A 100,530-nucleotide genomic window follows, 5' to 3' on the forward strand; every position below is an offset into this window, starting at 1 on the left:
AAGAAGTTATTTTTTCAAATATTTCTGTGTCTTTTTCAGGTGAAAATATCTCTAATTTACCTTTATAGTTCATCTTGAGATATTGTGAAATAGTCGTGAAACAATTATACCCAAGTCCAAAGCAAATATCTAAAATCTTAATTTGAGACTTGAAAAATAAATTTTTAAGTTCCATAGGAGGTAGAATATGTTTATACAAAGTTTCTAAATATGCTCCATCTCCAAGACTATGATAACATTCATTAAATTCTTCATTATAGATAGTAAATGTACCATCAGCAGTTTTGATGGTCTTCATTATCCGTGATAATTGGGAGCTTCTTTTGTGATATCAACATCATGAACATGAGACTCTCTAAGCCCTGCAGAAGTAATCTGTACAAATTCAGCATTCTCTTGCAAATGAACTAAATCTTTGCTACCCAAATACCCCATAGAAGATCTAAGTCCTCCCACAAGCTGATGTATCACATCAGCAATCCTTCCTCGATAAGGGACTCTACCTTCAATGCCTTCAGGAACAAGCTTTTCTTGAGCAGTTCCTTCTTGAAAATACCTATCTGAACTTCCCTTACTCATAGCGCCAATACTTCCCATACCTCTATAACTTTTATATTGCCTACCTTGAAAAATCATCAAATCTCCTGGAGATTCCTCTGTCCCAGCTAATAAACTTCCTATCATCACGCTAGAAGCACCAACAGCAAGTGCTTTTGCAATATCACCTGAATACTTTATACCACCATCTGCAATCACTGGAACTCCATGCTTAAGTGCTTCGCTTGAACAACCATCAATTGCTGAAATTTGAGGCATACCCACTCCAGCTACTATCCTTGTGGTGCAGATACTACCTGGCCCTATCCCCACCTTTATTGCATCTGCCCCCGCACTAATAAGATCTGAAGTTGCCTTAGGAGTCACGACATTACCGACAATAATATCTACTTGGAGCTTATTTTTAATATTTTCTAATGTCCTCATGACATTAATAGAATGCCCATGTGCACTGTCTAAAACGAGCACATCCACACCTGCTTGAACTAACGCTTCTGCTCTATCTAACTGATTGACTCCAATAGCAGCTCCAACTCTCAATCGACCCAATTCATCCTTATTTGCATTTGGATATTCAATGCGCTTTTGAATATCTTTAATAGTTATCAAGCCTTTAAGGATATTCTTGCTATCTACAATTGGTAGCTTTTCTATCCTATGCTTATGCATAATCTCTCTAGCTTCCTCCAAACTAATGCCTATATTTGCAGTAATAAGAGGTGCTTTTGTCATCACATCTCCGACTTTTTTACTCAAATCTGTCTCAAATCTCACATCTCGATTCGTGAGAATACCTATGAGCAATCCATCAGAATCCACAACGGGGACACCAGAAATCTTATAATTATCAGTGATAGCCTTAGCATCTGCTAAACTACGATTGGCTTGAATATATATAGGATCTGTGATGATACCACTTTCACTTTTTTTCACTTTTTTTATCTGATGAACCTGAGAAGCAATATCCATATTTTTATGAATAATGCCTATCCCTCCCAATCTAGCCATTGCAATAGCCGTCCTGTATTCTGTCACAGTGTCCATAGCAGCACTCACAAACGGAATATTCAAAGCAATGTTTTTAGTAAGTTTTGAGACAATGCAAACCTCCTTTGGCAATACTTCAGAGTATCCTGGAACCAACAACACATCTTCAAAAGTTAGGGCTTTTTGTATCAATCTCATTTTTTCTCCTAATCAAATTGTATATCCAAAATCTTTTCTAAACCATAAGCACAATCAAGTATTCCTTGTTCATCAAAATTCTTTCCTATAAGTTGCATTCCTATAGGTAATTTATCTTTTGATTTCCCTACTGGCAAAGAAACTGCAGGAACTCCAGCAAGATTAACACCAATAGTATAAATATCACTCAAATACATATCAAGTGGAGAATGCGAACTGCCAAATTTTGGAGCAACACTAGGAGCTATAGGACTCAAAATCATATCAACATCGTTAAATATCTGTTCATATTGTTTTTTGATTAGTTTTCTAATTTTTTGAGCTTTAATATAATAAGCATCATAATAACCACTGCTGAGAACAAAGCTTCCTAACATAATTCGTCTTTTCACTTCTTCCCCAAATCCTTCGCTTCTAGTTTTTATATATAAATCTTTCAGATCATTCAAATTACCTGCCCTATTCCCATATCTAACACCATCAAATCTGGCTAGATTTGAACTAGCCTCTGCCGTGCAAATAATATAATATGCGGAAATATGATAGCTTGTATCTAGCATACTCTTAGAAACTATCTGATGACCTAATGATTGGAGTGTTTTTATAGTATCTTGATAAGATTTTTGAATTTCGGCATCAGCATCTTTAAGATAATCATCTAAAACAGCTATTTTAAATCGCTTACCCTCATCTAATTTTGAAAATGTCTGCGTTGATGGCAAATCAAAACTAGTAGAATCCATCTTATCAAACCCACTGATAGCATCAAACAATATCGCACAATCTTCAATGTTTTGGGTAATAGGACCAATTTGATCAAGACTAGAACTATAGGCCACAAGTCCATATCTACTCACTCTCCCATATGTAGGTTTCAAACCCACGCACCCACAAAATGCTGCAGGTTGCCTAATAGAGCCACCTGTATCACTCCCAAGTGCTGCTATCGCAATCCCTCCAGCCACAGCCGCAGCACTTCCTCCAGAACTTCCTCCAGGAACCCTAGAAGTATCTCGAGGATTTTTTGTTCTACCATAACAACTTGATTCAGTTGTGCTGCCCATAGCAAATTCGTCCATATTGGCTCTTCCATATGCACACATACCATTTTGATGAAGCTTGTGTATTACAGTTGCATTATAAGGAGAAATATACCCCTTGAGTATCTTGCTTGCACAGGTAATCTCCCAATCTTTAACATTTATATTGTCTTTTATGAGTATAGGAACACCCTTATTAAGACTAGATAAAGGTTCAGATATATAGGCATTTATCTCAAGCTTTTCTTTGACTTTCTTTGATATATCATCTTTAATATCTTTAAGTTCTTCTTCGCTTAAAGATAAGGCTTTCTTGAGAGTTATCATACTGTTCCTTTTAATTAGGATTAAGATCTGTGGAATTATAAACTTTTATTGCTTACAGAACACTACTAGAGTTTTTGTAAAAAATTTTCTACTTCCTTTTGAAGCTCTTTTAGTCCTTTTGTATTTTCAATAATATACTCACATTGTTCTTTTTTGTACTCAATGTCAATTTGAGCATCAATTCGCTTGAATGCATCTTCTTGTGAAATGCTATCTCTAGCCATAATTCTTTGTGCTTGTCTTTCTTTGGGACAATAAATCAGCAAAACCTTATCAACTGGATAAATTTTTTTACCTCCAACCTCAAAAAATAAAGGGATATCCAAAAAATAATATTGTTCATACAGTTCAAGCTTTAGAGCCTGATTGAATATTTCTTGACGTATTTTAGGATGTAGGAAATTTTCTAATTTTTTCCTCTTATCCTGATTGGAAAATACAATTTGAGCGAGTTTTTTTCGATTTATCTTGTATTCTTTATCTAAAATATCTTCAGAAAATAATTCTCTAATTGAGATGTTATTCTCTTCTAGAACCTGATGGGCTATCTTGTCAGCATCTATGATAGTATAACCATATAAGCCAAGAATAGCTCCAACTGAACTTTTACCGCTCCCTATACCCCCTGTAATAACTATGGCGTGTTTAAAATCTGACATATTTAGTTTTTTAATGCACCCTTAAGTTTCTTATTCAAAATATTGGGTAATGCAAAACTAGCCTGATGAATATCAGAATTATAATATTTAAGTCCATCTAGCATATCAATTTTTTGCAACAACATATCTGCTAAAGGATGGTATCTTTTAGAGGCAAAAATAAAACCCTTATCAGCTAAAATCGATAAAGGAGCAAAAAATGGCATCACAATATTAAAAAATTCTCCACTAGTTGTAATGCTATCTTTAAAAGAATCAAATTCCAATAATGGATGCTTGGTAGAAAAAATTAAAATCCCTTCTTTTGAAAGCATTCTTGAAATACCATCTATCTCGTGCTTATTTGGTTGATTTAGACAAATAATCAGATCATATTTTTTTACAGGCAAATCAATTGCCCTTATATATTTTTTAAACCTAGCATCTTGCATTAATGGAGAGAAATTTGGTAAAAAACTTATGAAAGAATCAAAAATCTTTTCATCGCTTTGAACAAAATCAACTCTTACTCCATCATGCCTTAAAACTTCATGGGCAATCTCAATGTTAAATCCACCCAATATGAGGACATTTTTTACATCAGGGTGCGAACACATCCCTATATGTGCATTAAGCTCACTTTCAATATAGAGATATTTTTTTAACATAATATATTTTTCATCTATCATTGCAATCTGTTCAAAATCATCACTTTTAAAAATTTCTAAAATATGCTCTTTATTTCTAGCATCAAGAATTTTAGTTTCGATAGTATATTCTTGTCTGAAATTTGGGCTAATTTGTCTAGTAATCCACATAAAAATCCTTTAAAATATATTTTAAAATATTAACTCAAAAATAAGAAAATTTCTCAAAAAAATTGAAAAAAAATTAGATTCCTATAATCTCTCTGATTCCTTTTGAATTTGGAGAAGAAAGAAACCCTTCATTTTCGAGTTCTTCAATTATAGAGGCAGATTTGTTATATCCTACCCCAAGTTTTCTTTGCAAATAACTGATGGATGTTTTTCGATCTTGCAATATAATTCTCTTAGCTTCATTAATGATTTCACCACTTTCAGAGGGAATACTTTTAGCAATAAGATGACTCTCCTGAATCAAAAAATTCTTATCATATTGAACCTCTCTTTGCGATTTAATAAACTCGACAATTTCTTCAATTTCTTCTTCAGAAGCCCAAGGAGCGTGAAGCCTAACCACTCCACTAATTCCTGGTGGAGTAAATAACATATCCCCTCTTCCTAAAAGACTCTGCGCCCCTTCAGTATCTAAAACAACCCTAGAATCTATTTTTGAACCCACCTTAAAACTCACCCTTGAAGGAAGATTTGTTTTAATAAGACCTGTAACTACATCCACGCTTGGACGTTGAGTGGCCACTATCAAATGAAGTCCAGCTGCTCTTCCCATTTGTGCAATTCTAGCAATTGGAAATTCGGCTTCTTTTCCTCCTGTCATCATTAAATCTGCAAGCTCATCGATAATAATTACCAAAAATGGGAAAACTTCTAGACCTTCTTGTTTGGCTTTTGGATTGTATTTGTCAATATTTTTTGTTTTTGACTCACTCATAATCTTATAACGACGTTCCATTTCATTCACTGCACTCGCAAGTGCTGAAATTGCTTTTTTAGGATCTGTGATAATGGGAGTGAGCAAATGCGGTATGTCGCTATACATGCTAAATTCAACCATTTTTGGATCTATCATAATGAGTTTAAGACTATCTGGGGAATTCCTAAAAAGAAGTGACAAAATCATAGCATTCACTCCCACGCTTTTTCCACTCCCTGTTGTTCCTGCAATGAGGAGATGTGGGAGTTTTTTCAAATCAGTGATAAATGGATTACCAACGATATCTTTTCCAAGTGCTAATGTCAAAGGCGAAGAAGAATTTTCAAAAAGTTCACTTTGTAATATTTCACGCAAATAAATAATCTCAGTTTTAGAATTAGGAATTTCAATACCCACCACATCTTTTCCAGGTATGGGTGCTTGAATTCGTATGGACTGAGCCTTAAGCGCCATCGCTAGATCATCTCCTAATGTCAAAATTCTACTGACTTTCACATTTGCTGCGGGTTTAAACTCAAAAGTTGTGACAATAGGGCCTGAATACGTTCTAGCAATATCTCCATCAATTTTAAACATTTTAAGTTTTGCAAGAAGATCTTGAATCTTTTTATCTATTTCATTCTCATCAATTTGAATTGATTTGGTTTTTGGTTTTTCCAAAAGATCAAGACTAGGAAGTTTGTAGTCTTTTGGCTTCTCTGGTTCTCCAAATTCAAGTCCTTTAAGAAGCTCTGTATTTTCACTAAGTTCTTTTACTATCAATGGTCTATTAGATCTATTTTGATTCTTAGTAAGCATATTGTCAGGCTCTATAAAATCAATTGTTTGAGTTTCCTCTTGTGACTCTAGGATTTCAAAAGACTCCTTAAAATCAAAATCTTGTAATGATTGTTTTTCAAAACAACTCTGTATTTGAAGATCTAAATCCCGCTTAACATTTGATTTGTCTTGATCCACATCAGAAATGACTGGTTGATTTTCTTCTTTGGGTGAAATTCTTGGGATTTGAATATTTTTTGAGATATCCTTTAGAATTTCATCAGCATTGTGAGTAGATTTTTGTTTTTTTTCTTCTTGAAAGTGTTCTTCAGAAAGCTGTTCAAAGAATTTTTTATTTTTATCAAGTAAATATTTGATATCTTCCTTTCGTGCCTCTAGCTGTTCATCTTCACCCACCAATCTCACCATATCTGCATATTTTTTTTCTTGATTATCTTTATCAATGACCTGATTATAAATCACCCTAATGTTCTTTTCATCAAAACCAATATCAGGCACAGAACTAGTCGGTTTTTTTTCAGGTTCAAGATCGCTTATTTGCGCAGATATTTTTAGATCAAATATTTCAGTATCAAAATCACTCCTAGATTTTTTTTGAATACGATCTTTGGAGCGATTGTATATTGATATATATTTTTTTAGATCTTCAGAAAAAAAATCTTTCAAAAACTCAGATAGTTTTTTGACATAAAGCTTGCAAACATACGTTACCTGCATAAAATGCTTTTGAAAAAAAATCATATAAGCAATAAAAAACATAATGAATACTAAAATAAAAATCCCAAAAAGACCTATAAAGGGATGCAAAAAATCTACAATCATCTGCCCCAAAAGACCTTTTTTGAAGATCATAGCTTGAGCAACAAGCAATGCTAAAAATCCTAAAATCCCTCCCAGTATAAGCTCTAAACGTCGTTGAGTAAGCTCTTGAGTTTTATAAAATCTATACGCAGGATAAATCAAAAATAATAGATACACGTAAGAAAGATATCCAAAAATACCGATATTTTTTTCTGCAAAAAAAACTCCAAACTTCCCTACCAAGCCAGTATTCCCAAATATTGTCGCAATAGAAAAAAATATGGAAGTTGCAGAAAATATGACAAAAGTGTATAATTTTTTAATAGCTTGTCCTTTTGGATAAAATCTTTGATTTTTGCAATTATAGCATAGTAGCCAATACACAACAAAATTTAGGATTAAGAATGCACGGGAAAATATTGAGATATTCCATTTCAACGGGTTCAGGAGTGGTGACCAATTCTTCCAAGAAAATATTTGAACTCAGAAAAGAGAGTTGGCATGATTCAAGGTTTTTACCCGTTGTGGGAATGCTTGTAGAATTTAGATGCGATAGTAATGGTTATTCAATCACGGACGCTAAAGCTTCCTATTATCAAGATTTTCCACCTGATTCAATCATAAAAGAAATAGATTTTTGGAAAAGCAACTCTGATGAAGAGCTCAAACAAAAAGAGCAGGATATTCGCAACCAGATTGCACAAAAAATTTTTAAAGAAACCAATTATTTTACACTCAGATCTATTGAATTGACCTCATCTGTTCAAGATTGTCTGAAAGAGTATTTCGCACAGGAATTCAGTGCCATTAATTTCATTATGAACGAATCAAATGAAAAAGCCAAGATCAATTATCTTCAAACCAAGCGATTTTTACTCAAAGCTATGGATTATTTAGTATTCACAGATAGAAATATCACAATGGATACCTTCAGCATTGATCTTCAAAGACTCAATAGATTAGAATATTCTTATAAAAATTTTACAAAAAATATCAATATCAATGCTGAAAAAATCTATGAAGAATCTTTTTTAGAGATGCAATATAACTATAAAGGAGTTAGTAAGGCCATTTTAGGCACAAGAGAGAAAATCCTTCAACTCAATAATAAAATCCGCAATAGTGTGTTTGAAATCAAACAGATAAGACTCAAATTAGAAAACAAAAAAAATGACGAAAAAGCCCTGAATGTGAAACTAGAAAATATACGTGCTATTATTTCAAAATCCGAAGAAGAAATAAAAATACTCCAAAAAACTCTAGAAAATCTTACAAAATTAGCTGAAGATTTTAAGGTGCAATTTTTTAAACTTTTTGAAACAACATTTAAAAAATTCTATGAACTTCTCATTGATAAGACAGTTGAAGCAATGAATATTTGTGCAACTCAGCTTGATAACAGAATATGGAAACTAGGAATGAGTTCAAAGGCCATAAAAAATATGTTTTTCAAGCACGATATCAATGACTCATACTGCACAATGACATTTTTAGGTCAATATTTGCGTAGATTAGATAAAAACAAATTAAGCGAGAATGAGAAAGCTGTATATAACTACTACTACAAATACAAACAAACACATGAGAAAAAATTCTTAATCTTTACTACCAATCAAAAGTTAGAAATGTCTTTAAAAATTCAGATTATGTCTATTTCTAAGGATTATAGTGTCGTGATTGTAAAAAAAGATGGGGAATTTTACGCAAATATAAGCTCTCAAAAATTTGAACTAGGCTACATTGATCCTTATGTGGATGCAGACATCAAACAACTTTTAGAGGAAGCTAGGAGTTCTAAATACAACGAAAATACACAATTCACCATAGTTTCTAAAGAACAAATTATGGGTTTGCAAGATTAAAAAAAAATCTTCTTTATATGCAACAAATATCAACATAAGGGCAATATCTGCAGTTCTTTTTATCTTGTGTGATCTCAAAGTCTATTTCTTTTTGGAATATTTTTAGCTCTTCTATTAATAGCTCCTTTTTATCCTCAAAAGATTCTTCTTCTATTAATTTTCCGTTTTTGAGATCATAAATATACCCCTTTATTTTTCCTTCATATCCTAAAGATCTTGCTCCATAATCATAGATTGAGAGTTGAAAATCACTATTATCTTCTTTTTTTGGATTTACTCTGAGATTGGATTTGAATTTATAATCAATCAAATAACAGATATCCCCTAGTTGATCTATCCTATCTATACGTCCTAGAAAATTAAAACCCCCTATATTTGCATGAAATTCTTTCTCACAATCAAGCACAACGCATCCATCTGATGCTCTTTTTTGTTCTGTTGCCCAAAAATCTGCTAGTTCAAAAGTGGCTATCTCTAACTTGAGTTTATCAATTCCATTATTGGTTTTAACTTGATGGATATAGTCTTGAACATTTTTTTTAATATTATCTATATTGGGAGTTTTACCAATAAAGGGTTTGTAGGCCAAATTCAATGCTTGATGTAAAATTGAGCTTATTTCACCGCTAGATTCTTTTGGTGGTATAAGTTTTTGTATATAAGCATAATAAAATCTTCTTTTGCAAGAAAAAAATGTATTGAGTTTTGAAGCTGAAAAAACAAAATCTAAGGGTATCTTATCAATAATTTCTTCTTTTTGATAAATTTTTTCCTCATTGATAGGAAAAATACTGTATCTCTCTTCTCCATCAATAATTTTTTGGCTCAAATCAAGTTCGTCAATCATCTTAGAATGGGGATTGCTTTGAGTATTTGTGAATGTAAGATCAATTTTACGAGTATTTTTAAAAATTTGTAAATAATAGTGCTTTTGCAAATCTTGTCTATCTTTTATGGTAGGAATTTTTAATGATTTTCTAATGGCGGTATTCAAGAACATATCACTATCTTTGTAGTTGGGAACAAACTGGTCATTAAAATCTACAATTATCACAGCCTCAAAGCTTAAGCCCCTAGATTCTAAAACGCCCATCACTCTAATTTTTCCACCACTCACATCATTAATACGAAAATTCAAAAAATCACTTAAATACAGCTCTAAAGTCTCAATATAAGAAAATTCATCAAATATCTTCCTGATTTTTTCATAAGATGCAATGAGTTCATTATGAAAATTTATCAAAATTGATTTATCACGAGCTAGTTGCAAAGATTCATTTGTTAGTTCTAAAAGCCAATCTAGACAATGTTCTTTTATTTGCACTGGACTTTCTTTTATTGATCTGAGTTTTTCTTTTAAAATCTCTATATAGTGAGATTCTTCTATGTTCTTGCCCATAGCTAGATTCAAATTGTTGTGTCTATCTAAAAGTTTGAGATACTTTGCAAAATCTTCACTTGGAGTAATAATAGCTACTTTTTGAGGATCTATACCTGAACTTAACCATTCATTGACTCGTGCAAAGACCAAAGCACTCTGAGATAATCTTGAACCAAAACCAAAAACCTCTATCTCACCCATATCCTTCGCAGGTTCTTTTGTAATGATTTCAGAATTTTCCAAATTGATTTTATAATCAAAATTGCTCTGAAGAGAAATATTTAAAAAATCAAAATGAGAAAAATTATATCTATCAGTTCTGATATGCAAAAAAACAGGCACTATCTTAGAGATTTTGAGTAAAATTTCTCTCTCTTGTGTGGATAAAAAACCATCTAGATAAAACTCCACAGAAGATATATTTTCGAAATATTCACCCAAAACTTCATAATTATCTCCTACTAAAGTATCATAAAATCCATACTCTCTGAGTTTTTGATGATATTTTTCACCAATACCAAAAATCACATTCAAATATTCTTCATAATCTCCATATGTATCTTTTAAAGGAATTTGTTTGATATCTATTAAAAACGAAGCCATCTCATCAAAAAAATTAAACAAAAAAGAGCTGCTTTCTAAATAACCTAAAAAGCTCTTTTCAAACACCAACTCAGAAGTTAAATTTTCAATATTTGCTATAGTGCTTAATAAAAAAATCTTGCGAACATTCTTTGGAACAACTCTGGCAAATGGCACAAACACTATCGTAGAAAAAAATTCCCCTGCCCCCATTGCCTGAGGTAAAAAACCATCTCCTAATTCTTGGTAGAATTCATTAGCATATCTTTGGGTAGAAAATACATATAGGGGAGATTTTTTTTCAAAAAATTCCTTCAAATTAGATCCCTTTATTTGGCCTTTTGATTATTGTAGCAAATTTATTGGTTTGGTAATATTTTTAAGAATATCCTAGTAATGCCTTTGCCCTAATGATAATATTTTCAGGACTGAAGCCATAATGCTTGAATAATTCATCACCTTTTGCTGAACTTCCAAAGCCCTCCATACCGAGCACATCATCGGCAAAAATATACCACTCAATTCCTCTTGAAGCCTCTATGGCCAAAACCTTTGTATCTCCAAAAAGAGAACTGATATATTCTTTATCTTGAGAAATGAGCAGATCATAACAAGGTACGCTCACAACTCTAGTTCTAATTCCTTCTTCTTCTAATTTTTTTGCTCCTTCTAGTGCGATATGCACTTCAGATCCACTAGCTAGAAGTGTTATTTTTGCTGAAGGAGTATCTCTTAGAATATAACCGCCCTTAGCAACTTTTGCTTCCACAATAGGATTTAAAACAGGTAAATTCTGCCTAGACAAAATAAATGCACTCGGACCATTTGCTTTGAGTGCTATTTGCCAACAAGCAATGTTTTCATAAGCATCAGCAGGACGAAATACACAAAGATTAGGAATAGCCCTTAGATGAGTGAGTTGCTCAATAGGCTGATGAGTTGCTCCATCTTCTCCCACTCCAATGCTATCGTGTGTGAAAATATAAAATAACCTCGCCTTCATGATAGAAGCTACTCGAATGCTCGCACTCATGTAATCACTGAATACAAAAAATGTTGCACAAAATGGTAAAAATAATCCGTAGTTTGCAAGCGCATTATTGATTGCTCCCATAGCGTGTTCGCGTATGCCAAAATGTAAATTTTTCCCGTTAGGAAAATCTCCTTCTCCTTCTAAGTGCGTGTTGTTAGAAGGTGCAAGATCTGCACTTCCACCGATAAAACCCTCCAAGGCTTGTGAAATCGCATTTAAAATCTTTCCATTGCTCACTCTTGTAGCTAAACTAACAGAAGATGAAAAATCAGGGTAAGAAATATTAGCAAAATGAGGATTCTTCAAATCGCAGATCTTTGCTTTTATATCCTCTGTAAGCTCATCTGACCAAATTTTTTGTGCCAATTCACCTCTTTCTAATACATTTAAAAAGCGAATTTTTACATCTGAAGAAATTGCAAATGTAGCATTTTCATCAAAACCTAAAGCCTTTTTGGAAACCTTGATAATTTCTTCCCCTAATGGCGATCCATGTGATTTGTGAGAACCTTCCAAGCCTATTGCATTTTTAGCAATTCTTGTATTGGCTATGATAATGGTTGGTTTATCAGATTTTTTGGCATCTATGAAGGCGTTATTAATGGAAACAAAATCATGTCCATTGCATTTTAGCACCTTCCACCCTTGAGCAATAAATCTTTGACTCACATCTTCACTCATTGCGACATCCAAACCACCTTCTATGGTGATAGCATTACTATCGTAAATCACAATTAAATTATCAAGCTTATGATGTCCTGCAATAGAAGAAGCTTCATAACTGATGCCCTCTTGAAGATCTCCATCCCCACAAAAACAATAAACCTTGTGATTGATGACCTCTTTCCCTAGAATCTTTTGTGCATATTTCGCACCCATGGCAAATCCCACTGCATTAGCTACCCCCTGTCCTAATGGACCTGTAGTAATCTCAACGCCTTCTGTATGACCAAACTCAGGATGGCCAGGTGTTTTTGAGCCAAATTTACGAAAAGACTTCAGATCCTCTAAATCTAAATCAAATCCCCATAAGTGAAGTAAGCTATACACCAATGCACTGGCATGGCCTCCGCTAAAAACCAACCTATCACGATTGATCCAATCAGGATCTTTAGGATTAACATTGATGTGCAAAGAAAGGATACAGGCAATATCTGCTAATCCCATTGGAGCTCCAGGATGCCCACTATTTGCGGATTGAACCATGTCAGCACATAAAAAACGAATTGTATTGGACATTTTCTCAAGCATCAGAAGATCATCTGGTTGTATGAATGGGGGGTACATTTTGGCCTCTATTATGTTGAACTTTATGATGTGGCAATTTTGCCCTTTTTTACTTTATAGATAGCTTTATTCTTAAACTCCTGCAATAGCTAATAAATAGATTATCTATTAGAAAAATAGCAATTTTTTGATAGTAATTGAAATTTAAGCTTTTTTGGGATTCAATAACAGAGTTAAAAAAAATCTTTAGAAAAGTTCTATAATGAAAAATTTTTATGTTTCCTTAGTTTTTATTTTTTTCCTCTTATTGACTGGATGTTCCTATCAGGGGAATCTAAATACCTTTGATACACTCTATTATAATCAAAATGAACAAAAAGCTTTTGAATTCTCAAAAAAAATGGCTCAAAACAATCTTTTATGGAAAATCCAAAGTGGCGTGAGTGGTTACATGGCCGGGAAATACAAAGAATCAATGTCTATTTTAGATGCCGCTGAAAATCTAATAAACAAAAACCAAGCACAAGGATTTTTCTCAAGTTCCCTTAGCAATGTGGGTGCAACTCTTTTCAATGATAATATAAAAAGCTATCAAGGAAATCTCTATGAAGGCGTTCTTATAAACTACTATAAAGCTCTTAATGCATTGATGATGGATGATGATTTAAGAGCAAGAGTTGAGTTCAATCGTGCCAATGATAGGCAAAGAAGAGCAAAGGATTATTATCAAAAAGAAATCCAAAAAGCACTAAAAAATCAAGAAGAAAAATACAAAAAAGATCCTAAAGCAAAACAAGTTGATCAAAATGTTTCAAGTGATAAAATTGACAACATCTTGAATTCTCAATATTCAAATCTGAAACGTTTTGCGATATATGATGGTTTTATCAATCCTGCAATATCGTATATTTCAGGATTATATTTTTCTTTACAAGGAGATTTTAAAGGAATAGATCTGCTCAAAGAAGCTTATGGAATCAATCGCTCCAAGCTAATTGCTGAAGATATGATCTTGTTTGAAAAAAAACAATACATGAAGAAAAAATATACTTGGATTGTAATTGAAGATGGCAAGTCCCCTACAAAAAAAGAATTCAGCATCAATCTACCCTTATATCTTATAAGCGATCAGGTGCTCTATTTTGGATTAGCGTTACCCCAATTAGAAGAGGGCTCTAGTTTTTATGATTCATTTGATATGATAGACACAAAAGGTTCTAAAAATTTTGAAGAAATTTCTCTTATTGATGGCGTTATTGCGAATGAATTTTCCAAACAACTACCTTATATCATCACTCGTGCTATTATCTCTGCGGTTTATAAAGCTTCAATGCAAAGTGTTTTAAAGCAAATATTAGGGGGTTATGGAGCTATGGGTGGAGCTCTTTTTTCAGCAACTACAACTGCAGCTGACACAAGAATCACCACGGTATTTCCACATAAAATATGGCTAAATCGAGTGCAAAATAATGAAGAAAAAATAACCATAAAAGCCAATCAAAAAGAAATACTTGAAATCAAACTTATCAATTGTAATGCCAATAAAGCTTCTTTTGATGACCCAACACAAAATCCAATCTTAAAAAACAAAGAAAAAAAAGAATACACCGTATGCAAAAATACCAACAATCTTTTATACATAAGAACAACAAAAAATAATATAATACCTAAATTAATCATAGGAGAAAAAAAGTGAATGTAAAAATACTCAATACAATAACCTTAAGTGCTCTCATCTTTGTTGGATGTGCGGACAAAATCAAATATATTGATACAAAGGATTCCAAAGAATACACAAGCATAGGACTTGATTATCACGATATCGAAGATGCTGCAAAAAAAAGTGTCCAATCCTTGCTTCAAAGTGGTTATGTAAAAAATCTTGCTACTGAAAAAAAACCAAAGGTTCTAGCAATTTCTGATGTCATAAATGATACAATGCAAAATTTTAGCACAGAAGAACTCACCCGAAAAATAACTCGAGATATGCGAAATAGTGGAAAATTTATCCTCACAATGGCAATGTCAGGGAGTGGTGGAAGCACTGATAAAATGTTACAACAAGCCCGAGAAGCAAGAACAAATAGCGAATTCAATCAATATACTGTGCAAGAAAAAGGAAGTCTTATTGCCCCAGAGTTATCTCTCTCTGGAAAGATTGTTCAAAGGAATACAAAAATAGGCTCAAAACAAAGAGTGGATTATTATTTCTTATTGACGCTCACAGATATTAAAACAGGTCTTGTAGTATGGGATGATGAAACCAATATAATCAAACTAGGCAAAAATAAATCTGTTGCTTGGTGATAAATTGATACTGAAAAATTTAATATATTTTTTTATTGCACTATTTTTTGTTGCTTGTTTCAGGTTGGAAACCATTTCATCTCCACCAAAATGGTTTCTCTCTATAACTAGGGATAATGTCTTTTTGTACGGAAATGGTAGTGGGGATAGTCTTGAAAAATCTAAACAAAATGCCATCAACGATCTAGCATCAAGTATAAAACTCAAAGTGAGTTCAAATACCAATATTTTAAACTCACAGGATAATCAAAAACAAGACTCAAAGATCTTACAAGACATTAAAGTTTCTATAGAGACAATAGAACTTCAAAATATAATACTCACGCATACTGAATATAAAAACAAAGTGTATTATTCTCAAATCAAAATATCCAAAGATTTGCTTGTTCGAGGTCTAAAAAATCAATACCAGAATTTATATGAACAGCTCAAAGACTTTAACCCTAAATTTTGTAAGTCAATCTCAATCAAAGATAAGAATATCCTTGAAAATCTCCTAGAACAAGCAAATTCAACAGCTCAGAGTATTCAAGCACTTGATTTTTCCTCAAAAGTTGCATCATTAAAAGCTTATGAAAATATGCTAACTCAAAATTCTCCCCTCCCAAAAGCAAAACTAGTTTTTTCCCCTCAAAGCGACCCTGATGCAGTAAAAATGTTGAGTTCAGAATACGCAAAATTCATACAAAATACAGATGAAAAAGATGTCCAAACTATTTATAATAAGATCGCGATCAACACAGATCAAAAAGAACAAAAAATAAAAGCTTCTCTTGAGGTAAATATCAATGATTGCAACAATCAAACGATTTTTTACATACAAGTCCATAGCATAGAAAACAACAAAGAAGATGCGTTGAGGCGTTTAAAGATTCAGCTTTACAAAAAACTAAAAGAATATAAAGAAAATAATCAGGAAGGGATTCCCAATATCTCGTAATACGTATAAAACAAATTTTAAAATTGATTTAATGCAAATACTATGAAATTCTAGGGAATTAAATAGAGGCTCTAGGCCTCTTAAAAAGTCTTGATGTCTTTCAATCATCAGTTTTATTATGCTTGCTACGTTCAGATTCTATAGCTCCAACAATCTCAGGAAGCTTGAATGGATTTTCAATTACTTGCTTTTTGATTGTAAATTTTAAACCAGGATGCGATCTATAATTTTCATAAACATACCTCAGTTCTTGTGAAGTTATGGAATTATAATGTTCATGCTTAGGATCATAAAGATCCTTCAAGCCTTCCAAATCGACTTCCTGAAGCCAATTAGTGAAATAACCATAACTTGTCACTATGTTATCTAAGTTGAAATAAATCTTTCCACCCGAGTCTAAAACATTCTTAAGAACATTAATAGTTTTAGCAGCAAAAAACATGTTCCCATCTTCAGAGAAAAAATGTTTCATATAAATATCGAATAACTCCTTTTGATGAGGATGAAGATTTCCAGGATCTGTTCTCGTATCTATGGCATCACGCAATTCTTCTAATTTGTAAGTTTTTATCAAATTTTCAATAACACGCATTCCCATTTTAGCGATATGTGCATTATCAATAGCTCTTAAGACTTCTGGATCGGCTAATAGTTGTTCAAGAATTTGTGCATTATCTTCTTTTGGAATAGCATTTATTCCTTCATCTCTAGAAGTTTTCACAGGTTCTTTATAATTCAAAATCTCTTCTTTCATTAAAGATGGATTTCCAGCAACTACGGTTTCAATAAAATCATAAAATCTTTCTCTTTTTTCTTTATTTAGATTCAAATTTAAAGCATCAAGATATTCATCAGCCAAAACAGGTCTTTTTTTAAACTCCTCACTTGGTACTTTTTCATATAAGATGTATCTATCTGAACTCAAACCATACACAAGTGCTATATTTCCAAAACTAGCTTCACCATCAAGAATGGATTCAAGATTCATATTGCGCGTAGGCAAATGTTCAATAACGTAAGAATCAACGCCTTCTGGGTTTGCTTGGAGATAAAGATCATTAGTGGTATCCCGATAGGATATCACACTGATATCATTAGGATTGGATTTCAAATCTTCAACATCATAAGAGTCTTTATTTTTTCTAAAAAAGTTTTTGATTTTTTTAGCTAAAGATTGCTTGGATGAAGAAGGATTTCCAGAAGCATTCTGGGCTTCTTGATTAGCTAAAGAAGGGTTTGTAGAAACTCCCTGTGCTCCTTGCAATAATGAAGGTTCAGGATTGTTGTTAGCAGCAACTGGGTTTGCAGCAGCTCCCTGTGCTCCTTGATTTATCTCTCTAGATGGAGCAAAGTTTTGTTGATCAGGCCCTTCAGAGTATTTAATAACAAATGTTTCTTCAAATCCATTATCGTGGTCTGAAGGATGATTGCTAACACTAGCTGGATTTGTGGAAAATCCCTGTGATCCTTGTAATGATAAAGGTTCAGGATTGTCGTTAGCACTAACTAGATTCTCCTGAGGTGTTTGTGGTAGTTCAGGGGCTCTAAATGAAGGACGAGTCATCACGCTATTTTTAAATACCTCTTCTATCTCTCCAGCTTGAGTAATGGCTTCTTTTTCTAAAACCTGATGATTAGCCAACTTAACATCATCAACTGTATAGTCAGCATAAAAACGATAATTCAAATCAATCAACGAAAGATAGTCTTTGGTATTTTGCGTGAATCCAAAATTCTCCATATTTGTAACAAGAAAATCTTGTTGTTTATGAGTCATCTCATGAACAATGGCATTTAAAAAATGTAAGGCAACCTCTTCTGGAGTGTAATTTTGACTTGAAAGGTAAGCTTTTAGATAATTCTGAGGTGCAGGAATATGAATATTATTAGTATGAGGATCATACAGAGCATGCTCAAAGTTTTCTGAAAAAACAGCATGTGTTTTTGTGATATTAAAACCTTGATTAGCTAAAACGCTAGAATAGTTTTTGATCGCTTCTTTGGCCAATCCTTCATAATGATCCTGATTTAAAGGATCAAAATTTCTGACATAGTTTTCGATTTTAGGATTATTCATTATCTTTTGTTCTAAATTTGCATAAATAGCACCTTTAAGATCTCTATATTCTTTAGAATCTGGTTTATTAAGAACATCATCTGCAACGTTTGAAAACAACCGAATAAAGTCAGTTTTTAGCCCCTCTCGTTCTTCATTTGCTAAAAGAATTGGATTTCTTCCAATAGCATTGAGCAAATCAGCACTTTGAGATAAATCCAATTCATGAATATTAGACGCACTTCGATCAAGCAGGTCTTTTAAATCTTTCACATCTCCTTCAGATAATTTATTTTCTCTATCCATAGGAACTCTAGGAGGTATTTCTTCTCCCATATTTTGAGATTTATGTAAATCATTTTGATGGCTAACTAAAGCTTGTTGTTCAGAAAGTACAAAATCTGATTTGGGAGGGAGAGGTTCATGGTTTTGGTTAGAACTCTTGTAAGATATAGTTTGGACATTACTATCGGTATCAGAATTCAAATCCTTAATATCATAAGAACCTTTATTTTTTCTAAAAAAGTTTTTGATTTTTTTAGCTAAAGATTGCTTGGATGAAGAAGGATTTTCAGAAGTCCCTTGTGCTGCTTGTGCTCCTTGTAATAATGAAGGTTCAGGATTATTACTAGCACTAGGAGGATTTGTGGAAACATTCTGAACTTCTTGATTGGATGAAGAAGGATTTGTGGAAGCTCCTTGTGCACCTTGAATTATATTTTTAATAGGATTTGGAGCAAAATTTTGTTGCTCAGTACTTTCAGAGTATTTAATAACAAGTGTTTCTTCAAATCCATTATCGTGGTTTGAAGGATGATTGCTAACACTAGCTGGATTTGTGGAAAATCCCTGTGATCCTTGTAATGATAAAGGTTCAGGATTGTCGTTAGCACTAACTAGATTCTCCTGAGGTGTTTGTGGTAGTTCAGGAGCTCTAAATGAAGGACGAGTCATCACATTAATTTTAAATCGTCCTATTATATCTTCAGCTTGAGTAATGGCTTCTTTTTCCATGATCTGACGATCAGACAAATCAGAACCATCCGTTTCATATTCAGCATAAAATTTATAATTCAAATTAAGCAAAGAAAGATACTCTTTAGTATTTTGCGTGAATAGAGGATTATCCATATTTTTAACGAACAAATCCTGTTGTTTATGGGTCATCTCATGAACAACAGTATCTAAAAGATTTAAAGCAACCTCTTGTGGAGTGGGGTTTTTATTTTCTATGTAAGTCTTTAGATAATTCTCAGGTGTAGGAATATTAATACTATTATTAGAAGCCCGATAAAAAGCATGTTGAATGCTATCTGAAAAAATAACACGTATCTTTGCAGTATTAAAACCTTCTTTCTTTAATGCTTGAGAATAATTTTTAATCGCTTCTTTAGCTAATCTTTCATAATGTTTTTGATCTGAAGGATCAAAATTTTTGACATAGTTTTCGATTTTAGGATTATTCATTATTCTATGTTCTAAGGATTGAGAAATAGCACCTTTGAGTTTTCTATAATCTTGAGATTCTGGTTTATTGAGAACATGATCTGAAGCATCTGAGAGTAAGTCAATAAAGTCAGTTTTTAAACTCTCTCGTTTTTCATTTCCAATAAAAACTGGATTTCTTGCAATCGCATTAAGCAAATCAGCACTTTGAGATAAATCCAATTCGTGAATATTGGATGCACTTCGTTTAAGTAAATCTTTTAAATCCTTCACATCTCCTTCAGATAATTTATTTTCTCTATCCATAGGAACTCTAGGAGGTATTTCTTCTCCCATATTCTGAGATTTATGTAAATCATTTTGATGGCTAACTAAAGCTTGTTGAGAAAGTACAAAATCTGATTTAGGAGGGAGAGGAGGTAGAGTGTCATGAACTCCATTAAGAGGCAGAGCATCATAAACTTCACTATAAATAGGATCATTATGAGCTTCATGAGAAGGTAGGGCATCACGAACTTCACTATAAATAGGATCATCATGAACTTCACTATGAGGCTTATTCACAGAAACTCCCTGTGCTCCTTGTAGTGCAGAAGATTCAGGATTGTTGCTAGTACCAGTTGAATTTGCATCAGTTCCCTGTGCTCCTTGTGCTAATGAAGATTCAGAATTCTCATTAGCACCAAGAACTGGATGTTCTGATTGAGGACTTTTTTTAGCAAATATATTTCGTAATCTCTCAAGGAATGGCTTTTTTTGCTTGGTATTTTTAGTTTCTGCTAAATCCCCTAGATTATCGCTAGAAGGATTCTCTCTGATGAAACCTGCATATTTCTTCATCGTTTCATCACCATGTTCAAAAGCTTCTCTTTCTAGAATCTGGCTTCGATACAAATGATAACCATCTTTATTTCCATTTGCATAAAATTTAAAATTCAAATCAATGATAGAGGCATAATCTTTAATATTTTGAGAAATATCAGGATTGTCCATATTTCTAACAAGAAGATTTTGTTGCTTGTGAGTCATCTCATGAACTACTGCGTTTAGGACATGTATACCAACTTGTTGTGGAGTAGGATTTTCATTTTTAAAATAGCTTCTTAAATAATTCTCGGGTGTGGGAATATGAATATCATCATTGGTTTGAGTATAAAATGCATCTTTAATATTTTCTAAAAAATGAACATTCGTCTCTGTAGTATTTAGTTTTGCATCCTTTAATGCATCAGAATAATGAGCAATGACCTCTTTAGCTAATCTCTCATAATGTTCTTGATTTGAAGGATCAAAATTTCTGACATAGTTTTCTATTTTAGGATTATTTATTATTTTTTGTTCTAGATTTGCATAAATATCTTTCCTAAGGTCTTTATAGTCTTTAGCTTCTGGTTTATAAGGGAAATTCTCTCCAACTTCTGAAAGCAATTCAATCATGTAATGCTTTAGACTTATATCATTGCTGGCATGCTCACTTTCTTGATTGTTTATAAAAATTGGATTTTTTGCCACACCATTGAGCAAACCAACACTTTGAGATAAATTCAAATCTTGAATATTAAACACACTTCGATCAAGTAAATCTTGTAAATCCTTCACATCCCCTTCAGGTGATTTATTTTCTCTATCCATAGGAACCCTAGGAGGTACTTCTTCTCCCATATCTGCAAATTTATGTAAATCATTTTGATGTTTAGCTAAAGCTTGTTGAGAAAGTACAAAATCTGATTTTGGAGGCAAAGGCTCATGGTTTTGGTTAGAACTCTTATAAGATGTAGTTTGGACATCACCATTAGCATCAGGATTTAAATCTTTAACATCATAAGAGCCTTTATTTTTTCTAAAAAAGTTTTTGATTTTTTTAGCTAAGGATTGCTTGGATGAAGAAGGGTTTTCAGAAGTCCCCTGTGCTGCTTGTGTTCCTTGTGTTCCTTGTAATAATGAAGGTTCAGGATTGTTGCTAGCAGAAGCTAGAAGTTCTGGTTCAGGCATCATTGAAATTCCACTATCTTGAGAACTTTTTTTAGTAAATACATTTCGTAATCTCTCAAGCAATGGCTTTTTTTGCTTAGTATTTTTATTTTGTGATAGATTCTCTGGATTATCACTGAAAAGATTGTCTCCAAACAAATATGCATATTTTTTCATCATTGCCTGACCCTGGTTAAAAGCTTCTATTTCTAGAATCTGACCTCGGTACAAATTATAACCATCTACATGCCCATTTGCATAAAATTTAAAATTCAAATCAATGAGGGGGGTATAATCTTTAATGCTTTGAGAAATTTCAGGATTATTCACATTTCTAATAAGAAGATTTTGTTGTTTATGGGTCATCTCATGGACTACTGTGTTTATGAGGTGTAAGCCCACTTGTTGTGAAGTAGGTTCTTGATTTTTAAAATAACTTTTTAGATAATTCTCAGGTGTGGGAATATGAACACCATCATTAGATTGGGAATAAAATGCATTTTTATAATCTTCTGAAAATTGCACACTTGTATCTGTAATATTTAGTTTTGTTTCCTTCCATGCATCAGAATAATTAGTGATCACTTCTTTGGCTAATCTTTCATAATGTTTTTGATCTGAAGAATCAAAATTTCTGACATAACCTTCTATTTTAGGATTATTTATTATGTTCTGTTGTAAATTTGAATAAATAGCATCCCTAAGAGCTTTATATTCTGCAGCTTGTGGTGTATAAGGAAAATTCTCTCCAACTTCTGAAAGCAAGTCAACCACATAGTGCTTTAGAGTATCTGGATTATCGGGATACTGAACTTCTTGATTATTTATAAAAATTGGATTTTTTACTATTGTATTGAGCAGATCGACACTTTGAGATAAATTCAAATCTTGAATATTAAACACACTTCGATCAAGCAAATCTATCAAATCCTTCACATCTCCTTCAGGTGATTTGATTTCTCCCTCCATAGGAACCCTAGGAGGTACTTCTTCTCCCATATCTGCAAATTTATGTAAATCATTTTGATGTTTAGCTAAAGCTTGTTGAGAAAGTACAAAATCTGATTTTGGAGGCAAGTTTTCATGAACCTCACTATGAGGCTTATAAGATGTGGTTTGGACATCACCATTAGTATCAGGATTTAAATCTTTAACATTATAAGAGCCTTTATTTTTTCTAAAAAAGTTTTTGATTTTTTTAGCTAAGGATTGCTTGGATGAAGAAGGATTTCCAGAAGCATTCTGGGCTTCTTGATTAGCTAAAGAAGGGTTTGTAGAAACTCCCTGTGCTCCTTGTAGTGCAGAAGATTCAGGATTGTTGCTAGTGCTAGGAGGATTTGTGGAAGCTCCATGAGGTGCTTGTGCTCCTTGAATTATATTTTTAATAGGATTTGGAGCAAAATTTTGTTGCTCAGGACTTTCAGAGTATTTAATAACAAGTGTTTCTTCAAATCCATTATCTTGGTTTGAAGGATGATTGCTAGCTGGATTTTCCTGAGGTGCTCCTAATAATGAATATTCAGAATGATTGCTAGGTTCAGTTGGATTTGTAGAAACTCCTTGTGCTCCTTGCAGGAAAGAAGGTTCAGGATGATTAGCACCAGTTGGATTAGCATCGCTTCCTTGAGGTGTTTGCGGTAATTGAGGAGCTTTAAATAAAGGACGACTCATCACGCTATTTTTAAATACCTCTGCTATACCTTCACCTTGATCAGAGGCCTCTTTTTCCAGAATCTGTCTATTAGCCAAATGAATACCATCGGTTCGAAATTGAGCATAAAATTGATAATTTAAACGAACCATAGAGATATAGTCTTTGGCATTTTGCGTGAATAGAGGATTATCGATATTATGAACAAAAAACTGCTGTTGTTTATGGGTCATCTCATGAACAACGGTACTTAAAAGATGCAAGGCGACATCTTGTGGAGTGGGGTTTTGATTTGGAAGGTAAGCCTCTACATATTTTTCAGGTGTGGGAATATTAATACTACCTTTAGGATGATAAAAAGCATTACCAAACTGATCTGAAAAAACAGTCTGTGTATCTGTGATATTAAAACCTTGATCAGCTAAAGTACTAGAATAGTCTTTGATCGCTTCTTTGGCTAATCCTTCATAATGATCTTGATTTAAAGGATCAAAATTTCTGATATAGTTTTCTATTTTAGGATTATTCATTATTTTTTGTTCTAAATTTGCATAAATAGTACCTCTAAGATCTTTATAATCTTTAGAACCTGGCTTATTAAGAACATCATCTGAAGCATCTGAAAGCAAGCCAATAAAATCATTTTTTAGCCCCTCTCGTTCTTCATTTGCTAAAAGAATTGGATTTCTTCCAATAGCATTGAGCAAATCAGCACTTTGAGATAAATCCAATTCGTGAATATTGGATGCACTTCGTTTAAGTAAATCTTTTAAATCCTTCACATCTCCTTCGCTAGTATGTGAATCGTTTTGATGTTTGATCAAAGCTTGTTCAGAAAGTACAAAATCTGATTTAAGAGGGAGAGGAGGTGTTTCAGAAAGCTCGAATGAAGGATGATTCATTACGCTATTTTTAAATGCCTCTGCTATATTTTTACCTTGAGTAGAGGCCTGTTTTTCTAGAATCTGATGACTAGCCAAATCAAAACCATGCACTAGATAATTAGCATAATAATTATAATTTAAATCCATTAGAGAAAGATAGTCTTTAGTATTTTGCGTGAATCCAAAATTCTCCATATTTGTAACAAGAAAATCTTGTTGTTTATGAGTCATCTGATAAACAATATTATTTAAAAATTGTAAGGCAACTTCTTGTGGAGTGGGATTTTGATTTGAAACGTAAGCCCTTATATATTTCTCAGGTGTGGGAATATTGATACTATGATCATCTAAGGAATAAAAAATATGCTCAAAAACGTCTGAAAAAACAGTCTTTGTATTTGTGATATTAAAACCTTCATCAGCCAAAGCTTTAGAATAGTTTTTGATCACTTCTTTAGCTAATCTTTCATAATGATCTTGATCTGAAGGATCAAAATTTCTGACATAACTTTTTATTCTAGGACTACTTGTTATATTTTTTTCCAAAGAGTGAAAAATAGAATCTGTAAGATCTCTATATTCTTTAGAATCTGGCTTATTAAGAACATCATCTGCAACGTTTGAAAACAACCGAATAAAGTCAGTTTTTAGACCCTCTTGTTCTTGATTTTTTATAAAAACTAGATTTGTTCCAATTCCATTGAGCAAATCAGCACTTTGTGATAAATTTAATTCTTGAATATTGGATGCACTTCGATCAAGCAGGTCTTTTAAATCTTTCACATCTCCTTCAGATAATTTATTTTCTCTATCCATAGGAACCCTAGGAGGTACTTCTTCTCCCATATCTGCAAATTTATGTAAATCATTTTGATGTTTAGCTAAAGCTTGTTGAGAAAGTACAAAATCTGATTTAGGAGGGAGAGGAGGTGGAGTGTCATGAACTTCATTAGAAAGTCCATTACGAGATAGATGAGCATAAACATCATTATAAAGCAGATCATCATGAGGTTCGCTATGAGGTGAAATGCCACGAACTTCATTAGAAAGTCCATTACGAGATAGAGGAGCATAAACATCATTATAAAGCAGATCATCATGAGGTTCAGTTGGATTTGTAGAAACTCCCTGTGCTCCTTGTAGGAAAGAAGGTTCAGGATGATTAGTACCAGTTGGATTAGCATCGCTTCCTTGAGGTGCTCCTACCAATGAGTATTCAGAATGATTTGCATCAGTTGGTTTTTTTGGTTTTGATACCTTTGCATATAGTGCAGAAGGGTCACTAACAGGCTGCTCTTGATGAGCTTCACTAGAAGGATTTGTAGAAGTATTCTGAGCTTCCTGATTGGATGAAGAAGGATTTGTAGAAACTCCCTGTGCTCCTTGTAGGAAAGAAGGTTCAGGATGATTAGTACCAGTTGGATTAGCATCGCTTCCTTGAGGTGCTCCTACCAATGAGTATTCAGAGTGATTAGCATCAGTTGGTTTTTTTGGTTTTGATACCTTTGCATATAGTGCAGAAGGATCAGGATTGTTGCTAGCTGGATTCTCCTGAGGTGCTCCTAATAAAGAATATTCAGAATGATTGCTAGCTGGATTCTCCTGAGGTGCCTGTAATAAAGAATATTCAGAGTGATTTGCATCAGTTGGTTTTTTTGGTTTTGATACCTTTGCATATAGTGCAGAAGGGTCAAAATTCTCATTAGTACCAGTTGGATTTGTAGAAACTCCCTGTGCTCCTTGTAATAATGAAGGTTCAGGATTGTTGCTAGTGCCAAGAACTGGATGTCCTGGTTCAGGTATCACTTCATATAAAGGATCAACATTCTCACTAGTACCAGTTGAATTTGCATCAGTGCCCTGTACTCCTTGTTCTAATGAAGGTTCAGGATTCTGAACTAGATGTTCGAATTGAGGATTTTTTTTAGCAAATACATTTCGTAATCTCTCAAGGAATGGCTTTTTTTGCTTGGTATTTTTAGTTTGTGCTAAATCGCCTGGATTATCACTAGAAGAATTTCCTCTGATGAAATCTCCATATTTCCTCATCGTCGTGTTGCCATGGTCAGAAGCTTCTTTATTTAGAATATTATTAGGATCTAAATGATGAGCATCTTTATTGGCATTTGGAGAAAACTTAAAATTCAAATCAATGAGGGAGGCATAATCTTTAATATTTTGAGAAATGTCAGGATTATCCATATTTTTAACAAGAAGATCTTGTTGTTTGTGAGTCATCTCACGGACTACTTCATTTAAGACATGTAAGCCCACTTCTTCTGGAGTAGGATTTTGATTTTTAAAATAATTTTTTAGATAATTCTTGGGTGTGGGCATATGAATATCGCCATCATTTGGAGAATAAAATCCATTTTTAATATCTCCTGAAAAATGAACATTTGTATCTGTAGTATTTAGTTTTGCATCCTTTAATGCATCAGAATAATGAGTGATTAATTCTTTAGCTAATCTCTCATAATGTTCTTGATTTGAAGGATTAAAATTTTTGATGTAATCCTCTATTTTAGGATTATTCATCATCTTTTCTTCTAAATTTGTATAAATATTCTGCCTGAGCTCTTCGTAGTCTTCAGCTTCTGGTTTATGGGGGAAATTCTCTCCAACTTCTGAAAGCAACTCATTCATATAGTTCTTTAGACTTCCATTACTGTTACGATGCTCATTTTCTTGATTGTTTGTAAAAATTGGATTTTTTGCAATCGCATTGAGTAGATCATTACTTTGAGATAAATTCAAATCTTGAATATTGAACACACTTCGATCAAGTAAATCTTTTAAATCCTTCACATCTCCTTCAGATGATTTATTTTCTCTATCCATAGGAACCCTAGGAGGTACTTCTTCTCCCATATCTGCAAATTTATGTAAATCATTTTGATGTTTAGCTAAAGCTTGTTGTTCAGAAAGTACAAAATCTGACTTAGGAGGGAGAGGAGGTGGAGTGTCATTAGATTCACTATGAGGCGAGGTGTCATGAACTCCATCAAAAGGTAGGGCGTCATAAACTTCGCTATAAGGTAGAGGACCATAAACATCACTATGAGGCAGAGCATCATGAACCTTACCATAAGGCTGCTCTTCATGAGATTCATTATGAGGTAGAACTTCATGACCTTCACTAGAAGGCTTATGGGATGTCATTTGCATATCACTATTAGCATCAGAATTCAAATCTTTAACATCATAAGAACCTTTACTTTTTCCAAAAAAGTTTTTCATTTTTTCAGTTAAAGATTGCTTGGATGAAGAAGGATTTGTAGAAACTCCTTGTGCTCCTTGTAATAATGAAGGTTCAGAATGATTAGCATCAGTTGGGTTTGCATCAGTTCCTTGAGGTGCTCCTAATAAAGAGTATTCAGAGTGATTACCATCAGTTGGTTTTTTTGGTTTTGATACCTTTGCATATAGTGCAGAAGGGTCAGGATTGTTACTAGCTGGATTTTCCTGAGGTGCTCCTACCAATGAGTATTCAGAGTGATTGCTAGGTTCAGTTGGATTTGTAGAAACTCCCTGTGCTCCTTGTAATAATGAAGATTCAGAATGATTAGTACCAGTTGGATTACCATCGGTTCCTTGAGGTGCTCCTAATAAAGAGTATTCAGAATGATTAGCATCAGTTGGTTGTTTTGGTTTTATGACCTTTGCATATAGTGCAGAAGGATCACTAACAGGCTGCTCTTGATGACCTTCAGCAGAAGGTAGGACTTCATGACCTTCACTAGAAGGCTTATGGGATGTCATTTGCATATCACTATTAGCATCAGAATTCAAATCTTTAACATCATAAGAACCTTTACTTTTTCCAAAAAAGTTTTTCATTTTTTCAGTTAAAGATTGCTTGGATGAAGAAGGATTTGTAGAAACTCCTTGTGCTCCTTGTAATAATGAAGGTTCAGCAGGCTGCTCTTGATGACCTTCACTAGAAGGCTTATGGGATGTCATTTGCATATCACTATTAGCATCAGAATTCAAATCTTTAACGTCATAAGAACCTTTACTTTTTCCAAAAAAGTTTTTCATTTTTTCAGTTAAAGATTGCTTGGATGAAGAAGAATTTGTAGAAACTCCCTGTGCTCCTTGTAATAATGAAGACTCAGAATGATTAGCATCAGTTGGGTTTGCAGAAACTCCCTGTGCTCCTTCAAGTCCACTTGACCCATTCTCGCCAGGTTGAATAGGTCCTAAAGGAATAGATTCACCATTATTGTTTAATGAATCATTATCATTGTGTGGATGATTATTGTGAGAGCCTAAGATCTCTTTAGCTCGATTAGCATCAACAGTAAAACCGATATCTCCGCCTGTGAAGGACTCGCTTGAAAGAATTACGTTCGTTTTTTGAGTATCACTATAGATATCCTTAACAGAAGAAGACTGTGATCCATTTATAGAAACCCCTTCTTTAGCATTGGTGTTAATGTTAATTGCACTATGAAGTTTTCCTTCTTGTTTTGAATGATCAGCTATGCTGATTTCACCCCCAAAATTACCTGTCAATCCTCCAGATAGGTTTACATTTCCCCCACCAATGTCCTTATGTAAATCCAAATCTGAAATATTAAGTTTTCCTCCTACGTCAAATGACCCTTCTTGGGCTTTAGAATCCAAAACAGCTCCCTGAAGATTTGCATTTCCTTTGACATTAACATTTAATTTCCCTTTAGTGCTAATACCAGCTTGAACACCCACGCTTTTGGAGTTTTCATAATGATATCCAGCACCTCCGTTTAAGGAAAAATCCCCCTTACCAATAGTGTTGGTTGCTAGACCTAAAGAAACAGTCCCGCCTAAACTTGCATTCGCACTCTTAGAATTTTTAGAATCGATAACACTTTGAATATTCAAATCGCCACCTACTTGAATATCTGCAGTTCCAGCATCAATTCTCCCACCAATAATGCTTAGATCTCCCTTAGAAGAAAGTTTAGCCTGATCTTTAATATCGAAAGTTGAAGCTTGATAAGAGGTTTCATTATTTTCATTATAAGAAACATTTACATTCCCTCCAACTCCAATATCAGTGTTACTTCCCCATAAAGCTGAATAACCTGCTGATTCATAGAGTTTCCCCATAACCCCCAAAGAAAATCCTTTTTCTTCATTGGTGCTCTTTGCAGCCATAATATTAATATCTTTTGCCGAGTCAATATCTAGCGAATTTCCTTTAACTGCAACACCGGTTAAATCAACATTCCCCTTGGTGCTTTGGAGCAAAATATTGCCCCCTGCAGTTATTTTTGTGATATTTTCGGAAGTTTTATGAGAATCTTGATGGTTTATTTTAAAATCACCCTGTTGAATTGAAGTAGCTCCCACCAAATCATTAAATATAAGATTTGTCACTGCTCCTGCAACTCCTGCAGCAACAATTCCTGCATTAAGTTCTTTTCCATTACCAGCTTTTGTTGCAACGTCTGAAATCATATTCACTGCATCAGTGGTAGTACTAATCACACTCTGTTTTGCTGAAATACTAAAACCTGTAGCACTAGTTGTAGTCTGATCAACATACTTAGTGGTTTTAATAGAAGCAGCTTTTAAGATAATATCTTTGGATGAATCAAAATCTGCACCCCCAATATCTGCGGAACCTTCAACAACAGACCCTATATTGCCTCCCGCTTTGATGCTTGAATTTGTATAATGCACCTGATCGGTTTTTTGAGAGTTATAACTAAATTCCAAACCAACATCCATAGATGCTAAAAGATTCATTTGTGGTTTCTCAGGAAGCGGATTCTTTGGATCAAAGTTATTATCAATCTTGGCAAAATTCTGTCCTGGATTTATTCCAAATCCTGCAGAAACTCCATAACCCATCACTCCAGCACTTACCGAACCAACAATTCCAAAACCATAAGATGTGCTCTCCTGGTGAAGGGTATTTTTTCCAGCTTCAATCTTTAAATCTTCCTTACTGTTAAGGATGACATCCCCTTTTCCTCCATCAAGACTAGATCCAACAATATGGATACTTTTTTGGGAATCAATAAACAATCCCTCACCAGATTGTATGGAAGACCCTGAAGAAAGGGAGGCAGATTGATTTTCAAAACTTGCCTGTACTCCAAGAACTTGCCCAGATAGATGAGAAGAATTCGAAACAGAAGTATTTTGAAAATCTAAAATATCAACCTTGCCTCCTGCTGATAAGACTATCTTTTTATCTGCTTTAAGGCCTGAGGATTGAATCTTCAAATTCTGATTGGTTTGAATGTTGATATTTCCCAAAGCTGAAATAAGGCTACCTTGAGCCTGATGTAATTTTTCACTTATGTTTGTTTTCGTGGAGTATTCATACATTCCAGTATTTTCATTTAGACCACTAAAAGAAATATTAGTTTTTGTATCAACATTTTTTGTGCCTGGAATAATATTAATATTTCCATCTGAAATCAGATTGACGTTTCCTTCTTTTGAATTCTGCGATAAGAAAGAATTTTTGATTGTAATGCCTTCAGCGGCCTTAAAATTAATATTGGCTCCCTGTATGATTGAGCCAGTACCCATAACTGTTTTACTCACCCAAGAAGAGTGTGTATTTTGATTATTTTCTTGTTTATAATCTACTTTTTTTATCGTCTGATCAAGAATTTGAATCAGACCATTATCTGAAATTAAATTAATTTTCGAATCTTTTCCATCAGAATAAAGTGCAGAATTTTGAATCTTAATATTCTTTTGAGTCTGAATATTAATGTTTCCTCTAGATGAAAGTTTAGCTTGATGCAAGGTTTCAAAATTTCCAGCTTTAACAATACCTAACTGGCTCTGAGATGTAAAACTCTTCGCACTAATTGCAATATCGCCCCCTGAAATCGTCCCACCAATATTCTTCACATCCTCATTAGCTTTTATAGCTAGGGTGTTTCCTGCTTGAATATCAGAAAATTTATTTTGAAATGTGCCTACATCTAAAAACATATCACCTGAAGAAGCTATATTTGAACCCTCAGTAACATCGTTTTTCTTAAAAGATGTATTTTTAGAATAATACAACTGTGGAACCAATACATCTTTTCCATTGATTTTCTTATTGACATACCAAACAATATCTTTATGAAGTTTTGAAACCTGTTCCTCGGTCAAAGGTTTACCAACAACCAATCCAAGATTTTTTTGCTCCAAAACGGCATTATCTAGCAAATCTTTTACATCATTAGCACTTAAAGAATTGCTATAACCTAAATTCTTGGTAAGTTGTTGATCTAAAAGTCTATTTTCATAATAAGCATCCCCAATAACAGAGATGGGCTTATTGGGAGCATAACCTATTTGAGTGAAAAAATACTTGGAGCCATAAAATTTACTCATATCAACCAAGTCTGGTCTAGTCTCAATGTAATAGCTAATTTTTGAGTTCAGGTCATTACCATTTATATCAACTGATTGAGGCTTAACTTCAACATGCTTGCTTAACTGCAAACTCAAATCATTGTCATTTTTGGGTTTAACTTCAACAGGGTTGTTTGTTTTTGAATTGAGTTCATTGTCATTTTTGGGTTTAACTTCAACAGGGTTGTTTGTTTTTGAATTGAGTTCAGCACTATTTACATGAACTGATTGGGTTTTAACTTCAACAGGGGTGCCTATCTGCAAATTCAAATCATTGTCATTTTTGGGTTTAACTTCAACAGGGTTGTTTGTTTTTGAATTGAGTTCAGCACTATTTACATGAACTGATTGGGTTTTAACTTCAACAGGGGTGCCTATCTGCAAATTAAAATCATTGTCATTTTTAGGTTTAACTTCAACAGGGTTGTTTGTTTTTGAATTGAGTTCAGCACTATTTATATGAAATAAAGGCTTGTTACCAATTTGTAATATTTCTTCCTCACTCAAACCCGCAGATTGTAAAACTTCTCCATTGAAGATCTTTTTGTCTTTAAGAGGTTCTTGATTTTGGGGTTTAGGAGAATCTGAAACATCCTGAGGAGTTTGAGCATTACTAGCATCAAAATTTTGAATATCTTTTAAATTTGCCTTGATATTATTAATATCTGCTTTGATTTCTTGAATTGAACCTGTAGAGTTATAAACAGCCCCTCCAAGAATACTGATATTGTTACCAGCAATAATTTGAGCGGGATTTTTAGGAGTGAAGAGCATCTTTGCATTTTCATTAAAATGAAGTTTTTTAGGGTCGCTTTGAGAAAGCCAATCACTTCCAAAAGCTTTCGCCATAAGGAATCTAAAAAGATCATTTTTTCCTGCTAAATCTTTTAGCAATCCAAAATAACCTGCATTATCATCATTTGAATTTTTTGCTTTATCTAAAATTTGCAAAGGATCCCCATCTCCAAGACGATAAACAGTGTTGCTTCCTCCAAAATATGTTGGCTTTGCTTCTACCCTATTAATAGAAAATTTCCTCAATAAACTTGCAACATCATATTGCTTTTGAGTTGTCGTATTATAAACATTACCCTTGATAAAAATGTCTTTGGATGCACTAATCACAGAGTCGTTGTTATTTACATCAGCGTTGTTATCTCCAAATCCAATATTAATATTACCTCCAGATCTAATAAGTGCTTGTTTATTTTCCAAATTATTGATGATTCTATAGGCAAGATAAGATGCGTTAAAATTTCTGTTTCCAAAATAATCTTTTTCAAAATAATAGTGCAACCAACCAATGGAATTAATATTTTCAAAATCAATACTTCCAGAAGTTTTTGCGTTATTGTTCAAATTCTTAACAAAAAGCTGCATATCTCCGCCGGAATTTATCACACCCATATTATTATTGATTGTAGTTGCCTTAAGAGACATTTCAGATTGGGCATCTATAAAACTATTTTCGTTGTTGGTTATTTCATCAGATTCAATAGTGATATTTTTTCCAAAAAGATAACCTCCAGAATTATTTAAAAAAGCTTTTGAATTTAAATAAAGATCATTTTGAGAAGCCAAAAGTATATTAGGATCGTTATAGATGGTTCCAGTAGCCTTCAATCCGATTGAGCCGACATTACTAAAGTCTTTTTTAATGAAAATATCTCCACTGCTTTCAATCAATAATCTCATATTGGCCATAACTTTTCCAAATCCAGAATCAATATCTACCGACCCGCCCTTGATACTTAAAATATTATTGCTCTCAAGCACACCATCATTGTTGTGAAAAAATTCGGAGAGATTTTTAGAAGCATCCTTAAAAGTTAAAAATAACTGATTTTGACTCTGAATACTTCCACTATTATTCAAATCTAGAATCTTCAATTGTGCGTTAGAAGTACTAATTTTAGAAGTATTGATTAATCTTTGAGCATCTAGGCTTAGAGTACCTACTTGCATGTCTCCTTTGTTTTGAAGATCATCTGCATTTAAATCTGCAGTATTAGCAACGAGTTTGCCTTCATTAGAAAGATTTTTAGTTGATACACTTAAAGAACCTACTTGCATCTCTCCTTTATTTTGAAAGCTATCGGTGTTAAATGTTCCTGTATTAGCAACAAGCTTTCCTTCATTATCAAGGTTCTTGGTTTTTACATTCAAAGAATCTGCTTCAATTCCTCCAGAAGAGAGAGCTTTTTCAGAGGCTTCAAGTTTAAGATCGCCTGAAGAGAGTGTTCCAGCATTTTCAAGTGTAGCAGTTTGAATTAAAAGATTTTTAGAAGCAATGCTACCTTTATCTTGATTGTTAATATTCTTTGTTTTTAAATTCAAAGAAATTGCTTGCATGTCTCCTTTGTTTTGAAGATCATCTGCATTTAAATCTGCAGTATTAGCAACGAGTTTGCCTTCATTAGAAAGATTTTTAGTTGATACACTTAAAGAACCTACTTGCATCTCTCCTTTATTTTGAAAGCTATCGGTGTTAAATGTTCCTGTATTAGCAACAAGCTTTCCTTCATTATCAAGGTTCTTGGTTTTTACATTCAAAGAATCTGCTTCAATTCCTCCAGAAGAGAGAGCTTTTTCAGAGGCTTCAAGTTTAAGATCGCCTGAAGAGAGTGTTCCAGCATTTTCAAGTGTAGCAGTTTGAATTAAAAGATTTTTAGAAGCAATGCTACCTTTATTATTAAAATAACTAGATTCATTTAAAGAAGTCATATTAATTTTATCAAAACCAATTATTATTCCTTCATTAGATAAATTTATCATTTTTAAATCAATATTTTTTGCCTGCAAATAAGAGGTTTTTAATTCCATCCCTAATTTTTGTGCAATCTCAGGATCAACTGTCCTGACATTATTTAATGAATGAGCTTGAACTTTAAGTCCTTCATCGGCAACGACAACTCCCTTATTTGTAAAATCACCAGAAGTTTGCAAATCAATATTTTGAGCCAACAACCCGCCAGTGCTTATATCTCCTTTAGTATTAATAACGATATCGTTCGCACTTTTAATCACCCCAGAGTGTCGTACCCCTACCCCTTCTTCGGTACTAATGAAATGAATATAGCCTACATACATAGATCCAAGCATATTTCCATCAATAGAAAGTTTGGGCTTTTCTGAAGCAGACTGGAGGCTACGATTGATGATAGGATTTTTCATATCTACTGTCAATTTAACGTCATTCAAACCAGCAATAAAGTTCACATTTTTAATTGGACTTCCATCAAGCTTTGCAATATTTCCTGAAAGTTCCATACTTCTAGAGATTATAGAGAAATAGTCTCCATCTATTCCTAGTCCACCTTCTAAAATATCAACATTTCCTCTTCTAACTAAAATTTGTTGATTAATATTATCAATAAGTCCCGTAGTTAGGGTGACTCCTGAAGCATTAATAAAAGATGCACCATTAACAACAATACCATTCTCATTAGCAATCATGACATCTGCATTTTTGCCAAATACTTCAATAGTCCCCTCTAAAGAAGTATTTTTATTAGATAAAACTTCGTTGATAATCAATTTGGCATTTGAGGAAATATTTGGATTAGCACTTACATAACCGCCCGTGACCGATACCCCATTTGATTGCGAATTATTCAGAATAACTCCATTTTCTTTGGCTACATCAAAACTTTGATATTTGTTATGTGAAATACCTTCAGAGTTTGGATTTACTATATTAACGACATCTCGCCCATTTGCAGAATGATTCATTTGAGGTGCAAATGGATCATTCATCAAAGGCTGAATATTATTTCTAGGCCTTAAATCTGCTGCTGAAAGATTCACTGCACACGTAGAAAGAATCTGGGTCAATGTGATTGATAAAGATAAAAATCTTTTAAAGGGGAATTCTAAATTCATTTTCTGCTCTTTCAGGTTAATTTTTGATGGAATGATACAATATTTTTTACTAATAAAAAAAACATATTTGATAGTATAATTTATATTGAAATATTTAAATTAAAAAAGATAGGCATTGATTCTTTAGGCATATCTTTAGAACGAAGAAACGGCTTTGAAATGGTAAGTCCAAGAGAAATAGCCTGCCAAAAATAATTTGCCCCAAAAGCAAATCCAGCAATCTGATCGCTATGATTCAGGCCATAATCTCTACCTCCGCCATAATCCAATCCAAAAAATGGCTCAATATTCCAAATACTCCCTTGAAAATAAATAGGTTTTAAAGTAATAGTATTAGCGATATATCCGCCCTCATCAAGTGCCAATGAACTCTCCTTGAAGCCTCTCACAGTGTATTGATCCCCAATAAAAAATTTATCGGCATAAAACAATTCATCATTACTATAACTCGCCCCAATATTCAAACGATACATGAGCGCAATATAAGGACTATAATAAAGATATTTTTGCCAAGAAGCATTCAAATTAATCTTGTTATACTCGGCCTTAAAAATAGAATTTTTCGTATTGCCTTCCCCACCAAATATAGGCACTCCACGCAAATACTCCATATCAAGATACAAATTCCCGCCAAATACCTTATTAATGTGCTCTATCCCTGTACTAACAACTGTATAATTTTTACTATTTATTTCTATCAGAAGATCATTAATATGATTTTTTTGTCTCCTCAGTTTGGTTTGAAAATAAAGAGTTGTTTTGCTATTTTTATTTCTATGCAAAACTCTTTGTATTCTGAAGGTTTGGCGAAGATTTTGACTTTTATTAGTATAACTCCCAAACTGACCCATTATATCAATGTAGCTATCTGTATAGCTCACAGAATAAGAAAATTTCCAATACTTAAATGGAATAGAATAACTCCCTGAATAGATGCTCTCCTTATTCTTATCACGATGATGTATGAAACGCTCCATATAAGTCAAAAATAATGTGTCATTGATTCCAAGTAAATTATATTGATTAAAGCCCAACACCGATCTAAAAGCACCCTTATCTATAGTGGAACTATTATTTAGACCTATACTGATACCTCCATCAATCTTGTGTTCTTCAAGGATAACATCAGAATATTCCATTTTCTCACTTGGCTCAACCTCCATTTTATACAAATAACCACCATTATTGAGATTCTCTAATCCCTGATCTAGTGCATAAATATCTAACAAATTACCTTTTTTGATGGGAAAAGCGTCAAACACCCTGAGTTTAGAATATTTAGAATCCTTAATCTGAATGCTATTGATATACCCAAATTTGACTTCTAAAACTAATTTTCCAGTTTTCACATTACCTGATTTTATTGTAACTAAAGTAGTCGTATAGCCTTTTCTAACATAATACTCACTCGTTTCTTTGATTAACTCAAAAATATCTTGTTTTTTTAAAGCTTTATTCTCATAATTTTTTAATATTTTAACGATTGTCTTAGGAACTTTATACTCACTTTGTATGCTAATATTTTTAAAAAAATATTCTTTACCATCTTCAAATTCTTGTATTTTTCCTTCAGGTTCATTGCGATATTTATCTGGATACTGAAGCTGTTCTTGAATATATTTTTCTTCTTTTTCTTTATTTAATAAATCCAAAACTCTATTTTGATTTTGAAGTTGTAAATCGGCATTATCACCCCAAACCTTCAAAACAATCAAAAAAATCCAAACCTTTTTCAAATTTTCACTCCCATTTTGAAAACAACTGAACGATAATGTGAATTCATATTGCTATCATTAATTTGCATATCATCAAATAAAACCTGAAAAACTAGGCGATGAATAGATTTTTCAATACCAAAAGCATAATAAAAAGTTTTTTTTAAAGTAATATTTTGTAAAAATCCAATTCTACTAACAATCTTAGTATCAAGAAATGTAGGAAGCTTCAGAAGTGTGAAAAATAATCCTACATTCTTCTTATTACTCAATAACGGATGAATTCTCCTTATCTCAGCACCAATCCCAATATCAAAACCTGTCATTTTTGGAATAGGAAAATAAATATCCGATCCATAATCAAAAAAATCATTCAAAGTCTCAGATTCTGTCCTGGACTGAAAGTTTTGATAAGGAGTGATACCGATTTTTGGTTCTATAAAAATAAATCCCGCCCCAAAAACCATCTCTGAATAAAAACAAATTATCAACAAAATTTTTTTCATATTTACCAATCAAAATATATAAAATAGATTCTAATAAAAATCATGAGTCACAACAATAAATTATAAATTTTATTATAACACAAATAATATTTAATTTAAATATTTCATTTAATCATAATGATATAAGTTATCATTATGATTAAATAGTTATTATTTTTATATACTTTATTATTATTAATTATTAATATAAAGATATCTAAATAAATAATTTTTAATAAATATTAAATAATTTATTGTATTATTTTTTAATATTATATTTTAGTAATATTAACAAAAAAAACAAATAGGATTAAAATATTAGGCCTTGATATCTAAAAATCCTTCTTCAAACTCAAATAAAGGGACGATCTCTTTTTTTTGATAAATGGCTATAGATTCAAAACCCTTTAGTTTATTCTTATTTTCTTCTAGTATTTTTTTTACACTTTCATAAAGCACCCATATTTCAACCCCAACCCCACGCTCTAACAAATAAATCCTTCCTTTTATTTCACCAAGATGTGGATAGAGGCCATAAAATTCTAAACTCTGCTTTTTGTTTTTGCTTTTTCTCACCTGCACAAGCTCATTTTTATTTCCATCAGAAATTACTAGAGATAACACTTCATTATGCAAAGAAAGAAGTAAATTACTCAAAGTTAAAAACTCTAACCTATTTTGAACTAAAAGCAATTTATCTAGCAGGAAATCTTTATACTCTCTAAAGCCATCTGATTTGGATTCTTGAAAAAGTTTATCCAAATCTCTAATAATAAACTTCAAAGGACTTTTTTCTATCATATTAAGCATCTTGGGAGTACGAATAAGATTTGATAGAATGATTGCACCAACTGAACTTTTAGACATATTTGCCCAATATTCCTGGCCTACAATCAGTTCTTTCTGGCTTCTAGTGCTTATTTCAGTATTGCCCATTTTCAACAAAAACTCTCCATTTTTTTGTTTTGAAAGCACTTTTAACAAAATAGGCAATGTTCCATTGAATTCGGTGATATTTTTGACTTCGCCTCCAATTTTGGAGAGCTCACTTAGAGCTTTGATATGCTTTAACACAGAAGATTTTGAACAAAATCAGCAATCTCAAACCCAATATTGAGTTTGGTTTTAAAACCAGTATGATAAGTGCTATTTTTAGAGAAAAATATCATTTCATTTTCTTCTGCACCAAAAGGATTGTATTTCCCAATCACATTCAAGCATACTGCTGTACAGCCTTTCCCGCCTTCCTCTAGAGGATCTAAAAGCTTTTTAGCACAAGAAATTGCATTGCTTTGTTCAGATTCGGCCTTAAAGCCTATTTTAATGAGATTTGAAGAATTCACCTCTTTGAGAATATCAGGATTTTTTTCACATTCTATCTCCCAATTTTCTCCTATTTTATCTTTTTTTAGTTTTGTGTTCGAAGGATTTTTAGGTGCATAATCACTGATGGCTGCTGCCATAAATAAAAATCCTTGTCCGCTAGAGGGTATTTTAGAGATAATCGCTTGCAAATATGAATGAGCTGTTTTTACTCTCACGCATTCTATTTTTGAAGGCAACTCAATAGGAAAAATTGAAGAAATAAGACTAACTCTCCCACCCAAAAGATAAAGTGCTATGGCTAAATAACTCGCTTGAAGCCCACTAGAATAATTTGAAATATATCTGACAGAATCGATATTTTCAATACTCCCCCCACCTGTGATAATAACTTGCTTATTTTTCCAAAAAGAATTTTGAGAGATCTCTCTTGTGAGTGCAAAAACAATCTCTAAAACTTCCTCCATTGCGCCTTTTCCATAAGTATCACAAGCAAGCATAGAAACTCTAGGCTCAATGATTTCAAAACCTAAATGCTTGAGCTTAGAAATAGCTTCTTGAATCTGAGGAGCTTCAAACATCTTTGTATTCATTGCAGGAGCGATAAATTTGGTTTTATCACACGCTAACAAGGTACTCAAAACAAGATTATCACTCACACCAAAAGCCATTTTAGCAATCGTATTGGCCGTAGCAGGAGCAAGAATTGCCACATCTGCCCAAGCTGCATAAGAAATATGATTACATGCTATTTTAGCACCTTGATGCGTCCAATCCTCAGTCTGAATGTGCAAAACCCGAGAATGAGTGATTGCCTCAAAGGATAATGGAGTGACAAATTTTTTTGCTTCCTCGCTCATCACCACACACAAAGAAGCTCCAAGTTTTTTAAGCATACTAGCTAACTCAAGAGATTTATAAGCTGCTATGGAGCCTGTCACTAATAACAATATCTTTTTATCTTTAAGTAAATTCATACTCTGCAAACTAGATTCAAAGCTTTTCATCAAAACTCCACTTTTTTAGACTTTATTCTGAAATAACTTCACTCATTTTCAATATCTGTTCTTTATTGAGCCATTTATCATTTCCATCGCTACTGTATTCAAATCCTTCTTGCACACTCTTTCCTATCTCACCTTTAAGTGTTTTGCTATAATCAATAGGGGTTTGAAAAGTTATCGTAGGAGTGAGAATAAAAAACCTATCAAACTCTAGTGCCAAATGTGATTCATCTCTTGGAATCATTACCTCATGAAGTTTCTCACCTGGTCGAATCCCAACAATTTTCATCGGAATATTTGGAGCAAGAGCAAGGGCTAAATCAGTGATTTTCATACTTGGAATTTTGGGCACAAAAATCTCTCCTCCTTGCATTCGTTCTAAACAATCAAGCACAAATCTAACACCATCTTCTAAAGTTATCCAAAAACGTGTCATTCGTTCATCAGTGATAGGAATCTGTTTTGCTCCTTGCTTTATCAAATGCTTAAAAAAGGGTATCACACTTCCCCTGCTACCAACAACATTTCCATACCTCACAACCCCAAACTTTGAATTTTGAGAACCTTTAATATTATTGGCTGTCACAAAGAGTTTGTCGCTACAAAGCTTGGTTGCACCATATAGATTGATGGGATTAGCAGCCTTATCGGTGCTAAGAGCAATAATAGAGCTAACCCCATTTTCCAAACATCCATCTACCACATTACTCGCACCTTCAATATTGGTCTTGATGCATTCCATTGGATTGTATTCAGCAATAGGCACGTGCTTAAGTGCAGCAGCATGAATACAAATATCAACACCTCTTAGAGCTACTTGAAGTCTCTGTTTATCTCTAACATCACCAATAAAATAACGCATCCTTTTATCAACAAAAATCTGTGCCATCTCATATTGTTTGAGTTCATCCCGGCTATAAATAATAATTTTTTTTGGATTGTGGTTTGTTAAAATACTCTGGACAAATTTTTTTCCAAAACTTCCTGTACCGCCAGTGATGAGAATTACCTTTCCATCTACCATATGTGCCATATCTTCCCCTACCACCTATAACCTAAGCTCATGGTGGCAATTTTTAATTGTCCTAATCCATCAGATTGGTACATACTCCTACGATTATCTTTAAAAGTCACAGAATAGGCAACCCCCAAATCAAAACCTCGAAAATTATATTTAACACCCGCACCCACCATATAACCATCAGAATCAGGAATTCCAATTTTATCTTGAGGACTGGGTGCTTGATCATATGCCAAAGATCCCATCAAACGCAAACTTTTCCCCATATAAGTAACTCCCAATCGATAAGTATTTGTATCACGCCATCCTGCACCCATATTCATCACTCCAGCAAAATCAGCAAGTCCTACCATTCCCTTGAGCGTGTCAGAGTTAAATACATTTGTATTAGCAACCATTCCACTTAACCCCTTGTAAGTGGCATTTTCAAAATCAGGAGTTACAAGAAACTTGCTACCCCTACTCCAAAACGTTCGTTCATACACACCTTCTATTCGCAAATGATTTTTAAAAAAATTTTCTGCATAAGCAAGGGTTAAAATTTCAGGCATCGTAACAGCAATATTGAGATCTCCTGTGGTAAGAACATCTCCAATAGCCCCTCCAATATAAGTTGTGGCCGAAAGACTTCCTTGCATATTAAGCTTTACAGGAGAATTATACACAACAGAAAGCATTCCATTATCAAACACACGCAAAGAAGCTGCGACCCGATATCCAGCAGAGAGGGCTTTTCCATCAGATTTTTGATACACCTGCGCAGTGCCAAATAAATTAGTGGTTTCAGATTCCACACCACTCATTAAAGCTGTCCAATTAATGGTGCCATCAGAATTTTTAAGGCTTGGCATAAAAAATGAGGCGAATTTCAAAAGAGGACCTACTTGATCTTTAATACTTTGAGGTATCAAACCTGCAACTTCATCATTACTGAGATTCCCTATTTGAGAAGGATCTAAAGAGATGCCTAGTTTCTTTTTGTCCAATGGAACATACACAACGTTATTGAAGCTCCCCATCGCATAAAGAATCCTTGGGGCAAAACCAATAGAAAAACGATCCCCGATGGTATAGCTCACACTCGGAGCAAATTCTATCATCATAATAAAGACATCCTGAAGAAACTCTCCGCCCTTGCCTACCCAGTTCATCGCAAGACCTGAAGGTGCAACAAAACTTGCTCCAAAGGTAAAACCATTATGTGTGCGAGACTTATAGAAAAGTTTTGGCAAAATAAAATTCGTATCTCCAGTGGAACCACCTACTACCTGCACATCTGGAGAAGTATGGTAGAGTTTGATAGGTTTTGATAAATCCTCCAATGCGGGAATAAAGGTCTTTCCTATATTGATCCCAGTTTGAGTACCAGAACTAAACTTCAAAGTTGTTTCAGAATATAGTCCCTGATTTGTTGTAGGCACATCAAATTTAAATCCAGGTATGGTAATGAGAGAAGTTGCTAGTTCAAACTCGCTTTTATTTTCACCCCAATCATTGCTAAAGCCCATATTTGCAGGATTATAATAACTCGCATCCGCACCCCTTGCTCCAGCTACATAAGCAGAAGAGAGTGCTGTGCCATTGATACTCTGCTCTTGGATCTTAAATCCATTCGCAAAGCCAAGCGATGATGATAATAGTAAAAGCCCTAAAATCTTTTTCATCAATCCTCTGTCCAATAGTTGGCTATGCAACCAAATTTAAAATCCTTTATTCTATCGAATGAATGCTAAAAATACAAATAATTTAAAAAAATATTGTCAAAACTTTGAAAAACGCTTAGGGATAACGACTAGGGAGATTGGGTTTGCAAACTAGGATCTACATAGTCATCAATGGATATGGTTACGCCCGTACTCATATTTCTAAAGAGTATATGACCAGGTTTGCGCTCATAGAAAAAAACTTCTCCGCTTTTTTGAAATCTCTGTATCACCCCACCATCTGGAGTTATTTGCTTACCAATTCCATCAAAAATATCTTTTGATAGCAAAATATCATCAAATAGATCTCCATAGCTAACCTTTCCAAAAAAATTCTTTGCTGCTGGCCATTTGGGGGCACAATCACTCAAAAGACATATCTGTTTTCTTTTTACCAAAATACTGCCCATGCTTTTCCCAAGCTTAAAAAGCTCTAATTTTATTTCCTTAGGTCCAATATCCAAAATTCCATAATCATAGAAACGAAACATCGCTGTTTTTATATACACAAGCTTGAATGTAGGAGTTTGTTTTATATTTTGAGATTTTTTGGAAGTTTTTTCACCTGGATCTTTTGGTAAAAAAAAATTCTGCAAAGAAGTGCAAGAAGTCAGAAACAAGCAAACAAAAACCCCCAGAAATATCTGAGGAATTTTATCTGTGAATGTTTTATGAAGGCACATTTTTAACCACGACCACCTGTTAGGGCACGATACCACACCCTGCCATCAAGTTTTAGTTCCATACTGACCTGACATAAACCATCTTTATAGACAGTTTCAGTGATTTCTGCATTTCGAATCAAGGCTTGAACTTTTGTTTTCACTGTAGAATTTTGTAGCACCATGTCTCTGACGGTATCTTGAGCATTCACCCTGATACCGTACATCTTTTCACCCAATTGCCTATAAGCATCCACGATGGCTGCTCGTTTTGCTAAAGCCAAAGCTTGTGAAGGAGAGATCGTAGATTCTGGAGCCACGCCCATTCCAACTGCACTAAGCTCAATAACATTGCTTGGAGTTAGCATAGGGGTATTTTGAATCATCGGATCGCCTTTAGGGCTTATGGAGTCAGAATCATCAAATCTAGTATCTGGTAAGGGCTCTACGGTAGAACGTTTAATGATATTATTCCCTGCATTTAGATTGGGATTTGCAAAACCTGTAGGAGGGTATACTGGAGCCTGGATACCACCTGGTTGATACACTGCTGATGGAGGTATCAAACTTGTGTCATCTGAAGATGGGTTCATCATAGAATTACACCCTGCCAAACCTAGTGCTAGTGTTAAAAAAGCCGAATTATTAAATAACCTTCTTGTCATAAAACATCCTTTTAAAAATATGTTGCTTAGACAAAGCAAAAGCCGTGCCAATTTTATAGCAACGTTATAGAAGGATTGAATGCTTTAGCAATAACTACGACACAATCCCCTATTTTAAAATCCTCTGCTTCAAGCGGATCTAGGGTTATTTTTATGACAGAATTATTCACAAGAATATCTGCAATACAGATCACATCTGTTTTTGTAATACCCAACACTTCCCCATTGATTTGCATCTTACCACTCCATCTTTGATTCAAAAACACTTCTTGAGGCGTTCCAAACTTTATTATTTTTCCCTCTTCAAGAGTTAAGACATAATCTGAGAGTTTAAAAACTTCTCCCAAATCATGACTGACCAAAAAGCTACTGATATTAAAATGTTTGCTTAGCTTTTTCAATTCTTCTTGAAGCTTAAATCTCATTTCTCTATCTAAAGCACTTAAGGGTTCATCAAGTAGTAAAATTTCTGGAGAACTTACCAATGCTCTAGCTATAGCAACTCTTTGAGCTTGACCACCTGAGAGCGTAGATATTTTTTTATCACAAAATGATTCTAACTCCATCAAGGAAATCACCTCATCAATGCGATTTTTATCTTTATTGCTACCAAAAATGATATTTTTATATACATTCAAGTGCGGAAAAAGTGCGTAGTCTTGAAAAACAAATCCAATCTTTCTATCCTGAACAGGTAGATTTATATTTTTTTCAGAATCAAAAAAAACTTTATTTCCTAGTGCAATTCTTCCTTTGTCGGGTTTTTGTAAGCCGCTTAACATTCTCAAAATAGTGCTTTTACCTACACCTGATTTTCCAAAAATACAGACAAATTTAGCCTCTGGCACTTTCAAATCAAGCTCTAAGAGAAACTCTCCTTTGTTTCCATAAAGCGACTTTTGGACTTCAAGCTCAATCATATGATGCCCTTATTTTTTTCTCTTGAATTGGTAAATAACACTAAAAAAAGTAGTCCAAAACTAATCACACAAAGACATAAAGCATATTGATTGGCAAGTGCATAATTGGTAGCTTCAGATTGGGTATAAATTGCAATACTTACAACCCTAGTGACATTAGGAATATCCCCACCTATCATCATCACCACACCAAACTCCCCAACAGTATGAGCAAAAGTAGTTACCATCGCCATCAAGATACTAGATTTAACATTAGGTAAAAGAACAAAAAAAAGTGTATAAAGCTTACCTTTTCCTAAGGTATAACTTGCTTCTTTTAGTGATATGGGGAGTGAAGAAAGCGCATTTTTAATGGGATTTATCATAAAAGGAAGAGAAAAAATCACACTCCCTATGATCAACCCAGAAAAACTAAAAACCAATTTTATTCCAAATTTATCCTGAAGAAATGCTCCTAAAAAATAATTTGGGGAAAATGCTATAAGCAAATAAAAACCTAAAACCGTTGGTGGTAGAATCAATGGCATCCAGGTCAAGGTTTCTAAAACAACTTTGAATACACCCTTATTAAAAGCTAAATAATAACCTATAAAAACTCCAACAGGCAATAAAATAAATGTTGTACAAAAAGCTAACACAAGACTCAAATAAATCGTCTGCCAAAATTCTATATCAAACATATTCAAGCATCACTTCTGAAGATTTCACAAACCATCCAAAAATACCCCCTTCAAATATTTCTAGCTCATCACAAGCTTGGATAGTTATAAGGGAGGTTATTTTTAATTCCTCAAACTCAAAAACAATTCTTGCAAGGGTTTTTGTTTTATTTACACTAAGAACTTTGCAAACAAAACGATTCCTAGCACTGATCTTAGAATAAAAACGATCGCAGATCATCACTTCACTTTCTTTAAAGATGGCATTCACCTTCATTCCCAATTCAAGATTACCATTATTTAAAACCATCGCCATAAAAGAATGTTGTTTTGAGTTCATAGAAACTAATGTTATCTGTTCATCAGAAATAATCTCACCAATCACACAAGGGACTTTATTCATTTATTATATAGCCATACTTCTGAAATATTTTCTTTGCTTTTGAACTCAAGAGAAAATCTTTGAAATCCTTTGCTAGTTGGTTATTCTTACCATAATTAGTCAATACCAAAGCCTGATTAATCGGATTATACAGAGTTTTATCGATGACAACATAGCTCACATCTTTATCTTTTTTATCTATTAAAGATAATGCTCCAAATCCAGCTTCTGCATTTCCACTAGAGACAAATTGATGTGCTTGGGATATGGAACTAGCGTTGATGAGTTTAGATTTTATAAAATCATAAAGCTTGCTCTTATGTAAAGCTTCCTTTGCAGCCCTTCCATAGGGAGCAAGCGTAGGATTTGGAATGGCGATATGAATAATATCTTTTTGAGTGAGATTTTCCAAGCTATTGATTTTTATCTTTGGATTATGACTCCATAAAACCAATACACCACGTGCATAAACTTGTGGTTTTTGGGGAGTTTTTTTCTCCATATAAAGTTTTTGCGGGAACTCCTCATCAGCAGAAATAAATAAATCAATCGGAGCTGATTGAGAAATCTGAGCATAAGCCTTACCCGAAGAAGAATAGCTAATATTAAGTTTGTCTTGTTTGTGTGTGAGCAAAAACTCTTTAGAAATTTCTTCTAAAACATATTGCAAGTTTGCAGCTGCAGCTATATTTGCCTCTTTTGCAAATAATAACAATCCTATCAAAACTACCCCGAAAATTATTTTTTTCATTTTTAAAAACTCCTTTGCGTTTTAAAATCATTGTATATTTTTATATATAACGATTTGCTTAAAGAAAAAACTTGTTCTCCAAGAAAATTATCTTTTTTTCAAGCTCATCAAAATCTTTGGATTCATCTAAGCTAGATTCAATTTTATTCATCAAAGCTTCAATTCTTTTAAAAAGAGTGATTACTTTTTCGCCCTCTGGTGTGATAATAGTTCCACCTCCACCCTTACCCCCACTTGCACTCTGCACCAAAAGTTTTTCAGAGAGATGATTCATGCTATCAATATCATCCCAAGCAGCCTTATAACTCATTTTCATATTTTTTGCTGCTTTTGAAATAGATCCTGTGGTTTTGATATGCTCAAGCAACTCAACTTTGCCCTTACCTAGAAAATTTCTACTCTCTTTTTTAATCCAAAAACGTAAAAAAATTCTCACTCTTTAGTCCTTATACTTGTCACTGATGAGTAAAAATTCATCTATATGCTCTAAAAACAAATCCACAAGTTCGGGTTGGAATTGTTTGCCTTTTAGATTTTTCATATGCTCCATCACTTCAGGAAGTGGCCAAGCTTTCTTATAACATCTATCATTTCCAATCGCATCAAAAACATCAGCAACTGCTGTGATTCTCCCAAAAAGAGGTATTTCATCACCCTTGAGATTACAAGGATAACCACCGCCTGACCACCATTCGTGGTGACTTTTTGCAATTTGTGCAGCAGTTTCTAGGATATTACGATTAGAGCCCTTAAGCATCTCAAAACCTAATATGGTATGAGTTTTCATCACTTCAAATTCTTCTGGAGTAAGCTTACCAGGCTTATTTAAAACAGAATCTGGGATACCTATCTTACCAATATCGTGCATTGGAGAAGCAATTTCTATTAAAGATTGTTCTTCTTTGGAACAACCATAAAGCTTTGCAAGAAGACTAGAATATTTTGCTACCCTTTGAATATGATTGCCTGTTTCTCTACTTTTGCCTTCGCAAATGGTTCCCATTGCGATGATGACATCCTTTTGAACATTTTCAATTTCTTGTTGAGATTCAACAATTCTGGTAATATCAATTCCCACTGCCATGATTTCAATAGGTCTTCCTTCAAGATCATAGATATAAACCCCAACACTATTGACATAAAAATGTGTTCCATCAGATCGATTGTGCCTGATGATACCTTTATAAATACCCTTTTCATTAAGAGCCTTACCAATTTTCATGAATTGCTCTTTTTGCTCATCATCTAAAAATTCATAAATATTTTTACCAATAACATCTTCCAACTTAAAGCCTGAAATACTTAAGAAAGTATCATTAGCATAAGTGAAGTTTCTGTTCAAATCCAACCTGAAAAGGCTCTGATTTTTATCAATTAGTTCTTCATATTGTTTTAATAGATGGCGTTTTTCATCATCTGAATACTGTAAAAATTTTATATCTTTTTCAAGTCGTCTTTGATTGAGTTCTTCATCAGTCCTATCAATCTCTCCTACAATATATGAAGAAACTTCTCCAGTTCGATCAAAAACTGCCTTGATGATAGTATTAACATAATACAAACTACCATCTGACTTGATATGACTCATCTTGCCACTCCAGAAACCTTTTTTTCTAAGAGTAGGAACAATCTCATTGAGGACATAATCCTTCATCTCAGTAGTAAGCACATCAAGAACATTTCTTCCTACTATTTGCTCTTTTGTATAACCTGTAATATTACGCATCTTTTCATTTGTATAAGTGATATTGAGATCTTTGTCGATAACATTATGATGTATCGCCTCATCCACCATATCTCGATAACTTTTTAATGTCTTAGTTGTGGCTTCTAGTTCTTTGGAGGTAACTTGGAGTAAGTAGGTCATTGCATTTAAAATTCGTGAATCTTTATTTTGCTGAAACTCCAAAAAATTCTCTCTGGGTCTAAAATCAAACTTATCTTCACTTAATAATATTCGTGTGTTTGTTAGATTTAATATAGCATTTCCCGAATCAAAATGATACGCCTCTCCATAAGTAAAAAAACCGCAAACAGCATCTGCATCAGCGGAAATTCCTAGTAGATCATTGATTCCATCTAAACCTAAAAATAATACCCTTCCAATACAGGAATAGAGGTAAATAGCTTGAGCTCTCCGAGGAGATTTCTCATTCTCAACAAAAAGATCTGTCTTCACATTCTCTAATAATCCAAAGGAAAAACTAACCATAGTTCCTTCAGCAATATCACCCAAGAATGCAATACCGCCATCATCAAGAACCTTATCTAAAACCCTACCAATTAGCTTTCCATCTTTGTTTTGAAATACAAAAGGAAAATTCCAACCATCTTGCTCAATTGTTTTAACAATATCATTTCCAAAATATCGCTTATAAATTTCTTTGATGGGTGTATGGTTGATCTCATAAATGATGTTTTTATGGGATTTGGTAACTTGCAAAGTAAGCCCAATAGGACGCCAACCAAAGCTATAACTGTTTTGAACATTTAGCACTTCTGAATCAATCAGAGCACAGACAATCCCATTAAGATAAATACCCTTTGTATCTCCAATAAGGGTTCTAACTCCTCTACTTCCACTACCTGTAGCCTTCCCCCCAGCAACAATAAGATTTGGAGCAAGATCATATAGCTGACTTAAAAACTCCTCTCCAGAAACACTAAAATATTCAATAAAAACTAGCAAAAGTTTCGTCTTAGAAGTTAAAGAAGAAACAACTTCTTCTGCCATTTTCTTTTCGGGTACATCGCTTGAAAAGTGCATTGTCCTTACACTTGAATGTAAAAAACAAGAAATCCCCATGATAATATCATCTTTAGATACCTTAGAATCTATAATCTGATGAGAACTTGAAGCGATCAAAATTTCACAACCTGGAATCAATTCATTTAGCACATCAATCAAATATTCTGAAAGTTCTCGCCCTAAAGATCCAAAGATCTGCACAAAATACTTCTCATTGGTATCTAGACCTACTTGGTAAAGCCTCAAATCATTCTCTAGTTGTGTCCTGTCTTTAAAAGCAATATTAACTAACCTCAAGACTTCTCCTTATCATTAAAGAAGAATTATTTTAAAATAATTCTTACTAACATTATAATTTTTACCTTCTAATACTAGATGCAATTATAACTTTTTATTTATTAAAGAAATGATATCAAAATTCAAACCAAATATATGATAATCATTTTCATAGCGATACTCAAGCTCATAATGATGCAAAGATAAAATCTCACTCACAATCGAAAGACCCAGCCCATGACCACTCACAGCACTATGTATTGAATCCCTACAAAAGGGCTCTAAATAATAACTGATACTATGCTCTAAAATATCACCTTTATTTTTGACAATAATTTTATTTTGGATGGATTGGATATGCACCCTTCCATCCCTGCTATATTTTAGGCCATTTTCTACAAGATTTTTTAATGCAACCGATAAAAGACGCAAGTCGCCCAAAATACTAAAATTTTTTCCAAAATCCACAGAGATTCTATTTTCTTCATCAGAAAAACTTGATAATGCTTCAAATATCAATGTTTCACTCAAAAATTCCTCATTTGTTATGACAATATTCCCACTATTAACTCGCTCAAATTCCAACATATTATCGGAAATCTTTTGCATATCGCCCACATAACGTTCAAGCTTTTTGAATTCTTGAGTTTTATTCTTATTTAATGCCAAAATAAGCTTCATCTTAGCAAGTGGGGTTTTGAGTTCATGTCCAATGTTTCTCAAAATCAGTTCCCTGCTTTTTAACATCTTGAAAATCTTCTCGCCCATAAAATTGAAAGCACGAATCAAATCACCAATTTCATCTTTTCTATTGGTTTGTAAATCCCTGTCATATTTTCCTTTTGCAAATTCCTTAATCGCATAACCAAGCTTATTTAAAGGATTGATTAATGTAAAAGATATGACATATAAAACACCCAAAATAAGCATAATAGGTAGAAAAAATACCTTCAACCTATTTTCTTCCCAAAAATCAGATTCAATATCCTTAGCCACAATAAAATTATCTCCAAAATAATTCACACTAAAACCTATTTTTGACTTGGTTCTGAAAATCTTCACTCCCAACATATCATCATTTTTTGATTCAATAATTTTATAGCTTTTAGGCATGGCTATCAAACGAATGTATCCAAACTTCCTCATAGCAAGTCTGACAGCATTCAAATTTCCTGTGGTGTAGTTAGGCAAAATACTCTGAATAAAAAGCATCGTCTCATTTTTTGCCCTCTCGTTTTGCTTCTCTGTAATGATTTTATCACTCTGATACCACAATGCAATAACAAACAAAAATGCCATTCCAAAAAAAAAGCTGAACTTTACCCTCAAGCTCGTTATAAACAAAACTTATATCCTATCCCCCAAACAGATTGAATGAATTTAGGCTCCTTAGCGTTATCGTTGAGTTTTACTCTAAGATTTCTAACATGAGTGTCAATACTTCTTAATAAGCTGTCTTCATGAATAGCATTGATAGTATTGGCAATAGCTTCCCTTGAAATGGGATGAAGTCTATTTTCTATCAAAAAAACTAAAATATCAAACTCCGTATTAGTCAAATCAAGAACTTGATTATTTAATCTAGCTTCTCTTTTTTCAATACTAATAGATAGATTATCAAAAACCATTTCTTTAGGCTTGAATCTTCTTAGCATTGCATTGATTCTAGCAATCAACTCTGCAGGTTCATAAGGTTTTGCTAAATAATCATCTGCACCCTTCTCAAACCCCTGAATTTTATTATAAATATCCCCTCTTGCTGTGGAGATAATGATAGGAACTTGAGAGATTGAACGGATTTTTTTACATAAATCAAATCCATCCATTTCTGGTAGCGTTAAATCCAAAATAACTAGATCAATGCCTCCTTGATTTTCTCTCATAAGCTCAAGTGCCTTACTTGGTAAATCCGTCGCTAAAACATTAAATCTAGCTTGCTCTAAATAAGTTTTTATCAAGCCTTGCATTTCTAAATCATCTTCTATTAGTAGCAATTTTCCCATCTTTACTCCTTACTATTGGTCATCTTCTCCAAATTCTTTGGATATTTTTTTTCGTTGCTCCTGATTCAAAATAGAATGAAGTTGTTTTAAAAACTCCGAATCTAGATCGATTTTTCTATCATATATCTCTTTGAGTTTGATTTTTATTTCTTCAATATTGAAATCCTCTCCAGAAAAAAGCTTCATTATGAGTGAATCCGTCTGCCCATTTAATTTCCACCAATCTTTAAGCTGATGATGATATTCCTTAAAGAGCATTTTCACAGCTTTATCCTGAGTATGGTTCAATTTGACATCCTTAAGATCTTTATGAAGTTCATTGAGATCTCTCCAATTATCAGCTGCACAAAAAGCAAAAAAAAGCAAAAAAAAGCAAAAAAAAGATTTTTTCATCTCACACCTTGAAAGATTTTATAGAATTATAACCCTCAAGGTTGTAGTTTTTGTCAATTAATTCAAAAGTAAAATTTATCTACTTCCTAATCAAAAATCAAGAATAAAGATATCTTCCACGTTCATACTGAATAGGCAATTCAATCTTTTGGTTCAACTCAAGAGCTGCTTGAATAGGCCAGTATGGGTTAATAAGCAACTCTCTAGCCAAAAATACCGCATCTACCACATCAGATGCAATCAATTTATTTGCCATCATGGAATCTGTTATAAGCCCTCCACCTATACAAGGAATACAAAGTTTTTCTTTAAGAATCCTTGCACATTCTATTTGGTATCCAGGATAAACTTTAATGTTAGTTGATATAACCCCTCCTGTGCTAACATTTAAGACATCAAAAAGATGTTTGATGGGCTCTAAAAGATGTATAACGTCCTTTATGTCATTTCCATCCTGATCATAATCTCTAGCTGAAACTCTAAGGGAGAGGAGAAAATCTTGTGGTAAAACAGATCTCAATGCCTCCAAAATTTCTCGCAGAAACCTTGATCTATCCTTTCCATATTCATCATTTCTGGTATTACAAAGAGGAGAAAGAAATTCGCTGATAAGATAACCGTGTGCACCATGAACTTCAATACCATCAAAACCAGCCTTTAATGCACGAATTCCAGCTTCTTTAAAGCTTTTTATTATATTTTTAATGTCTTGCGTATTCATCTCTTTGGGTATTTTGGAGTTTTCAGAAAAAGGAATACTTGAGGGTGCTAAAATTTCATCCACCGAACATTCGCATTTTCTACCTGAATGACCTATCTGAATAATGACCTTTGTTCCATACTGATGACAAGCCTGTACAACTGACTTAAGACCCTCTATATGATCATCAGACCATATGCCTAAATCAGCATCAGATATTCTGCCATCTTCACAAACCGCACTGCACTCTATGATAATAAGTCCTACTTGACCAATGGCTCTGCTCAGGTAATGGTGATAATGCCATTGAGTTATTTTTCCATCTGATTTGGCACTATACTGATCCATTGGAGCCATCACAACTCGATTTTTAATTTGAAGATTCTTGATTTTCCAAGCTGAAAAAAGCGTATTATTCATTTTATGCTCCTAATTTTTAATATAAAAACCCTTTTCATTATAGGCTATATCAAATTTTTCGCCGCTCCTTAAATCTATTAAATAACATTGCTCAATTGTTTCAGCAATTGCTCGTTCTATGGGTATTTGTCTCAATCTTTGTTTCACTTCATCAATATTTTCACACAAAGCCGAAAATCCAAACATCATCAATTTGTATTCAAAATCCATTTTTACCCCTATAAAAATCTATCAAAACCTACCACACTTTATCACAAAAATATTATAATCTCACAACCATAAAAATATGAAGAAAGGATTTTGATGAATATTTTCACTAAAACTCGCTACAAAAATAAATCGGCTAAATCTCAAAAAATAAATTTTCAAGAAGCGGTTTTAAATCCAAGTGCTCCTTTTGGAGGACTCTATACGCTTGAAAATATTCCTTCAAAAAACTTTAAAGAATTCATTGATTTTGATTATGAAAAACTCACAAGAGAAATATTTTCAGGTTTAGGAATTTCTTTAGATAGTGATATTTTAAAACAGGCCTTGCAAAGCTATGAAAAATTTGATGATCCAAAAAACCCTGCCCCTTTAGTAAAAATCAAAAAAAATCTATATTCTCAAGAGCTTTATCACGGCCCTACCAGAGCATTCAAAGATATGGCACTTCAGCCATTTGGAACTATTTTATCCGCTCTTGCTGCTAAAGAAAACAAAAAATATCTGATACTCACTGCAACAAGCGGAGATACAGGTCCAGCGACATTAAAAAGCTTAGCCAATACAGATAATATCTCAGTGATTTGTTTATATCCAAAAGGTGGTACAAGCGATGTTCAAGAACTCCAAATGCTAACTCAAGAGGGAAAAAATCTAAAAGTATTTGGAATCAATGGGAATTTTGATGATGCTCAAAGCACATTAAAATCTTTACTAGGAGATGAAGATTTTAAGGCAGAATTACAGAAAAAAGACATTTACTTATCAGCTGCGAATTCTGTAAATTTTGGACGAATCGCTTTTCAGATTATCTACCACATATGGGGTTATCTGAATCTAGTAAAAAACAATCACATTAAATTTGGAGAGGAATTTTATATCGTTGTTCCAAGTGGGAATTTTGGAAATGCACTCGGAGCATTCTATGCAAAAAAAATGGGGTTGCCTGTTAAAAAAATTATTATTTCATCAAATCCAAACAATATACTCACAGAATTTATTCAAACAGGTATTTACAACATTAAAGATAAAACGCTTATAAAAAGCTATTCTCCTGCGATGGATATCCTTAAAAGTTCAAATATAGAGAGAATCTTATTCGCACTTTTTGGAGGAGAACGCACATATGAATTAATGGAGAATCTACAAAAAAATCTACATTATGAAATTTCTTCAAGTGAATTAGAAAGTCTGCAAAATTATTTTTCAGCAGTATCTTGCACTGATAGAGAATGCTTGGAATATATTAAAAAATCCTTTAATATGGGATATTTACTAGACCCTCATACAGCAACAACCCTAAAAGGAGTAGATAAATTTTGTAAAGATGTTCCTACCATCATATGTTCTACTGCTGAATGGACAAAATTTGCCCCAAGCGTAGTGGAAGCAATTTTTGATAAAAAATTAAATGACAAAGAAGCTATCGCATTTATGTGCGAAAAAAATCATATGCCAACTCCAGATTTTATAAAAAATCTATTTTGCAAACCAATGATTCATTCAAAAGTATTGGAAAAAGAAAATATCAAATCTGAAATTTTAAAATGGCTTGATTTTAAATAAAATCCAAACATTTAGCTTGACTTAAGTTCCAATAGGGGCTTTTATGTCTAGTAAATGTTTTAAACTTGAGCAATTTGAGCTTGAGCAATTTTACCATTCTAAAATCAGAACTTTCTTTAAATCCTATAAGAATAGCAAGATCTTTTTATTTTATGCAGAACTTCGAGATATCCTATGGAAACTTCAATGTAAAGATGGATTACTTCAAATCAATCAAAGAAATACAACTTATGAATTTGATGTAACTAGTAAAACAATCAAAAATTGGCTTAGCGAACTTCAAAAATTAGGATTTTTAGAATTCAAATACAAAAAATTTGATCTATGTATGTTATATACAAATGAAGAATTATGAAGATCTTGAAATTTTAAATCCTCCTACTCAAAAAGAATCTGGTGAAGTAATCTTGCCTCAAAGATTTTACAAAGACGTTCAAATCATCATTCAAAATGCTATTAAAGAATTTAGAAAAAACTAAATCCTCATAACAGTCCATAAATTTTAGTATGAAGTGCCTTAGTCTAAGCATCTGTAGAGAACCTAACAACGAAAATATAAATCTAGAGATGTTTTGAGAAAGCATTGAAAGACAAACATGAATCAATTGTATCCTCCCTCTCCAAAAAGAAGGGGATAAGATACAATCATAAAAAAAACCTTCGGAGTATGTTATATTTTTTTAATGCAAATCACTCCAGATTCTACGTTTCCAAGCATAAGCAAGTAGTGCCATCACAGCAAAGAAGATCATAATTTTGATTCCAAGCGAATCCCTTTGTGCCTTTTTGCTATCACCTACTTTTTCCAAATAGTTAATAACTTGCTTCTGAGCTTCTTCTGTGAGCCCGACTCTAGGCATTGGGGTATTAGGAATCATTTTTTGCGGATTATTGATAAACACGCTCAATTCTTTAGCACCTCTACTTCTTATCATCATAGACAAATCAGGAGCTTTAGTGCCTAAATATCTTTCCAAATCAGCATCAGGAGTAAGAGCTATCATTTTATCATATTGAATACTATGACATCTATCACAAGCTTGTGTAAATACCTCTTTGTCGCTAAGTTCCTTGGGAGCAATAAAAGCCAAATAAGCTACGATATCAGAAATCTCATCATTACTCATCCAATCATATGGAGGCATTGGATATGGAAGAGAATCGCCAAACTTGTGTGAAAGCTCTGTCGCTTTAACAGGATTTTTGATAAAGTTTGCCAAAAAATTATGATCAAGCACTGCAGCAATATTAGACAAATCTGGAGGAACAACACCATAACTACCTGCAGAAGAAGCATTATCCATAGGTGCATCAATTTTTTGAGACTTGATTCCATGACAAGCAGTACAGTTCTCTGTCACGAGCTTTTTACCTTTTTCTACATCCCCTTTACTTAAATCTATTTTTTCTAAATCCTTAAAATCATAATCAGCAGGGGCAACCTTAGGATGCATTATTGAATGAGCCAAAGGCTCCACACCCCAATAAATAACGCCTACAACAACTATTAAAAGAACTAGTATTTTTAATTCCTTTAGCATTTTGCACCTCCTTTATTTCTCTCCATAATCGTAATTATTGGTAAAGCCACAAGAAATAAGAACAAAAACGCTATAGAGGCAACAAAACCTATATAGATACTCATACCTTCTGGTGGAAGCTTTCCAAAGACTGTTAAAACAATCAAATCCACTATCATTAGCCAATACCACACAAAAAATAAAGGTCTTTTGTGTGCAGGTGCAACTTTTTGACTTCTGTCTAACCAAGGCAAGAAAAAGAAAATGACCTGTGCTATACCAAAAGCGACTAATCCAAGATTCGCACTAAAGAAAAAGCCTCTTAGCACTTCATAACTCCACAAGAAATACCATTCAGGATAAATATGTGTAGGAGTTTTTAAGCTATTGGCGGGGTCAAAATTCACAGGATCCATAGCAAAATCATAGTGATAACAAACCAAATAAAAGAAAAATATCATAAAGGTGCAAATCACAAAAATGTCTTTTGAAAGGAAAACTGGCCAGAATGGAATAACTTTTGAGTCTTTTTTCTTTCCTTCAATGTATTTTTTCTCTTCGGCTTCAAAATCAAAAACTTCTCCATCTTGATTATTCACATGAGGAATTCTCAGTGAATAAAAATGCACCACAATCAAAATCATAATAACAACGGGAAGCAAAAAGACATGCAACATAAAAAATCTAGTCAAAGTAGAATCTGCAACCACATAATTCCCCCTTATCCATTCCACGACATCATTACCTATGAAAGGAATGCCACCAAAAAGATTAGTGATAACTGTCGCAGCCCAATAACTCATCTGTCCCCAGGGTAACATATAGCCACTAAAGGCCTCTGCTGAAAATACCACAAAAAGTAGCATACCGCTTACCCAAATCATCTCCCGACCTCTTTTATAGGAGCCATAATAGATGGCAACAAACATATGAATGTAAATAATAACAAATATCATACTTGCTGCAACAGCATGAATATGTCGCCATAACCAACCGTAAGCAACCTCTTGCATAATAGTGTAATTCACACTATTAAAAGCCATCTGTGCATCTGGTTTATAATACATCAATAAAAAAATTCCTGAAACAAGAAGTATGGTAAATAAAGCTGTCAAAACAACTCCCATTGCCCATAAAAAGTTTATATTTTTAGGAATCCAGTATTCAGTCATCAAGACCTTTGTTAGTTTTTTGACTCCGAGCCTTTGATCCAACCAATCAACCAATCCATCAGCTTTTTTAATTTCTGCCATTTTATCCTCCTTATGCCTTGCCTATCATTGCTTGATATTCAACACCCACTTCTCCAAATACAATCTTCGTTCCATCAACCTTAAAAGGTGGAATATCAAAAGGTCTAGGAGGTGGGGTACCTTTTACGTTGATTCCATCAAGTGTGAACTTTCCTCCATGACAAGGACATAAAAATTCCTTTAAATCAGGATTAAAGATAGGGATACACCCAAGGTGAGTGCAAATCTGAATGCCTAGCGTAAAGACACTATCATTTATTTTAAAATCCCTTTCTTTATCAAAACCCTCATCAGCTTTTTTTCTGATGATATAGATAGGTTTTCCCCTCCATTCAGATTGAAAGAACTCTCCTTCTTTGATTGCACTAACATCCACAGTTGTAAAACCTGCAGACACAACACTTGGTAATGGATCCCAAGTTTTTTTCATAGCGATCAAAGAAGTTATAGCTCCCACGGCAGTCACGCCACCGAGCGTCATTCCTAAAAAATCACGTCGTTTAATTTCAGCCATCGTTGTTCTCCTTTTGTTGTTTTTAGGTTGTTTTTCTGAAAAACGTAGATATTAAAATCTTTGAATTGTATTTGAATTAAACTTAAATGTTTTTGATTTAAAAAAAAATAATCCAAAAACTATCTGCAAAAACACTTCAAATATTGATTTTAGAAATCTCCCAATAGTTCGTTTAGAAAGTCCTATAGCAAATATAGTAAAAACACTAAAAGAGCCTATGCATGGATGAAGATTTAAAGTTCAAAAATGATATCTAGAGAATATTTCGAAAGTATTTATGTCTCATATTCGCCACACCCCTAAAATCAATTTTTATATTCTAACCATAGGGTAACTAATAGACTTCAAATCTATCAAAAAACATGCTAGTTTTTTTATGAGACACTAAACAAGAATACCTAAATACCTACAATCAAGTCTTTTAACTCAAAACCATAAAACCATAAAATTTAGTTTTAATAATATAAAAAATTAATTTATAAATTATTATATTAAAAAATAATTAACCAATAAAATCAATCAAGATATTAAAATATGGAAAGTTGTCAAACCATATAAGAACTAAAAAAACCAACTATGTGCTTTCCTCATTCTAGCAGTCATCGAATTCTCTAAAAAATACTTTAGATATAAAACCATAAATTGGCATAAAAATCAGGTATAAAACTACATCAAGATAGAAAAATTTCAAAAATACTTAAATAGAAAAAAATGTTTCAAAAATTAAATTTTTTAAAAAAATAATGAAATTTTTTCTTATGGTGGTGAAATTGACAAATATTTTTGGTAAAATTCCCGATTAGTAAATATTTTAACTTTAGGAAAAATCCATGAACATACCAAATTTACCTCAAAACATCGTCAAATCCCTAATAAATTTTCTATACCAAGAAGCAAAAAATCGTGGTTTTAACCGTGTCGTTTTAGGAGTGAGTGGCGGAATAGATAGTGCAGTCGTTGCCGTTTTGTGCAAAATGACTTTTGGAACACACTTGGAGGCACTTTTAATGCCTTCGATTACTTCTTCAAAAAACAGTCTCACTGATGGAATTGCCTTGTGCGAACAATTTGATATCCCCTATCAAGTTCAGTCTATCAATCAATATGATGAATGCTTTAGAACTAATCACAAAGAAGCAAACCTAATCCGAAAAGGTAATTTTTGCACTCGAATCAGAATGTCTTTGCTATATGATTTATCTCAAGAAATTCGTGCGATCGTAGTAGGAACTAGCAATAAGAGTGAATTGATGTTGGGTTATGGAACGATACACGGAGACCTTGCCTATGCAATAAACCCTATTGGTGATTTTTATAAAACGCAGGTATATGAGTTAGCAAAAATACTCAATATTCCTAAGCATATCATAGATAAAAAACCTAGTGCTGATCTGTATGCAGGTCAGAGTGATGAAGATGAGCTAGGATATCCGTATGAAGAAGTTGATAAATTGCTTTTGCAAATCTCCAAAAACTATAGCGATCTATCTGAAATTGATGTGAAAAAATTCTATCAACTTGGATTTGAGAGAGAAATGGTGAATTCAATAGTAACAAGAATCAAAAAAAATCTCTTCAAGCGAAATCTCCCAACTATTTATGCACTAAAAAAATAAAGAAATATTTTGCGTTTTATCGATAGATATTTTTATAAACCAAGTATTTTTCAAAAAATACTTGTGTTTCTCTTTTTGCCCATCTCCCTAATTTATTATGTTAGTTCAATTCTTCGCAGAAAAGCATCACGGTCAATTGATTTTGAAATACCTATTATCAGTGTAGGTAATTTGATTGCAGGAGGAAGCGGAAAAACTCCCTTTATCATAGAGATTGCAAAAGAATATATGGACGTAGCTATCATCTCTAGAGGCTATAAAAGAAAATCAAAAGGTTTAGTCATTGTGAGCCAAAATGGAAAAATAATGTGTGCTCAAAAAGAAGCTGGGGATGAAGCATATTTGATAGCAAAAAAACTAAAAAATGCCACTGTGATTGTGAGCAAAAAACGAGCTTTAGCGATCCAAAAAGCAAAAGAACTTGGATGTAAAGCTATCTTTCTTGATGATGGATTTCGTTTCAATTTCAAAAAGCTAAATATTTTACTCAAACCAAAACTAGAACCTTATTTCAAACTCTGTATTCCAAGTGGTATGTATAGAGAGAGACCTTCTTTATATAAGATAGCCGATATTTTAGCCATTGAAGGCGTGGATTATAAACGTAAAGTAAAAATCAATAATCAAACACAAAGAATGCTTCTAGTCACAGCCATAGCTAATCCTTCTAGATTGGATGAATATCTTCCTGATACTATTGGAAAAATAACGCTAAATGACCATAGTGATTTTAATATGAATCAATTACAGATAGAATTCCAGAAACACTCTGCGACATCTATACTAGTGACTCAAAAAGATGAAGTCAAACTTAAAGATTCTCCTATACCACTAAGTATTATGGAGCTTGAACTAGAGATCAATCCAAATATAAAAAAATCTATCTATGATTATATCCATTCTTACTAAAAATATTTAAATTTTATTTAATCTTTTATTTTCTAATAGAAAACTATGAGTACATTCCCTTGCCATCTTTTCATCATGCGTTGCAAGAACAAGAATTCCCTGCGTTTTTTTAATATATTCAAAGACGACCTTCATCACACTCTGTGCTGTTTCTTTGTCTAAATTTCCTGTAGGCTCATCCGCAAAAATTACCTTAGGCTTTTTGGTCAAAACTCTAGCTATAGATAAACGCTGTTGTTGTCCCCCACTAAGCTCACCAACATTTTGATGAACGATTTCAGAGATGTTCAAAGCCTTCAGCATATCTTCATCTATATCCATAGAAGAAAGAATACAGGCAACTTTAAGATTTTCTATTCCAGTAAATCCTCGAAACAAATAATGAGACTGAAATATAATCCCCACATCATAACGTCTGATTTTTAAAAGTTCTTTATTGGATAATGAATAAATATCTTGGTGATCCAAAATATCCACCTTACCTTTTATGGGCTTTAGCATTGTAGAAAGATTGTTCAATATAGTTGATTTTCCACTTCCACTCACACCTAAAATAGCCATAGACTCTCCTGCAAAAATCTCAAAATCAAGATCTTTATAGAGCAAATTTTCAAAATGATGTGTTAGCCCAGTTGCTTTTAGCATTTTTCTTCTCTCATAGATTTTTGTCTCCCAGCACAGAATCGGACACAACGTAAGATAAGGAGTGATTACTACTATGAATAACTACACTCCCATAAACTCTAGCGTAATATTTTATCAACATTCTTTGAAGAATAGGTTCAATACTTGGCACAAACCAAGCATTATTGCTGATAACAATCATATATCTAGGTCTATCTTGATACATTATACCTGAAGTCCCTTCATAACAAATTGCTCCTCGAAAAACATCTTTTCCTATTTGAATATTTCCAAGTTTTTTCGCATCACTAAGCCCTATATCCTGTCCAAAAAACAACTTTCGCAATGGTTTTGCAAGAAATTCAGGAAGAGGTATCTTCTCGCCAAAAGGTGCGAGCACAACTTTGTCAATATACTTAAAGTCTCCATTTTGAAATATATATATACTATTGTAAATTCTGTGATTTTCATCTTCACGCAAACCACCTGCAATAATAGTGATATCTCTTCCAAGTATCATAAGTTCATCTAAAATAAAACTTCTATTAAGAATGAATGGAAATGCTGTTTCAGGTAAAACAACAACATCTTTATATTCTTGTTGTGCATTACGAATCAGATTAAAATTATTATCAATGATAAACTTCATCTGTTTTTCATCCCATTTTTGAGATTGCGATACACTGGTCGTTATAATTTCTAAGTTGAGTTTTCCTTCATAGTATGGGGCATTGATGCTTAAATTACTTTGCGATTGTGTATTTTTAGCCACATATCCCCAATCTACACACAAAAGCAAAAAACAAACCCCTACAAACTTCCAATACTTTCTTAAAGAAACCAGCATCAATATTCCAACTATAATCCCAAAAAATCTAAGCTTATCCACCCCAAAAGCACTATAAGAAAAAAATGATTCAATCACAAACCAATCAAACCCAAAGGGATGAATATAACTACTTACCATAAGAGTAAAAATTCTCCAAAAACAAGAATTATAAAAAAATAAAAAATAAAATACCAGTCCATAAATAATACTCACGAAAATCATCACAAAAGGAATCAAAAATTCCATGGGTGAAAATCGAAAACTAAGCCCTGTCCAATAAAAAAGTCCCAACCCTACAAAAAATCCAAACCAAAATTTTAATGTCTTGGGCGTGGATAAAAAGATCTGCACACTTAAAAGTCCAAAAAAAGTCTGGAAGACCAAAGCGGTTTTTTCAAATCCCAAATAGGCAAAAAAACCTCCTCCATAAACAGGAATCAAAAATATTACCGCCAATACTAACGCTGATAGTATTCGTATTTTCAAGCTTTTGGATGTGTATTCATACAAAGACATAAAATACTCTTTGATATTTATTATCTTATTTTTAAGTTTAAGCATATACTTCCTAATTTTTAATTTGACCTAAGATTTTTATTTTTTAGGTTATTTGTTGTAGAATGATAACTCTTTAAAACTAAAAAATACAGAGTGAAGATGGGCTATATAGACTTAATATTGATTATAATCATTGTGGTAATTGGGTTAAGAGGTTTTTACAATGGATTTGTAAATGAAATTTCAGGCGTTTTGGGAATCTTGCTAGGAGTGTTTCTTGGCTCAAGATTTGCTACAAATATGGGTGAATGGATCAGTGCGAGTGTATATGACTTCAAAACGCCATCAATTGCTACTTTAATAGGATTTGTTGTTATACTAGCTGTGGTATGGGTAGCATTTTTGATACTCGGTGTTATTTTAAGCAAAATTATTAAAATAACAGACTTTGCCATCATTGATAAAACACTTGGCTTTATTTTCTCCTGTTGTAAGATATTTTTGATTATAGGTTTCATACTCTATGGAATTTCAAAACCTAAATTCACTCAAGGTTTTAATAGTTATTTGCAAAAAAATAGCAAAATCTACCCGATAATGAATGTGATTTCTGCGACGATTTTGAAAATTCCAAGTGTTCAACAAACACTTGATAATACCAAATCTGTAGGCAAACAAATAGGTGAAGATGAGATCCAAAAGCTTCAAAAGAACGTTGATGGGGTAACTCAAAATCTACAAGACAATATCAAGAAAAGTACAAAAGAGATGATAGAAGATGTTCCTAAAAGCTTAGCACCTGATATGAATCAGAATGATACGAAGACAGATTTTTAAGAATAAACCTCAGGAATAAATTAATGTTTGAAAACCAATACATAAAACAACGAATTCAAAAAGCTCAAGACCTCTTAGACACAGGTAAGAATCCCTATAGAAATGATGCCTGTAAGGGCATTTCAAATCTTGCTTTTACTCAAACATTTGAAAATCTCAAATCTCTTCCTGAAGATAATAGAAAAGATGCCACCTCTACATATTGGGTAAGTGGGAGAGTCAAGTTTTTAAGATTGATGGGTAAAGCAGCCTTTATAAAAATTGAAGATCAAAGCGGTATTTTGCAAGCTTATATATCTCAAAATGATCTCGGTGAGGATTTTGAACTTGTCAAAAAGATATTAGAAGTTGGTGATATTGTTAATATCTATGGTTATCCCTTTGTTACGAAAACAGGAGAATTAAGTATTCATTCCTTAGAGTTTAAAATACTGACTAAATCAATCATTCCATTGCCTGAAAAGTTTCATGGTCTCACAGATATTGAACTTAGATACAGACAGAGATATCTTGATCTTATTGTCAATCCAGACGTAAAACAGACCTTTAAATTGCGATCTGCAATCATTTCTAATATTCGAAGATTTTTTGAAGATAAAGGATTTTTGGAAGTAGAAACCCCTATGCTTCATCCAATCCCTGGTGGTGCAAATGCCAAGCCTTTCATCACTCATCATAACGCACTTGATGTACAGAGATATCTGCGGATTGCTCCTGAACTTTATCTCAAACGCTTAGTAGTTGGAGGATTTGAAGCGGTTTTTGAGATCAATAGAAATTTCAGAAACGAAGGAATGGATCACTCTCACAACCCTGAATTTACAATGATTGAATTCTATTGGGCATACAAAACATATGAAGACTTAATAGCTCTGAGTAAAGAGCTATTTGCATACTTATTGCAAAAGTTACATCTACCTACAAAAATTCCACATAATGGCGAAATAATTGATTTTAGTGATTTCACTATCATCTCCTATAAAGATGCATTACAAAAGATTGGAAACATATCAAAAGAAATCATTGAAGATGAGCAAAAACTGAGAATATTCCTTCAAGAACATCACATAAAGGTTGATTCCACTATGAGTTATGGAAAACTACTAGGAGAAGCATTTGATGAATTTGTAGAGTCAAAACTAATTAATCCAACCTTCATCACCCAATACCCCATTGACATAAGCCCACTAGCTAGAAGAAATGATCAAGATCCTCAGATTGCAGATAGGTTTGAACTATTTATTGGCGGAAAAGAAATTGCAAATGGATTTAGCGAACTCAATGATCCTCTTGATCAACTTGATAGATTTAAAGCACAAGTCAAAGCCAAAGACGCTGGAGATGAAGAAGCACAGTATATGGACGAGGACTACGTATGGGCATTGGGATATGGGCTTCCTCCAACCGCAGGACAAGGAATAGGGATTGATAGACTTGTGATGCTATTTACAGATTCTAAAACCATCAAAGATGTTATTTTATTTCCCGCAATGAAACCAGTTAAAATAGATTATAATAATGGTCCAATCACAGAAGAAAAGGAATAAAATGAACTATGAAATACAAAGCTCTGATAGGGAAATTTTTGACGTTATCACCAAAGAACTCCAAAGACAAAATGATCATCTTGAAATGATTGCAAGTGAGAACTATACTTTCCCAAGTGTTATGGAGGCTATGGGTAGCATACTTACAAATAAATACGCCGAAGGATATCCTGGAAAAAGATACTATGGAGGTTGTGAGTTTGTAGATGAAATCGAAAACATTGCTATAGCTAGAGCAAAAAAACTCTTTGGTTGTGAATTTGCCAATGTCCAACCACATTCAGGCTCTCAAGCCAATGGAGCTGTTTATGCCGCACTTTTAAAGCCTTATGACAAAATCTTAGGAATGGATCTAAATCATGGGGGTCATCTCACCCATGGATCAAAGGTAAGCACAACAGGACAAACTTATCAGAGTTTTTTTTATGGCGTGGAGCTTGATGGGAGGATTGATTATGAAAAAGTTGCCCAAATTGCTCAAATCGTGAAACCAAAAATAATCGTATGTGGGTTTTCTGCATATACAAGAGAACTTGATTTCAAAAAATTCCGAGAAATAGCTGATAGCGTCGGGGCGATTTTGATGGGCGATGTCGCACATATCGCTGGTCTTATAATAGCTGGAGAATATCCTAATCCCTTCCCACATTGTCATATCATAACCACCACCACCCATAAGACACTCAGAGGTCCAAGAGGAGGAATGATACTAACTAATGATGAAGAAATTTCTCAAAAAATCAATAAGGCTGTTTTTCCAGGCATACAAGGAGGTCCTTTGATGCACGTGATAGCAGCAAAAGCCATTGGATTTAATGAAAATCTTAAGCCTGAATGGAAAACTTATGCTAAAAATGTAAAATCAAATATCAAAAAAATGGCAGAAGTGTTGGTCGCTAGAGGTTATAGCCTTGTGAGTGGAGGCACTGATAACCACTTGATATTAATGAACTTTTTAGATAAATCTTTCAGTGGCAAGGATGCGGATATCGCACTTGGAAATGCTGGGATAACCGTAAATAAAAATACCGTTCCTGGAGAAAATAGAAGCCCTTTTGTTACTAGTGGGATTAGAATTGGTTCCCCTGCACTAACTGCAAGAGGAATGAAAGAAAAAGAATTTGAATGGATAGCAAATAAAATTGCCGATATACTTGATGATATTACAAATGTTTCAAAACAATCAAGCATCAAAGAGGAAATAAAGGAATTAACAAAAGGATTTATGGTTTATGATAAGCCAATTTTTTAAGGCGATCTTATGACAGAGATGAATTTGAAACTTATCAAGATGAATACTTCCTTTTATTATGAAAAAAAAGAAGGATTGGGGAAAAAACTCACACATTTGGGTAAAATATTTTATGATAAGTTTGAAAGAGTCGATTCAATGCTTACAAGTGTGTTAATTCAAAAGCACTTAAAAAAAGAGCTGACTCTAGCTCATTCTTTGATTTTAGCTGATAATAAGGTTGAAAATATTGTATTTGACTATAATGGAAGATATACTGAAAAATTCTATCACAAAGCTCAACTATTGCTAAGAGAGGAAGGTTTTATGAATTTTACCGCCTATGAGTCAAAAACTCCCGGTCACCTCCATTTGTATATTCACAAAGGACACACTGAGTTGAGTGAAGGAAAAAGATTAGGTAGAATGTTATCTTTGAAATTATCACAGACGTTTCCCATAGAATGGAGGGTATTTCCAAATGATGAAATGCCCCCTGAATTTAACATCTTAGTAATACCCTATGAAGTCTATGCAAAGGAACGTGGATCTTCTTGGGCAAGGCATCTTTAAATACACATAAGGAGTAAAAAATGGAAGAGAAAAAAGAATTGAATGAAATTTTGCTAGGAGATAGCAATAACAACCAATCATCAAAAACAAAGAAATTATTCTTGGTGATTATCATAGCTATTGTAGTTATTTTGATATTACTTCTAATGGCTTGGAAAATGAAAAGTCAAGATCATCAAGAGCCAGCTTTAGCGGCGGATAATTCAATCCAAAAAATGGATACATTGCACAACGTCACAACTGGGAATGACCTGAATGATGATTTTGATAATATGCCTATTGATGATATGTCAAAATCTGATGAGGATAGTAAATTCGATAAGATTGTAAAAGATATCAAATCAAAACAACTAGCCAATGACAATCAAGCTGAAGATACACATTTCAGTCCACCCGTTCAAGATTCTACTGATGAAATGCTTCCTATTGATGCACAAAAAGATAAAAAATCATTAGGAGTATTGGACAATCCGACCACTGAAACCATAAAACCAATGCCAAAAAATGATAAAACTGTCCCAGCAATAAAACCAACTACAAAGCTAACTACAACAAAGACTGTTCCTAAGACAAAAAAAGAAGTTAAACCAGCAAAAGAAGCTCACACAGTCAAAAATGGTTCTAACGCCACTCCTGGTTATTATTTACAAGTAGGTGTTTTTAACAAAACTCCTAATAAAGTATTTATGGATAAGATCAAGAAATATAGCTATCGCACTCAAACTTCAATATTAAATGGTGAAATGGTTACAAAATATTTGATCGGACCTTATAAATCCAAAGCTGAAGCACATAAAAATATGACTGACATCACGACTAATATCACAAAGCCTGTTCACGTTCAAGTCAAATAATCACTAGAGATTCCCCTCTGCTATCTAAAAGAGAAAAAACAGTGGGGGATTTCAGTTGTATGAATTTCAATATACAATTTCGATATATGGCAATCCTTGCTTTTAAAGATTTTTTTATCTCTGTATTCATCGACTTTAATAAAAACATCATAGATATAATTCAAAAAATAAGATCAAATATTTAATATATAAGTATTTTGCTTTAAAGTTAAGCCGATAGAAATAAAGATATGTTTGATGCCCTTCCATTATTTTATTTGAAGTCTTAAAGGAGATAAAAAAGATGGTTATTAACTGCTTATAAAGATTATCCAAGCCAGCCTATGAGCATCAGCGATGGTTTTCATTTACAACTTCAGCACGAGTCGTTGCAAAACAATCTTCCTCCTAATAATGTCATATAACAACTAAAGATCAAAACAAACCCCTAGAAACTATCAATGATTTTGGAATTAACTATCCTGAGTACTATCATAAAGGCAAAGAAGCTATCAATAAGCTTTTAGAAACTAAAAGCGGACAGGTACAAGGAGCTTTCCATAAAGAAGGCTTAGGAGATATTGATTTGGTATGGGGTAATGAGAAAATGGGATTAGCCCATAGAGTAGATAAACACCCTGAAGTGATAGATAAGATTCCTGAGATTATAGAGAAAGGGAAGATAGTAACAAAACAAGCAGGAATACATACCGTTGTAAAAGATAATTATAAAATAGGGCTATCTAAAGGATTTCATAATAAGGGTGAGAATCATTGGATATTAACAGCATATGAAGATATAAGAGGCAAGGATAAGACGTTCGACTCTACCCTTGATACTTTAGAGAAGACTCTCTCTAAAACCTCTGAAGATCTTCCCCGCAATAATGCCACAGAACAACTAAAAAATCAAGAACTTTTACAAACATACAAAGAACTACAAAAGAAATACCCCAATATTGATGAGACTTGCCTCTATTTGTTTATAGAGATTATAAAAAACATCAAGCAAAGCTAAATGAAGATGATGCGTATGATGCACTCAAAAAACAATACCAAAGCATCTTAGATACTAAAACCTTTGAAGGTAAAAAACTAAAAAAGCAAGGAATACAAAAATTAAAATACGCCATAAAAATGCTTGATGACCCGCAAGTAGAGAAATTTGTTAAGTCTATGAATGAAGATATTAGTAGAATACCAAATGAACGTTATATCAATTATAGTCTATAAGACATTGATTATAAAAAATCTTTGGCATATATTCGAAAAATATGAAAGAAACTAGACAAAATTCAATCCAAAAATAAAACAATAAAACATTCCTAGAATGATCTAAAAGTATATTTTTATAAAAATTATATTAAATTTATAAAAGATTCAAAATTCAGAAACAAGCAGATAAGAAAAAATCTTAGAATTATTGACATATCATGCCTAATGTTTATAATGATGGGAATATTTCTCCTATGCCTTCAAGAGCAATATGAGTGCAAAATTTTTATTCAGACACACTCCTTGAAAAACAAAAGCAAATATTAAAATATTTACAGTTAATTTACTAAAAATAACTTTGTTTTATTTGCTAATACAGCATTACACCACAATTTGGACATGAAATCTCTGTAGATTTTGATTTTTTTAGAAGCAATCTATATAGAACAGGACGATAAAACAATGTTGCTAAAAAATGAGTGATTCATTTTATGGCGAGAGGGCGGAAGAATCGAACTCCCCAGCACCTAGACACCTAGACACTCTATGGGTTTGAAGCCCAAGGCATACACCAGTTATACTTGCCCCCCATCTTCAAAAAGTTTTATAGCCTTTTAAAGGTGAATATCATATAATCATATTGATTTGAGATCACTTAAAAAGGATTCTTTTGAGAGAATTACTGTCCAAACTTCCAAAAATAGATAGGATCCTCAAAGAAAAAGTATTTGCTCATCACAATATCACATTGCTCAAAAAAATCATTCAAACCTACATAGAAATGCTTCGTCAAAATGCTCTAAGAGGCATGGCATGTCCAGATTATGAAATTATCGTGAATGAAATATCAAATATTTATCGAAAAACCCTCTCACCAACTTTAACTCCACTCATAAATGCAACAGGGGTGATCACACAAACAAATCTGGGCAGGAGTATTTTTTCACCTGATTTGATAAAAGAAATCACTCCCCTACTCTGTGAATACAATAACTTAGAATACAACCTAGAAAAAGGAGAACGAGGGGAACGGTATCAACATATCTCTGTGCTGATTTCTGCTCTTTTTGATTGTGAAGATTCTATCGTGGTCAATAATAATGCAAGTGCAGTTTTGCTCATCATCAATACTTTTGCTAAAGACAAAGAAGTTATCATATCACGAGGAGAGCTAGTAGAAATCGGGGGAAGCTTTCGCATACCTGAAGTTATTACCTCAGCAGGGGGAATACTCAAAGAAGTTGGGAGCACAAATAAAACTCACTTAAATGATTATACAAATGCTATTTCGCAAGAAAGCACGATGGTTGCAAAAATTCATCAGAGTAATTTTAAACAGATTGGTTTCACCGAGCAAGTGCCATATGAGGATATCATAAAACTAGCTAAAAAAAATAATCTTATTGATTATTATGATGTTGGTAGTGGTTATATTGAAGGCATCAATACAAGATCTGAACCTTCTTTGATTGATATTGCAAAAAATAAACCTAGCCTAGTAAGTTTTAGTGGTGACAAACTTTTAGGAGGCCCTCAAGCAGGTATTATATTTGGTAAAAAGAATTTGATTGATAAACTCAAAAAAAATCACCTTTTAAGAGCCCTACGTGTCGATAAATTCACAATATTCGCACTTCAGGCCACTCTTAGAGCGTATTTAGAACAAAATACAAAAACTATCCCCACCATAGCTATGTTCAATCAATCCCAAGAAGAACTCTTGAAAAAATCTCAATCCTTATTGACCCTGCTCACAAAAATTTCAAACCTTCGATGTGAAATCACTCCATTATCTTCAAAAGCAGGTGCAGGAAGTTTGCCTCAAGAGGATTTTCCCTCCTATGGTATTGCCCTATATCATAGTAAAATAAAAACACAAATCCTAAATGAAAAAATTCGTCAAAGAGGTCTCATAGCCAGAATTCAGAGTGAAAAAATTCTCCTAGATATGCGTTGCCTCTCCCCTACAAAATTCTCGCAAATCTATGATATTTTCCTACAAATTGATATCGAAGATGCAAAATAATCTTATCGTTGGCCTATCTGGGCACATTGATCATGGTAAAACAAGTCTTATAAAAGCTCTCAACGGTTTTGATGGGGATCAAAGAGAAGATGAAAAACAAAGAGGCATCACATTAGATATTAGTTTTTCTAACCTAAAACTCCCCCCAACACCCTCTATACCAAATGGTAAAAATATCTCTTTCGTGGATGTTCCAGGACATGAAAAGCTTATCAAAAATATGATTGCAGGGGCTTTTGGAATTGATATTCTTCTTCTTGTGGTTTCTTGTGATGATGGTGTGATGCCTCAAACCCTAGAACATTTACAAATCGCAGACATATTAGGTGTAAAAGAAGCTATCTGCATCATTACCAAAATAGACTTATTTCCACCAAATGAAGAATTCAAAGATCTAAAAAAACAAATTAATGAAATATTTTCCAAACTCAGGAACACAAAGCTTAATAATATTTCGACATTTAGTATTTTTAACAAAAGCACTCATCAACATCTTTTGAACCTATTACTAAACGCACAAACACCTAAAAAAGAGGATATATCACTCTTTCGATATTACATTGATAGAACTTTTAGTCTTAGTGGGCAAGGAACAATCACAACAGGAACAATTATAAGTGGAAATATAAAAAAAGAAGAAAAAATATACATTTGCGAACTCAATACAGAAACAAGTATTAAAACAATCAAAAATCATACTACAGAGATACAAGAGGCACAGATGGGTCAAAGAATCGCTTTAAATCTGCGTTCTGTTCATCCATCTGACTTAAAAAGAGGATATTTGTTAAGTAAAAAAGGCTATTTGCGGGGTTTTGATGAATTTGATGTGGTCATATACCCACTTGGAGAGATAAAATCCTTTCACAATAATAGTGTGCAATTTTTCATTGGATCAAAAAAATGTAATGCAAAAATCTATCTATTAAGAACCCCTGAAGAATCTCAAAATCATTGTTTTGCTACAATCAAAACCGATGAAAAGATCTTTGGTATTTTTGGCGAAAAGTTTGTCTTGAGAAATTCTCAAAGCAGTATTGGTGGGGGAGAAATTCTCTGCCCTATAACAGATCCAATGAAAAAAAAGCAAAAACTCATTTATCTTGATAGTGTCTTTAAAAAAGACTTTGCAAAAGCTTTTATAATCTGCTCTTATATTCATAAAAGAGGATTTGGTCTTATTAGCAGTACTCAACGCTTCAACCTCTCGCATATTCAAGCATTAAAAATAGCAAAAACACTCCCAGAGGTGTTTGTGGATGAAAAAAATCTCATCATCTACCATCTAGAAACATTCAAAATAATCAAAGAAGAAATATTGAAAATTTTCATCAAAAATAAAAATGCACTCCTATCTGCTTCTAGTGTAAATATAAAACTGAAATGGGCTTCTTTGGTATTCATACAAAGTGCTTTAGATTCACTATTAGAAGAAGAAAAAATTCACAAAAAAGAGGGATTTTATTTATCTAAACAAAACAATATCAAAAATATTTCACAATACCTACAAGAAATACTTTATGATAAAATATCTTCACAAGGATTCTCTCCAGCAGCTCCCTATGATATTTACGAGGAGCTTGATATTGATAGAAAAAGTGGGGATAATGCCCTCAAGACACTCACCAAAGCTCAAAAAATTATTCGTCTTCAACACAATCTTTTCATAGCTACAGATACTTTGATTAGCATTCAAAAAACTTTGCGTGAGCTTATAAAAGAAAATGGTTATGTAGATATTTTCATTCTAAAGCAAAAACTCCCCTTGAGTCGAAAATATCTCATAGCATATCTAGATCATCTAGATAATTTTGAAGATATTATCAACACAGATGGCAAACGCACCTTCAAATACAAAGGTGAAAAATGAGACTAGATTTTTTACAAAACTACCCCCTCAATACCAAAGCCAACCAAATATTGCTTGATTGTACATATCCCAATCTCTCCCCTATGATTCCCCAAGAAAATACACATCTTAAAGAAAAATCAGAAGAACTCGCTAAAATCTTTGGGGGGGATTATGCATATCCTTTTGGTTTTGGTTTTTCTGATTGGTTTGCGTTGTTATCACAGATATCAAAATCTTATCAAATTGCATATGCTATTTCCAACCATCAGCAGGCCAATGAAGCTATCAAACATCTTCAAAATAAAACTTGCAAACTCACCATAAACTTTCAAAGTGGTGTATTGGAAATGACTTCTATCAAAGAAGCCCTCACTCAGAAATGTAATTGTTTTATCATTCCTTTTGTAAATCAAGATTTACTCACCATCAATAACATCATCGAAATCCAAAAACTACTCAAAAACGAATTAAAAGATTTTATCCTCATTGTTGATATATCTTATGCTCAAAGTTGCAAAATTCCTATCCCCAACATAATAGATGAGAATACCATTTTCTTACTCAATTCCGAATCAGTTGGTGTATTGAGAGGAAATGGAGTTATCATCACAAAGGATTTTTTTGCTTCCAATTTACTCTGTCCCACTCTAGGTAATATTAGAGTTTTTGATGCATTATCACACGCCATCAAAACCCCACCTATCGTTCCAGGAAAAGACACAAAAAATATATTTTATAAAAAACTCAAATCTATATTAAAAGAAAATTTATCTTTATTTGCACCACTCCAGAATACTCTTCCAAATACTCTTCCATTAAGATTTAGATCCATAAAAGCAAGACTATTGCTCCAAGCACTCCTAATAGAGGGAGTTTATGCCATCAATGGTCAAGAATGTTTATTTGGATTTTTTAAACCTTCATTTGTGCTTCAACAAATGGGTTATGATGAAACACAATCACGAGAACTTGTGAGTGTGAGTTATTCAGAAATTCAAGATCTTGATAAACTTAGTGAGATTTTAAGCCGATGCTATCTGCATATTCGATCAATTAAAATGTGAGTTTATTTACTCAAGATTCCATTTTTATAGAGTTTATAAAATTCTTTTGCACTCCTGCCGCTACGATTTCCTTTCATTCCTGCATAATTTAGAGATAACTGCTTGATGCTTCTGAACTCATCTTCGCTCTCACATAAACTTCGCACAATATCTAAATATTGTTCACTCCCAAGAGCATACACACCCATAGATAAACCAAAACGATCACTTAAAGAAATAATTTCATCATAAACATCACTTTGATGGATTTCCTGCACTTCTTGAGCTTCAGAAATAAGGTGTCTTCTATTGGAAGTAGCATACATTAGAATATTTTTTGGAGTTTTCTCTAACGATCCTTCTAGGACACTTTTTAAAGACTTGTAACTTGTATCTCCAGCATCAAAAGACAAATCATCACAATAAATAATAAACAAAAACTCACTCTCTCTAAGACTATCTATCAGAAATGGCAATACCCAAATATCTATCTTTTCTATCTCGATCACTCTCAGATTTGAATAACGAAAAAGAAAAGAAGATAAAACACCTTTAACAATAGAGCTTTTCCCACATCCTCTTGCACCCCATAGCAAAACATTTGAAGCTGGTTTTCCCTCACAAAATGCGGAGGTATTTTTTTCTAAGTTAGAAATTTCCTGATCTAAGCCTAAAATTCCTTTTGTATCAAGTCTATCAAAATCTTTGATAAGATGAAAATACCCGCCATTATAGTTGCGAAAAATACAGGCTTTTGCTTGCTGCCAATTGTATTGAAGATTTATCTCTTGAGCTATATTCACTTTTTATTTCCTTGATGATAAATATTCTTCATAACTTCCTTTAAAATCAACGATTTTAGCTCCATCATCAGAAGGAATCAATTCAATAATACGATTAGCATATGCATCAATAAGTTCTCTATCATGGCTCACACAAATCACACACCCACTAAATTTATAAAGTGCCTCACCCAAAGCAATGATAGACTCCAAATCCAAGTGATTAGTAGGTTCATCTAAAATCAAAAAATTTCCCCCCTCTAGCATTATCCTCGATAAAACCATTCGATGTTTTTCCCCACCACTAAGTGCGTCAATACTTTTCTCTTGTTCTTCTCCGCTAAATAACATCCTACCTAAGCTTGTGCGTATTTCAGAGGAATCCATTTTTTTGTCAAAACCTCTGAGCCATTCATAAAGGGTTTCTTTGCCTCCAATCTCTTCACTAACATTTTGTGGAAAATATCCCTTTTGAGTCGTAGCCCCCCATTTTACGATTCCAGTATCAGGCTTTAATTCCTCCATCAAGATTTTACAAAGTGTGCTTTTACCCACACCGTTTCCACCAATGAGTGCAATTTTATCTCCAGGCAAAATTTTTAAACTTACATTTTGTAAAACCTTCTTATCGCCATAATTTTTCGATATTCCTTCGCATTCTAAAGCTTCATTCCCGATAGCTCTTTTAGGTTTAAAAACAATGCTTGGATCACGTCTACTTGAAACAGCCAAACTCTCAATATTGAGTTTTTCAAGTTGTTTTTGTCTAGAAGTCGCTTGTTTTGCCTTACTTGCATTAGCAGAAAATCTTGCGATAAAAGATTCCAACTCTTCTTTTTCCTTGAGTTTTTTGTTACGCTCAGCCTCTTGCTGTTTGCTAATAAGCGTAGAAGCAATATACCAATCATCATAGTTACCGCTAAATTCACGTACAGTATGAAAATCCATATCCAAAATATTCGTGCAAACAGCATTTAAGAAATGTCTGTCGTGACTGATTACAACCATTGTTCCTTCATGGCGTTTGAGATTTTCTTCTAGCCAAGTAATAGAGTGAAGATCAAGATTGTTGGTGGGCTCATCTAAAAGCAAAATATCAGGCTTAGGAAAAAGCACCTGTGCTAATAAGATCTTAAACTTATCTCCACCTGTAAGTGTTTTCATAGGTTCATTATGGATATTTGCAGGAAATCCCAAATCTTCTAGAATTTTTTCTATCACAACCTCGTATTCATACATCGGATCTTCTTCTGCACAGATAATCTCAAGCTCTCCAAGTCGTGCATTGATTTTATCGTCATTAAGATCCCCGTTCATATAGAGGTTTTCTTTTTCTTTGCTGGCTTGATAAAGCCTTTTATTACCTATAAGTACAGCATCTTTTAAGCTAAGTTCCTCATAAGCATACTGATCTTGTCCTAATACCCCTAAACGTAGTCCTTGCTCAATGATTATCTCCCCACTACTGGCTTCATTTTGACCACTTAATATTTTCAAAAATGTACTTTTTCCCGCACCATTTGCCCCAATAAGACCATAACGTTTATTTTTGTCTAGTTTGATATTCACATTTTCAAACAGTTTTTTTGTTGCATAACGCATTGTGAGGTTGATTGTCTGTAACATCAATGTGTCCTTTATGTGTATTAAATTCAAAATCAAATTCTACCAAAACAAATATCAAAAAACTTCAGTCCATAATAAAGATGAAAACACAATGATTCCGCATTCGTTAAAATAAATCATTACCATATGAGAAAATAATCATCTCAGCAAAATCTAAGCAAATAAAATTTAGCATTTTGCCAGATAATCAAACAAACAACCACTAAGGATATAGCTATGCAACCCTCCACAAAAAGGGTCTTATACAGAAAAAGACGCTATTTAGTTTATTTCATCATCACGATCATCGCAATATCTCTACCTTTCATAAAAATCAACGGTAATCATATATTTTTATTATCATTTGACCATATGGAATTACATCTTTTAGGCACAGCATTTAACGTTCAACAACTTTACTTAATGCCTTTATTGTTAATTATTTTATTTGTAGGTGTGTTTTTTATGACCACACTAGGAGGAAGGATTTGGTGTGGCTGGAGTTGCCCACAAACAATATTTCGTGTGATATATCGAGATTTTATAGAAACCACCTTGCTAGGTTTGCGTAAAAAAATATCCAACAAGCAGGAAAAGCCAAAATACACCATTTTTTCTAATGACATCAAAAAACTAATCGCCATTATCCTTTTTAGTATCATTGCTCTAATGGCTTCGGCAGTATTTTTATTTTATTTTGTACCTCCTGAAGAATTTTTTCCTTCATTGTTGGATCCTTTTGATCATATGATATTGATAACTTTTTGGCTATGTATTGCTGGGTTTTTGATCTTTGATATTATTTTTATCGCTGAAAACTTTTGTATATATATTTGTCCTTACGCGAGGGTTCAATCTGTATTGTATGATAATGATACCATTATGGCAATATATGATTCATCTAGAGGTGGTATTGTCTATGACAAAGAAGGAGAAAAAATCCCTCAAGCTCCAAAAAAACGAGATCTAGAGGCTGAATGCACTAATTGTGAAAAATGTGTTCGCGTATGCCCTACCCACATAGATATAAGAAAAGGTATGCAATTAGAATGCATCAATTGTCTTGAATGTGTTGATGCATGTACTGATGTGATGGGAAAGCTCAATCGACCTTCGCTTGTTCAATGGAGTTCTCCAAACTCTCTACAGACAAAGGCAAAAGTCCGATATTTTAGAGCTAAAACCATCGCTTATATTGTAGTTCTTGCTATCGTATTTGGTGTTATGATAGCAATGTGGGGCAAAAAAGAACAAATGCTATTGAATATCACCCGATCTAGCGAACTTTATAAAATTAGAAATATTAATACTATCGATAATGAGTATGTATTTTTATTTCAAAACACAGATAAAAAAGATCATTCTTATGGCTTTGAGATCCTAAACAATGATGATCTATTCATCAAACAACCCACTAACGACATACGTGTAAAAGCAGGAGGGAAATCAAAACAAATCGTCATCATCAGAACCAAAAAAACACTAGGAGATAACAGCTCGAAAGATTCTTTCACACCTATCACAATACAGGCTTATGCCATTGATGAACCTACCATTAGTGTAAAACGAAAGAGTTTTTTTGTGTATCCAGAAAAAGATATTCTAGAAAACTATCACAAATAACTTCATAAACTTCTTGTTTTAAGTTTTTCCACAGGAAGTTTTGTGAGTAATATTTTCGCATTGTTTAAAAAAATTAATCTACTTGATTAGATTTTTTAATAAAATTGTTACTAGAATTGTAGTATAATCAGTAGATAAACAACAGAAAAAGTATGAAACATAACCCATTATATGGAAGGTCTGAATGTTAGAGGGTATTTCGAAAATAAAAAAATATATTTTTATCTCTATCTTCTTCAGTACTGTAGCATTGCCCGCATATTCAGCTGATATTGATCTTTATGCTAGCCAAATACGTTCAAACACTTCATCCAAATACGACTGGCGTAATGCCGCAAATTACTTTTGGTCAAGCTCTGCTATTAATAAAGACATATCTACCTCGTATGGAAATTCAGACACACTCTATCTCTCTGGACTCTTTAATTATGCTGGTGGTGATGGTGGTAACAAAATCTCTATCACAGCATCAAACTCAACAATACAAATTGGAAAAAACTCTGGTAATAGTTTTACAAACTATTACGGTGGTGGCACAACTATAGTGAATTTCAAAGCAAGAAATATCATCATTGGAAATAATCTTGATTTGGGAAATAAGATTGGATCTGGAGCAGGAGGAACGGGTAATGTCGTTATGACTCTTGAAGGAATTGTTGGAATCACTGGAGCTGGAACAATTGCCTTAAGAAAGGCTTCTACACTGACCTTAAAGGGTGGATCTATCCAAACAAGTGGTCATATTTATCTATATGATGGCTCCAAGCTAATTTTAAATGGCAGTTCTTCTGAGATAAAGAACACCGTTGATATTACAGGCAACTCAAGCTTTGATTTTAGTGGAATCTCAGGAAGCACAAACATTAGTGGAATGTATTTAGATGCCACTGGAAGCTTAAAGGGCAATAATATCTCTATCGGGACGCTCAATCTTTATGAAAAAGCCACTATGAATGCAATAGGTGTGGATGGTAATATCAACATAGATACTTTCACCACTTCAAGATCAGCCCTACTCTCAAACGCTACAGCAAAGGTGGATACACATGCAAGTGTGACAGTCGGAAATATTGATCTCACTAACTATGGAGGTGGTAGACAAGCATTTATAGACACTCATGGCTTTGGCGATATTACCCTCACAGGAAATCTAAAGGTAAATGGATCTATTGCAGGAATTGGCCTAGCTGGATCCACAGCAACATTTAAACTCAACGGCAAAAATATCACGCTACAATCAGATGTTTTACTTGGATACTATAGTGAGCTTATCGTTTCAGGTATAGGTAACTTTAATGCCCAAAAAATCAATGTCGGGAATGGATCAACTACTGGAAATACAACATTAAATTTTTCAGGTATTCAAGGACACACTACGATAAAGACACTAGAACTTGCTACTGCTAGTATTTATGGAGGTAATTTTGACATTGGAACAATTCTAGCCCATAAAGGAGCTTCCCGTTCAATTTTTTATAATAACATTGGAACTAGCACTATAGAAACCCTAAATCTTGATAGTGGAACATCAAATGTAGATAATACAACCTTAGAATTTAAAGGTGGTGGAACCTCACTTGATATTGACACAGCTAATCTGAACTCTTGGGCTGTTCTTGATGGCTCTAGCATCAATCAAATAAATATCAAAAATCTGATCTCCTCATATGCCACCATAAAAGCTAAAAATTTAACTATCAATAATGCAACCTTTTCTAACTCTCAGACCTTCTTGTATGCAAACACAACCACACAAAAAGATGGGAAAATAACGCTCAATAACGGAGCAAAACTATACATCAAAAGCGGAACAACATTTAACGCCGATACCCTAGATATGTATAACACCTCCGCCTTGTATGCTTCCAATACCAATGGTGGGGGGATGAGCGGGGATACAACTATCAATAAAATCATCTTTAATAACTCTGCTATCTATGCAAATAATTTATATACAAATAACATCACCGTGAAAAACAACGCAAGTGTATATCTATCCAAAGGATCTTATACCAATACAGGCGATCTGAATATAGATGATGGGACATTCTTGCAAATTCACGGGGGCAATTTCATTAACAATGGTGAAATAAACATATCCTTAGGGTCTGATTCAAGCAAGAATGCCAAAAATCTCATTGATGTCCTTGATGGTTCTTTTACATTTAATATGACAATGACCAGCCAAAATTCAAAAAATGAAAAAGGAGAGGATGTTCAAATACAAGTCCCAAAAGCTGCTATAAATGTGAATGTATCCTTAGCAGGACTGGTTGCAGGACAAACTTATAATATTATCAAAACTAGAGATGGGATTTGGTTTAGTGATGATAATGGCAAAATCTACAAAAGTGGAGAAAGTGGCTATGATGATTTTGTGAAACTTTTGCAAAATAGAATGTTTTTCAACACTCCTGATGGATCTTCTCTCGCACTTGATTACTCTATCAGTGATGATAAAAAAAGTATCGGTTTTAAATATGATACTGGAAAACATTATGTAAATGCAAGTCCTTATATTAAGCCTGGCACTTGGGTATTTGGAATCGGTTCTGGTGCTGCAGCGTTTGGCTCCATAGGTGGTATACCTGGAGCTAGTGGTTTAGCAAAAGACTACACTCTTGTTTTGCAAAAGCAAACTTGGACAAATGGCGTGAGTGGAAAAGCTGAAAATACAGTCTATTATATGAAGGATTTGAACTACAACAACTATGGTAGCACAAGTGCTACATTCACCGTAGATGCAAGGGGAAGTGATTTTGCACTAGGAAAAAATCAAGATGTTGGAGGCGAAGAAGGTATCGTTAATATTGGACCATACAATGCAAAATCCAATATGGTCATAAAAGCAGATAATATCTATCTAGGTGGAAGCATCACACTAGGTGATGGGGCATTAATATCTGGACATCTAGACCTTCAATCATCTGGTGATATCACAGGAGATAACAAAGCTTCAAGCATTAAAGTTCGAAATCATTCAAGCTTAAAGGCTTCTGGAAAAAGCTTTAAATATGCTGGAACAATTTATTTATGGGCCAATAAAACAGTTACTGATGAAGTAGGAATAGATCTAAGTGGGATAATAGGTCCCATAGAAATTGGCTCTATGGAAGCATATGCAGCTAGACCTAATAGCGTGGATAAGAATGCTGGTATCAAGATGAGTAATTTTAAAATCGGTTATTTGAAGATCGGTAATGGGAATGGGGGTAGCATTAACAACTACTATTCAGAATTCACCACAAATATCGGCACTTCAAGTATAGATACTCTCGAACTTATGGGTGGAGGTTCTGGATTAGATCAATCTGGATTAAAATTCAGTGCTGGAGGCGACACTCTAACTGTAGGAACTGCAAAAATTGGGAGTTGGTCGTTTTTAGATGCAAGCAAAATCACTGATTTTAATGTTACCAAGCTACTTGATCTTCCCTATGCCCCTAATATTACCTTTGCAGGTATTCATGGAGTGAACTTCAATAACCTCATATTAGGAGAAGGTGCGCAGATGAACTATGGAGGGAATACTGATCTAACCATCAATGGCAACTTCACACTCAAAAATAATGCATTCATCAATATCACTCCAAATGGTAAAACTCTAAACACCATTAACGTAAAAGGGAATGCGACTTTTTATTTTAATGATGATAAAACAGACTCATCAGGACACGCTAATCCTCTTATAAAAGTGAACAGCATTAAGGGTTTAAAACTCAATCAAAACTATATTTTATTCAAAGCTGGAGGGAGCATTACTTATATCTATATTAATGCAGAAGGCAAACAACTAAAATCCACTGATAGCAAAGAGGCTGCCAATACATTGTATAACGAAATGGCAGATCGAATAGGACTTTATGATGATAGCGATACAAGCAAACCTTCTAGGGCTGATGTAGAAATAAAAGCCAATGACAAGCAAATCTCTTTCAAAATTAACGAGATAGACAACTCCAATCCTTATGATCCTAATACCATAGAATACTGGCTATATAAAAGAGGTGGTATAGCTTGGATTAATGGTATAAACAATGTCGGTCCTGATGTTATGGGCTGGTTACAAGAATTGATGATAAATAAACACAATGGTCTTTGGGCAAAATCTAGAGTTTTTGATAATGATTTGGGTTATTTTTTACGCACAGCAAAACAACTCGAAAGCACAATGGGTCAGCTATCTTCTGTAAAACGTAAAAACAACTCCACAGATTCTGTGCGTCTGGCCACTGATGTTAATCGGACTAGCAGACTTGTGAAACTCTCAAACACTCAGGCAAATCTTCCAACATTTGCAGAACTTATCAGAAGTTTAGAAAATAAACATTTTGCTCTTAATGATAATAATATTGCTTCAGTGTATAAATTTGCCAATAGAAACACTTATAAAAACAACATATGGGCAACCGCAATTGGAGCAGCCAGTTTTGTAGAAGGTGGAAACAGCACCTTATATGGAATAAATGTAGGCTATGATAGATTCATTAGCAATCAGATTATAGGTGCCTATCTTGCCTATGCTCAAGGAAAATACAACGGTGATATTATAAGAAATCAATCTTACAATGCCAATGTAGGGCTTTACTATAGGGCTTATGCAGGTAATAATGAGTTCGATGTCTCTGTTAGTGGGACTTATGGCTATAATGAAGAAAATCTCTATTCTCAAGACATTATTCTTTCTCAGCTTGATCAAAACTATAATTACAACACCTTTACAGGCAATATAAATTTCAATTACGGCTATGTTTTTGCTCTTTCTAATAAATCTATCGTCCTCAAACCTCAAATCGGAATGAGTGGATATTTTATTTGTGCTGGTGGGAATTTGTTGTGCAATAAGCAAATCAAAGGAGAGGTTAACAATCCTGATGACTCTGATCTTGCTATCAATTCAAATGCGGATCAAAAATTCAATATTGCGCTGAATGTAGCATTGGAAACTAGGAAATATTTTAATGGAAATTCATATTGGTATTTTATTGCGGGAGTGAGTAGAGACGTATTCCTTTTAAGCAAAGGAGATCAAGAAGTCCGATTCGTGGGCAATAATACCCTCAGTTACAAAAAAGGCGATCAACTTAATACCTATGGCTCACTCACTGCTGGAGGAGAACTTGAACTCTTTAAAAGAATCTATGTCAATCTAGGTTTGGGTGCAAAAGCGGGCTTTGCATATAAAGACATCAATATTAATGGCAGTGTCGGTATGCGTTATGTCTTCTAGACTTTATTAGCTATAATTCCCCCTTTTAAATCTTTCTAGGTGCGTGTATGAAAAATTCAATCCCAAAATCTCGTTTATTAAATCGTCAAGATATTAAAACCCTTTCTCTCTCTTCTCTTGGTGGAACATTGGAATTTTATGATTTTATTATTTTTGTGTTTTTTGCACAAACCATTGCCCATTTATTTTATCCTGCAACACTAGATCCTTTTTTGAGCACCTTGAATACTTATGGAACATTTGCTGCAGGATACTTCGCTAGACCTTTAGGTGGCATAGTAATGGCACATCTTGGAGATAAAAATGGGCGTAAAAATATGTTTATGCTCTCTATTTTATTGATGGTAATCCCTACATTTTTGATGGGGATATTACCTACTTATGAAAGTATTGGATATTTTGCTCCTATTATTTTATTGCTTATTCGTATTTTTCAAGGAATTGCTATTGGTGGAGAACTTCCTGGTGCTTGGGTTTTTGTATGTGAACACACACATAAAAATCGCTTAGGTTTTTCTATTGGTGTTTTAACATCGTGCGTGGTAGGAGGAATTTTGCTAGGCTCTATCGTGGCTTTTTGTATCAATTTTATTTTTGATTCTAGAGAAATCACTCAATACGCTTGGAGAATTCCTTTTTTATTAGGAGGTCTCTTTGGAATCATATCAATTTTTCTCAGGCGTTATTTGCACGAAACGCCAATCTTTCAAGAAATGAAAAGAAGCGACTCACTCGTAAAAATCCCTATCAAAAAAGTCTTTCAAACTGCCAAGATAAATATTATGATCTCAATGCTCAGCACTTGGATACTCACTGGGTGTATTGTTGTACTCATACTCCTAGTTCCAAACATTATGAAATCTACTCTTAGCACACAAGAAACCCACATCATTTTAATTCAAATGTTGGCAATATTTAGTCTCATTATAGGATGCATATTATCTGGAGGTTTGGCCGATAAGATAGGAATTTCAAAAGCGTGTATTGTCTTTAGCTTTGCTTTTGCAATCACATCACTTATATTCTTCTATACGCTTTATCACTGCAATGATAATAAAAATATTTTTATGTGGTATGTGATTGTGGCATTTTTTGCAGGCGTGATGAATTTTACTCCATTAACAATGCTGTGTATCTTTCCACCTAATATTAGATTTAGCGGATTATCATTTTCCTATAACCTTGCATATGCAATTTTTGGGGGATTTGCTCCTATACTTGTGGTGAATCTGAATGCATATAACCCAATTTTAGTGGGCTATTATTTAGCATTTTTAGGAGTCATTGGTATATTTATAGGAATATTCATATATTTTTTTCAAAAATCTGAAGAAACTCGATGAAACCTATCTCTAAAAGCCTAAATAAAAATCAAACCAAAATAATGCTTCTCTCTTCACTTGGTGGAACATTGGAATTTTATGATTTTGTCATTTTTGTGTTTTTTGCTAGCATTATTTCTAAACTTTTTTATCCACCAGAAATGAGTGCCTTCTGGAGCTCGTTCAATACCTATGCGACCTTTGCAGTAGGATATTTTATTAGACCTTTAGGTGGCATAGTAATGGCACATCTTGGAGATAAAAATGGGCGTAAAAATATGTTTATGCTCTCTATTTTATTGATGGTAATCCCTACATTTTTGATGGGGATATTACCTACTTATGAGAGTATTGGATATTTTGCTCCTATTATTTTATTGCTTATTCGTATTTTTCAAGGAATTGCTATTGGTGGAGAACTTCCTGGTGCTTGGGTTTTTGTATGTGAACACACACATAAAAATCGCTTAGGTTTTTCTATTGGTGTTTTAACATCTTCTGTCACAGGTGGTATTTTACTAGGCTCTATTGCTTCAGTTGTGATTGATTTAATATTTGAAAACTCAGAGATTTTAGAATATGCTTGGAGAATTCCATTTCTTTTAGGAGGTATCTTTGGCATTATCTCGGTATTTTTACGTACCTTTTTAGAGGAAACCCCTGTCTTTGAGGAAATGAAAGCATCTCAAAAATTACTCCAAATTCCACTTCAAGAAGTGCTTTTAAATTCAAAAAAAGCTGTAATTATTTCAGGCCTGATGACCTGGATACTAACTGGATGTATCGTCATTTTAATTCTTTTAATGCCTAATTTTATCCATACCATCTTGAATAATACAAATCGTATTATCACGCATACTGAAGTGACCTTCATTCAAATGGGAGCCATATTTACACTTGGAATTGGATGTTTGTTGATTGGTTTTTTGAGGGATATCTTTGGTTCTGTAAATATTTTAAAAGTTTTTTCACTTGGTTTTATCGTTTCTTCTTTGGCATTTTTTTATGTTCTAAATTCTGATTTTTCTATTGGCATTGTAGGAATGTGGTATTTGATAGCTGGATTTTTTGCCTCTATGGTGAATTTCACTCCGCTTGTGATGGTAAGTATCTTTCCTGCAAATATCAGATTCAGTGGATTGTCATTTTCTTATAATATTGCTTATGCAATTTTTGGAGGTCTTTCACCCATTTTAATGGCAACCATAGGAGTTTATGATCTGATGTTTATCGGTTATTACCTAGCATTTTTGGGTCTAATAGGATTTGGAATGAGTTTTTATTTAAAATCAAAAAACTTTGAATGATTACAATATTTTATTTCTGTGATAAAATGCGAGGGTAAAAATAATATCAAGAAGGGAATATGAGGATTACAGTTTTTGGTGGTGGGGCTTGGGGAAGAGCTTTAGCCTTTGCTTTTGCTCAAAATAATGAAGTATCTATAGTATCTAGGAGAGATATATCTAAAGCCCTTGTAGATGCAAATGAGGCTTTAAAAAAAAATAATCTCCCTCCTATTATTCAGACTCAAACAAAAAATGCCTTAGATTCTGAATATTTTGTGATCACTATAACAACCTCAGCGCTCAAAGATTGGTTTAAATCTACTACTATCGCAAAAAATGCAAAAGTCTTGATCGCTTCAAAAGGCATAGAAGAAGATACAGGAGATTTTGTAAGCGATATTGCAAAAAAATTCATAGATGAAAATAATCTTTGTTCTCTAGCTGGTCCTAGTTTTGCTAAAGAAGTATCCTTAGCACTTCCGTGTGCATTAGCGATTCATTCTTCTAACGCCTCTGTTGCACAAGAATTCGCAGACTTAATGCCTAGTTTTATTAAACCCTATGTAAAAGATGATGTCAGAGGCGGGGAAATAGCAGGAGCATATAAAAATGTCATTGCTATAGCTGGTGGGATTTGCGATGGGCTAGTTCTAGGGCAAAATGCTAAAGCTTCCTTGCTATCTAGGGGATTGGTAGAAATGTCGCGTTTTGGTGAATTTTTTGGAGGAAAAATGCAGACGTTTTTAGGACTCTCTGGTGCGGGGGATTTATTTTTGAGTGCAAACTCTATACTATCAAGAAATTATCGTGTGGGATTAGGACTGGCACAAAATAAAACCATTGATGAAATATTGCTTGAACTTGGAGAAGTTGCCGAAGGCGTAAAAACTGCCAAAGCTATCACTCAAATCTCACAAAGAAATAATATTTATTCTCCCATTGCTACAGAAGTTCAAGAAATTATAAAGGGTAAAAATCCCAAAGAAAGCATGAATGATCTAATGAAGAGATAACCCTATCAATATAAAGGATTTTTATGAAGAAAGACCAAAATAGTTTTTCAGATATTTTACTCAAACTCCAAAATTTTTGGAAAGAACAAGGTTGTCTCATCGTTCAGCCTTATGATATCCCTGCAGGAGCGGGAACGTTTCACCCTGCGACCTTACTCAAAAGTCTAGAAAGCAAGCCTTGGAGTGTTGCTTATGTGGCTCCCTCTAGACGTCCAACAGATGGCAGATATGGCGAAAATCCAAACAGATTAGGAAGTTATTATCAATTCCAAGTTCTCATAAAGCCTAGCCCAGAGAATATTCAAGAGCTGTATCTTAAAAGTCTTGAAACACTAGGTATCAATAGATTAGAACACGATATTCGGTTTGTAGAAGATAACTGGGAGTCCCCTACTCTTGGCGCTTGGGGGCTTGGATGGGAAATATGGTTAGATGGAATGGAGGTAACTCAATTCACATATTTCCAGCAAGTTGGGGGAATTGCTTGTGATCCTGTAGCGGTCGAGATTACCTATGGAGTGGAAAGATTAGCAATGTATATTCAAAATGTAGAATCTATATTTGATATTATCTGGACACACAAACAAGATGGATCTAGCGTTAAATATGCTGATGTGCATTTAGAAAGTGAATATGAATTCAGTAAATATCATTTTGAGATTGCAGATACTCAAATGCTTTTTGAAATGTTTGAAAAATTTCAAAACGAAGCCAAAAGATGTCTTGAAGCTGATATTCCGCTACCTGCATATGATTTCACGATGCTAAGTTCTCATTTTTTTAATATTCTAGATTCCAGAAAAGCCATTTCTATCACTGAAAGACAAAACTATATCCTTAAGATACGAGAACTCGCTAAAGGCTGTGCTACTTTATATAAAGATCAAGAAGCACAACGAGAAGATAGGCTCAAGAACCGCATATGAAAGTCTATGAAATCTATGAATTTTTGAACACACTATCACCATTTTCACTCCAAGAGAGCTGGGATAATAGTGGATTGAATTTGGGAAGCAAGGAATCTACAGTATCTAAAATCTATGCCTGTTTGGAAATTAGCGAAGCTATAGCAGAAGAAATCGATCCTGAAAGTCTGGTTATTTCTCATCATCCATTGATATTTAAATCATTGAAAAACTTCATATGGGATACCTATCCTGCTAATATTGCTAAAATCTTGATACAAAAAAACTGCTCAATCATCTCAATGCATACAAACTTTGATACCACGCATTTAAATCCATATTTTGCAAAAAAGATCTTAGGGTTTGATAAACTCACTCCAGATGGTATTGCACTCAAAGGAATGATTGAACCTACAAAATTTGCTTCTTTGGTTGAATCTGTGTGTAGATCTTTAGGAATCAAAAATCTAAGATACACGCAAAGTTCAGAGAATATAAACTCTATTGCTGTGATCTGTGGGGCAGGAAGTTCCTATCTTTATTCTGATAGCCTTAAACCAGATTCTTGCCTCATCACAGGGGATATCAAATATCACGATGCGATGATTGCAAAGTCTCTAAAAATCAGTCTCATTGAGATAGAACACTACTTGAGTGAAAGATTTTTTCCAGAAATTATCAAATCTATTTTGAAAACTAAGGGTTATGAGGCTATAATTAAAGATTGTAAAAATCCATTCACCTATTTAGAAGGACAAAAATATGAACAAACATCTTGAGCAACTTATTGAAATATCAAATCTTGATAAAGATATTGATGCATTAGAACCAAAGATAGAGCTCAAAAGAAGCGAACTTGACAAAACAATCCGCTCTAAAGAATCTAAAAATCTTGAGTTCATGCAGCTTGAAGAAGCAAAAAAAGATCTCCAACTTCAAATTTCAAGAAATGAACAAGTCTTAAAAGACATCAATGTTAAACTTGAAGGAATTCATAGAAAAATCTCAGAAGTTCGCTCTGAAAGAGAACTAAAGGCTTTGAATGTAGAAGAAGAGATCGCCAAAGAGCAATGCACCCAAGCAAACATAGAAATAGAAAGATTGGATAAAGAGCTTGATCACAAAACAGATCTTCAAAAATCCCTCCAATCAGAAATTAATGAGCTTGATAAGATGGTTAAAAGTCTTGAAGGCAAAGTCAATGAAGACATCCAGGTCATAAAAGATGAACAGCAAAAAATCTTCTCTCAAAAACAAAAACTCATTGTGAAAATGGATCAGAAACTCATCGGATTTTATGAAAAAGTTCGCAAATGGGCAAAAAATTCAAGTGTTGTCCCAGTAAGAAAACAAGCCTGTGGAGGATGCTTTATTAGAATTAATGATAGAGTATATACTGAAATTATTCAAAGTAATGACATCATCACTTGCCCACATTGCGGAAGGATTCTATATATCGAAGAAACAAAATAAAGTATCTTGATGTTTGGTTTGATATATTATCTAGTCAGCTTGTTGGTATATATCATTTCCACTCCTTTTTTGATACTCACTTCTTTGAGAGAAAAATACAAATATTCGATTCCTCAAAGGTTTTTTTTGAGAGATTTCTCTTTGTCCTTCTCTCCTTATTTTTGGTTTCACGCCTGTTCTTATGGTGAGATAAAATCCTTAGAATCTATCATTGAAGCAATGCCAAAAAAACCTATCTTAATAACAACTATTACTCAAACAGGCTTTGATTTAGCAAAAAAAACTTATGCAAAACAAAATCATATCCAGGTTAAATTCCTTCCTTTTGAAGTCTTTATTCCGTTTTGGAAACATAAATTAAAATCCCTTCAAACTCTAGTCATCACAGAGGCAGAACTCTGGTATATGGTTTTTAAAATCACCAAAAATATTGGAGCAAAAACAATGCTTATCAACTCTCGTATATCTGAGCGTTCATTTCCTAAATACAAGAGATTTGGTTGGTTTTATAAAAAAATTTTTGAGCAAATAGATGAAATTCTTGCGCAAAACCATGAGGATGTTAAAAAGATCAAGGATTTAGGCGGGAAACAAGTAGAAATTTTTGGAAATCTAAAACTCTTCAATACTCCAAAAATCACATCAAACTATCCCAAAAGCCTGAAGACAACATTCATTGCCTCAAGCACACACCCCAAAGAAGAAGAGTTGATTTTAAAGGCATTTCTAAAACTTAGAGATGATAACAATAACTGCTGGTTGATTCTAGTGCCAAGGCACCCAGAAAGATTTCAAGAAGTCCAAGAGATAGTACAAAAAATACTCATCAGTACATCTTATCAATTTAAGATATTTTCCAAAGAAGGAATAAACGAAAATTGTGATGTTTTACTTATTGATGCATTGGGCGAACTGAACAATCTATATAAAATATCAGATGTCACAATACTTGGCGGGAGTTTTGTAAAAATAGGGGGTCATAATCCACTTGAACCTGCATTTTTTCATAATAAACTCATTAGTGGTCCTTATATATTCAATCAAAATAGTCTTTTTGAGGCAATTGATGGATATAAGATAATCACACAAGAAGAACTTGTTCAAACCATGGTTCATTATGAAGATCTTCCAAATGCTTTTATTAAAGATAAAAATAGTAAATTAAATCACCTCATAACCTCTATCACACAAACTACTCAAGGATAATATATGGAAAAAGCCTACAAGCTCTTAAGCCTTCAAGAAAATATCTCTAATAAAAAAGCTAAAACCCTTATTGATAAAGGACTTGTAAGCTGTAATGGTAAAAAAATCACCATCGCACGCACAGAACTTCCCCCTCATTCAATCTTTCAGATCACAAAACTTCAAAAACCAAAAGTTATTTTTGAAGATGAAAATATTCTAGCTATCGATAAGCCGCCTTTTATTGAAAGCTATGAACTCGCTCAAATGTTTGAGGATTGGGTTTTGCTCCATCGCCTTGACAAAGAAACAAGTGGGGTTATTTTGCTTGTAAAAGATGGGTCAGCCTTTCATCTTCAAGCAAAAACAGCATTTAAAAACCAAAATGTTTATAAAGAATATTTGGCACTCGTTGAAGGAATAGTCGATGAAGAGTGTGAAATCAACAAACCCATACTCACAACCAAAACTACCTATGCTAAAAGCAAAATATCAAAAGATGGTCTCCCTGCATGTACAAAAATCAAACCTATCTCTATCATAGGAAAAAAAACATTATTGGAAGTGATAATCAAAACAGGACGTACGCACCAAATTCGGGTTCATCTAAAAAGTATCAATCATCCTATTGTGGGAGATAGTCTCTATGGAGGATTGGATGGAAAGAAATTGATGCTTCACGCCCATAAAATCTCATTATTGGGGTATGACTTTACCTCCCCTATTCCCGATGAATTCAAAAACCTATAGCCTAACCATCAATGCAAACTTTACTGATATTGATAAAATAATTTGTGCTTTGCCCTATATCTTTGGACAAGATAAAGAAATCTTAGATGATATTAGCTTGGTGCTCTTTGAAATTCTTTCAAATATCATAGAACATAGTATTTGTAGATATTCAAAGGATGATATTTTTTCTCATTCATTAAAAAATACAGATCAAAAAATATATTTGTATTTTTCATCTCAACATCACCCTATTATTTTGATAAACTATCCAAAAACAATCTATAGTCAAAAAAATATTAGCATTGGAAAAGGTAAAAAAATAATCAAATATCTTGCTCAGAGTTATTGCCATAAAATATTGGAGGAAGAAGTTTGGGAAAAAGTAATTTTTCAGAGGATAAAAAATGAAAATCACCATAAGTGAAGCTGAAAAAAATCAACCATTTTTGGCAATTGAGGGGAAAATTAAAACATATGAAGATTTTTTGGAATTTAAAAATAGTATTGAAGTTGTGCTTGAAAAAAATAAAAATAAATCAGCACTTTTTTTATTTTTTATAGATACCTATCCTATCAACTCCTATGCCATAGGTTACCTGATGAAACTCAAAGAAAATGATGGCATTGATCTTCAGCTATACACAAACAATATGAAAACTTTAAATCTCTTTAAATATCTAGAACTTGATAAAAAGTTTCAAATTATCATCAAACAGACTAAGGACAGATAATGTATAGTGCTTGGAATAATATTTACAGTATTTTCAATCCAGTTGCTTTTAAAATTTTTGGATTAGAAATTCATTGGTATGGAATCGCTTATGTCCTCTCGCTCTTGGTTTCTCTATATATTGCTAAAACATTCATTAAAAAAGATCCAAAGCGGTTCCCCATTTCAAATAAAAACTTGGAAAGTTTTTTTATTTGGGTAGAAATTGGGGTTATTCTAGGAGCAAGAGTGGGCTATATTTTTATTTATGAACCAAACTCTATGTATTATTTTCTACACCCCTGGCAGATATTCAATCCTTTTGACACGCAAGGAAATTTTGTAGGCATAAGAGGTATGAGCTATCATGGAGCATTGGTTGGATTTTTAATAGCTTCTATCGCCTTTGCTTATAGAAAAAAACAAAACTTTTTACTCTACATGGATTTAGTGGCAATCAGCATACCGCTAGGATATGTATTTGGTCGTATTGGAAATTTTCTAAATCAAGAGCTTTATGGACGAGTCATTCCTTCTGGGAGTATTTGGGGAGAGAAGATCGGTATTCTTGTGGATGGAGAGCTAAGATATCCAAGCCAACTCATAGAGGCATTCTTAGAAGGGTTGATTGTTTTTGTTAGCGTATTGATAGCAAAAAAACTCCTAAAAACTCAAGGATTGCTCATTGTTGTGTATGCCATTACATATGGAATAATGCGTTTTATTGCAGAATTCTACAGAGAACCTGATCCGCAAATGGGGTATTATTTTGGAGATTTAAGTATGGGGCAGATTCTAAGCATTGTGATGATTTTTTTATCATTAGGGATACTAATTTACATAAAGAAGAATAAAAATGTCCAAAACTAAATCGTGGATATTTTTGATCATAGCTGTAATTGCAGAAGTTATAGCTACCACTTCACTCAAAATATCTCTAGGGGAAATATCGGGGTACTTTATAATGGGACTTTTCATCACAGTCTCTTATTATTTCATGGGACTTTGCATTCGTATTATTCCTGTGGGAGTCGCATATTCAATATGGGAAGCATTGGGTTTATGCCTCATTGCTATTATTGGTATTTTTGTATTTAAAGAAAAACTTAATCTTTATCAAACAATAGGTATCTTCCTTGCAATTATTGGCATCATACTCATCAATATAGGTCAAAAGGAATGAGTGCGTATCTAATATTTGTATTTCTAGCTGCACTCTCAGATATTTTAGCCAACCTCATTTTAAAAAAATCAGATGGATTCAAATATAAAATTTTAGGCATCATGTCAATTTTACTGGTTTTATGTGCCTTTGTTTTTCTCTCTTTTGCACTCAAAGAAATACCCTTAAGCATCGCTTATTCAATATGGGGAGCGATAGGAATTATCGGTACTGTTATTGGGGGATACGTCTGTTTTGGGGAAAAACTAAACACAATAGGCTACCTAGGTGTAGCCTGTGTTATTGCTTCTGTTGTTTTACTAACAAGTTTCTAGAAGCTACTTGACCTGTTGCCTAATGATAGATATATCTTTAAGATCACTTGGAATACAGTCCATTGAGACTATTTCTTTTAAACGATCTAAAGTGTATTTTTTATGATTAAACACAATAATAGATACCACATCTCCTCTCTTTAAAAATCTCTTTTTTGCAAGTTCTAAATAACGAGTGGCACCAATAGCGATGATAATTTTAGAAGGATAACAAGATTCCTTCAATACCGAAGGTAGATCTTCTAAAACAGTATGTTCTTTTTGTGAATTTAGCTTATCTTTTATCCAATCAATAAGCTTCTCATAAAAATAACTATAGCTTACAATCTGACTAGATTCGCCATATTCCTCAACCCTTCCATCAAATTTCAAAAAAGAAGCGATAGAATAATCATCACAAATCCCACCTCTAGAAAATTTATCAATGGGTATTTTCACTCCCACAGCTTTTGATCCATCAGAGAAGTTTTTTTTCTGAGAAAGTTTGGTTGCATTTTCATCATTTCTTACCGAAGAATCATTAAATGCCATAAAAAATCTTGGCACAACTTTAGTGACCTTATTATCTGAATATTCCAAATCGCATTCAAGACCGACTTCAGGTTCTGCTTGAACTTTAAAAGATTCATCTTTTGGCAAAATAATAGCTTCATTATTAATGCAATACCTACCCAAAGAACCTGCACTATGGGGAATATAAAAAGGAAAAATTCCCTTAGGAGCATCCTTGTCCTCTGATACAATATCAGCAAAGTCACTAGATTCACCCGCTTGTTCTAAATGATTGGCAAAGTTTCCTACAACTCCAAAGCCCAAATACTTTTCCATTGGTGCTCCTTTAAAATTTTGATTGAAAATAATACTCTAATTAAAACCAATATTTGATAAAAACTATAAACCTAAAGAGAAAAACCAAAAAAATAACCTATAATACGAATATAAATAAAACAATTAAGGAGAACTTATGACAGAGAGTGAACTGTATCAGTGGCTACAAAAGTACGGTATTAAAACCCCTTTTTATAAAGTTGTGGGAATGGATGAAGATATCAATGTTGATTTTTTTCCTGCGGTATTAAAAATTCAATCTCCAAAAGTAGTTCATAAAAGCGATGTTGGCGGTGTTGTACTGAATTTAAACTCAAATGAAGAACTAAAAAATGCTCGTGAGGAAATGAAGAAAAACATTCAAAATGTACACAAAATTCCCTTGGATCATAATGACTGTTTCATAATTACACAAATGTTGCAAGGCGAAGAACTCTATATAGGATCTGTAGAAGATGAAGTATTCGGAAATATCATTCTTTTTGGTAAAGGTGGGATTTATTTGGAACTTTACAAAGATATTTGCTATATTGATTCCAAAGCAAAAGAAGACGAGATACTTCGTGCATTTAAAGGTACCAAAATTTCAAAACTCTTTGAAGGCTATCGTGGCAGTTCCCATCAAATGAGTGAAGTAGTAACACTCGTTAAAAATATACAAAAACTCATCAATGAGAATCCCGATATTAAAGAACTTGATATCAATCCTTTAAAACTCACAAAAAATGGACTCATTGCAGTGGATGCGAGGATAAAAAAATCTCCTACTTCACCTAAAATATCTTTAAGAAAATCCCCAAGACCTGATTTCTTGCACAATCAACGAGTCGCCATCATCGGTGCCAGTACAGATAAAACAAAAGCTGGTTATGTGGTGGCAAAAAATTCTGTTGGCTTCAAAGGAGAATTGTTCTTCGTGAATCAAAAAGGCGGCGAACTGTTTGGAAAACCATTATTAAAGAGTGTTCAAGAGATAGAAGGCGATATTGATACGGCTGTTCTAGCGATCCCAGCAAAATTTGTTATCCCTACTATCAAAGAACTCGTGAATAAAAAATTAAAAAATCTCATCGTCATTACAGCTGGATTCAAAGAAAGTGGTCATCAAAATGAAGAATTAGAAATAGGCAAACTTGCACAAGAGAATAATTTCAACGTCTTGGGACCAAATTGTTTGGGATATTTTAACGATAGCACAAATTTAAACCTAACTTTTGGGACAGGTAATCTAAAAACTGGCTCTTTGGCTTTCATCTCTCAATCTGGAGCGGTTTTGGCAGCACTTATGGATAGTGCAAATTCCCTAGATATAGGTTTTTCTCATATCATTAGTACTGGGAATGCAGTCGATTTGGAAAGCTCAGATCTCATTCCAATGCTTGATCAAGATCCTAACTCTAAAAGTATTTCTTTATATTTAGAAGGCATCAGTAAAGGAAAAGAATTTTTAGAAAACATCCGATCTGCACAAAAACCCATTTTTCTTTTTAAATCAGGCAAAAGTGAAGAGGCAGCAAAAGCAGCATTTTCACATACAGGAAACTTAAGTGGCAATTACGATATGTTTGCTGGGTTGATGAAGAGTTTAAAAAATGTAAGGGTGGTTGATAATATTGAAGCATTGATATTCAAACCCATCTTTCATAACAGTAAAGAAATTGCGATCATCACCAATGCTGGAGGACCTGGAACGGTTCTTACTGATGCAATTGTTTCTAGAGGAAAAAAACTCTACTCTTTAAGTGAGCAAAATATCAAGGCCTTGAATGCTATTTTGCCCGAACATTGGTCCCATAACAACCCCATTGACATCATTGGGGATGCTTTGGCAGACAGATACAAAGTAGCTTTAGATGTAGTGGATGAGTTTGATGGCGTGGATTTTATCTATATGCTCATCACTCCTCAAGATATGACTGATCCATTAGGATCTGTGAGGATTCTGAAAGAAAAGGCATATAAACACAAAGTTATTCCCATCCTTATTGGCGGAAGTATGGTCGAAGAAGCAAAAGAGTTTTGCAGAGCAAATAAAATATTATTTTTCTCAAGCATCACAGAAGCGACATCGTTTCTATGATGCCTACGTTTCAATGAGAAAAATATTTAATTCGGAGTTGTGTGCGAGAAATGATAACGATGATACATCTAGATCAAAAAAAAATCTTTAGAGGTATTAAGAAAGTATTAACAAGATGGGGGATTATAGAACCCCCACTTAGAAATGGATATATTTAAACTAGCCTAAATGTGCTTTTAGCATCCAGATGGATTTTTGCAAACTAGTGACCTGCTCATCAGCATAGGCGGCTGTGACTTTATCATTTTCTTTATCTGAAAGTTCAGACAATTTTCTGAATTCTTTTTCAAGATACTCATAATCAACTAAAATAGCTTTGAAAATAAAATCTGATTTGAAATCTATCTTGGTCTCTTCCTTTACTTTTGCACTAGCAAGTGCTTCAGTTAGTGTTACTACTGGTTTCTCACCTAGTTGAACGATTCTCTCTGCAAGATCGTCAAACATATCAGCAAATTTCTCGTAAATTTCCTCAGTAGCCTTGTGGGTATGATAAAAATCCGATCCCCTAACATTCCAATGAAAATTATGAATCTTCATAAAAAGCACAATCGAATCAGCTTGAAGCTGTTTGAGTAGTTTTACAACGCTCATTTAAAATCCTTTTTGTAGAAAAATTTTATCGATTAGATAATATATCAATGTTATAGAAAAATAGTAAATAAAATATAAGTTAAACAAAATTAGGAAGTTTTATTTCGAAGGTTTTTTGTTCTTTATCTAAAAGCTCGATACTTCCGTTGTGTGCCTCTACTATTTGCAACGACAAAGCAAGTCCAAGTCCATTACCCTTAAGTTTGGTCGTTTTAAATGGTTCAAAAAGTAGATTTTTATTTTCTATGGGTTTCCCATTATCAAAGACAGAAAAAACAATTTGACTTTCCTTTATTTTTGCTTTGATGATAATCTCCCCAAAAGTAATATTATCATCATCTTCAATCGCATCAATAGAGTTATAAACAAAATTTTGCATCACAATACCCATCAAATCCAAATCAAAGAGTGCTTCTTTGTCTTCAAAATCAAACAAAAAATCTATTTGTTTTGAATAGGTATATTGCTCTATAATATTTTCAATATCATTTTTAAGCTCCATGAGATTGTGTGAACCCTTCTGCACACTCACTCCTTTTGAAAACAATAAAGTAGCACTGATGATGCGTTCAACCCTCCAAAGTGATTTTTGTATCTCAAAAACAATGGGTTTTGAACTGCTATCTGTTCGTTTTAAGAGTGTGGATGTTAAGATTGAAATAGACCCAATAGGATTACGAATTTCATGTGCAAGATGTGCGGAAACCTGGCCCATTGAAGCCAAACGTTCCTGTCTTTTTTGCAAGGTAATATCCGTAGCTGTCACAACCTGCCTATTTTGAATACTATTACTTTGAAATAAAAAAGTTCTTTCATTTCCTTCAATTTCGCCATCAAAATTTTGTTTTTTAGCTTCATTAAAAATATTTTCCATCTCAGATGCCAAAGTATTTTTATAAAAAAAACTTCCGTTGCTGTTGATAACCCAAATGGCCTGAGGTAAAATCTCTATGACCCACTCATAAAGTGCCTTGTAATCTTTGAATTCCTTTTCTATTTTATAGGTTTGCAAAATAAATTCATTGAGTAATTCCAAAAGTTCATGTTTATCATTAGAGCTGATTTTATCAAGCATTTCTTTTCCAATCACTCTTTCATCTGATACTGAGACATCTTCAAAATCTAGTGTATTTTTATCTTTTTCCAACTTCTTGTTCTTTCAAAAAATTAAAGAGCAACTCGCTATAACCAAAACTCCCACTAAGCTGCTTGGATAGACTCTCTTTATACATTGATTGATATATTTCTGTCCCTGCTTCTTTTGGATAAAGAGGATTATCAAGCTTCAAAGACGTGTCAAGAAAAAATTTCAATATCAAGGCTTCAAATTCATTGGTTTGTTCTTTTAATTTTCTATCATCGCCTTTAAGATGAGATTGCTTAAGTATCTTATCGGTCTGATAGTTATTATAAATTGAGCTTGCATCTAACTTCATCATCATATTACCTCAATTTCAGCACTAATAGCGCCACTTCTTTTCATAGCCTCTAAAATAGAAATCATACTTTTAGCACTTGCACCCATTTTTTGCAAAGCCTTTACGACGCTCGAAATGGTAGTGAATTTACCATTAGAGCTAAGTGTATTTTGTTTGGAATCAAAGGTTGTATTTCCATCAATTTTTTGCACATGATCGCTATCTAAAGGATCTTTTGTGATTTTTATAGTTATATCCCCACTGCTAACTATCACAGGATGAACGATGATGCCCACGCCTGCAACGATAGTTCCAGACTTTTCATCGATGATAATCTTATTATTATTGCTATAATCCACATTGACCTCTTGAACTAGAGCTAAAAATTCAATCATGCTTAGCTTTTTAGGGCGTACAACTTTAATCGTTCTTGGATCAATCGCTAATGCAATATCTGAACCAAAAACATCATTGATGGCATTTTGTATCTTCACTGCATTTTGAAAACTAGATTTTTTCAAACTCAAACTTATTCCCGTTTTATCATATAAATCATAAGTCACCTCACGCTCTATCGTAGCTCCATTCATGACCGTCGCTGAAAGAACATTTTGAGAGTTACCCAAAACCACCGCTCCTTGTGCAATTGCATAGATATTGCCATCAACGGCAGTAAGCGGAGTCATAATAAGGGTACCACCTTGTATGGATTTTGCATCTCCAATAGAAGAAATTTGTATGTCTATTTTATCCCCTTGTCTTGCAAAAGAAGGTAAAGCAGCTGTAATCATTACAGCTGCTACATTTTTGGATTTAATATCATCTGGAGAAATCTTAACATTCACACTCTCAAGCATATTAGCAATGGATTGCATTGTAAATTTTGAACTATTTTTATCTCCTGTGCCATCAAGACCAATCACTAGACCATATCCTATAAGTTGATTATCCCTAACGCCCACAATATTGGCAATATCACCTATTTTTTCAGCCTGCAGATTAATACTAAACAAACATAAAATAGCAATAAGAAACCGCCTTAAATGGCTAGAAAATATCATAACATTCTCTCCTTAGAAAACTAACTAAATTGAGTAAAGCAACAATTATTCCTATAACATTAAATCTACAAAGTATGCATTTTATGCTATAATCAACGCTCCATTTTTCGGAGTATAGCGCAGCCTGATTAGCGCGCACCCTTGGGGTGGGTGAGGTCGTGGGTTTGAATCCCGCTACTCCGACCATTTATTTTTTAACTTCATCTTTCTTTTATAGCATACCACAGCCTATGATAATCATAAAACTTAGGATAATAGGATATTTATCTGTCGTATTTAAAAAATATCAAGCACTAAAATAAGTCAAAAATTGCAAAATTTGAGGTTAAAATATCAGCATAATAATGTAAATTTATCCTTTATCTCTTATGAGATTTATACTGCAAAGATTCAAACAATAAGCTGTTGTTCTCTATTAAAACTTCTAGTCATCAAGCCAATTTTTTAAGCACATATCTTAATTTTTTAAAAGCAATAAGATTTTTGAAAACTTAGCGAGTATATTATAATTTTTTGAGGTTGCTCCAAGACGTGGTAACCACGTGGAGTATCCACATCCATAAAAGAGGTAGATTATGAAAAAATATTCAAGCATATCTTGGGCCGTAGTTGTAGTATTGGTTTTGCTAATTGAGTAAATAAAATTAAGATAATCATATCTAAAGAGGATAAGCAAATCCTCTCACAATAAAGAGTATCTAACCTCTAGTTCGATCTTGCAATGCTTATGCCATAGATTATCTTTCTTCATGTTTATATTGTAATTATCTCCTTTTTGTTCTGCTTGAAAACCAAACCAGAGATAAAAATCAATCAAAAGAATTTGTTCCATCTAAAAATAGAAGGCTCTGTATATTTTTTGATCTCAAATAAAGCGTTATAATAGTGTTACAAATGACGACTTTGTTTGTATTGATAGAAAGATGAAGATAGGCTATTTGATTAGAATTCAATCACTGAGCTTGAGTTTTTGGTTCATGAGGTAGTTGAAAATTGAGAAGTTCTCATTAAAAATCAACTACAAGAGAAATGAAGCCATCTTGAATATCTTTTATCTCAAAAGTAGCAAGATTTCCTTCAATAGGTTTATCTAAAGGGATGATTGGAGAAATACTCTCTTTGTAACGATGATGAAAGATGTCTTGGATACTTGTAAG

74 protein-coding genes, 2 tRNA genes and 1 pseudogene (1 of these 77 cut by a window edge) are annotated in these 100,530 nt (G+C 33.5%); 36 read left to right on the plus strand and 41 right to left on the minus strand.

Annotation, left to right across the window (positions count from 1 at the left end; translation table 11 throughout):
• The 6 genes from BKH42_RS02470 to BKH42_RS02495 form a co-directional block, all read right to left on the minus strand.
• Positions 1 to 298, minus strand: partial view of an MnmC family methyltransferase gene (locus tag BKH42_RS02470; RefSeq protein WP_095294525.1) — the start only. It extends 389 nt beyond the left edge of the window; the window shows 298 of its 687 coding nt (coding positions 1–298); the start codon lies at positions 296 to 298; the stop codon falls past the left edge of the window.
• Positions 298 to 1,743: an IMP dehydrogenase gene (guaB, locus tag BKH42_RS02475; protein ID WP_095294527.1), complete on the minus strand. Its 1,446-nt coding sequence runs from the start codon at positions 1,741 to 1,743 to the stop codon at positions 298 to 300. The genes BKH42_RS02470 and guaB overlap by 1 nt, the downstream gene beginning before the upstream one ends.
• 8 nt (positions 1,744 to 1,751) lie before the next feature.
• Positions 1,752 to 3,110 carry an Asp-tRNA(Asn)/Glu-tRNA(Gln) amidotransferase subunit GatA gene (gene gatA, locus BKH42_RS02480; protein ID WP_095294529.1) on the minus strand — a complete coding sequence of 453 codons (1,359 nt, stop codon included), beginning with the start codon at positions 3,108 to 3,110 and terminating at the stop codon, positions 1,752 to 1,754.
• Positions 3,111 to 3,175: 65 nt separating this feature from the next.
• Positions 3,176 to 3,769 (minus strand): dephospho-CoA kinase, encoded by a 594-nt coding sequence (gene coaE, locus BKH42_RS02485; protein WP_095294531.1) that lies wholly within the window; start codon positions 3,767 to 3,769, stop codon positions 3,176 to 3,178.
• Positions 3,770 to 3,771: 2 nt separating this feature from the next.
• Positions 3,772 to 4,566, minus strand: coding sequence for a spermidine synthase (locus BKH42_RS02490; protein WP_095294533.1), 795 nt, complete (start codon positions 4,564 to 4,566; stop codon positions 3,772 to 3,774).
• Between the two features lie 73 nt (positions 4,567 to 4,639).
• Complete coding sequence (locus tag BKH42_RS02495; RefSeq protein ID WP_257874233.1) at positions 4,640 to 7,168, minus strand: DNA translocase FtsK 4TM domain-containing protein; 2,529 nt, start codon at positions 7,166 to 7,168, stop codon at positions 4,640 to 4,642.
• A 161-nt stretch (positions 7,169 to 7,329) separates the two neighbouring features.
• Between BKH42_RS02495 and BKH42_RS02500 the strand changes: the two genes are divergently transcribed.
• Positions 7,330 to 8,787, plus strand: a complete 1,458-nt coding sequence (locus BKH42_RS02500; RefSeq protein ID WP_095294535.1) for a hypothetical protein — start codon at positions 7,330 to 7,332, stop codon at positions 8,785 to 8,787.
• A 13-nt stretch (positions 8,788 to 8,800) separates the two neighbouring features.
• Here BKH42_RS02500 and BKH42_RS02505 read toward each other — a convergent pair whose 3' ends face one another.
• Positions 8,801 to 11,068, minus strand: a complete 2,268-nt coding sequence (locus tag BKH42_RS02505; protein WP_095294537.1) for a PD-(D/E)XK nuclease family protein — start codon at positions 11,066 to 11,068, stop codon at positions 8,801 to 8,803.
• 61 nt (positions 11,069 to 11,129) lie between these two features.
• Positions 11,130 to 13,070, minus strand: a complete 1,941-nt coding sequence (gene tkt, locus BKH42_RS02510; protein ID WP_095294539.1) for a transketolase — start codon at positions 13,068 to 13,070, stop codon at positions 11,130 to 11,132.
• A 202-nt stretch (positions 13,071 to 13,272) separates the two neighbouring features.
• Between tkt and BKH42_RS02515 the strand changes: the two genes are divergently transcribed.
• The 3 genes from BKH42_RS02515 to BKH42_RS02525 all read left to right on the plus strand — a co-directional run bounded on the left by BKH42_RS02515 (position 13,273) and on the right by BKH42_RS02525 (position 16,257).
• Positions 13,273 to 14,706: a hypothetical protein gene (locus BKH42_RS02515; protein ID WP_095294541.1), complete on the plus strand. Its 1,434-nt coding sequence runs from the start codon at positions 13,273 to 13,275 to the stop codon at positions 14,704 to 14,706.
• Entirely contained in the window at positions 14,703 to 15,317 is a 615-nt protein-coding gene (gene lpoB / locus BKH42_RS02520; RefSeq protein ID WP_095294543.1) for a penicillin-binding protein activator LpoB, read from the plus strand. Before BKH42_RS02515 ends, lpoB begins: the two co-directional genes overlap by 4 nt.
• Before the next feature lie 64 nt (positions 15,318 to 15,381).
• Positions 15,382 to 16,257, plus strand: a complete 876-nt coding sequence (locus tag BKH42_RS02525) for an LPP20 family lipoprotein (RefSeq protein ID WP_257874237.1) — start codon at positions 15,382 to 15,384, stop codon at positions 16,255 to 16,257.
• 100 nt (positions 16,258 to 16,357) lie between these two features.
• Here BKH42_RS02525 and BKH42_RS02530 read toward each other — a convergent pair whose 3' ends face one another.
• From BKH42_RS02530 to BKH42_RS02625, 20 genes are all read right to left on the minus strand, one after another.
• Positions 16,358 to 35,503, minus strand: a complete 19,146-nt coding sequence (locus tag BKH42_RS02530) for a hemagglutinin repeat-containing protein (protein ID WP_095294546.1) — start codon at positions 35,501 to 35,503, stop codon at positions 16,358 to 16,360.
• Between the two features lie 80 nt (positions 35,504 to 35,583).
• Positions 35,584 to 37,239 carry a ShlB/FhaC/HecB family hemolysin secretion/activation protein gene (locus BKH42_RS02535; RefSeq protein WP_095294548.1) on the minus strand — a complete coding sequence of 552 codons (1,656 nt, stop codon included), beginning with the start codon at positions 37,237 to 37,239 and terminating at the stop codon, positions 35,584 to 35,586.
• A complete protein-coding gene (locus BKH42_RS02540) occupies positions 37,236 to 37,724 on the minus strand; it encodes a hypothetical protein (RefSeq protein ID WP_095294550.1) in 489 nt (162 codons plus the stop codon). The genes BKH42_RS02535 and BKH42_RS02540 overlap by 4 nt, the downstream gene beginning before the upstream one ends.
• Positions 37,725 to 38,021: 297 nt before the next feature.
• Positions 38,022 to 38,777 carry a hypothetical protein gene (locus BKH42_RS02545; protein ID WP_095294552.1) on the minus strand — a complete coding sequence of 252 codons (756 nt, stop codon included), beginning with the start codon at positions 38,775 to 38,777 and terminating at the stop codon, positions 38,022 to 38,024.
• Positions 38,771 to 40,033: a bifunctional phosphopantothenoylcysteine decarboxylase/phosphopantothenate--cysteine ligase CoaBC gene (gene coaBC, locus BKH42_RS02550; RefSeq protein ID WP_095294554.1), complete on the minus strand. Its 1,263-nt coding sequence runs from the start codon at positions 40,031 to 40,033 to the stop codon at positions 38,771 to 38,773. Before coaBC ends, BKH42_RS02545 begins: the two co-directional genes overlap by 7 nt.
• A gap of 22 nt (positions 40,034 to 40,055) precedes the next feature.
• A complete protein-coding gene (gene pseB / locus BKH42_RS02555) occupies positions 40,056 to 41,054 on the minus strand; it encodes a UDP-N-acetylglucosamine 4,6-dehydratase (inverting) (RefSeq protein WP_095294669.1) in 999 nt (332 codons plus the stop codon).
• Between the two features lie 17 nt (positions 41,055 to 41,071).
• Complete coding sequence (locus BKH42_RS02560; RefSeq protein WP_095294555.1) at positions 41,072 to 42,715, minus strand: outer membrane protein transport protein; 1,644 nt, start codon at positions 42,713 to 42,715, stop codon at positions 41,072 to 41,074.
• Between the two features lie 128 nt (positions 42,716 to 42,843).
• Positions 42,844 to 43,437 (minus strand): hypothetical protein, encoded by a 594-nt coding sequence (locus BKH42_RS02565; RefSeq protein WP_095294558.1) that lies wholly within the window; start codon positions 43,435 to 43,437, stop codon positions 42,844 to 42,846.
• Positions 43,438 to 43,439: 2 nt separating this feature from the next.
• Positions 43,440 to 44,081 (minus strand): LPP20 family lipoprotein, encoded by a 642-nt coding sequence (locus tag BKH42_RS02570; protein ID WP_095294560.1) that lies wholly within the window; start codon positions 44,079 to 44,081, stop codon positions 43,440 to 43,442.
• A 53-nt stretch (positions 44,082 to 44,134) separates the two neighbouring features.
• Positions 44,135 to 45,001, minus strand: a complete 867-nt coding sequence (locus BKH42_RS02575; RefSeq protein WP_095294562.1) for an ATP-binding cassette domain-containing protein — start codon at positions 44,999 to 45,001, stop codon at positions 44,135 to 44,137.
• Positions 44,998 to 45,681: a molybdate ABC transporter permease subunit gene (modB, locus tag BKH42_RS02580; RefSeq protein WP_095294564.1), complete on the minus strand. Its 684-nt coding sequence runs from the start codon at positions 45,679 to 45,681 to the stop codon at positions 44,998 to 45,000. Before modB ends, BKH42_RS02575 begins: the two co-directional genes overlap by 4 nt.
• A complete protein-coding gene (locus BKH42_RS02585; RefSeq protein WP_095294566.1) occupies positions 45,674 to 46,063 on the minus strand; it encodes a hypothetical protein in 390 nt (129 codons plus the stop codon). The genes modB and BKH42_RS02585 overlap by 8 nt, the downstream gene beginning before the upstream one ends.
• On the minus strand, positions 46,056 to 46,793 hold the full coding sequence (modA, locus tag BKH42_RS02590; protein WP_095294567.1) for a molybdate ABC transporter substrate-binding protein: 738 nt from the start codon (positions 46,791 to 46,793) through the stop codon (positions 46,056 to 46,058). The genes BKH42_RS02585 and modA overlap by 8 nt, the downstream gene beginning before the upstream one ends.
• Positions 46,794 to 46,851: 58 nt before the next feature.
• A complete protein-coding gene (locus BKH42_RS02595) occupies positions 46,852 to 47,229 on the minus strand; it encodes a LysR family transcriptional regulator (protein ID WP_095294569.1) in 378 nt (125 codons plus the stop codon).
• A 3-nt stretch (positions 47,230 to 47,232) separates the two neighbouring features.
• Positions 47,233 to 49,839: an HD domain-containing phosphohydrolase gene (locus tag BKH42_RS02600; RefSeq protein ID WP_095294571.1), complete on the minus strand. Its 2,607-nt coding sequence runs from the start codon at positions 49,837 to 49,839 to the stop codon at positions 47,233 to 47,235.
• A gap of 84 nt (positions 49,840 to 49,923) precedes the next feature.
• Positions 49,924 to 51,162 (minus strand): HAMP domain-containing protein, encoded by a 1,239-nt coding sequence (locus BKH42_RS02605; RefSeq protein ID WP_095294573.1) that lies wholly within the window; start codon positions 51,160 to 51,162, stop codon positions 49,924 to 49,926.
• Entirely contained in the window at positions 51,153 to 51,821 is a 669-nt protein-coding gene (locus BKH42_RS02610) for a response regulator transcription factor (RefSeq protein ID WP_095294574.1), read from the minus strand. The genes BKH42_RS02605 and BKH42_RS02610 overlap by 10 nt, the downstream gene beginning before the upstream one ends.
• 12 nt (positions 51,822 to 51,833) lie before the next feature.
• Positions 51,834 to 52,214: a hypothetical protein gene (locus BKH42_RS02615; RefSeq protein ID WP_095294576.1), complete on the minus strand. Its 381-nt coding sequence runs from the start codon at positions 52,212 to 52,214 to the stop codon at positions 51,834 to 51,836.
• Between the two features lie 97 nt (positions 52,215 to 52,311).
• A complete protein-coding gene (locus BKH42_RS02620; protein ID WP_095294578.1) occupies positions 52,312 to 53,334 on the minus strand; it encodes an NADPH dehydrogenase in 1,023 nt (340 codons plus the stop codon).
• Between the two features lie 9 nt (positions 53,335 to 53,343).
• A complete protein-coding gene (locus BKH42_RS02625) occupies positions 53,344 to 53,544 on the minus strand; it encodes a hypothetical protein (RefSeq protein WP_095294580.1) in 201 nt (66 codons plus the stop codon).
• Between the two features lie 93 nt (positions 53,545 to 53,637).
• Here BKH42_RS02625 and thrC point away from each other — a divergent pair, with 93 nt between their 5' ends.
• The 3 genes from thrC to BKH42_RS09405 are packed head-to-tail and all read left to right on the plus strand — an operon-like array spanning position 53,638 to position 55,586.
• A complete protein-coding gene (gene thrC / locus BKH42_RS02630; protein ID WP_095294582.1) occupies positions 53,638 to 55,107 on the plus strand; it encodes a threonine synthase in 1,470 nt (489 codons plus the stop codon).
• 43 nt (positions 55,108 to 55,150) lie between these two features.
• Positions 55,151 to 55,462: a hypothetical protein gene (locus BKH42_RS02635; RefSeq protein ID WP_095294584.1), complete on the plus strand. Its 312-nt coding sequence runs from the start codon at positions 55,151 to 55,153 to the stop codon at positions 55,460 to 55,462.
• A complete protein-coding gene (locus BKH42_RS09405; protein WP_180673919.1) occupies positions 55,449 to 55,586 on the plus strand; it encodes a hypothetical protein in 138 nt (45 codons plus the stop codon). Before BKH42_RS02635 ends, BKH42_RS09405 begins: the two co-directional genes overlap by 14 nt.
• Before the next feature lie 201 nt (positions 55,587 to 55,787).
• Here BKH42_RS09405 and BKH42_RS02640 read toward each other — a convergent pair whose 3' ends face one another.
• The 3 genes from BKH42_RS02640 to BKH42_RS02650 are packed head-to-tail and all read right to left on the minus strand — an operon-like array spanning position 55,788 to position 58,394.
• Positions 55,788 to 56,648, minus strand: a complete 861-nt coding sequence (locus BKH42_RS02640; protein ID WP_095294586.1) for a c-type cytochrome — start codon at positions 56,646 to 56,648, stop codon at positions 55,788 to 55,790.
• A complete protein-coding gene (locus tag BKH42_RS02645) occupies positions 56,642 to 57,880 on the minus strand; it encodes a cytochrome bc complex cytochrome b subunit (RefSeq protein ID WP_095294588.1) in 1,239 nt (412 codons plus the stop codon). Before BKH42_RS02645 ends, BKH42_RS02640 begins: the two co-directional genes overlap by 7 nt.
• Before the next feature lie 10 nt (positions 57,881 to 57,890).
• A complete protein-coding gene (locus BKH42_RS02650; protein WP_095294590.1) occupies positions 57,891 to 58,394 on the minus strand; it encodes a Rieske 2Fe-2S domain-containing protein in 504 nt (167 codons plus the stop codon).
• An 830-nt stretch (positions 58,395 to 59,224) separates the two neighbouring features.
• Here BKH42_RS02650 and BKH42_RS02655 point away from each other — a divergent pair.
• Positions 59,225 to 60,010: an NAD+ synthase gene (locus BKH42_RS02655; RefSeq protein ID WP_095294592.1), complete on the plus strand. Its 786-nt coding sequence runs from the start codon at positions 59,225 to 59,227 to the stop codon at positions 60,008 to 60,010.
• Between the two features lie 9 nt (positions 60,011 to 60,019).
• Positions 60,020 to 60,919 (plus strand): tetraacyldisaccharide 4'-kinase, encoded by a 900-nt coding sequence (locus tag BKH42_RS02660; RefSeq protein ID WP_095294593.1) that lies wholly within the window; start codon positions 60,020 to 60,022, stop codon positions 60,917 to 60,919.
• Between the two features lie 6 nt (positions 60,920 to 60,925).
• Here BKH42_RS02660 and BKH42_RS02665 read toward each other — a convergent pair whose 3' ends face one another.
• Together BKH42_RS02665 and lnt are read right to left on the minus strand one after the other, a co-directional pair.
• Complete coding sequence (locus tag BKH42_RS02665; protein WP_095294595.1) at positions 60,926 to 61,564, minus strand: ATP-binding cassette domain-containing protein; 639 nt, start codon at positions 61,562 to 61,564, stop codon at positions 60,926 to 60,928.
• Between the two features lie 10 nt (positions 61,565 to 61,574).
• Entirely contained in the window at positions 61,575 to 62,933 is a 1,359-nt protein-coding gene (gene lnt / locus BKH42_RS02670; RefSeq protein WP_095294597.1) for an apolipoprotein N-acyltransferase, read from the minus strand.
• A 96-nt stretch (positions 62,934 to 63,029) separates the two neighbouring features.
• On the opposite strand from lnt, the gene BKH42_RS02675 reads away from it, so the two are divergent.
• The 7 genes from BKH42_RS02675 to BKH42_RS02705 all read left to right on the plus strand — a co-directional run bounded on the left by BKH42_RS02675 (position 63,030) and on the right by BKH42_RS02705 (position 69,124).
• Positions 63,030 to 63,707 carry a CvpA family protein gene (locus BKH42_RS02675; RefSeq protein ID WP_095294599.1) on the plus strand — a complete coding sequence of 226 codons (678 nt, stop codon included), beginning with the start codon at positions 63,030 to 63,032 and terminating at the stop codon, positions 63,705 to 63,707.
• 23 nt (positions 63,708 to 63,730) lie between these two features.
• Complete coding sequence (gene lysS, locus BKH42_RS02680) at positions 63,731 to 65,254, plus strand: lysine--tRNA ligase (protein ID WP_095294601.1); 1,524 nt, start codon at positions 63,731 to 63,733, stop codon at positions 65,252 to 65,254.
• Between the two features lies 1 nt (position 65,255).
• Positions 65,256 to 66,506 carry a serine hydroxymethyltransferase gene (locus BKH42_RS02685; RefSeq protein ID WP_095294603.1) on the plus strand — a complete coding sequence of 417 codons (1,251 nt, stop codon included), beginning with the start codon at positions 65,256 to 65,258 and terminating at the stop codon, positions 66,504 to 66,506.
• A 9-nt stretch (positions 66,507 to 66,515) separates the two neighbouring features.
• Complete coding sequence (locus BKH42_RS02690; RefSeq protein WP_095294605.1) at positions 66,516 to 67,058, plus strand: DUF1882 domain-containing protein; 543 nt, start codon at positions 66,516 to 66,518, stop codon at positions 67,056 to 67,058.
• 20 nt (positions 67,059 to 67,078) lie between these two features.
• On the plus strand, positions 67,079 to 67,912 hold the full coding sequence (locus BKH42_RS02695) for an SPOR domain-containing protein (RefSeq protein ID WP_095294607.1): 834 nt from the start codon (positions 67,079 to 67,081) through the stop codon (positions 67,910 to 67,912).
• 490 nt (positions 67,913 to 68,402) lie between these two features.
• A complete protein-coding gene (locus tag BKH42_RS02700) occupies positions 68,403 to 68,909 on the plus strand; it encodes a hypothetical protein (protein ID WP_257874238.1) in 507 nt (168 codons plus the stop codon).
• Entirely contained in the window at positions 68,861 to 69,124 is a 264-nt protein-coding gene (locus tag BKH42_RS02705) for a hypothetical protein (protein ID WP_095294611.1), read from the plus strand. Before BKH42_RS02700 ends, BKH42_RS02705 begins: the two co-directional genes overlap by 49 nt.
• Positions 69,125 to 69,598: 474 nt before the next feature.
• On the opposite strand, the gene BKH42_RS09410 is transcribed toward BKH42_RS02705, so the two are convergent.
• Positions 69,599 to 69,696 (minus strand) — tRNA-Sec (locus tag BKH42_RS09410).
• Between the two features lie 80 nt (positions 69,697 to 69,776).
• On the opposite strand from BKH42_RS09410, the gene selA reads away from it, so the two are divergent.
• From selA to BKH42_RS02720, 3 genes are read left to right on the plus strand one after another with little or no spacing between them, the layout of a single operon-like run.
• A complete protein-coding gene (gene selA, locus BKH42_RS02710) occupies positions 69,777 to 71,132 on the plus strand; it encodes an L-seryl-tRNA(Sec) selenium transferase (RefSeq protein ID WP_095294613.1) in 1,356 nt (451 codons plus the stop codon).
• Entirely contained in the window at positions 71,122 to 73,002 is a 1,881-nt protein-coding gene (gene selB, locus BKH42_RS02715) for a selenocysteine-specific translation elongation factor (RefSeq protein ID WP_257874235.1), read from the plus strand. Before selA ends, selB begins: the two co-directional genes overlap by 11 nt.
• On the plus strand, positions 72,999 to 74,048 hold the full coding sequence (locus BKH42_RS02720) for a hypothetical protein (RefSeq protein ID WP_095294616.1): 1,050 nt from the start codon (positions 72,999 to 73,001) through the stop codon (positions 74,046 to 74,048). Before selB ends, BKH42_RS02720 begins: the two co-directional genes overlap by 4 nt.
• A 2-nt stretch (positions 74,049 to 74,050) precedes the next feature.
• Here the strand turns inward: BKH42_RS02720 and BKH42_RS02725 are convergent, their stop codons facing one another.
• Both BKH42_RS02725 and BKH42_RS02730 read right to left on the minus strand, forming a co-directional pair.
• On the minus strand, positions 74,051 to 74,830 hold the full coding sequence (locus BKH42_RS02725; RefSeq protein WP_095294618.1) for a DUF815 domain-containing protein: 780 nt from the start codon (positions 74,828 to 74,830) through the stop codon (positions 74,051 to 74,053).
• Positions 74,831 to 74,833: 3 nt separating this feature from the next.
• A complete protein-coding gene (locus BKH42_RS02730) occupies positions 74,834 to 76,435 on the minus strand; it encodes an ATP-binding cassette domain-containing protein (RefSeq protein WP_095294620.1) in 1,602 nt (533 codons plus the stop codon).
• A gap of 216 nt (positions 76,436 to 76,651) precedes the next feature.
• On the opposite strand from BKH42_RS02730, the gene ccoG reads away from it, so the two are divergent.
• The 15 genes from ccoG (at position 76,652) to BKH42_RS02805 (ending at position 93,392) form a co-directional block, all read left to right on the plus strand.
• Positions 76,652 to 78,037, plus strand: coding sequence for a cytochrome c oxidase accessory protein CcoG (gene ccoG, locus BKH42_RS02735; RefSeq protein ID WP_095294622.1), 1,386 nt, complete (start codon positions 76,652 to 76,654; stop codon positions 78,035 to 78,037).
• A 184-nt stretch (positions 78,038 to 78,221) separates the two neighbouring features.
• Positions 78,222 to 83,267 carry a vacuolating cyotoxin family protein gene (locus BKH42_RS02740; protein ID WP_095294624.1) on the plus strand — a complete coding sequence of 1,682 codons (5,046 nt, stop codon included), beginning with the start codon at positions 78,222 to 78,224 and terminating at the stop codon, positions 83,265 to 83,267.
• Between the two features lie 47 nt (positions 83,268 to 83,314).
• Complete coding sequence (locus BKH42_RS02745; RefSeq protein WP_095294626.1) at positions 83,315 to 84,610, plus strand: MFS transporter; 1,296 nt, start codon at positions 83,315 to 83,317, stop codon at positions 84,608 to 84,610.
• The gene (locus tag BKH42_RS02750; RefSeq protein WP_095294628.1) at positions 84,607 to 85,896 is read left to right on the plus strand and encodes an MFS transporter; all 1,290 of its coding nucleotides are present in this window, start codon (positions 84,607 to 84,609) and stop codon (positions 85,894 to 85,896) included. The genes BKH42_RS02745 and BKH42_RS02750 overlap by 4 nt, the downstream gene beginning before the upstream one ends.
• Before the next feature lie 59 nt (positions 85,897 to 85,955).
• On the plus strand, positions 85,956 to 86,891 hold the full coding sequence (locus BKH42_RS02755) for an NAD(P)H-dependent glycerol-3-phosphate dehydrogenase (RefSeq protein WP_095294630.1): 936 nt from the start codon (positions 85,956 to 85,958) through the stop codon (positions 86,889 to 86,891).
• Between the two features lie 23 nt (positions 86,892 to 86,914).
• On the plus strand, positions 86,915 to 87,817 hold the full coding sequence (gene glyQ / locus BKH42_RS02760; RefSeq protein WP_095294632.1) for a glycine--tRNA ligase subunit alpha: 903 nt from the start codon (positions 86,915 to 86,917) through the stop codon (positions 87,815 to 87,817).
• On the plus strand, positions 87,814 to 88,575 hold the full coding sequence (locus BKH42_RS02765) for a Nif3-like dinuclear metal center hexameric protein (RefSeq protein ID WP_095294634.1): 762 nt from the start codon (positions 87,814 to 87,816) through the stop codon (positions 88,573 to 88,575). Before glyQ ends, BKH42_RS02765 begins: the two co-directional genes overlap by 4 nt.
• Positions 88,559 to 89,269: a zinc ribbon domain-containing protein gene (locus BKH42_RS02770; protein WP_095294636.1), complete on the plus strand. Its 711-nt coding sequence runs from the start codon at positions 88,559 to 88,561 to the stop codon at positions 89,267 to 89,269. Before BKH42_RS02765 ends, BKH42_RS02770 begins: the two co-directional genes overlap by 17 nt.
• A 9-nt stretch (positions 89,270 to 89,278) precedes the next feature.
• Positions 89,279 to 90,475 carry a lipid IV(A) 3-deoxy-D-manno-octulosonic acid transferase gene (gene waaA / locus BKH42_RS02775; protein WP_095294637.1) on the plus strand — a complete coding sequence of 399 codons (1,197 nt, stop codon included), beginning with the start codon at positions 89,279 to 89,281 and terminating at the stop codon, positions 90,473 to 90,475.
• A gap of 3 nt (positions 90,476 to 90,478) precedes the next feature.
• A complete protein-coding gene (locus BKH42_RS02780; protein WP_095294639.1) occupies positions 90,479 to 91,204 on the plus strand; it encodes an RluA family pseudouridine synthase in 726 nt (241 codons plus the stop codon).
• Positions 91,161 to 91,610, plus strand: coding sequence for a hypothetical protein (locus tag BKH42_RS02785; RefSeq protein WP_143428552.1), 450 nt, complete (start codon positions 91,161 to 91,163; stop codon positions 91,608 to 91,610). The genes BKH42_RS02780 and BKH42_RS02785 overlap by 44 nt, the downstream gene beginning before the upstream one ends.
• Positions 91,591 to 91,917: a hypothetical protein gene (locus tag BKH42_RS02790; RefSeq protein ID WP_095294643.1), complete on the plus strand. Its 327-nt coding sequence runs from the start codon at positions 91,591 to 91,593 to the stop codon at positions 91,915 to 91,917. The genes BKH42_RS02785 and BKH42_RS02790 overlap by 20 nt, the downstream gene beginning before the upstream one ends.
• Positions 91,917 to 92,765, plus strand: a complete 849-nt coding sequence (gene lgt, locus BKH42_RS02795; protein ID WP_095294645.1) for a prolipoprotein diacylglyceryl transferase — start codon at positions 91,917 to 91,919, stop codon at positions 92,763 to 92,765. Before BKH42_RS02790 ends, lgt begins: the two co-directional genes overlap by 1 nt.
• Positions 92,746 to 93,078, plus strand: coding sequence for an SMR family transporter (locus BKH42_RS02800; protein WP_257874239.1), 333 nt, complete (start codon positions 92,746 to 92,748; stop codon positions 93,076 to 93,078). The genes lgt and BKH42_RS02800 overlap by 20 nt, the downstream gene beginning before the upstream one ends.
• Positions 93,075 to 93,392: an SMR family transporter gene (locus BKH42_RS02805; protein ID WP_095294649.1), complete on the plus strand. Its 318-nt coding sequence runs from the start codon at positions 93,075 to 93,077 to the stop codon at positions 93,390 to 93,392. Before BKH42_RS02800 ends, BKH42_RS02805 begins: the two co-directional genes overlap by 4 nt.
• A gap of 3 nt (positions 93,393 to 93,395) precedes the next feature.
• Here BKH42_RS02805 and BKH42_RS02810 read toward each other — a convergent pair whose 3' ends face one another.
• Positions 93,396 to 94,220, minus strand: a complete 825-nt coding sequence (locus tag BKH42_RS02810; protein ID WP_095294651.1) for a DUF5718 family protein — start codon at positions 94,218 to 94,220, stop codon at positions 93,396 to 93,398.
• A 136-nt stretch (positions 94,221 to 94,356) separates the two neighbouring features.
• On the opposite strand from BKH42_RS02810, the gene BKH42_RS02815 reads away from it, so the two are divergent.
• The gene (locus BKH42_RS02815; RefSeq protein WP_095294653.1) at positions 94,357 to 96,300 is read left to right on the plus strand and encodes an acetate--CoA ligase family protein; all 1,944 of its coding nucleotides are present in this window, start codon (positions 94,357 to 94,359) and stop codon (positions 96,298 to 96,300) included.
• A gap of 159 nt (positions 96,301 to 96,459) precedes the next feature.
• Here BKH42_RS02815 and BKH42_RS02820 read toward each other — a convergent pair whose 3' ends face one another.
• From BKH42_RS02820 to BKH42_RS02835, 4 genes and pseudogenes are all read right to left on the minus strand, one after another.
• A complete protein-coding gene (locus BKH42_RS02820; RefSeq protein ID WP_095294655.1) occupies positions 96,460 to 96,894 on the minus strand; it encodes a Dps family protein in 435 nt (144 codons plus the stop codon).
• A 79-nt stretch (positions 96,895 to 96,973) separates the two neighbouring features.
• Positions 96,974 to 97,936, minus strand: a pseudogene (locus BKH42_RS02825) (ATP-binding protein); the annotation flags it as partial.
• Positions 97,937 to 98,027: 91 nt separating this feature from the next.
• Positions 98,028 to 98,336 (minus strand): hypothetical protein, encoded by a 309-nt coding sequence (locus tag BKH42_RS02830; RefSeq protein ID WP_095294657.1) that lies wholly within the window; start codon positions 98,334 to 98,336, stop codon positions 98,028 to 98,030.
• Positions 98,333 to 99,373, minus strand: a complete 1,041-nt coding sequence (locus BKH42_RS02835; protein ID WP_095294659.1) for a flagellar basal body P-ring protein FlgI — start codon at positions 99,371 to 99,373, stop codon at positions 98,333 to 98,335. The genes BKH42_RS02830 and BKH42_RS02835 overlap by 4 nt, the downstream gene beginning before the upstream one ends.
• Before the next feature lie 108 nt (positions 99,374 to 99,481).
• On the opposite strand from BKH42_RS02835, the gene BKH42_RS02840 reads away from it, so the two are divergent.
• Positions 99,482 to 99,559 (plus strand) — tRNA-Pro (locus BKH42_RS02840).
• Positions 99,560 to 100,530 lie beyond the last annotated feature (971 nt).

The sequence above is a fragment of the Helicobacter sp. 13S00482-2 genome (genome assembly GCF_002272795.1).
Taxonomy (GTDB): domain Bacteria; phylum Campylobacterota; class Campylobacteria; order Campylobacterales; family Helicobacteraceae; genus Helicobacter_J.

Bases quoted from the DNA above. Each gene is read 5' to 3' on its own strand.
- guaB (WP_095294527.1), bottom strand. From the start codon at position 1,743: ATGAGATTGATACAAAAAGCCCTAACTTTTGAAGATGTGTTGTTGGTT.
- gatA (WP_095294529.1), bottom strand. From the start codon at position 3,110: ATGATAACTCTCAAGAAAGCCTTATCTTTAAGCGAAGAAGAACTTAAA.
- coaE (WP_095294531.1), bottom strand. From the start codon at position 3,769: ATGTCAGATTTTAAACACGCCATAGTTATTACAGGGGGTATAGGGAGC.
- BKH42_RS02490 (WP_095294533.1), bottom strand. From the start codon at position 4,566: ATGTGGATTACTAGACAAATTAGCCCAAATTTCAGACAAGAATATACT.
- BKH42_RS02500 (WP_095294535.1), top strand. From the start codon at position 7,330: ATGCACGGGAAAATATTGAGATATTCCATTTCAACGGGTTCAGGAGTG.
- tkt (WP_095294539.1), bottom strand. From the start codon at position 13,070: ATGTACCCCCCATTCATACAACCAGATGATCTTCTGATGCTTGAGAAA.
- BKH42_RS02515 (WP_095294541.1), top strand. From the start codon at position 13,273: ATGAAAAATTTTTATGTTTCCTTAGTTTTTATTTTTTTCCTCTTATTG.
- BKH42_RS02530 (WP_095294546.1), bottom strand. From the start codon at position 35,503: ATGAATTTAGAATTCCCCTTTAAAAGATTTTTATCTTTATCAATCACA.
- BKH42_RS02540 (WP_095294550.1), bottom strand. From the start codon at position 37,724: ATGAAAAAAATTTTGTTGATAATTTGTTTTTATTCAGAGATGGTTTTT.
- coaBC (WP_095294554.1), bottom strand. From the start codon at position 40,033: ATGAAAAGCTTTGAATCTAGTTTGCAGAGTATGAATTTACTTAAAGAT.
- pseB (WP_095294669.1), bottom strand. From the start codon at position 41,054: ATGGTAGATGGAAAGGTAATTCTCATCACTGGCGGTACAGGAAGTTTT.
- BKH42_RS02560 (WP_095294555.1), bottom strand. From the start codon at position 42,715: ATGAAAAAGATTTTAGGGCTTTTACTATTATCATCATCGCTTGGCTTT.
- BKH42_RS02565 (WP_095294558.1), bottom strand. From the start codon at position 43,437: ATGTGCCTTCATAAAACATTCACAGATAAAATTCCTCAGATATTTCTG.
- BKH42_RS02570 (WP_095294560.1), bottom strand. From the start codon at position 44,081: ATGACAAGAAGGTTATTTAATAATTCGGCTTTTTTAACACTAGCACTA.
- BKH42_RS02575 (WP_095294562.1), bottom strand. From the start codon at position 45,001: ATGATTGAGCTTGAAGTCCAAAAGTCGCTTTATGGAAACAAAGGAGAG.
- modB (WP_095294564.1), bottom strand. From the start codon at position 45,681: ATGTTTGATATAGAATTTTGGCAGACGATTTATTTGAGTCTTGTGTTA.
- BKH42_RS02585 (WP_095294566.1), bottom strand. From the start codon at position 46,063: ATGAATAAAGTCCCTTGTGTGATTGGTGAGATTATTTCTGATGAACAG.
- modA (WP_095294567.1), bottom strand. From the start codon at position 46,793: ATGAAAAAAATAATTTTCGGGGTAGTTTTGATAGGATTGTTATTATTT.
- BKH42_RS02610 (WP_095294574.1), bottom strand. From the start codon at position 51,821: ATGGGAAAATTGCTACTAATAGAAGATGATTTAGAAATGCAAGGCTTG.
- BKH42_RS02615 (WP_095294576.1), bottom strand. From the start codon at position 52,214: ATGAAAAAATCTTTTTTTTGCTTTTTTTTGCTTTTTTTTGCTTTTTGT.
- BKH42_RS02620 (WP_095294578.1), bottom strand. From the start codon at position 53,334: ATGAATAATACGCTTTTTTCAGCTTGGAAAATCAAGAATCTTCAAATT.
- BKH42_RS02625 (WP_095294580.1), bottom strand. From the start codon at position 53,544: ATGGATTTTGAATACAAATTGATGATGTTTGGATTTTCGGCTTTGTGT.
- thrC (WP_095294582.1), top strand. From the start codon at position 53,638: ATGAATATTTTCACTAAAACTCGCTACAAAAATAAATCGGCTAAATCT.
- BKH42_RS02635 (WP_095294584.1), top strand. From the start codon at position 55,151: ATGTCTAGTAAATGTTTTAAACTTGAGCAATTTGAGCTTGAGCAATTT.
- BKH42_RS09405 (WP_180673919.1), top strand. From the start codon at position 55,449: ATGAAGAATTATGAAGATCTTGAAATTTTAAATCCTCCTACTCAAAAA.
- BKH42_RS02640 (WP_095294586.1), bottom strand. From the start codon at position 56,648: ATGCTAAAGGAATTAAAAATACTAGTTCTTTTAATAGTTGTTGTAGGC.
- BKH42_RS02645 (WP_095294588.1), bottom strand. From the start codon at position 57,880: ATGGCAGAAATTAAAAAAGCTGATGGATTGGTTGATTGGTTGGATCAA.
- BKH42_RS02650 (WP_095294590.1), bottom strand. From the start codon at position 58,394: ATGGCTGAAATTAAACGACGTGATTTTTTAGGAATGACGCTCGGTGGC.
- BKH42_RS02655 (WP_095294592.1), top strand. From the start codon at position 59,225: ATGAACATACCAAATTTACCTCAAAACATCGTCAAATCCCTAATAAAT.
- BKH42_RS02665 (WP_095294595.1), bottom strand. From the start codon at position 61,564: ATGCTAAAAGCAACTGGGCTAACACATCATTTTGAAAATTTGCTCTAT.
- lnt (WP_095294597.1), bottom strand. From the start codon at position 62,933: ATGCTTAAACTTAAAAATAAGATAATAAATATCAAAGAGTATTTTATG.
- BKH42_RS02675 (WP_095294599.1), top strand. From the start codon at position 63,030: ATGGGCTATATAGACTTAATATTGATTATAATCATTGTGGTAATTGGG.
- lysS (WP_095294601.1), top strand. From the start codon at position 63,731: ATGTTTGAAAACCAATACATAAAACAACGAATTCAAAAAGCTCAAGAC.
- BKH42_RS02685 (WP_095294603.1), top strand. From the start codon at position 65,256: ATGAACTATGAAATACAAAGCTCTGATAGGGAAATTTTTGACGTTATC.
- BKH42_RS02690 (WP_095294605.1), top strand. From the start codon at position 66,516: ATGACAGAGATGAATTTGAAACTTATCAAGATGAATACTTCCTTTTAT.
- BKH42_RS02695 (WP_095294607.1), top strand. From the start codon at position 67,079: ATGGAAGAGAAAAAAGAATTGAATGAAATTTTGCTAGGAGATAGCAAT.
- selB (WP_257874235.1), top strand. From the start codon at position 71,122: ATGCAAAATAATCTTATCGTTGGCCTATCTGGGCACATTGATCATGGT.
- BKH42_RS02720 (WP_095294616.1), top strand. From the start codon at position 72,999: ATGAGACTAGATTTTTTACAAAACTACCCCCTCAATACCAAAGCCAAC.
- BKH42_RS02730 (WP_095294620.1), bottom strand. From the start codon at position 76,435: ATGTTACAGACAATCAACCTCACAATGCGTTATGCAACAAAAAAACTG.
- ccoG (WP_095294622.1), top strand. From the start codon at position 76,652: ATGCAACCCTCCACAAAAAGGGTCTTATACAGAAAAAGACGCTATTTA.
- BKH42_RS02740 (WP_095294624.1), top strand. From the start codon at position 78,222: ATGTTAGAGGGTATTTCGAAAATAAAAAAATATATTTTTATCTCTATC.
- BKH42_RS02745 (WP_095294626.1), top strand. From the start codon at position 83,315: ATGAAAAATTCAATCCCAAAATCTCGTTTATTAAATCGTCAAGATATT.
- BKH42_RS02750 (WP_095294628.1), top strand. From the start codon at position 84,607: ATGAAACCTATCTCTAAAAGCCTAAATAAAAATCAAACCAAAATAATG.
- BKH42_RS02755 (WP_095294630.1), top strand. From the start codon at position 85,956: ATGAGGATTACAGTTTTTGGTGGTGGGGCTTGGGGAAGAGCTTTAGCC.
- glyQ (WP_095294632.1), top strand. From the start codon at position 86,915: ATGAAGAAAGACCAAAATAGTTTTTCAGATATTTTACTCAAACTCCAA.
- BKH42_RS02765 (WP_095294634.1), top strand. From the start codon at position 87,814: ATGAAAGTCTATGAAATCTATGAATTTTTGAACACACTATCACCATTT.
- BKH42_RS02770 (WP_095294636.1), top strand. From the start codon at position 88,559: ATGAACAAACATCTTGAGCAACTTATTGAAATATCAAATCTTGATAAA.
- waaA (WP_095294637.1), top strand. From the start codon at position 89,279: ATGTTTGGTTTGATATATTATCTAGTCAGCTTGTTGGTATATATCATT.
- BKH42_RS02780 (WP_095294639.1), top strand. From the start codon at position 90,479: ATGGAAAAAGCCTACAAGCTCTTAAGCCTTCAAGAAAATATCTCTAAT.
- BKH42_RS02785 (WP_143428552.1), top strand. From the start codon at position 91,161: ATGACTTTACCTCCCCTATTCCCGATGAATTCAAAAACCTATAGCCTA.
- BKH42_RS02790 (WP_095294643.1), top strand. From the start codon at position 91,591: ATGAAAATCACCATAAGTGAAGCTGAAAAAAATCAACCATTTTTGGCA.
- lgt (WP_095294645.1), top strand. From the start codon at position 91,917: ATGTATAGTGCTTGGAATAATATTTACAGTATTTTCAATCCAGTTGCT.
- BKH42_RS02805 (WP_095294649.1), top strand. From the start codon at position 93,075: ATGAGTGCGTATCTAATATTTGTATTTCTAGCTGCACTCTCAGATATT.
- BKH42_RS02810 (WP_095294651.1), bottom strand. From the start codon at position 94,220: ATGGAAAAGTATTTGGGCTTTGGAGTTGTAGGAAACTTTGCCAATCAT.
- BKH42_RS02815 (WP_095294653.1), top strand. From the start codon at position 94,357: ATGACAGAGAGTGAACTGTATCAGTGGCTACAAAAGTACGGTATTAAA.
- BKH42_RS02820 (WP_095294655.1), bottom strand. From the start codon at position 96,894: ATGAGCGTTGTAAAACTACTCAAACAGCTTCAAGCTGATTCGATTGTG.
- BKH42_RS02830 (WP_095294657.1), bottom strand. From the start codon at position 98,336: ATGATGATGAAGTTAGATGCAAGCTCAATTTATAATAACTATCAGACC.
- BKH42_RS02835 (WP_095294659.1), bottom strand. From the start codon at position 99,373: ATGATATTTTCTAGCCATTTAAGGCGGTTTCTTATTGCTATTTTATGT.